The organism is Psychrobacter sp. SC65A.3, assembly GCF_025642195.1.
Classification (GTDB): Bacteria; Pseudomonadota; Gammaproteobacteria; order Pseudomonadales; family Moraxellaceae; genus Psychrobacter; species Psychrobacter cryohalolentis.
Genome location: NZ_CP106752.1, coordinates 1 through 115,343, shown reverse-complemented (window position 1 = coordinate 115,343; position 115,343 = coordinate 1). Strand labels below are relative to the sequence as shown.

The window sequence follows — 115,343 nt, the reverse complement described above, 5'->3', positions numbered from 1 at the left end:
AATCAAGTTATGCTGCTTTAGCGGTTTGTCGATATACAGTACGGTGTTCTTTGGCTCATCAAAGCCCGTTAATAGCTTATCAACGACGATCATAATGTCAGGACCATCGTCCTGACTAAAGGCTTCTATGATGGCTTTGGTATACGCTTTTTCATCACCGCCGAAGTCTGCGGCGACATTATCTTGCCACCATCTTTGTACGATGTCTTTTGATTCGCTATCGACAGTGTCATGCCCTTCACGAGTATCAGGTGGTGACATGGCAACCACTGAGGTCACTTTACCAATCTTATCTAATGCCATTTTATAGCGGATAGCGGAGGCTTTAGAGTCACAAGCCAGTTGACCTTTTAGATGCTGCTGTTTAAAGTTTTGAAAGTGATCAGAGATGTCATGAGCGATCAGCTCGATACGTCCCTCCACCTGATAGATTTGACCTTTTTGGGAGAACTTACGTTTGAGGTCACTCTTTTGATCATCAGTGAGCTTTTGGGTAATACGGTCAAACCAGCTATCTATGGCTTGATCGTTGGTATTCAGCTCAGGGATACGCTCTTCGTAGAGCAATGGGGTGACGGTTTTATCTTTGACCGCTTGCTGCATGGTGTAGGAGTGAATGATGCTACCAAATTTGTTTTCGGTCTTATCGTCCTTTAGCAAGGGCGTACCCGTAAAGGCGATAAAGGCAGCATTTGGCAAGGCTTGCGCCATGCGAATATTATTCTCACCGTTTTGGCTACGGTGACCTTCATCGACCATGACGATGATGTTTGGGCTGTCGTTATAGCACTCATCATATTTAACGGCTGAGCCAAACTTATTAATAATGGAGAAAATAACCCGCTCATTACCCTGCCCAATCTGCTGCGCTAGACGGCGACCAGAAGTTGCCATCGCATCCGTTTTGTCGCGATCACTAAGCACACCACCAGAAGCAAAGGTTTTACTAAGCTGAGTTTCAAGATCAACACGGTCAGTGACGACAATAACACGGCACTTCGCGAGCTCTTCTAACCAAATGAGCGCCTTGGAGAAAAACACCATAGTGAAAGATTTACCACTGCCTGTAGTATGCCAAATCACTCCACCCTCACGACTACCCTTCTCATCAAAAGTACTAATACGTTCAATCAGGGCTTTGATACCAAAGACTTGCTGATATCGGGCAACGATTTTGCCAGCCTTTTTATCAAACAAGGTAAACATGCGCGTCATCTCAAGCAAACGCTCAGGCTGTAATAAGCTAATGATAAGGCGGTCTTGGTCGGTAACGACTAGATCACCGCCATCAATCAATGACTGATATTCATCTTTAATAAAGGCAGGACGATGGGCAAACAGATTCTCAATCTGCTCAGGACTGAGCGCTTGATTTTTTAGACGGGCAAACTCAGGCTCAGAGATCTCTTCTTCGACCCACTTCGCCCAAAATTTCTCAGGCGTACCGCAAGTGGCATATAGACCGTCATTACCATTAACTGCCAGTAATAACTGGCTATAGGCAAACAGGTGCGGGATTTGTTTTTGACCTTGATTACGGATGTGCTGGGAGACGGCTTGCGTGTTGGTTGATTGCCACTCTCTACTCGAGTCAGGACGTTTGGCTTCAATCACTGCCAACGGTAGACCATTTACGAAGCAGACGATATCAGGAATGATATTACCTGTCCCTTCAGCATTCTGTACTACCAGCTCTTCGGTAAAGTGAAAGCTATTATTATCGATATGATTCCAATCTATCAAGCTGATGGTTTGCGAGGTTTTTTTACCGTCGATAAATTCGGTCACGGTCACGCCATATAGCATGGCGTTATAGAGCTTTTCATTGGCGAGTTGCAAGCCTAAATTCATCGCTGGGTTTAGCTCGTGCATGATCTTATCAATGGCGCTATCTGATAAATGATGCGGAGTGCCTTCAAACATAAAGGTTTGCTTGGCTAAGAACGCACGCATAACGGGCAATAACACCACTTGGTTGGTGGCTTTATTTGAGGCAACCTTTGAGCGCATGGCGTGGCATTTACTAGGCGAAATAAACTGATAGCCCAGCGTTGTGAGTAAGGTTAAGGCCGGAATCTTTGAGCTGAATTCTTCGGCGAAGTTGATGCTTTTATTAAAATTAGGGTTGATCATATCTGCCCACTTTAGACATAGCGTTTGTTTGGTTGTTTGTTTGCCTTTATCGATTGTAGCCCAAAACACCATAAAAGATGTCATAAAAAAGGCAACAAAAAAACCGCCAAGGTTGCGCGTTACCTAAAGGGCACTAAGCGTGGCGGTTGTGTTGGGTACAGATTAGTTGATGAGAGTTAACGTATCAATATTTATTAATTTTAACGCCGAGATAATACATATCCTAAGTCATTAACTACTTAGTTTGTTATTTATATTTCTTTAATATTTTTTTATATTCATCTCTTATCAGATAGACAAAAAAAGCTATTAAACCAATACACGTTATAAATAGTATAAGAAGCTTATAGTCCAAAACAGTAACTGATAAAAAACGATCAAGACCATATATAAAAATTAAAGTTGCTATACTTAAGACGGCTTTCACATATACCGAAATAAAATTAAAGCGAGAATCTAATATATACTGCATTTTTGAAAGTAGTTTATCTTTAACGACAACAGAACTTACATCGCCTTTGTTAAAAAACCTCTCTATAGACACTCGAAGGTAAGCTAGCTGTTCATTTTGTTGGAACGTATTAAAGATGACGAAACCGCTAAATACCATTAATGCTAGATACGAAACATTCAAATTAACTTTATTTAACTGTATTAAAGCCGCGGCTACTGGTAGACCCAACGCCTGAGTTTGTAATGTTCCTAAAGAGTCATTTACGGATTTTACGAAATAGTCTAAATCTTTTTTTAATTCTAGCTCAAGCTTCTGATAACTAAAATTACTTAAATACGCTTGAAAACTACTTAAAGTATAAGAAGATATCTTTTCTATATTTTTTACAAGCTCATGAAAACGTTCTTTTTTTTCAAAATTCTCCAGTATATTAGCTGTTTCCATAATAAATATAGACTGCTTCTCTTTCTTATGTTTATCAATTGGCTCATCATTGAGAAATTCTTTTAACTCGTATATTGATTTTCCAAATAATTCAATATCAAGATTATCAAAAATATTTTTGTATGTTTTTTTAAATTCTTCTCCTGAATTAGGAGAGATAACTAATGGTTTATCTGTAAACAATACGATTTGTCTATAACCATCTAAGTATGCGTATTTAGCATACAACACCATAATTTCATTAAGATAAACAAAATATTGGCGATACATACTCACATCAGACGTTAAATTATTTTCGAATGGAATTATAATCTTACTATTCCAATCTATTTTTTCGAAAGATGAAAGAACATAATTCAGCAAGTAGTCTAAAGTTGAAAAAAAGTTACTTCTTACGGAAGTTATATTTACGCTCAAAACGAACGAATAACTGTTACCAATTTTGAAATCTTTATACATAGGTGCATAAAGGTCATCATCGTCAAAATCAATGGATATAGAGTCATTACTATCGGTGTCATTTTCAGTATACTTTATTATAGAGTGTATTTTTTTATCTTCATCCGCTATAAATTCACCTATAAAACCTGTTTCAGTATAGGATATTACAGTAGATATTTTTAAAACTTCTTTAAGGCTATTAAGAGCATTATTCATCCTGTATCACTTTATTCTCGACCTTAATGCCAATATTATTGCGCTTTATATTTTCATACTCTTCTTCAGTCAATTTTATCATTAACTTATAGTGTTTGTCGTTAACCTGTTGACTCTCTACGACAAGTGATGTCGCCTTATCAATATCTCTTTTTGTACCTTTTATACTTATGCTTTCACCTACTTGAATATCTACTTTTAGTTTTTTATCGACTGTAGATTGCTTAGGATTAAAAATAGAATTATAGTCAGTATAGCCCTCGTTTTCACAGTACTCACCAAAGGTTATAACGTCTTGGTCTTGAGGAAACAACTCTGGATTTGAAACTTTTAGTGCTTCGAATATAGGAAGAATGTCTTCTTCAACATTAACAGTATCCTCAGAGCGACATTTTTGACTCATTAGACCATATATCTGTTGTTCAGTGCTATATCTTAGTTTTTTTCTGCCTTCGTACGTCTCGGGAATAATGTGGTCTAAATACTTACCAATGTACTTTATTATTTCTTTTGTAGTTGCACCATCATTCAAAGGGATTGCAGTTGGAACAAAACTTTGAAAATATTGAGCAACAAAACCTTTTTTTCTTGTCCATCTTACATAATTAGATATCAGATTTGTTGTGTCATTATCCTCGTCTAAATTGCCATCTTGTACCACACTATCTTCATTTAAGTGTTGGTTAAAAACAGCAAGCTCTATACTTACAGAAAATCTTAATGAAGCATTATCAATATTTGTATTTGGTATTATTGCTCCGGTAGGGTCCAAAGTAAAACCAGAAGATGGATTAACAAGGCCAATTACTAAATAATCTTTATTATCCCTTTTATACCAAAGTACTGGTATATAACCTCCTGTTGCCATCATCTCATCTTGCATTTGCTTTTTGAGCGCTCTAACCATCTCTTTCGATAGCTCTAGAAAAGCATCAGCTTCGATGTTCTGATTACCATTACTCATATAGTGACTGGCTATTACTTTTGATAAAGTATTTTCTCTAGTGAAGCTACCACAAGTTGATGTTACTCGACTTGCGTTTCTAGAATCGTAATCTACTTTTTCAGCAAATTTATCTAGTAAAGCATTGCTTTCATGTAGACTTTGTCGCTCTACCAAAACTACAGAATCATCACCTTGAGTATGTTGTTTTTTTTGCAAATCATGGATAACTGCTGCATGTATACTGATTGTCGTCATATTATGAAATCTTCTCTTACCAAAATTTATATTGTTTAATCAATTCGTATTACTATACATAGTTTCATTAATATTTACCTCTTATTCTCTTACTGCACAAATTTAAAACAATCTAGCTATCAGTAAATGCGTCTACTTATTTTCCACAGAACTACTTTTATCGGCTGGTTATTGTGATTACACAACTAAATACATCCTACCTCAAAATCAACCACCACCCGCTTCTTACCCGTCAACAATACCTGCATCAACGCCTTTTTCTCTTGCTGTAAATCAGCCAATTGCTGCTCAAGCAATTCGATTTCTTTATGGGCATTGGTTAACACGGTGGCGATTTTTTGTTGTTCTATGCAGCTTGGAATTGAGATCTTCATACTCTCTAAATCTCTAGGATATATGTGAGGTTGAGCACCACCACTTTGTAGAGTATAGATTTTTTGTTGTTGATTACTGAGCCAGTAATATAAATATTTAATATTATTATCTCCTTTAGGTTCTACGACTGAACAATCTGACGCCCAAATTTTATAAGGAAAAAAAGCTATATAACCAGCGTAAGCTCCACTAGCACTAACAGTAATAATATTTTCATGGGTAAAATCACTGTGAGTATAAGGACTTGATTTACCACCTGCGATTACTGGGTAAGAACCTTCTTTAAGGTCTTTACTGCTTAGTGCTTTACCTTTTTTAATTTTAGCGAAGTCAGCAAGTTTTCCTTCTTCCCACTCACCCTCAAACGGTTTCCCCTCATCATTAAGCAAACGCTTTTTGCCTGTCAGCAATTGCTGCATCAAGGCTTTTTTCTGCTGGGTACTATTCTCAATTAAACACTCAGTCGTGCTAATCGCTTTATCCCAAGTCGATAGGATTTTGGCAATTTTTTGTTGTTCCTGTTTTGACGATGCCACCATAATAGGTAGTTCAGAAAGTATAGTGGTATTTAGATTTAGCATTGTCTGCCCAACGGCATTCTGCTCTAGCCACTTTCTTACTGTACTTTTTTGCAGAAAGTAAGATAAAAATAAAGCTGAATTTTCTTTACTAATAGAGGCTTTTAAACATCCTGTTCCACATAGTGCGCCTTCAGATTCTTCTGTTATTAAACCAAATCGAGCAACATCACCCCTTCTACTAAATAAAATATCGCCTTTTTTTAATTTATGCTTAACAAGGTCATCAGCTCTAGTTTCTGGTATTTTTGCTGCACTATTAATATCTGCTCTGCCGTCAATCAAATCTTTCGGCATTAAAACTGGAATGCCTTCATCTGTATATTCGTGAGCATGAAGTTGACTACCGAAAGGTCCAGTTTGAATTTTACTAGAAATATCACCAAGTGAAGTTAGTTTCCAACCATTAGGCACCATAACCCAACTCCTTCAAATATCCTGCCATCTCATCCTCTAACAGGTTTAACTCTGCTTTAAGCGCCAAACGCTCAGCACGAACCGCATCTAGATCAATCTCTGCCTCTTCCTCAAAGGTATCGACATAGCGTGGGATATTTAGGTTAAAGTCATTTTCTTTAATTTCATCAAAGCTCGCTAGATATGCATATTTATCAACGCTTTCCCGCGCTTTATACGTCTCAATAATCCTAGCAATATTGTCTTCAGTCAGCTGGTTTTGGTTTTTACCCGATTTAAACTCATTGCTCGCATCGATAAATAAGACTTTGTCATCAGTTTTATTCTTTTTAAATAATAAAATAGCCGCTGGAATCCCCGTTCCAAAGAACAGCTTTTCAGGCAGACCAATCACTGTATCGAGCAGGTTTTCTTCGATGAGTTGCTGACGGATTTTGCCCTCAGACGACGCACGGAACAGCACGCCATGCGGTACGACCACGCCCATACGACCAGTACTTGCTTTAAGCGTTTCAATCATATGACTGATAAAAGCATAGTCGCCTTTAGTCTTGGGCGGTACACCGCGATGGAAGCGACCATAGGGATCGCTGCTGGCATCTTCATAACCCCATTTATCTAGTGAAAACGGCGGATTGGCAGTGACCACATCGAACTGGAGTAAGTGACCGTCTTTATCGAGTAGCAGCGGATTACGGATGGTATCGCCCCACTCGATACGGTGGTTGTCCTCACCGTGTAGGAACATATTCATCTTGGCCAGTGCCCATGTCGAGCCAATGGCTTCTTGACCGTATAGCGCATACTTCTTAGAATTTGAGTTTTTGCGTACCATCGCCCCGCACTTAATGAGTAGCGAACCCGAACCACAAGCAGGATCACAGATCTCATCGCCTTCCACAGGCTCAAGGATAGTCGCCAGTAAGTTCGATACTTCGGGCGGTGTATAAAACTCACCAGCCGTTGCGCCACTACTGGCGGCAAAGTGCTTGATTAAGAACTCGTACGCATTACCAATCACGTCCAAGCTACCAACACGCTCAACGCTTAGGTTGAGGATCTCTTTGCCAAAGTCTTCTAATAGGTGGCGTAGTAGCTCGTTCTTTTGCTTTTCTTGACCCAATTTATCGGTGTTAAAGCTGATATCTTGGAAAACGTTTTTGAGCTTGGTGCCGTTAGCTTCTTCAATCGCATGAAGGGCCTCGTCAATACGTTGACCGTTGCCCGGCTGATGACGCTGCTCGTATAGATCCCAAAAGCTTGCGCCCTCAGGTAAGACAAAACGCTGCTTGGACATCATGGCATGGATCAGTTCTGGATTGTCACCAAACTGCTCAACCAGCTTGTTGTACTCATCGCGGTAAACGTCTGACAGATACTTGAGAAACAGCATGGTCAAAATAAAGTCTTTATAGGTATCAGCGCTGATGACGCCACGGAAGGTGTCACAGGCGTTCCATACGGCTTTGTTGATATCGTCTTGATTGATTTTATTGATAGTTTTAGTAGTAGTGCTGGTCGGCATTGATGTTTCCTGAATACTTTGAAAGGTATAAGTTTTATAGGGGTCGATTATGGTGTCATGCATTCGCTTTGCTTAGAAGTATAGCGCACATTATGGTTTGTAATAACATTCACTACGCTCCAATTTTTGGCTTATGAGAATTCCACTGAATTAGATATAGATAATTGTTAGAAGTACTAAACTATCGTAGCAATAATGTTATTACTGAATTTTTGTTTTGCAATAAAAAACAGCGTTGTCTATTATTGAGTTTCTTACTGAAATATAACGACAGGTAACAATATGAAAATCAATAAGCTATATGCAAGTATCGCATTAACTAGTGCTTTGGCGCTTACAGGATGTGGCGGCGATGATGACGGTGAATATGTAGCAGGCGGCGGTAACAATGGTGGCCCTATCGTCAACAATGAGCTGAACTACGCAACATTTGACCCTTTCAGCGACGTGGTCAATGGACAATACAAAACAGGATGGGGTAAATTTGATTTCAAGCTCAATAATAATGGCTTAATTCGTAGTGTTTCTACTGTTGTGGGTAGCTCGCCTACTGCCTATCAAGACAGCAGAAGCGATGACCTTAGATTAGAATATTATGTTGGTAATAATTTATTCGCCGCTGTTCCTGAAGAGTTCGATAGTAAGTTCTATAAAATCAACTTCGTAGATAGCGATACGTTCAAGCTAAAAATTCAGTCAGGTAGCAGCATCGTTAATTCGACTTATGACATCATTACTCTTGACCTCACTGGCGTCGGCAAGCAGCCAGGAAATGCTCAGACTGGGATAGAGACAGATTTAGATTATTTCCCTGATAGCTTTAACGCTACTTTCCCTAGTGGCTCTCAATGTTACATATTTTTAGAAACACCTGATCAAGACTACTATACTTTTTCTGATTATGATGAGGAAGGCAGTATGACGATAGATCAGTGGATTGCTAAAGAGAAAAAATACAATACTGTCAGCAATCTTGTCAAAGAAAATGTCGGAAGCAAAAATGAATTGCAAGCGGTAAGATATACTGATGAAGATGGCGATATTAATGCTGCTGTGGTATACAAAGGCTTAATTTATGAAGCTTATTATTACCAAAAAGGTATTCAAGAGAAAGAAGATATCGACCCTAATATCGCAGAGATCTACTGTAATCAATACAATAGCGTTGCCACCAAGTTCTTAGAAACACAAATTAAAGCTGTTTATCAGAATTAATCGAGTATAGCTAAGGTTTAAATTTAAGGTTTGGTAGCTTTTACTAGTGAGTGGTTACTATTTTTCTTACAAGCAGCGAAACAACAAATAGCGCCTAATATGGGCGCTATTTTATTATGCCACTATAGCCATCTTGCAGTGCTCTATTTAGAATGGTGGCAAGTAGCATTAAGCGGTAATGGTAGGAAACGTAATCCTAACTACTAGAAATAGTTTTTTAGTGATAGTATATGTTTGAAATCAAATAATGTCGTAGAAATATTTAGTTACATTTTATTGTGAGATAAATCCCATTATTTGCCTTGCCTCCAATACTGTTGCGCTGTTGGTCTATTTGATGGTCTAACGTGCATATCTATTATTACAATGATAATTAAATCAAATACTTATATATATAGTTAGACTTCCTCCTTCACCGCCAATCTTAGTCATTCCCTGTTTTCCTGTCTTGTCCTACCCCCTCCTAAATATCCCTTAAAAACTGTTAAGATAAATCTTATAGTCTTCTCATGCTTTTTTTTCTGATATCACTTTCTACGATTTTCTTATCACTAAATTTACATTAATGAATGATTTCTTCAACCTTAAACCGCTTTAACTCTCTCTTCCAGCACTCATCGTTAAATTTGCCTTTCCTAGTAACAACAATGAGACGTTATCTCAAAACAGGGTGCGTTATCATGGGATCAAACAGTCTCTTATCATACACGCTCTAGCGTCCAAACTAATATCACCATAGAAGATCCATTGACTATATTGCCTTTAGACAATCGTATACCCCTGCCAAAAAACTTCATGATGCCAGTGCAAGTTATATTAACCATTATCGGTAGCCTTATAATCGTCGACTGTACGATTTTGATGGCAGTAGGTAAGGTAAATTTTGGTTCTGTTGTACCTTTTTTAGTAGGTATGGTGTTTGTTGCTCATGGTATTTTTTGGCGTAACATAATAAGATTTATCTGCCAAAATCGTTGGTTAAGCCGTCTGTGGTATGGGCTATGGATAGTGTTTTTTATCTGGCTGATCAGTTTTGGCATTTTTGTTTATGCATTACAGCAGCAGATTAAACAAAGTGCTAAACCCATACCTAAAGTCGCTGCCATCATTGTGCTAGGGTCAGGTACGGTCGCAGGCAAACCCACACCAACACTTGCCAAACGCTTAGATACTGCTGCGCCCCTTATCGATTCACAAAAAAGCGCGCTAGTTATCACTAGTGGTGGCACAGGTTTTGGTCAGAAACGTAGCGAAGCCTATATTATGGCAACCTACTTGTACGATACATATGACATTCCTCTTAAGCATATTTTGCAAGAAGGTCAGAGCACGAGTACAGCAGAAAACCTTATTTATAGCCAAGAGATATTAGCGGCAAAAGGCATTTCTATTAAAGCGCCCATTGCTATCGTGACCAGTGATTTTCATATTATCCGCGCCGCAAACATCGCTCGGCATCAAGGCTACGTGCAGCCTATTATGCTTGCCAGCCCTACTCCGTTATCCATCCGCTATAACGCGTGGTTTAGAGAGTACTTTGCCTTTGTCAGCGGTTGGCTTTTTGGAGAATACTAGACGATTTTCATAGTACTTCTCTTTTTGATTAGTTAAAGCGATTGATACTTTTTAGATATAAAATAATGATAAGGGACGCTGTTATGATCGTAGATATTTTGTTGACGATACATTTTATCCTACTGATACTGATTTCTTTACGGGTCTTATCTCGTCATGATTTGACCTCGCCCGCTAGATTAGCATGGATTGTCATCCTGTTTATTTTGCCTTATTTTGGCGTGCTGATTTACTGGATGTTTGGTGAAGTGCATTTGGGTCATGACTTTGGGCAAAAACGCGACGATATCATTAAGCGATTAAATACTCATAGTCCAAGCGTTCTTGGTCATGAGACGACGTTAGAGAAGATGATCAAGCCCGCTTATCAAGCTTCCTTTGCTTATGCAGCAAAAGCCACCGGTTTTCATACTATGGAGGGTAATCAGGCAGAGCTCATGGCAGATGCAAGCGAAACACGCAGACGCATGATTGCTGATTTTGATGCTGCAACAGACCATATACATGTGCTGTATTATATTTGGCTTGTCGATGGCATGGGTATTGATACCGCGCAAGCTCTCATCCGAGCAGCAAAGCGCGGCGTTACTTGTCGAGCAATGGTTGATGGCATGGGCTCACGGAAGATGGTGAGCTCAAAGATATGGCAAGAAATGCAAGATGCTGGCGTACAAGTCAGTGTAGCTCTCCCACTGACCAACTTTGTAAAAGTAATGCTGTTTAGCCGTATTGATCTGCGTAATCACCGCAAAATTACCGTTATTGATGGCAAAATTGGTTACTCTGGTAGTCGTAACTGTGCCGATCCTGAATTTATGGTAAAGCCAAAATATGCGCCGTGGGTCGATATTATGCTGCGTATCGAAGGACCTGTGGTCGCGCAGAATCAGATGTTATTTGCCAGTGATTGGTTGATTGAAAATCCAGACACTCCGCTTGATAGCTTTTATTATAATAGCACGCCAAAGCCTAATGGCTTTCCTGCCCAAGTTTTTTCAGATGGCCCTACTCAGCGGCACGGTACCACGCCACAGTTTTTGGGTGCTTTGATTAGCCAAGCGCAAGAGACGCTGATTATCTCTACGCCTTATTTTGTGCCCGATTATTCACTCGTCAGTATTTTATGCGCTACCGCCTATCGCGGGGTTGAAGTGACGATGGTTTTTCCAAAAAATAACGATTCCTTTATCGTTGCCGCGACCAGTCGCAGTTATTATTGGCAATTGCTCGAAGCGGGCGTAAAAATTTATGAATATAAACCAGGCTTGTTACACGCAAAGACCTTGACGATTGATGGTGAAATTAGCTTGATTGGCTCGACCAATTTAGACTTGCGTAGCTTTGATTTGAATTATGAGAATAACGTTGTCTTTAGCGATAAAAAGCTGACGGCGGATATTATCGAGCGCCAATACCTATATATCGCTGATTCAGACGAAGTAACACGTGAAGAGGTCAAAAACTGGCCACTATCTTCTAGGATTTGGAACAACATCATTGCTACCATGGGGCCTGTTTTATAGATCCCATTTTATACGTTACTAAGCTCAGTTAATCAGCCTATGCAGGCGCTTTTTTTGCAAAACATACAGGGTAAATTTTGCTTCGGTTGCAAATGGCGCTGTCGCAACCTGTGCCAATAATGCTTGTCTTTTTTCACCACGTGCACGGTACGCATAAGGCGTCATGGTCAGCAAATCGGCCAAATCATCTGCTGATAATTTTAACTCAGTACTGACATTATAAGTGTTAAGCAGCGTAAAATATGGCGCTAATTCCTGCAAAAACTTGTCAGAATCGTGCTCACGGACATCGTCAAACAAAGCCTCACGCATCGTTGCTAAATGCCTGATATCTGGCTTAGCAATGATTAAATAACCCTCATCGCTTAATACTTCATTGAACGCTTCTGGCAGAATGGGACTAAAAATACTGCTAATCCCATTGATACTTTGCGCACGTAAGGGCAAATGAGCAGCACTGGTTACTAATGGATAAATCACTGCCGTTTCAATACCATCGTTCTTATCTTGCTGATTCCAAAGAGAACTTGCTACCTTGCTCACTTTTGCAAGCTCTACTATGGCAGGTTTACTAATATCGGCCGCAATCAGTGTATCCATGCCTGTCTGAGCCATCGCTTGGGTGTAATAACCTTCGCCGCAGCCGATATCCAGCCAATTGACTGGTTTACCAGTTTGTTCAGATGGCAACTCTTTTTTTGCTAACAGTTCAACTATTTTTTGGCAGATCAGTGTCTGTAGTGGCTGATAATGCCCTGCATTTAAAAACCGTTTCCGTGCCTCGATGGACGCTTGACTATCACCCGGTGCTTTAGATTTTTTTTGTTGGACAGGTAGCAGATTAATGTAACCCTGACGCGCCACATCAAAAGGATGCGCAGTTTGTTTTGGGTGCAAGCTACCATCACAGCGCCATGTATCGATTGCGGGCTGCAGTGGCGACTGACAAAGGGGACAAATAAATAAGGACACAGGTATCTCAAATCATAGCAATATGGCTGTTATTTTACCAAAATTCAGCCATGCTAAGTATTAAAAGGTATGAGAAAAGATAGAATAGAAAACAAAAAAGCCATCTCAAACTTGTTGAGATGGCTTTTTAACGAAGAATATCGAGATTAATCTGAGTTACTGTTCTAACGCAGCTTTAACGTCATCAATCCGAGGATAACCAAGATAATGGCGATAATCCAAAACCTTGCCACCACTTGGGTTTCTTTCCAACCAATCTCTTCAAAATGGTGATGCAGCGGTGCCATACGAAAGACGCGTTTTTTACGTAGCTTATATGAGCCAACCTGTAGCATTACCGATAGTGCTTCGGCAACGAACAGTCCGCCCATAATTGCGAAAGCGATTTCTTGGCGGGTCATCACCGCAATGGTACCGAGCATCGCGCCCAGTGACAGCGCACCCACATCACCCATAAACACTTGCGCTGGGTGGGCGTTAAACCATAAAAAGCCAAGCCCTGCGCCAATCATCGCGCCACAGACAATAATCACCTCAGAGTTATAGGCAATATAAGGTACGTGCAAGTAATCCGCAAAGCGTACGTCACCAGAGACATATGCCATCGCGCCCAAGCCTGCAGCAACCAAGACCACTGGCAAAATCGCCAAGCCATCCAAGCCATCAGTTAAATTGACCGCGTTAGAGGCGCCATTAATCACAAAGTAAGTAAAGATAATAAAGCCAATACCAAACGGCACTGCCGAAAAGGGAATCATCCAATCTTTAAAGATAGGTATTAATAAATCCTGCATCTCGCGAGTCGTCGCAATATCTGGCTGCAGTGTGGCAATATAATATAAAGAAATGCCGACGAATAATGCACCCATGGATAGCCAAAAGTATTTTTTGCGAGCGATTAGACCTTTGGGGTTCTTATATTTAATTTTGAGCCAATCATCCGCCCAGCCTACCGCACCAAAGATAATCATGACGATGAGCAAAATCCAAACGTACGGATTATTCAAACGCGCCCAAAGTAACGTCGATACCCCAATTGCGCTCAAAATCAGCACCCCACCCATAGTCGGGGTACCAGTTTTGACCAAATGCGATTGCGGACCATCATTACGAATCGCCTGACCGTACTTAAGTGCACGCAAACGTCGAATAACGCGATTACCAAAAATCATGCTAAAAGCAAGGGCGGTAACGACCGCCAGTAACGCGCGCAGAGTCAAAGAAGAAACCGCATAAAACGGGGCATAATAATGACCAAGCCAGCTAAACAACCAAACTAACACCGCCTACTCCTCGACTAGCGCATTGATAAGTGTTTCCATTTCCATGGAACGAGAACCTTTAAACAACACCGTACAAGGTTGCGCCTGCTGCGCTTGCAAATAAGGTTTCAAATACGCCAATAAACTGTCTTTATCGGTAAACGCATGGGCATTGATATCAGAAATCTCCTGCGCACCTTCGACTGTATAAGGGGCATATTCACCAACGCAAAGCAGTACATTAATACCTGTGGTCGCAATGGTACGACCCAAGCTTCGATGCTCGCTCACTGCAGCCTCACCTAACTCAGCAATATCGCCTAATACCATCACTTGCGTACCCGTTTGCGCTGCCAATACTTTGGCAGCCGCCCGTACCGAATGTGGATTGGCATTATAAGTATCATCAATCAGTCGATGCATGCCTAACAGCTGACTGTTCAAGCGACCTTTGGCAGGACGCGCATTTTCAAGTCCAACGACGATATCACTAACATCGATATTTAGTGCATGGGCACAAGCAGCAGCGGCTAAAGCATTATTGACATTGTGCTCGCCCGCTAGTGGCAAGTTGATATCATAGACTTGATTGCCGATATGCAGCTTAAATTCACTGCGTTCAGGCTCGACATCTAAATGGCTGGCACTGACATCAGTACTACCAAAGCCAATCACGTGTGATGTATGCTTTTCAGCGATACGGCGTAATTGATTGGTAAAATCATCTTTATCAGGAACGATCGCAAATTGACTGTCATTCAAGGTATGGTAAATCTCAGCCTTGGTTTGGCAAATCCCTTCACGGCTGCCAAACTCACCCAAATGCGCTGTACCAATATTTAAGATACACGCAACATCTGGCTGGACAATCTCCGTAGTATAAGCAATTTCGCCAATATGGTTTGCGCCCAATTCCAAAATGGCATAGCGATGATGATCGGATAATTCGAGCAACATCATTGGTACGCCCAAGTCATTATTTAGGTTGCCACGCGTGATAAGCGTTGGGGCAAGTCTGCCAAAGATACTACCGAGCATCTCTTTACAGGTGGTCTTACCACTAGAGCCAGTAATAGCAATAACGGTTAAATTTTGATGCTGTTGACGACGATACGCAGCCAATTGTCCTAATGCTAAACGGGTATCGCTCACCACTAACTGCGGAATGCTATTTGCATCAGTTGTAGCAATAGGGCCGGCGACGATAGCCGCAACCGCACCTTGCGCGATGGCAGTATCGATATAATCGTGACCATCAAAATTATCACCCGTTAACGCTAAAAATATATCACCAGGCTTTATCGTACGGGTATCGGTGGCAATACGAGTGCTCATTACATCGTTTTCTGAGCCGGATTGTCCCTCACTCAGCTGCCAATGCCCGTTGAGCGCTGCGGTTGCTGCGAGCAGATTGTCTGCTTGCCAAACATACAGCCCTTGCGACTGAATGCTGTTATCGTTGTCGGCTGTCATAATGATTACCTTATATATGATGACTACTTATTTATTTTTTATAGTTAACGACTAATACTTTTTAAATAGTATGAAAAACTAATTATAAGCGCTATTATTTATCTATAAATGCTATACGCGCCCTGCTTGTTTTAAGGCGTTTTGCAAAATAACACTATCGTCAAAATCATAACGAACATGGTTAATTTCTTGATAGGTCTCATGACCCTTGCCAGCGATCACGACGATATCATCAGCCGCTGCTTGATTGACCGCATACTCAATCGCTGCTTGGCGCGCAGGTTCGATATGGGTACGCTGATATTGCTCACTCGTCATGCCTGCCTGCATATCTTGCAATATTGCATTGGGATCTTCGGTGCGTGGATTGTCTGCCGTTAACACAACTTTATCCGCGCCTGCCAATCCTGCTTGCGCCATCAAAGGACGTTTGCCCGCATCACGGTCGCCCCCACAACCAAACACTGCCCACAGCTGACCCTTACAATGGGTCTTTAGGCTGGCAAGCACCTGACTTAAGGCATCAGGCGTATGTGCATAATCAACGATAAAGCAGCCATCATTCGACGGTACACGCTGCATACGCCCAACCGCACCTTGCAATTGCGGGATAACGGTCGCAATGCTTTCAAGGCTAATTCCTAAGCCGACAGCAGCTGCGATAGCAGCAAGTAAATTCGCCACGTTAAAACGTCCCAATAATGGGCTAACGATATCTAAATGATTAATTGTCCCATCGTCGAAATCTGTACGTAGGCTGATCTCTACACCTTGTAAACTTGGCGTGATGTTAGCGGCGACGAAGGTATCTGTTTTTAGTGAATCTAAGCTGTATGTCCAAACGGTCAAGTTGCTAGCGTGTGCGGTGTCGAGCATAATCTGGGCATGCTCGTCATCGATATTGATAATAGCGTGGGTCAAATCCGGAAAATGGGCTTTATCAAATAGCTTGGCTTTAGCCGCCGCGTACTCTGCCATATCAGCATGATAATCTAAATGATCGCGACTCAGGTTGGTATAAATCGCCACCGACACTGGCATACCTTGCAGACGCTGCTGATCTAAACCATGTGAGCTGGCTTCCAATGCTAGTAGTTCAGCACCTTCTTTGCCCATTTGATGTAAAAATTGCTGGACCGCTATGGCATCGCCCGTGGTATGACTGGCTTGTACCAAAGCGCCAAGCCGACCATTACCCGCCGTGCCCATAACTGCGCTACTCATACCTGTCAGCTGCGTCAATTGCGCCACCAATTGACTAATAGTAGTTTTGCCATTGGTGCCCGTCACGGCTATGACAGTTGGTAATGTCACGGGCTGCTGATACTGCAAGCGTGCTTGAATCAAGCTGCCCAGAAAATCACGGATATGAGGTACATATAATACGGGGCAAGGCAAAGTATCTAATTGCTGCTGTGCGATAGATTTTGCATTATCAGTTTTAGTCAATTCGAGATTGGCATGAGGCGGGACATTAGCGGTGGCAAGCAAAGCAATAGGGTCGATTTCCGATAGGATAAAAGCCGCATTATTAGCGGCTTGATAAAGGTGGTCACGGCTTTTTTGGCAATTTGACGTATGGCTTTTTAACAAGATGAACACGTCGTTGCTGGCTAATTGACGGCTGTCTAAACAGAACTGTTGGAATGGCATATTGATCACCGTATCCAGTTGAACAGCGGTCATTTGATGCGATAACTCGCTAACAGCTGCGGTCATATTCGCTGTAAATACCTGCTGTAGACTATGTCTATCGTCGCTGCTACTAGCTGCAAGCAGCTGTTGCAAGGTAACTGTGATACTGCTTGGCGACGAGGTAGACAGGGTCATTGGCAAATCCTAAACGGTTAAAACACATCAAATAGTTAAGAGGTGGATATTAAAAAATTTACTTTTATATCTATTGAGCTTCGGTTTTGAGCGGCTTATCTAAAGGCACATTATATAAACGTAGTGCCTCTTTCATTACATTATGGAAAACAGGAGCCACGGTTAAACCAGCATAAATCTGACCACGCGGGTCTTCGATTAACATGACACCGACCAGTTTTGGATTAGAAGCTGGTGCCATACCCGCAAAGACATTACGATACTGGTCAGTATAGTAGCCACCTTTTGGATTGATACGGCGCGAGGTTCCTGTTTTACCAGCAACGCGGTAACCATCAATAGCCGCACCTTTAGCCGTACCGCCGTCTTCTGTGACACTTTCCATCATCTGTACGATGGCCATCGCTTGTTCATGCGCCATAATACGTTTGCTTGGTAGCGCTTTGTCATTTTTATTCAACGTTAGCGGATGCATGACGCCACCTGCTGCCAGCGCTGAATAAGCTTGCGCTATCTGTGCCAGCGTCACCTGTATACCATAGCCATAACTGACCGTTGCCCGTCTCGAAGTTTCTTTTTCTTCTGGTGTCACCACAAGCCCACTGCCTTCACCTGGAAATTGCAGTGGTGTTTTCGCCCCAAAGCCAAACTGTCTTTGCATATTGGTAATGCCGGCAGCTGGTAGAGACAAAGCAATCTTGGTCGAGGCGACGTTACTAGATTTCTGTAGTAGCGTTGCCATCGTGATCCGCCCTAGATTATTATGGTCACGAATCGTATAACCACGGACACGGATAGAGCCAGGATTGGTATCGATCAAAGTAGTGGCAGTGTATTTCCCTGAATCTAAAGCCGCAGCAACGGTGAATGGCTTCATGACTGAACCGGGTTCAAAGACATCAAGGAGCGCACGGTTACGCTGATTTTCACCCGTCATCTCATTTAGATTATTAGAGTTAAATGACGGCCATGTCGATAGCGCCAGTACTTCACCAGTTTGTACATCGACTACCATACCTGTCGACCAGCGCGCTTTTTGCAAACGCCCCGCCTTTTCTAGCTCTTTATAAAGCAAATATTGCAAACGCGAATCAATGGTCAATGTCACATCTTTGCCCGGCACTTCTGGTTCAACCTGTTTGATTTCTTTAAGACTGTTTTGTTTGGCATCTTTGAGCACCAAAACCTTACCATCATCACCCGCCAGCTCTTTCTCATACTGACGTTCGATACCAGCACGTCCTTCGTAACCACCTTCAGGATCGTTGGCATTTTGTCCCATGAAACCTAGTAGTTGCGAGTTAGGCTGTGGCTGCGGATAATAGCGCTGAAAAAAGTTTTTCTCATTAACACCAGGAAAATCAAGCGAGCTAACGCTTTCTGCAATCTCCGGCGTTACTTTATTTAATAGTGGTAAATAATGCGAGCCTGCACCCGATGGCAGCGCTGCTTTGACTGCCACTTCATCCGTTACATCAATAGTAGGGTCGATAGCTGTCACTCTTCTTAGCTCATCGGCTGAGATATTGGCAGCCGCCGCAAGCGTCGTCAAATCCATATTGTCTAAGCGCTTTTGCATACGTGCGATAAGCTGCGGACTTTCAGGATTGGTGATAATAATACGCTTAAGCTCGTAGTATTCACGGGCATAGTCATGCGGGCTAAAAGAGACTGTCGCAAGTGGTGCACTGACAGCCAATGGCAAATCGTTGCGATCCGTAATCATGCCACGATAGGATTTTTGCGTGCGTACACTGGTGATGAGCTCATTGCCTTTATCTTGATAAAACTGAGTATTGGCAATTTGAATATAGTAAGCACGACCGATAAGTGCCACTAAAATAAGCAGCGCTATACCCCAAATCAAACGGAAACGGTTCTTATCTTGTTCGACACCGCCGCGAGAGGAAGCGCCAGACGCTTTACCCAAAATTGATCTTTTGCTTTTTAGGTTTTTGACACTGGTATAAGCACCCTGTTCTTCATTCTTCTTTAAGCGACCAAATAGCTTGGCTTTACGGCCATCATCTGATTTATGGTCAGGCTTGCTACTCGTTTGCCCAGATTTGGCCGCACTAGCACGGCGTAGTGGCTTAGTAACCTTGCCGCTGGCTGGTTTTTTGCTGGTCGCTTTAGCACTGGGTTTTTTATCGCTCATTGTCCTGCCTCCGCTAGGTCAGAATCGGTAGCAGCAGCCTTAACGGGTACATCGCTCACAGCATCAGCTTCGAAAACATCAGAATCATTCGTCGTTAAAGTATCTGGAGTACTGGCATCAGGGTCCACGAGTGCAACTGCTGTCGCAGCACCTGGCTGGATAATCAGCTTATCTTTGAGTGTCGGTGAAAACATCCCAAGCTCAGCAACGGCACGACTGGCAATCTGCGGCGTCGCACTAAAGGTCTGCTGTTCAATAAGCAGACGCTGATGCTCAACTTGTAATTTTCGCTCTTGTTTTTTCATGTCTTGCAAGGTTTTATAATCCTGATGATATTGCTGAACACCTTCAGCCGTTTTGATGCCACTCCATACAATACCAGCCGCCAACAGTACCAATATAGCCACATAGATATTTGATATTTTAAATTTACGCACAAATAAGGCGCCAACATCGGTATTCGATGGCGTTGCGGCGCGGCGGTTTGCAGGTTTGTCGGATATTGCCATGACAATCTCAAAAAAGTGAACTTCAAAATATAAAAAGCGATAACCATTTACGAGTTATAAAACTCGTATAAGCTATCAGCACCATCAATAAAAACAATACCAAGCAAAAAAGTAACTGCTGAGCCTAGCAGATAATGTTTACAGCTTTTTAACAGCCGCGTAATCATTAAAACATTCAGTCATATTTAAACCACATAATTTAATAATGGCATTCATGGATGAATATCTGCTACATAGTCAGCATCAGTACGTGTTGCCATGCGTAACCATGCACTACGCGAGCGTGGGTTATGACTTATCTCTGCTTTACTTGGACCGACGCGTTTAGGCTTACTAAAGTAACGTGGACGCTTGGGTGGCATCGGTAGATTCTCATCTTCTGGATATTGCCCTTTACTATGACGCTGCAAAAACTGCTTGATACGTCGATCTTCTAACGAGTGAAAGCTAATCACTGCTAGCTGTCCGCCTACCTTTAATATGGGGATACTTTGCTCTAAAAAGTTATCGACATCACCAAGCTCGTTGTTAATAAAAATCCGCATCGCCTGAAAGCTCTGGGTCGCTGGATGCTTGCCGCGTTGCCAGTTTGGGTGCGCAACTTTTATCACTTCAGCCAATGCCAAAGTAGAGTCGTAACTGTCCATCTGCTTAATGGCACGAGCGATACGGCGACTGTGACGCTCTTCGCCAAACTCATAAAGCACATTGGCCAAGGTTTCATCATCGACCGTCTCAAGCCACTCAGCAACCGACTGCCCGCGGCTAGTATCCATACGCATATCGACCGCGCCATCGCGCATAAAACTAAAACCACGACTGCCATCATCAATTTGCGGTGATGAGATACCCAAGTCTGCCATTAAGCCGTCAACTTGAGTGATTCCCATTGCAGCAAGACTGTCTGTTAACGTCGCAAAGCTATCATGCACCACTTTTACGCGACTGTCGCTATTTGCCAATTCATGAGCAACGCTAATGGCCGTTGGGTCTTTATCAAAAACAATCAAGGTTGCGTCATCGGCAAGCTGGCTCAATAGCAAGCGACTATGGCCACCACGACCAAAGGTAGCATCGACGTAGATACCGCTTGCTTGCAAGCTATTTTGACTTTCGTCGTCTGTCTGCTTTGGTAGAGCTTTGACACCCAACACTGCGGCGACTGCTTCTTGCAATAGCACCGCATCATGGACAAAACTCAATTCGTCAGACGTAGCTTGATCTTCACTAGACTCTTGCATAAGTTTTTGAGTAGAAGTGCTTTCTTCAGAAGACAAACTCGCCGCTGACATAGAATGATCAGGGTCAGAAGGATTGTGATTAGCATTTGGCGTATTTTTTGGCTTACTATTCGATATGGACACAAACAACTCAATAGATGATGGTCAAATTGACCAGTAATAGTAAAAAATCAGATGAAAATAAACAAGTTATGACTTACCTAACATTATTATCGCAAGGATACACGGGTAGTCAAGCGCTAGAAGGGCATTTCGTTAAAAATATCCCATCTCTCTGTTATACTAGCGCTATATTTTACGCTATTTTTCAACGTTGACTGCCATTCTTTCGTCCATATTTTCACTTTTCACTACTACTTTTGACTGTCCCATTCATTAACAACAACATTCTGAGATTTTTATGATGCAACCATCTACTTCTACTAACAGCATGCGCCCTGTCCGTACTCGTATTGCCCCTTCGCCTACTGGCTTTCCACACGTTGGCACTGCTTATATCGCACTGTTTAATTTAGCCTTTGCCAAAGCCCATGGCGGCGAATTTATTTTGCGTATTGAAGACACCGACCAAACGCGCTCGACAGAGCAATCTGAAAAAATGATTTTGGACGCCTTACGTTGGGTAGGACTTGATTGGGCAGAAGGCCCAGATATTGGTGGCCCACACGCCCCTTATCGTCAAAGCGAGCGTAGCGACATCTATACCAAACACGCTGAGATGCTAATAGATAAAGATCATGCGTTTCGTTGTTTTTGTACCAGCGAAGAGCTAGATACCATGCGTGCTGCGCAAATGGCCAATGGTGAAACGCCACGTTATGACGGTCGCTGTGCCCATTTAGCACTAGAGAAAACCGCGCAATTGGTTGCTGAGGGCGAACCAAACGTCATTCGTATGCGTGTGCCAACCGAAGGCGTGTGTCAGGTACAAGATATGCTGCGCGGTACGGTCGAGATTCCTTGGACGCAAGTGGACATGCAAGTGCTTCTCAAAACCGACGGCATGCCGACTTATCATTTAGCCAACGTTGTCGATGACCACTTGATGGACATCAGCCATGTGCTGCGTGGTGAAGAGTGGCTCAACTCTGCGCCGAAACATCAGCTGCTTTATGAATATTTTGGTTGGGAGCTGCCAGTACTTTGCCACATGCCACTGCTACGTAACCCTGATAAATCAAAACTGTCTAAGCGTAAAAACCCAACCTCTATCACGTATTACCGTGATGCCGGCGTGCTACCTGAAGCCTTGCTAAATTACCTTGGTCGTATGGGCTACTCTATGCCTGACGAAGCGGAGAAATTTACCTTGGATGAAATGATTGCCAGCTTTGATATTCAGCGTGTGTCACTTGGCGGCCCTATTTTCGATATCGAAAAGCTCAACTGGCTCAACGCAGAATGGCTACGGGCGCTTACTCCTGAAGAACTCAAAAACAAAATCCTCGACTGGGCAAGTAACAGCGATAAATTAACCGCTATCGCAGCAGCGATTCAGCCACGTATTGAATTACTGTCCGATGCGGTCAATTGGGGCGGTTTTTATTTCCAAAACTTGCCTGATATCAACGCTGAGAGCTTTACCCATAAATCGCTCACACCTGAGCAAATCATGGATATGCTACAGCTGTCATTATGGCAGCTAGAAGTCTTACCTACTTGGTCAGAAGAAAACATCTACGCCACGCTAAAAGGCCTTGCCGCACATCTTGATATTAAAATGCGTGACTTTATGGCACCGTTCTTTATCGCTATCGCTGGTAGCACCTCATCAACGCCCGTCATGAACTCTATGGCAATTATCGGTGCTGACATGACCCTGACACGCTTGCGTCATGCGGTTGACGTGCTGGGCGGCTTAGGTAAAAAGAAACTCAAAAAACTAGAGAAACAAGCAGCAGAGTTGCCAGATTTTTTGGCAGCTGAATAGTTGTTTGTTAATAATATTGTTGATTCATAATGCTATTAGTGGATAAAAAAGAGGGGTCAGGCTATTACTGACCCCTCTTTACGTGAATCTCAGCATTTGAATACGAATACTGATTCTTTATTTAATATTTAAATTGGAAATAAAAATGGTAGCCAAGACCGTCACAATAGAAAGTAAAGATTATGTCTTTAACACGCTAAAAGAAGCGCAGAAATACTACGATGCCATCGTAAAAGAGCTATACGATACCAAGTTAATCCTCACTACCGGTCAAGATTTTGATGACTTAAAGTGGATATATAGCTCTTATTGCAGTTATATCAATCATAATGTCGATCGATTGAAAGAATCTGACATCATTGGTTTTAAAGGTATCAGCACAGTACAACTAAAAGGTGGGCAATATATCCCCACAGAATGCGGTGCAGTTATTTTTTCAGATGGTACTGAAGAAGAATTTTTTACCGATAAAGCCATTAAAGAGATAGCCAGTCAGCAAAACCCACGCTAAATTGGGCTTAGTAAGTTAATAAAATAGCTTTGAACACTTTTTTTTGCATATTTATGCATTATTTTTAAAATAGCAGTTGACAAGACTGCTGGTCTTACATAAAATACGCACACTCTTAGCGAGGGGCTATAGCTCAGTTGGTAGAGCACTTGCATGGCATGCAAGGGGTCAACGGTTCGACTCCGTTTAGCTCCACCATACTATTTATTGCAAAGCTCAGTTCACTGAAACTTTAACGTAAATACTCGCTAGTAGGACGATATCAGCACCTAGGCAATGCTTGCTCTGTTATTAATAGATAAGCTATCTGATATTGTGAAGTACCGTTGTAACCACTGGTTATAACACTCTATGCGTCCCCATCGTCTAGAGGCCTAGGACACCGCCCTTTCACGGCGGTAACGGGGGTTCGAATCCCCCTGGGGACGCCACTATACGGCGTCACTTATTAGCACTTTTGCTTAGCATCAGATTAGACTAATAAGCGAACAATAAAAAAGCCCAGTCATCATACGGTGACTGGGCTTTTTTATGTCTGTCATTTCTGAAAAATGCTAGCAAGGCTATATATACCATTAGGAATATTGATAGAATGCAATGTAAAGGCGCTCTATAAAATGTTGAGCTGAATTGCTATCACAAGGAGGTATTGGCTATGTTTGGTATTGAAAATTATCTGGGATTTATCCTTGCTGCCATTTTATTAAATATAACACCCGGAACAGATAGCATGTATATCATTACTCGTAGTATGTCACAGGGACAGACTGCAGGATTCTACTCTGTATTCGGTATTATCTCTGGTATTTTAGTACATACTTTGCTGGCTGCGCTCGGGTTGTCCGTCCTATTAGCCAATTCACCATTTGCATTTACGCTAGTGAAATATATTGGCGCAAGCTACTTATGCTATCTAGGCTTTAAAATGCTGACTAGCAAACCAGCACCTTTACTTGCCAGTAATTTACCCATTGAAGAAAAATTAGCCTCTACTCGACCGTTAGATAGGTGGCAGATATATAAGCAAGGGGTTATAACTAATACCTTTAATCCAAAAGTAGCATTATTTTTCTTGGCATTTTTCCCACAATTTATCGACTCGAGTTACGGTAATAGCATGTTGTCTTTTTTAGGTCTTGGGCTAACTTTTGCTACGACCGGTTTTATGTGGTTCTCGTGCTTGGCATTACTGTCGTCAAAGTTCAGTGAAAATCTGCGTAAGAATCCTACTATTGAAGTAATTTTAAATAGAATAAGCGGTGTGATATTTATCGGCATGGGAGTCAAGCTGCTGACTGAGAAAGGTTGAGCGATAAAATAAATTACCTAAGCACGATAATATTGCATAAAAGAGCCCAATCATATGATTGGGCTCTTTGTCATACTAAGTCTAATCAATTATTACGCAGCGTCTTTGCTCTCAGCTGCCAGTTGACGTAGCACATAGTGCAATACACCGCCATGACGCACATACTCGCGCTCTTTTGGCGTCTGTAACATGACATTGACATCAAAGCTCTCAGTTGAGCCGTCGGCACGCGTAGCCGTGACTTTGGCTGTTTTGCTTTCGCCGTTATCTAGACCTGTGATACTAAGGACTTCAGAACCATCTAGATTATAGGTCGCTGCATTTTCACCGTCTTTAAAAGTCAATGGCAACACACCCATACCGACTAGGTTTGAACGGTGAATACGCTCAAATGAGCTGGTCAGTACCGCTTTTACACCGAGTAGAATCGTTCCCTTCGCTGCCCAGTCACGGCTAGAGCCAGAGCCATATTCTGCACCGCCAAGTACCACGAGCGGACGTTTGTCTTCTTTATACTTCATCGCCGCATCATAGATAGCCATTTCTTGACCATCTTGTAACGTGGCACTATCGCCATTGAAGTAATAGGTATAACCGCCCTCTTTGCCCGCCATCATGGCGTTTTTGATACGAATATTTGCAAAGGTACCACGAGTCATGACCGCATCGTTACCACGGCGTGAGCCATAACTGTTGAAGTCAGCTTCCATCACACCACGCCCTTGCAAGTACTTACCCGCAGGAGAGTCAGCATCGATATTACCAGCAGGTGAGATATGATCGGTGGTGATTGAATCACCGAACAACCCTAAGATACGCGCGCCTTCGATATCAGGGATACCTTCTGGCTCCATGGTCATGCCATCAAAGAACGGTGGGTTCTTAATGTACGTAGACTCTTCGCTCCATGGATACAGCTGGCTATCGGCTGAGCTAATCGCGTTCCATGCTGCACTACCGTCAAACACTTCGCCATAGTTTTTACGGAACATATCCGCGTCGATATTATTGGCAATTAGCTCGTTAATTTCTTCTGACGTTGGCCAGATGTCTTTTAGGAATACATCATTGCCTTCTTGGTCTTGTCCTAGCGGATGCGTGGTCAAGTCAATATCAACCGTACCTGCTAGGGCATAAGCAACAACCAATGGCGGTGACGCCAAGTAGCTGGCTTTTACATGTGAGTGAATGCGACCTTCAAAGTTACGGTTACCTGATAGTACAGCAGCGGCAACCAAATCACCTTCTTCGATAGCCCCTTCAATCGCCCCTAATAACGGACCTGAGTTACCGATACAAGTGGTACAGCCATAACCAACTAGGTAGAAGCCTATTTTCTCTAGCTCATCCATCAATTCGGCTTTTTCAAGGTAATCAGTTACTACTTTTGACCCTGGAGCCAGTGAAGTTTTAACCCATGGTTTAGCCGTTAGACCTTTTGCAGCGGCTTTTTTCGCCACCAAACCTGCGCCAATCATCACTGCTGGGTTTGAGGTATTGGTACAAGAAGTAATCGCCGCGATAACGACAGAACCATCACGCAATCTATACTCTTCGTCTTCGATTTTGACCGTGCAATAAGTACTGCCTTCAGCGCAAAAAGGATTGGGTTTTGCCGCGAGCGTTTTTGCTTGCTCTTGCTTACCGCCTTCTTCATCGAAGCGAACCTTGGCTTCAACTTCTTTCTTACGGTCTTTGGTCATCGCCGTCAAGGTTTCGCCAAATTTTTCATGCATATCAGATAGATTAATACGCTGTTGTGGCAAGTTTGGACCGGCAAGTGCTGGCTGAACGGATGATAAATCCAGCTCCAACTTACTTGAGTAGGTCGCTGCTGGAGTATCTGCATCATGCCATAAGCCTTGTGCCTTGGCATATTTTTCAACCAACTCGATTTGTGCTTCATCACGACCTGATAGACGTAGATAATCAATCGCCATTTGGTCAATCGGGAAAATACCGCAGGTTGCACCATATTCTGGTGACATATTGGCAATGGTGGCACGATCTGCAAGTGGCATACTATGTAAGCCTTCGCCATAAAATTCGACGAACTTACCAACCACGCCATGCGCACGCAGCATTTCAACCACACGTAACACTAAATCTGTTGCAGTAACGCCTTCGGTTAACTTACCTTTTAGCTCAAAACCAACCACTTGTGGGATGAGCATTGATGATGGCTGACCGAGCATTGCCGCTTCCGCTTCAATACCGCCCACGCCCCAACCAAGTACACCAATACCATTAATCATAGTAGTATGACTGTCAGTACCAAATACCGTATCAGGATAAGCGGTCAGCTCACCGTCGACATCAGCAGCCATTACCACACGGGCCAAGTACTCTAAGTTAACCTGATGCACAATACCTGTGGCTGGTGGCACGACAACGAAGTTTTTAAAGGCATTCTTGCCCCAATGCAGAAATTCATAGCGCTCATTATTACGCTTGAACTCAATCTTTTCGTTAAGATCTATGGCATCTTCGCGGCCATAAGCATCAACTTGTACTGAGTGATCGACGACCAATTCACTTGGGATAAACGGGTTAATTTGCTCAGCTTTACCGCCAAGCTCAACGACGGCATCGCGCATCGCTGCCAAATCGACTACCGATGGCACACCAGTAAAATCCTGCAGGACAACACGGGCTGGCATAAAGGCTATTTCTTTTGACGCTTCTGCGCCTGCATCCCAATTGGCGACCGCTTCGATGTGATTTTTGCCAACAGACTGCCCGTCATCTTCATTACGCAATAAGTTTTCTAAAACGACTTTCATGCAAAATGGTAACTTGCTGATGTTTTCGTAAGTCTCGGTTAACTTGGGCAGACTGTAATAGGTATGGTCCTTGCTATCGACCGTAATGGTGTCTTTTACATTAAAAATATCACTCATGGTAGCTTCCTTATCGTTGTTATAGATCCTGAACATAAATGACTCTTGAACTAATATGACTATCAATCAATAAGCATTTATGCTGATAATTGGTGGCTAAATAATAGTGCTTAAATTTTTACTAAATGAATTTAATGGCTAACTTTAGTAGCTGTTATTAACAACTCAAATGAATGACTCATAAGAGTTGCTAAGAAAAATAGACCGCTGTATTTTTATACTAACAAAATCTTAGGTAACAAAAGACATAAGCATATCTTTAGTATTTAACAGTAACGTCCTTTTACCATAACAAATAACCCGAGCTTTGTTAACGTCTAGACGTAGTCAAATCGTGGCACAATCGTAAACGTAACAATGCTTTAGCGGTTAAGCATTAACGGTTAACTCGTAAGGTATTCCCTTATCTTTTTATTTTTGACGGCGACCACTGCGAAACACTTGGCTATCATCATAAAAGTTAGGCTTGGCATTTTCAGCCCAAAAATGCGGCACACCCAAAATAGGCAATGGAGACAGTTTGCGCGGTGTCACATCCGGTTGTGATAATAATGCCTCCATATAATCAGCTACTTTCTGATCCAAATGACTAATACGCTCAGATAGCGATAAGACAAAAAAATCTGGCGTCACATAAATAACAATACTATGGGCGCATAATGCTTTACGTGGTTGTAGCAGTTTTTCTATTAAGGCATGACCAAAAATATAAACTGCAGCTTGAGAGGCGCTATTTAGCGCTTTTGGTTTATCCCACTGCTCACGCGGTTCTACCAAACTTTTTTGCCAGTCAAAATCCACTAGTGCCTCACCAATACTAGGCTCTGCTGTCACTAAAATCGCGCCGTTCTCATCAAATACGGTAATGGTATCGCGGACACGCCCGCGACTGGCACCAATACCTTGTTGTTCGATTTCAAGCATATGATAATAATTCAGCAAGGCTTTAGTTTTGGGAAAAGTGAGCCAAATACTGCCATTAAATAAGTCATGCAAATTATCCCGTGTCGGAATATTACCAGTCGTACCGATAAAACTCTCGTACGCTTCGCCTTCTGGCAGCGCATTTTGTGAGACAAATCGTAAGGTGTGGGATTGATTGTTTAGTGCAGGTTTGGTTTGCGGTAATGACTGAAGTAGGTCATCAGCCTGTTGCTGCAACGCTGTATTTAAAACCTTGGCGATAATATCAGGTGAGTTTTCAATTTTATCTGTCTGAGCAGGGTCGTTCTTTAAGCCACTTAGCTGAGTAATGGCGTGACTTATATAATCTAACTGATTTAAGTGACACAGCCATGGCGCTTGCCAGTCAATAACAACAAAGCTGTCATCAAGCTGACTATCGCATGTAGACGGGTTATTAATAGATGCATTAGAAGCAGCATTTCGATAGGGCTTAGCGGGTAAATCAGTAGCGGTCATATTGACTATCTCTATTAGACGACTGGCGTGGCTATGGTATCATGGAGCGCTTTTTTACGGCTAGACGAGCCGCTCGAAATGACGTTTTCGTGCGCTACTTATTGATGAGTTTTTATGGCAAATTTTAACACCCACTTAAATGTCGCATTCATGGTCAGTGGTACGATGAGTCTAACGGTTTATAAAGCTGGATTGATTGATGATTCAGGTTTTTTGATGTGTGTGGCGCTCGGTACCATCGGTGGGTTGCTCCCTGACTTAGATTCAGATAACTCGACGCCGATTAAACTTGGCTTTAATATTACCTCGTTTATTTTTGCCTTTGGTCTGGTGATGCATTGGCGTAGTGAGCTGAGTTTACTGGCGTTGATAGCGTTATGGTTGGCCGGCTACGGCTTTATGCGTTATGTGGTATTTTCGATTTTTACCAATATGACCGTGCATCGTGGTGTCATTCACTCGGTGCCCTATATGGCGATAATGGGGCTTGGAATGACCTATATTAGCTATGATATTTTAAACTTACCGTTGACGGTTAGCTGGTTTTACGGCTTGTTTTTATTCGGCGGTGCGATAGTGCATTTGGCATTGGATGAGCTATATAGTGTGAATTTATCCAATATGAAAATGAAGCGCTCATCGGGTACGGCGATGAAGTTCTATCAGCATAAAGATAAATGGTGGTATCTGCTACTGTACGTCATCCTTGCGCTCCTGCTATATTTTGCGCCACCGTTTGATGGTTTTTGGCAGCAGCTACTTGACCCCGCACCTTGGGCAAAGCTTAAAATCGGTCTATGGCCAGAATTGATAAAAAACTGGCTAAATTAAAACTTATGAAACTATCAAAACGAATAATAACTTGAGTAAATAATGTCAATTTCTCTACAGACCTGCCCTTGCCAAATTAACCCGTCATCGGATGACATTAGCGCGCCGCTACTTTATCAAGATTGCTGCCAGCCTTACCATAACAGTTTATTGAGCGAAGAAACTGATAAAGCTGACGGCATAAAAGCAGAAACTGCTGAGCGATTAATGCGCACGCGCTATAGTGCGTTTGTGTTGGTCAAGCCAAACTATATCGCCAAGACCACGCTACCAGCGCAGCAAAATTTACTAGATGTTCAGGCGATTGAGAGTTGGGCAAAGGAGACGGATTGGGCAGGATTAGAAATCATTACGCATACGCCAAAGCTAGCTAAACGTCATGCGCAAGTTGAGTTTAAGGCTTACTTTAATGTCTCTGATAATGAAGATGATGGCTTGCAGGCGCATCATGAATTGTCTGCCTTTGTAAAAGTAACAGACAAGGCGAACAACGATGCGCGTTGGTACTTCCTCGACCCAACAGTAGAAATGACTGTCACCCAAAAACAGCCGTGTATTTGTGGGTCAGGAGAAAAGTTTAAGCGGTGTTGTGGAATGTATATTTAATTAACATCCACTATTCACCACTCCTAAACACTCGCCCCAACTGCCCGTGCTACCGCAACGCCTTCCTCAATCGTCAAAAACTTGCGCTGGCTTGGGCTGTCTTTATAAATGACATCCCCATCTTGAAATATTAAGCACTCATTAACTGCCAGCTGCTGCCATTTTTCATTTTCAGTCAATGGCACAGTCACTAAGATAGTCACTTTATCTTTATCAGTGGTTACATCACCAAAGTTAATCGCCAAATCATCATCTGCTAATTTTGCTTCACCAAATGGTGCTTTGCGCGTGAGATAAAACAGTAAACTGCCTGCATAAGCCAATTGCCATTGACCATTCGATATTAAGCAATTAAACAAACCGTTAGCGGATAAATAACGACATTGAGTCGTCAAAAAGTTAAACAGCGTTTTGTCATCCGGACGAGTTTTAAAGCTACTTTTCAGCCGATTGACCAGATAACAGAATGCCATTTCAGAATCAGTTGTGCCGACTGGTTGGCAATGTGAGGCATTACCATTGTCTTGCAGGCGCTGGCAGCGTTTAATAAATTCGCTATTCATCTGTCCATTATGCGCAAATACCCACTGCTCGCCCCAGACTTCACGGACAAAAGGATGGGTATTGGCCAAGCAATTCTGTCCTTGGGTCGCCTTACGGATATGGGCAATGACGTTCATCGCTTTAATCGGATAATTATTAACCAAATCAGCAACGGGCGATAAATGGCTTGGGCGATTGTCATGGAATAAACGTAGACCAGTCGAGGCATTGTCCGACTTTTCACTATTAGAGCTGTCACTATTAGTGCATTCGCTACGCTCAAAAAATGCAATACCAAAACCATCCTCATGACTGTCTGTCATGCCGCCGCGACGACGGAAGCCTGCAAAGCTAAAACCAATATCGGTTGGTGTATTACAGTTCATACCTAAAAGTTGACACATTTATAGAGTACCGCCGTTATCGTCGTCTGTTTCAGGCAAGCTTGCCGCATCCTTATCAATACTATCCAAAATGCGTTTAGCATGCACCAAATCGGTATCTTGTACCCAAAGCACAATCCCAGAATTCATACCAGGCATCGCACTCAGCGGTTGTAGAGAAACAGTAATATCATTATTACGCAGCAAATTGGCATGTAACTCACCTTGGATATTGGTATCGTAGCGTGCCAGTTTGTGCCAGTTATCAACTTGATCGGTCATGAGGTCGCCTTTATATGTTTGATACAGGAATGCTCAAAAAAAATTATACTAATTGATCGAGCGTATATTCTTTAATAATAAAATCGCTGCTATTACCTAAACTATCACATGTTTGCTCAGCTTGCGTAATACTGCTAAACACACCGGCTATCGGCTTTTCGATCTTATTATTAATAGCTAGCAGTACAAATACCGTATTTTGTGCTTTTTCAACATGTGACCAATGATAAGCGGCTAGACGCTTCATCAAGTCAGGGTTTTTGACCATGATGTTATCACCGGTACGTCCTTCGGTACGGTTGTAATGGATAACGTTTAAACGTAGCAGCCAAAAAATCACCGCGGCTTTTGCGAGCATCACTGGTAAGGCACGCTTTTCATCTTCACCGAGCATGCGTTTCGACTCATAGCCTTGCAAAAAAGCCGCCATTTTACTGCGGTCAAAGTTTACCGACTCGCCTTGTTCAGCCATACCCCAAGTAGTACAAAAGTCATTAATAGTAATGGCAATATCCATCACATAATGTTCAACGCTGACTTCGGTGAAATCTAATAACCCAGTCAGACGCGCTTCACCTTTTTGACTGTTATTTAAAGATAAGTTCCATAAAGTATTATCAGCAAACATGTCTAAATGACATAAGCCTTTTGGCAAAGTGGCAAGTGGCAAGTCCGTATAAGATTGCCAAATATCACTCATCAATTTGGCTTCGTCGCTTGGCATAAACTGCTTTTCACGGTCGCGTACCTCGCTCCATGGATACAAAGGTACGCCATATTCTTCCGCAGGCTGTAGCTGTTGTAGCGTTTCATGCAATACTGCCAAAGATGCGCCAATTTCATGACACATTGCTTGCGTGGTCTGCTGTGGATGCGAACCTGCTAGGCATGGCACTAAGGTAATCGCTTTATTGTCATAGCGTATGACATAGCATTTTTCTGCACTATCAACGAGTGATAACGGCGCGGCGACCGGTAATTTACCGTCTAGTTGGTTTAAGATAACCGCCATTTTTTCGATATCTTCTGGTGGACGTTCTTCAAACAAGGTAAACACATAAGAATGTGCACCATCTACATCATCAGTCGTCTGAATAAACCAGTTTGAGTTTTTAATACCTTGGGTAATCGGAATGGCACGCGCGAATGACACGCCAAAACGTTGGCAAAAGGTAGCAAATTGGTCATCGGTTAACTGGGTATAGACGGACATGACATCTCACTTATGGCAATTAAATAAAGGTAAATGGGATAAATATAGACGGTGATGGCGACGATTGCACCGCTTATAAATAAACTTTGGCAAAAAGCACATTAATCTTGCGAAAACCTGCCTGAGATGGCAGTGATTTTGCTAGACTAGCGCTTATAGAATGAATTGATTATAAGGTGAAAGACCCTATGTTAGCAAAGCGTATCATCCCTTGTTTGGACGTTGATAATGGGCGCGTGGTCAAAGGCGTACAATTTGTCGATATTAAAGATGCAGGTGACCCTGTCGAAGTGGCCAAACGCTACAATGAACAAGGCGCCGATGAGATTACTTTTTTGGACATTACCGCAACCAATGACGAGCGTGACACCACTTATCATACGGTAGAACGTATGGCGGAAACGGTATTTGTGCCATTAACTGTCGGCGGCGGTGTGCGTAAAATTGCCGATATTCGTAATTTGCTCAATGCAGGCGCGGATAAAGTAGCGATCAATTCTGCTGCGGTATTTACCCCTGAGTTCGTCGGTGAAGCCTCGCAGAAATTCGGCAATCAATGTATCGTCGTTGCTATCGATGCCAAGCGCGTTGCTGATATCGAGGTTGATGGCATTATCATGCCACGCTGGGAAATTTTTACCCACGGCGGTCGTAAGCCAACGGGCATTGATGCGGTTGCTTGGGCAAGTAAAATGGCGGAGCTTGGTGCTGGCGAATTGCTAGTCACCTCGATGGACGGTGATGGCACCAAAAAAGGTTACGATTTGGCATTGATGAAGCAAATTACCAGTCGTGTAAATGTACCGGTCATTGCTTCAGGCGGCGTCGGTAATTTACAGCATTTAGCTGAAGGTGTATTAGAAGGCGGCGTCGATGCCGTCCTTGCTGCCAGTATTTTTCACTTTGGTGAGTATACCGTTCAAGAAGCCAAAGCATATATGGCAGCGCAAGGGATACAAATGCGTTTGTAAGACGTTGGTAAAATACAAATATAGCAGAAAAAAATGTTATCATAGCGCTAACTGCTTATTATCATTTGGTTTTCGTTCATTTTACTGCCTATTTATCTGCTCACTAGCCAATTAAATAAGCGATTTGAACCTAGCAATATATTTAGATTCCTAATACTTAGATTCTTATACTTCTATTAATAGCCTATTCGGCAAAGGATTTTTTATGTCAAATTTACAACAGCAACGCAATGACGTGACCCATATTGATGGCAATTTACATCAAAACGAGGACGTGCGTATCGGTATCGTCGTCGGTCGTTTTAATGGTTTTGTCGTTGAGTCATTGGTTGATGGTGCAATTGATGCATTGCTTCGTCATGGCGTATTGGGCAGTAACATCACTGTGATTCGTGTGCCGGGTGCTTTCGAGTTGCCATTGGTTGCACAGCGCGCTGCTGAGTCTGATCGCTTTGACGCTATCGTTGCTTTGGGTGCGATTATCCGTGGTAGCACGCCGCATTTTGACTTTGTCGCAAGCGAATCTGCTAAAGGTTTAAGCAGTGTTGCCATTGACTATAATATTCCAGTAGCAAACGGCGTATTGACTACTGACAGCATCGAGCAAGCGATTGAGCGTGCTGGTACTAAAGCGGGTAATAAAGGTTCAGAAGCAGCGATGGTTGTACTAGAAATGCTTGCCGTGTTATCACAGTTAGACATTGATGATGGCAGCGAAGACGCTTAATTGCACTCACTGTTAGCCGCATTTGTGAGTATAAAATTATTATTTATGGTTTGAAACGGGGCTATGGTTATAACGATAGCCCTCAGCACTTTACAATAGCATTAACATTAGCGTTAATATTTTAAATGATTATCGAACATCCATTTCCAAGACTGACTAGCAACATTTGCTAGTCGACCACTATTTAACATTTTATTTTTAAACTTATTATCTCAAAAACTAGGTATAGACCCCTTATGACTGACCAACTCAAGCGCGCTATTAGCGCTGCACAAACCGCACAAGTTAATGACCAACAAGCTGAAGCCACGCGCATCGCGAGCAGCAGTGCGGGCGATCAAACCTTTGATATGAGTGAGTCTTCTTATAAGACCAGTCACACTGCTATTCGTAAGGCACGCCGCTTTGCTATGCAAGGTCTATATGAATGGCTGGTTACTGACCGCCGTTTTGATATCGATGGCAAGCTTGGTTGGAAAGCCAATGCCCCGCACGATATTGCTGCTCGCACACGCGCGACCAATGCCATGCATACTGTACATATTGGCTACTATCATGAAATGATGCGCGATATCCCAGAGCAGATTGATGCCTTAGATGCGCTTATTAGCCAGCATCTAGATCGTGAAATCAATAAACTCGATACGGTTGAACATGCCATTCTTTTGGTTGGCGCTTACGAGCTACAAAATCGTTTAGAAATTCCGTACAAAGTGGTACTTGATGAAGCGATGAAGCTAAACAATCACTTTGGTGCTACGGATGCACATAAACTGATTAATGCCGTCTTAGATAGAATGGCAGTTGAGCTACGTGCTTCCGAAGTAGACGCGGATAGCAAAGCCAATCTTCGCACCTCACAAAAAGCAGCAGCTAAGCCTGTTACTAAAGCGGATAAAAAAACAGATATCAATGCTAATAATAGTGATATCGAAGAAAAGCCAACAGCATCAAATAAACCACGTATCAGTGCTAATAATGCCAGTGTTAAACGCAATAGTGTCAGTAAAGCTTTGGCAAATATTACTGATTACAAAGCCAGTAAGCAGAACGATACTCAAAATACGGTTGAGGAAATTATTATTAAACCGACTAGCATCGAAACAGTCATCGTTGATAAAGCAGACGAGATTGCCGTTACTGCCGAAAACATTGCCAATGATCAGCCAGTAGAAGAAAACATCGCTGCTAGCAATGACAAAGTTACAGCAGAGGTCGAATTACTTGACTCGAATAGCGCTGATTTTGATACAAAAAGTGCTGAATTAAATGATGCTGATGAAAAAAGCAAAGACTAGCCATGAATGAATTTGAGCTGATTGAGCGCATATTTTCACAGATGCAAGCCACGCAGTCATTATCGAATGGTGTCGAAAAAGGCATCGGTGATGATGCGGCAGTGATGGCGTTGCCTATAGGCTCGCGCTTAGTCAGCTGTATTGACACACTCGTTCAAGGTCGTCACTTTAGTGCTGGTTGGGATCAAGTTAATGAGCTGGCATTTGCTATCGGTTATAAAGCGGTAGCCGTTAACGTCTCTGATATCGCGGCTATGGGTGCTACACCGCATAGCATTTTACTGGCATTAGCATTACCTCAGCGCCTTGCTAATAGTCAGTGGCTGACTGAGTTTGCCAAAGGTTTATTTCATGCTTGCCAGTTATTTGGCGTAACCCTTATCGGCGGCGATACGACCCGTAATGATAGCTTAGTGTTAAGTGTCAGTGCCCAAGGGCTGCTTGCCGCAGATACTCCGGCTATTTATCGTTCAGGGGCACAAGTCGGTGATAAAATTTATGTATCAGGTACACTGGGCGATGCCGCTTATGCCTTACAGCACCCTGATAATGCTATCGGTATTGAACTTGCGCATCGACTTCACATGCCAACACCACGTATTAGCTTAGGTGCAGCACTAGCACAAATCGGTGCAACGTCAATGATAGATATCTCTGATGGTCTTTATCAAGATCTAGGTCATATCTGCGAGCAAAGCGGCATCGCTATGAGACTTAATTTGGAAGCTCTTCCTACCAGTAACCCTTTAGCTAGTATCGATGTATCTGAGCGGCTATTGTGTCAATTAACTGGTGGCGATGATTATGAGTTGGCTTTTACCTTACCTCCCCATATCGAGCCATCTTCTTGTACCGACGTTAATACGCCTGTGACTTACATTGGTAATGTGATTGCATTGGCGAGTGATAGAAATACAGATAATGCGGCGCATACACGTCCTGAACTTTATTATCAAGATCAGCCAGTGACACCCACCCATCCCTCACCGTTTATTACTTGGCCCAATCTTACGGGTTACCAACATTTTGCAGGTTAACCCATGACCGATCACGACCTAGTTAAGCCCGATATCCGTAAAGCCAATGATTGCCCTCCTCTGCCAGTCAACGCCACTATGCTTGACCACGCAGTTTATTGGCTCGGTATTGGCTTAGGCAGTGGTTTACCTCGCCGGGCGCCCGGCACTTGGGGTACGGTTGGCGGCTTGATCGTTGCAATACCGCTGCTAAGCTTAGGTTTTATACCATTTTTAATTATTACGCTTTTATCTTGCATCATTGGTATCTGGATATGTGGTCGCACCTCAGATTTGATGGGCGGTCATGATGACCCACATATTGTCTGGGATGAGTGGGCAGGTATATGGATTACCTTATTGCCGTTGTCTTATATAGGTATTGCTGACGGTAATTTTTGGCACAATATCTCGCAACCTTTTTCTGTCGCTGCTCTGATCATGATCTTTATATTTTTTCGCTTTTTTGACATCATTAAGCCACCACCCATTGGATGGGCAGATAAAAAAGTCGCAGGCGGCCTTGGTATTATGCTCGATGACATCATTGCAGGTATTATGGCAGCAGCTGTTTGGATAGTTATTTACATAATTATCACTTAATCACGCCCTTACAAAGTTGTCACGACATAGCGTTTTAGTTACCTAGCAATCTGCGCTATAATTCGATCTTATATTTTGTTACATTTGTAGGGCTCTTATGACATCTTCTCTTTCGGTAATTATCCTCGCTGCTGGTAAAGGCACGCGTATGCAGTCGGCCAAGCCAAAAGTGCTACAGACATTGGCTGGCAAGTCATTGCTAGGTCACGTGTTAGATACTTGCCATCAATTGACGGTTGATGACACCATCATTGTCCATGGTTTTGGTGGCGAGCAAGTACAAGATCACATTGACCAGCAATATGCGCATTTGCCCATTACTTGGGTCGCCCAAACTGAGCAGTTGGGCACGGGACATGCGGTAAAAGTGACCTTGTCTGAGCTACCAAAAGATGGACAAAGCCTCATTCTTTACGGCGACGTGCCATTGGTTAGCTGTCAAACTTTAGCGACACTACAGGATGCCAATACTAACGGCATGTCTATGTTGACGCTAACCGTAGATAATCCATTTGGTCTTGGTCGTATTAAACGTGATAAAGATGGCAATATTGAAGCCATTATTGAGCAAAAAGACGCCAATAGCGATGAGCAACAGATACAAGAAATTAATAGCGGTATTTACTGCGTCGATAATGCTTTATTGCATAAATTTTTGCCCAAGCTATCAAATGACAATGCGCAGCAAGAATACTATTTGACCGATATTGTCAAAATGGCGGTTGCTGATGGCATCACTATTGCAGCGATTGAGCCTGAGCATACCTTTGAGATTGAAGGCGTGAATAACCGCCAACAACTTGCTAGCTTAGAGCGTACATGGCAAGGTAAACTGGTCGCTGACTTACAAGAAGCTGGCGTACAGTTCGCTGACCCTACTCGTGTCGATATTCGTGGCACCTTGAGCGCAGGTCAGGACGTGTTTGTCGATGTGGGTGTGGTATTTGAGGGTGATTGTGTCTTAGGTGATAATGTTTATATTGAAGCGGGCTGTGTCATTAAAAACGCCCAGATAGGCAACGCTTGTCATATAAAACCTTATTGCGTGATTGATAGCGCTGAAGTTGGCGCAGGTGTAGATATTGGTCCTTTTGCGCATTTACGTCCTGAGACAATACTCTCTGACAACAGCAAAGTCGGTAATTTTGTCGAAATTAAAAAATCAACAATTGGTGATGGTAGCAAGGTTAATCATCTAAGTTATATTGGTGATGCCACTATTGGTACTGGTGTCAATGTTGGCGCTGGTGTGATTACTTGCAATTATGATGGTGTGAATAAATCACAAACCATCATTGACGATAATGCCTTTATTGGCTCTAACTCAAGTCTAGTGGCGCCAGTAAAAATTGGTGATACCGCTACTGTGGCAGCTGGTTCAGTGATTACTAAAAACGTTGATGCTCATGCACTAGCCTTTGGTCGTGCTCGTCAAACACAGAAAAATGACTTTAAGCGTCCGACTAAAAAATAATGGCAGCGTTGACAGTTAGCTAAATAAAAACGGCTCTTAGCAATCTCAAGCAGTACGACAATGATTTGTGGTGCTGCTTATTTATATTTATAGATTAACCAGACATCGTCATATATCGAAATACTAATAATTAAATTTAAGGAATAGTTATGTGCGGAATAGTTGGAGCAGTGGCTGAGCGTAATATCGCCAATATCTTACTTGAGGGACTTAAGCGCCTAGAATATAGAGGCTATGATTCTGCTGGTCTGACTGTCATTCGTGATGGCGAGCTCCACCGTGAGCGCCAAGTGGGTAAAGTTCAGGCCTTAGTCGATGCCGTCGCAGTCAACCCAGAGTTTTTCGATGGTCATATTGGTATTGCGCATACACGCTGGGCAACGCATGGCGAGCCGGCTCAGCGTAACGCCCATCCGCATGTTTCAGGCAAGATTGCTGTGGTACATAATGGTATCGTTGAAAACTACGCCGAGCTAAAAGAAGAATTAATTGCCAAAGGGTACGAGTTTACCTCGCAAACCGATACCGAAGTCGTCGCGCATCTTATTAACGATATCTATAAAGCAACGCCTGACTTATTAGAAGCCGTTCGCACTGTCACTCCTTTATTACATGGCGCATTTGCCCTTGGCGTTATCCATATTGATTGCCCAGAAGAGCTTATTACAGTACGTTTAGGCTCTCCTTTAGTGATTGGCGTCGGTATTGGCGAAAACTTTATCGCCTCCGATCAATTGGCACTTTTACCAGTGACCAATCGTTTTATGTATCTAGAGGAAGGCGATATTGCCCGATTAACGCGTAACAGTATTCAGGTTTACGCTGATGGTGTCGAGGTCACACGCCAAATCCATGAAATTGACGCAGCACAACACAATGCGGACAAAGGCGAATTTAAGCATTATATGCTCAAAGAAATCTACGAGCAGCCAGATGCCGTCGCTCGCACTCTCGAGATGGCATTAGATAATGAAGAGCCAACTAAACTGCGTGATGATTTTCTGCAACGTCATGAAACGCAATTAAAAGGCATTAAGCACGTACAAGTGATCGCTTGTGGTACCAGCTATCATTCAGGTCTGGTCGCAAAATACTGGTTTGAGAGTCTTATTCGTGTACCTTGCTCAGTGGAAGTTGCCAGTGAGTTCCGTTATCGCAATCCAGTCGTCATTGATAACTCTTTAGTGATTTGTATTTCTCAGTCGGGCGAGACTGCTGATACTTTATCTGCACTACGTGATATTCAAAAACAGTCTCCTATTGGACTGGTAAGTTTGGCATTGTGCAATGTGCCAACCTCATCATTGGTACGTGAAACGGATATCTTCTTACCAACGCTTGCCGGTCCCGAGATTGGCGTGGCATCTACTAAAGCCTTTACCACTCAGCTTGCAGCACTGATGTTATTGTTATTAAAGGTAGGTGTGACCCAACAGCGCATGACTGATGAAAATTTGAGCACGCTGCTTGGTCAACTGCAACAACTACCGGGTCAGCTTCATGCTAGCTTACACCTCGACGCGCCTATCAAGATCATGAGTGAGCATTTTGAATATAAGAAAAGCTGCTTATTCCTAGGTCGTGGTTTACAGTTCCCAATTGCTCTAGAAGGCGCATTAAAGTTAAAGGAAATCTCTTATATCCACGCTGAAGGCTATGCGGCAGGCGAGCTGAAGCACGGACCATTGGCATTAGTTGATAAAGACATGCCCATCGTGGTGCTAGCACCTAAAGACAGTATGTTTGATAAGCTAAAAGCCAATATGCAAGAAGTACATGCTCGTCATGGTGAGTTGTTTGTCTTTGCGAGCGAATCCAGTCAAATGGTCGCAGCAGATAGATTGCACGTGGTGTATGTGCCAGATGTTTGCGAAACGCTTGCGCCGATTGTTTATAGCGTGCCAGTACAATTGCTGTCATATCATGTCGCAGTAATGCGCGGTACAGACGTCGATCAGCCACGTAACCTAGCAAAATCAGTTACAGTCGAATAATGTTTACTAATTTAACAATATTTATTGTCAGCGAGTAATTACTTATCATACTGAGTAATTACCTATCATACTATTGTGTGATGATTAATCCTTTGCTATCTTGTATTAACGAGATGGCAAAGGATTTTTTTTGAATAACAAAAATACAAAAAGAGCTATAACAACTAAGTCTTCAAAAGATTATCAGCCATTTGTCAAAGTAGCTGATATATCCTCACTTGGAAGATCTCACCGTGTCTTTGGTCATAAGACTAAACGAACACACCACCTACTCTCTGGTCTTGAGCTTGCGGTATTTTTCTTTTCGAGTGGCAAAGTAGTACTGAAGGTATACAAGAGCAGTTCCCTCTAAATATCAATATAACTAAGCAAATTACTGATGATGTAGGAATTAAGCATCCATCTCAAAAAGGTGAGTTCAAAATAATGACTACTGACTTTTACGTTATATCCAAAAATATTAAATCAGTAACGTCTTAATTAGCGCTGCAAGCTAAATATAGCAATCATTTAAATGACACTAGGACTATAGAGAAGTTAGAACGCAGATACTGGGAACAAAAAGATGTGGATTTCAAAATCATTACTGAAAAAGACATCCCTAGAGCTGTAACTGACAATATAAAATGGTTGTCTCCCTCTAAAAATACTTATCTGATTACTATTGAAGAAAACGATTTTACTTTCTATTCAGAGCAGATGATTAAGAGCCCTACTCTAAAAATCATAGATTGATGGTAATTCTAAAAAAACTTATTGCTGAAAGGCTTCGCACGGTTAACTTAGTGGGGTTTGGCACGTTCGAAACTACAAACAAGCGACAAGAGCGGCGTGTATCCTAAATCTTTCAGAGTAAAAGTTCTTGCGCAATCGATGACAACCGTCAAATTACTTTGTCCAAAACTGGTCGTCCCCTACAATGCAATCCATCTCTTGATGCTGTACGATCCGCATAAATTGGTACATGTATATTTTATGCATGTATATTTTATGCATGTATATTTTCCCGTTGTGTAGCCCTAAAAAGATCTTCATAAGAGTCATGCACACCTAAGGATAGGGGTGTCACTGGAAAATTATCTTTGCCATTCCCCCACTATCCACTGTACTGATGAATGGCTGTGCCACAAACTCCGTTTAGACTATGCCTTCTAAACAAAGGGCTGTACTCATTTCTGAACTCTAATACTCACTGTTTTCTGGCGAGTAAGCTAGATGGGAAATAACTGAATGGACTTAGACTAAAAATCTGAGTTCGGGGACAAATTTATCTAGTGTAGATACTTACATATTCCGTTGTCTGTTATAGTATTCAGTAAAAACTTGGTTTATCACTATGATCCTAAAGCCTGATAAAGATGGCGCCTTTACTATTTCCTTTCTGCTTTTACCTGAATACGCAATGGTCGCCCTACTGTCTGCTATTGAGCCGCTGCGAGTAGCGAACCGCTTTGCCGGCCGCGAGATTTTTCGTTGGCAATTGCTTTCCGAGGACGGCCCATCAGTGGTAGCGAGCAATCTATTGGCTTTGCAACAAACAGTTGCCATCTGTGATGCTGCAGCCCCCCTTAATCTTTTTGTCTGCTCTAGCTTTAATCCGAAAAACTATATCCGGGATGAAACTGTTGCTTGGCTTAAAAAACTCAACCGAGGAGGCTCTTTAATAGGTGCCATGGACACCGGCTGCTATCTTCTGGCTGCAGCTGGGCTTCTGAAAAATCGCAAAATAGCCCTGCACTGGGAAGCAGCACCTTCCTTTCAAGAAGATCATCCCGAACTGGAACTCACCAACGAGCTGTTTGAAGTGGAGCACAATCTGATCACCTGTGCCGGCGGAACCTCGGCCATCGATCTGATGCTTTATATCATTCAGGCAGAGCTAGGTCACGGTCTCGCAATCAAGGTTTGTGAACAGTTTATAAAAAGTGGTATCCGTCAGAAATCGGACAAGCAACGCATCGACTTATCCGCACGTCTCAAAATATACCATCCACGCCTTCTGCGCGTGTTGGAGAAGATGGAAGCAAATCTGGAGTCTCCCTTGTCCACCAAAGAGCTGGCAAAGTACGCACACATTTCCGTTCGGCAGCTGGAACGCCTGTTCCGCAGTTTTCTGAACGACTCACCTTCTGGCTATTACAAGAAGTTGCGGCTGGAACGGTCTCGACAGTTGCTGAAAGAGTCCAGCTTAAGCATTTCTGAAATCAGAATCATCTGCGGATTCAATTCAGCTCCCCATTTCACCCGAAGCTACCGCAAACAGTTCGCTCGCAGCCCAAGTGAAGACCGTTGACATACATCAATTTTTTTTGAATATACCACTTCGATTCTATCTCATACTTTGGGTTGTACGACGGTCACTCCTTTTAGTCTAGGGCGATCTGCTTCCATCTCTAGCAGCGGCGAAACCACGTTCATGCTCGCGGCTGAGCGCAAGACCAACGACTGATATTCTTTTGTATTGAGGCTTTTCCAATGCAAGTCCTGTTCGCTAACCTCACGAATCACTTTGGCAGGCGAACCTACCAACAACTGGCGGGGTGCCCCTTTAAAGCCGGCCTTAACAAAACTGCCGGCGGCAACGATGCTGTCCTCACCAATAATGGCTCCGTCCATCACTACCGCATTCATACCCACTAGCGCATTACGCTTTACTATGCAGCCATGAAGAATTGCGCCGTGCCCAATATGGCCGTTAGCCTCAACAACGGTGTCAGTGTCGCAATATCCATGCATCACACAACTGTCCTGAAGATTGGAACCATCCTCTAAGATTAAGCGGCCATAGTCTCCACGCAGAGATGCTAGCGGGGCAATGTAAACATTAGAGCCAACAATCACATCACCGATCAGCACTGCTGTGGGGTGAACATAAGCACTAGGATGCACCACCGGAATCAAACCTTCAAACTCATAACAGGGCATAAAAGTCATCCTTTGATTAACGTTGCGGAGACGCGCCTGTCAAGTGTTCACCACCATCCAGAGCGAGACATGTGCCGGTGATAAAACCAGCAGCGGGTGATGCCAAATAAGCTACTGATTGAGCAACTTCTTCGGGTAAACCCATGCGCTTTATCAATAGCTTATTGATGCCCTCCTGCAGCGCAACTGGGTCATACTGATCCAATGCTTCAGTCTTGATAGTGCCCGGTGCCACGGCATTCACTCGAATACCAAGATTTGACCATTCCCAAGCTAGAGTTCGGGTTAAGTTGACGACACCTTCTCTGGCAGCACCTGCGTGCGCCATACCGGGCAGCCCGTTGGCCTGGCACAAAACAATATTAATGATACATCCGGGGAGCTTGCGGTTTATACAGTGCCGGGCAAAAGCCTGACACATAAGAAAAGTGCCAGTGAGGTTAAGGTCAACAACCGACCGAAAGCCATTAGGAGAGAGCTCTAGGGCAGGCGCAGCAAATTGTCCACCAGCGTTATTAATCAATATATCAATACCAATTCCCTGCAGCTCTAGCTGTTCTATTAGACCTGCCACAGAGTCGCTATCACGGATATTAACTTCCAGTTCGATCGCATCGACACCAGCCTCACGCAGGCTCTTTCCCGCTTCAATCAATCGTTCTTGGTCTCGAGCCGCAATCACCACCCGAGCCCCCAAAGTACCGAAATTACGAGCTATTGCCAGGCCAATGCCGCTCCCGCCACCGGTTATCAAAACCGTTTTACCAGCAAACAAATCAGATCTAAATATATTTTCCATAACCTATCTCCTTTTAACACCCTTTCCAAATTGGGGGGCGGCCTTCCGCAAAAGCATTGCTGCCTTCTTCGGCATCCTGTGATTGCAGCATGCGTCTGTAAGCCGGCAACGATCCGCTACGCTGAAGTTCAAACGCTTGCTGTACGGAAAGTGATTCTCCGGCAGAGACTAGTTCCATGATTCCCTGTTGAGCCAAGGGGGCACTTGCAGCGACTCTTCCGGCCAGCGCCAGTGCCGTCGCTATCAATTCGTCCGGGGCAACAACGGCGTTCACTAATCCCCAACGCAGAGCCTCGTCTGCACTCAGGCGACTACCCGTTAATAGCATCTCCATAGCAACTGCTCGAGGCAACCGCTTGGGTAGACGAAACACGCCACCTGAATCAGGAACAATACCAATCTGAGCTTCGGGTAGGAAGAACTGAGCATGGTCAGCTGCCACGATTAAATCGCAGGCCAAAACCAGTTCAAAACCACCACCAACTGCCATGCCGTTAACCGCTGCAATAACAGGCTTGGTCAGACTGAAAAGTTCGGTCAGCCCGGCAAAACCACCAGGGCCGTGGTGAGCATCTACCGCTTCCCCCGCGGCGGCGCCTTTAAGATCCCAGCCCGCTGAAAAGAAGCGCTGGCCGGCTCCAGTAATAATCGCGACCTGAAGAGAAGGGTTCTGCTCAAATTCAGCCAAGGCCTCGTAAAGCTCAAGACTTGTGGCGCAGTCAATCGCGTTAGCTTTGGGGCGATTCAAGGTGATTAATAACGCTGAGCCCCTGTGTTCGGTATGTACAGACACTGACATATTGTTCAATCCATAGTTTGTTTTTGTATTGGTTGTTCCATTGCCACCACCTTAGCGCAAAGCCCGATATACCCATTGCACAAAATCGTCATAAAAATGCACCAAAACGACAGAACAGATTTTACGCCACAAAACGACACCGCTCATTGTCGTATTTCACGATAAATACGTCGTTTTTGGTCAACCACACCCTTGCACTCCTGCGTAGAGTTAATAGGAGTTTAGGCCCGTAAACAAACGGCACGTAATCAGCAACACTAACATTCCCTGGAGACTTTACAATGGATTTTAATCTTTCCAAAGAGCATCTTGAACTGCAAGCAAAAGCCAAAGAGTTTACCGAAACCGTTCTCTTCCCTCATGAAATGGAGTGTGAAGAAAATGACGGCATCAGCCGTGAAACCCACCAAAAGATTATTGATGCCACATTGGCGTGGGGCTTTAACGCACCAAACCACAGCAAGGAAGATGGCGGCCAAGGCTTTAGTATCTTTGAACAGACCATTCTCAACGAGCAACTAGGCAAAGCCACTGGCGCCATCTGGGACGCGCTTTGGTATCCCTCCTATCCCATGCGCTTCGCTACTCAGGCGCAAAAAGAAGAATATTTAATCCCGACTTGTCAGGGCAAACGTCGCGACGCCTATGCCATTACTGAAGCTGATGCAGGCTCTGACCCGACTCAGTGCATGACCCGTGCAGACAAGGTCGAGGGTGGCTGGAAAATCAACGGTGAAAAATGGTTCGTAACCATCGGAGACATTGCCGATTATATTCTAGTACACGCTCACGTAGATGGTGATTCAACCAAACCCACCGTATTTTTTGTTGAAAAGAACTTGCCTGGTGTAGAGCTCAAACGCACACCGCTTTATACCCACCATTTTGCGTTCAAGCACCCTGAGTACATCTTCAACGACGTGATTGTTGGAGAAGATAAAATTCTAGGCGAAATCGGCCAAGGCTACGATATGACCAAGGATTGGTTTGTTGAAGCACGCCTAGGAATAGCCGCCCGTTGCGTTGGTGGCGCCATTCGAGCCGCTGAAGAAGCAAACAAGTTTGCCGCCGAACGCATCCAATTTGGCCAACCGATTAATAACTTTCAAGCGATCGAATTCATGCTTGCTGATATGGGCGTCGAAATCATGGCCGCCAAGTCCATGCTCTACCGATTGAGCTGGGAAATCGACCAGACCAGCGATCGCAAGCTTAATCACGCCAAAGCGGCAGCATTGAAGCTGTATTGCTCCGAAATGGTGGGCCGAGTTTGCGACAAGGCTGTACAAATTCTGGGTGGTCGCGGTTATATGCGTGAACAAGCGGTTGAGCGTTTGTGGCGTGACACCCGAGTCGACCGTATCTGGGAAGGCACTTCAGAAATCCAACGTGTTATTATCAGCGGCCAAATTAAGAAGCGTGGCCTCGATATTTACACTGGTTGGTAAGTCCCCTAGGGCGCGTACGAGCGCGCCCTAACTCTTTTTTTGGGCTTATAAGGTTTCTAATCATGACAAAACAAGAAAATCTTCAACGACTGCTTTCACCGCGCAGTATTGTATTTATTGGCGGTTCCAACCTGGCACTTCCTATCCAAAACACTCGAGACATCGGCTTTGATGGCGAAATATGGGTGGTTAATCCCAAGTACGACGAAATCGCTGATATACCCTGTTTCGCCAGCATTGATGATTTACCTGGCACTCCTGACGCAGCGTTCGTATCCATCAACGCTAAGCTGACGGTTCAAGCCGTCGCCGACCTGAATAAACGTGGGTGCGGCGGCGTGGTTTGTTACGCCGCTGGCTTTGCTGAGGTAGGCAACAATGGCGATGAACTGCAAGACTCACTGATAGAAGCGGCCGGAGATATGGCATTAGTGGGCCCCAATTGCTATGGCTTGCTAAATTTTACCAACGGCGTCGCGTTATGGCCGGATCGCCTTTGTGGTGAGCGTACCGATAAAGGCGTCGCTATCATCAGCCAAAGTGGTAACGTAGCGCTGAATCTGACCATGCACGGCCGCTCACTTTCAATCACCCATGTAATCAGCGTTGGCAATCAGGCGGTATTAGGCGCAGGCGACTATATCGAGCCACTGCTCGAAGACGATCGTGTAACCGCCATCGGTTTTTATATCGAGGGGCTAAAAGACATTGAAACGTTTAGCCGCGCTGCCCTGAAGGCTTTAGATAAAGGCATTCCTCTGGTAGTTCTCAAGGCAGGCACCTCAGAGATCGGCATCCAGCTGACCATGAGTCATACCAGCTCCTTAGCGGGCTCTGATGACATGTATCAGGCGATGTTCGATAGGCTGGGTATCCTACGTGTGCACTCTTTGTCTGAATTGCTTGAAACCCTAAAGATTGCCTCTCTGTGCGAACTTCCCAAAGGGGATCGTATCGGCGTGCTGACCTGCTCTGGCGGTGATAGTGCCATGCTAGCTGATAGCCTGGATCACTATAATCTTCAGCTGCCAAGCTTATCCAAGGTACAGGAACAAAAACTAGGTGAATGGCTGCCCGATTTTGCCAGCTTTTCCAACCCCCTAGACTACAACACCTCAATTTGGGGCAACCTTGAAGCCTGTACCGAGGTATTTGGCATTATGATGGAGGGCGACTATGACGTTACCGTATTAGCTTTGGACTTCCCCAAACAGGGTATTGGTAACGATTACGAATGGCAAGTGGCGGTTGACTCTTTAATTGCGGCTCACGCCAACCACCCCAAGACCTGCGCCGTGATCTCTAACCTCAGCGAGCTAATGCCGGAGAACGCCCGCCAGCGGTTAGTGAAAGCTGGTATTGCACCATTGCAAAGTCTGAAAGACGGTGTTGCAGCGTTGGCACGGCTTGTGCGTTATGGCGAGCGCCGCCGTCAAGTGGCCGCAATGGATGACTCTGAGCAACTACTTCTGCGTGGGCCTTTATTGGTGGAAGGCGAGAGCAAGATGCTAGATGAGTGGGCCTCTAAACAACTGGTTAGCCACTATGGCCTGCAACTACCTGGCGGTCGCTGTGTAAACAAAGCAGATGTGGTAGAAGCAGCGGACGAAGTTGGCTACCCGGTGGTGATGAAAGGGGTCAGCGACAGGCTGGCTCACAAGACCGAGGCTGGGGCCGTCATGCTCAATCTTAAAGATGGCAGCGCCGTGGCCAGCGCCGTTGAGGTAATGGCGGGGCGCCTAGCCGAACAGGGACTCGCCGATGCCCGCTTTCTGATCGAACCTATGATTTCAGACTTTGTTGGCGAGCTGATCATTGGCCTCAAACGAGATGAACAGTTCGGACTGGCATTGATTATTGGTACGGGCGGGATTCTGGTCAACCTGCTCAACGACAGTGCAATTATGCTGCTGCCAATCACCCGCGAAGCAGCTAGTACGGCTGTTCTATCACTCAAAGGCAGCGCGTTGCTGCGGGGTTTTCGAGGCCGCCCGGAAGGCGACTTGGAAGCCGTAGTAGATGCCATTATGGCCGTAGCTGATTTTGCTATGGATCACTGGGACAGTGTTACCGAACTGGATATCAACCCCTTGATGGTCAGGCCTAAAGGTAAAGGTGCAGTTGCTGCCGATGCCTTGATTCGATTACAACAATAGCTTTTTTCTACCGGTTCACACACATTTTTATTGAAACGATTTTTTAAATATTAGAAAAATATAAGGTATCAATAATTGACAGTGCCGGTAATAATCACCTCAAGCAATAACAAATAAAACTTGAGGTACCCCTCCCTAAAGGACTATGTGTGAGGTAAAGGTAATGAATACCGTTCAAAAAAACAAAAAATTAACGATCGACCCGGGAATTTTCTGGTCTTCGCTAATTGCTATTTTAGCTGCAAGCATTCCTCTTGCTTTATATCCAGAGGCGGGAAAAGCCGCTGTTGATGGACTTTTAAGTTCGTTCACCGGCACCTTCGGTTGGCTCTACTTACTAACCGGAATCGGCAGTTTCTTTTTTATGGTCTGGCTTGCATACGGCCCTCTGGGGCGGATCAAAATGGGCGCACCCGACGAGCAGCCAGAGTTCAGGACCATTCCTTGGATTTCCATGCTGTTCTGTGCAGGAATCGGCATCTCAATCTGTAACTGGGCCTTTGTAGAACCGCTCTACCTCTTGTCAGGTCCGCCTTTGGGTATCGAAGGCGGCACCACTGAGGCAGCCGAATGGGCCGCCATGTATCCGATGTTCCATTGGGGCGTAGTGCCCTGGGCGCTGTATTTGATGCCCGCCCTACCTATGGCGTATGTTCTATACGTACGCAAGGTCAATGTATTGCGCCTCAGCGAAGCCTGCCGCGGTATACTCGGCAACGCAGTCGACGGTCCTATTGGCAAGCTGATCGACGTCGTTGTGATCTTTTCGATCGTCGGTGGTGTGGGAACCTCTCTAGGACTTTCCGTGCCTTTGGTGTCCGCCCTCTTTCAGGAGATGTTCGGACTGGCAGATTCATTTGGATTGCAGATGGGGATCCTGACCGCCTGGACCGCGATGATAGCCTGGAGTGTTTATAACGGTCTGAACAAGGGAATTCAGACGCTATCAAATATCAATGCGGCGCTAGGTTTTCTGCTGCTGTTTTTTGTCTTGATTGTGGGGCCAACGATCTTTCTGTTGAACCTTTGGACTAACAGTGTAGGATTGTTCTTAGATAATTTTTTCCGCATTAACTTCTGGACTGATCCAGTGGCAAAGGGTGGCTTCCCCGAGAGCTGGACCATCTTCTACTGGGCTTGGTGGATCGCTTACGCGCCTATGATGGGGTTGTTTGTAGCACGTATCTCGCGCGGTCGTACCATTAAGAACATAATCGTTAATGGCGTAGTCTGGGGTACCCTCGGCTGCTGGGCCTTCTTTGCAATCTGGGGCGGTTATGCTATTGACCTGCAGCTTAGTGGTGTAGTCGATCTGCAGGCGATTTTGAGCAGCGATGGCATACCGGCAACAGTCGTAGCGATCTTGAAAACCTTGCCAGTAGCATGGTTGGTAATCCCGTTATTCACACTGCTATGCTTTGTGTTTCTGGCCACAACTGTAGATTCTTCCGCCTACATGCTGGCATCTATCTGCACCAAGGAACTTACCGGTTATGAAGAGCCAGCCAGATGGAATCGTATCTTGTGGACCCTTATGCTTGCCTTGGTTGGTGTAGGGCTGCTATCCGTTGGCGGCCTCAAAGCGGTTCAGACCTCCACTATCCTGGTAGCACTACCGATGATACCAGTACTTATTATCATGTCTGCATCTTTGGTTCGCTGGGCTTACCGTGACTTTGGCGCCGAACTCTCTCCATACGCCATCGCCCGCTGCCAGGTTCAGGGAAAGACTGTAGTGGTACAACAGTACGATGATGGCAAGAAAGTGACGCTCGACGACGGCAAAGAATAGGTGTTCAATTCTAATCCGGATTACTTCGTCAACGCCAAGCTAGAACTGAAGCGTTAAACTCAATGCAACAAGACTGACAGTTCAGCCGGCTTTTTAAATCCTTCTCGAGTTCAGAGGCCCCCAACCGGAGCCTCTGATTTTTTTGCGCCCGATTTTTATGAGGGTCTTCTGAGCGTAATAAATAGGAGTACATCATGAGCATTATCAACATCGGTGTGATCGGCGCCGGACAAATAAGTCTTGGCACCGCCCAAGTCTTGGCTACTCATATAATTAAGACATTTTAACGAATAAGTATGAAACAAACCGATATAGAAGAGAATGAAAGTAAGCCAGAAAGAGATCGTCAAGCGGATCATTCTTCACAAGTATGCTCTCGGTAATATTGGAGTTAGAAATAGTCAGATTAATATCAAAAATAGATCCTGTATATTCATATCCAACGTATCAAATATAGCATAGTATTTAAAATAGAAGCCATTAATAATATGGGAACATCAGTATGATAGCTAATTACTAAATATTAGGCTCAATAGGTAAGATTAACTAAACGAGTATGATAGGTAATTATTATTAGCCATTTATAGCTTTTATACTTATCAAGGATTTAGAACACTTCTAGTATGATAGGTAATTACTCAATGACATTTATTGTCAGCGAGTAATAAAGTATCATATTAGACAATTCATTCTATTGACTCAACTATTAGCCCTTGCTGTTGTTTAATACCACAGCAAGGGTTTTTTATGCGCTCAAAAAAAAGCAAAAATGGCTTAAAGAAAGTAGAGGTACAATACAAAAAAAATAGCGATAACTCATCATTTATCATTTGAGGTATCACTACTGTGACTATGCTTCGTTACCTTTAATAACTTTTAGCCAATAACTTTTAGTCTCTTTCTAATACCACTCTATAGCGAGCGTTACCACTCTCTAGGCGCTCAAATGCTTCATTGATATCAGACATTTTATACGTTTCAGTCACTGGCTGAATATTATGTCGAGCGGCAAAGTCTAACATTTTTCGCAGGGTTGACGGTGATCCAACTGGTGAGCCTGACAGACTGTTTTGAGACATAATCATTGGTGCAGCTGATATCTCTAATGGAGCTTCTAACAGTCCAACAAAGTGTAGTTTACCTTTTGGTCTCAAAGTCTTGATCACAACATCCCAGTTCATATCGACGTTCACTGTTGATATGATTAAATCAAAAGAACCAGCGGCTTTTTCAATTTCACTATCCTCTCTTGAGTTTAATGAGTGATGAGCGCCCATCTCTTTTGCTTCTTCCATTTTTGATTCACTGGTAAATGCCGTCACTTCACAGCCCCACGCATTGGCAAACTGAAGCGCTAGATGACCTAAACCACCGATACCGATAACAGCGACTCTTGAGGTTGGCGTGATGTCGTACTGCATAAGCGGATTAAACACCGTAACGCCACCGCATAGCAATGGTCCTACCGCATTAAAATCAAGCCCTTCAGGTATCTTGATGACGCTAGTATCTTTTGCGCGTACTTTATCTGCAAAACCGCCATGGTTACCAATGATAGTACCTTCTTGCTCAGGGCATAGATTGTGGTCCCCACCGATACATAGATCACAAACGTTGCAATATCCTTTATGCCAGCCAAGCCCGACTTTATCGCCAAGCTCTAGGTGCTTGACGTGCTTGCCCTTTGCGAGGACTTTTCCTGCGACTTCATGCCCACCTACAAACGGATATTGGGTCATTCCCCATTCGTTTTGCCACATCGATAGATCGCTATGGCAGATACCGCAGCTATGTACTTCGATTTCTACTTCATGATCCCCTAATGTGCCAGGATCATATTGATAAGGCACAAACTCGCCACCTTTTTCTTTTGCTGCATAGGCATTAATCATAGTTATTCCTTGTTTTCTAATATTTGTAGAAACTGGTTTATAGTTCTAGTAATGATCAAGACACGGATAGCATCCAAATATCGATATAAACCGTTTCTTTGATAAATTTAACTGAATCGACTATAACAAAGACTTGCTCAACTAAACCACTAAACTTACCAGTTTCAGACTAACGTCATACAAAGAACCATAATTAAAGCCCATTACCTTGGTAACTTGTCTCCCAATAACACACATTACGACTCTTTAACCTCATAGTAGCTTGAATTAATCTAGTAGCTAACATCTTACCCATAAAAAGCTCAAACTATACCTGAATATAGTTTGAGCTTTTTATGTCGCTTACTAACAGTAATACTGTTAGAGCTGCTATTTTTCCTCAGTCACTCTATCTGGCTTACCATTTGGAGCAAGCCACTTAGCAAACCATTCTGATAGGTCATCCATCAGCGTATATACAACTGGAATGACGACCAAGCTCAATAAAGTTGAAGTGACCAAACCACCCAATACGGCGGCCGCCATCGGTCGACGGAACGTCGGATCGGCATCGCCCCAACCAAAGACCAATGGCAGCATGCCCGCACCCATCGCGATAGTGGTCATAATAATCGGGCGCGCACGCTTACGACAAGCATCGATAATCGCCTCAAAACGTGCTAAGCCGCGCCGCTGAGCAATCAGTGCATAATCGACCAAAAGAATAGAGTTTTTGGTCGCAATGCCCATCAACATAATAAAACCAATCATCGAGGGCATCGACAGGCTGCTATTGGTAATTACCAAGCCTACAAAGGCACCACCGATAGACAGTGGCAATGCCATGAGAATCGTAAATGGCTGCAAGATGCGTCCAAATAATAATATAAGTACGCCCAAAATACAGACCACGCCGACCGACATTGCAATCACAAAGCCGCTAAATAACTCGGCCATATTTTCCGCTTGTCCTTGATCGATAATAGTAATAGAGGCTGGCAGCTGTTGCATACTAGGTATGCTCTTGACCGCTTGTACCAAATCACCAAGCTCACCATTGGCAGGCTGAACAGTAATACTAATCGCCCGCTCACGATCTAGGCGACTGATTTGCGCAGGTCCAGTACCAAAGTCGAGCGTCGCAACTTCGCCAACACGCACGCCTTGTCCTGCTGGTAGCGCACTTGGTACATATAAACCTTCGAGTTGGCTGACGTTTTGCTTAGCGATATCTGGCAAGCGCACGACAATTGGTATCTGCCGCGTATCTAAATTCAGCTTGGACAAACGTTGCTCATAGTCACCAACGGTCGCTACACGTAAGGTCATGGCGATGTCTTGCGTCGTCACCCCTTTATCCGCCATTGCTAGCCTGTTTGGCGTGACGGTCAACTCTTGGCGGGGCAGGCTGCGATCACTCGTGACAGCACCAGCACTTGGTAGCTCACGGATCTCTGACATCATCTGCTGTACCGTTTGCTCAAGCAGTTGCGGGTCGGTGCTAGTCAAAGAAAAATTATAACCTGTCTCACCACCACTCGATAACCCGACCGTAAAGCGCGCACCGGGTACTTCTGCCAATATAGTACTCATCTTACGCTCAATCTCTTGCTTAGAGCCGCGCTCTGCTCTTGGCGCAAGTACAATATCTAGACCTGCTATATTTTCTGCCTTGCCACCGCTAGAGTTTGAGTCCATTGTCGCCTGCGCCTCACCTACCGACGTAAAAATATTGGTCACTTCAGGCATGGCTAAAATACGCTCACTTGCCAGCGCGGCAACTCGTTCCGTGTCCGCTAACGCCACATCGGGTGTCAGCTCAATGGCCACCCGTGTTTGGTCAATATCATTATCAGGTATAAAAGAGGTGGGTAATAATTTTACCAAAGCCAATGAAGCCACAAATAATACTAAGGTAGCACCCATCGTCATCCAGCGATGATCTAGCGTCCATGAGACCACTTTAAGATACCAGTTCATCAGCGCGCTCTGCTTTTCAACGTGCTTCTTTTCTGGTTTCAATATATATGCTGCCATCATCGGTGTGATAAGGCGCGCAACCATTAACGAGGCAAATATTGATAATGCCGCTGTCCAGCCGAACTGCCGGAAAAACTGCCCGACAATTCCGCCCATAAACGCAGTCGGTAAAAATACGGCAATCAAGGTAAAGGTAGTGGCAACAACCGCCAAGCCAATTTCATCCGCCGCTTCCATTGCCGCCTCATAAGGCGTCTTACCCATACGCAAGTGACGAATAATATTTTCAACTTCTACAATGGCATCGTCGACCAGTACACCAATGACCAGCGACAATGCCAATAAGGAGATAATGTTAAGACTAAAACCAAACAGATACATACCCAAAAAAGTAGGTATAACGGACAAGGGCAATGCCACAGCAGCCACAAAAGTTGCGCGGATATTGCGCAAAAATAAGAACACCACGACTACAGCAAGCAAACCACCTTCTATCAGCATCCGTAATGACGCTTGATAATCTTCAGCAACTGGCGTTGCTCGATCGTAGACCTTTTCAATACTAATATTGCCTACATCTGCTGACAGCTTAGTAAGCTCAGCGTCAACCAGCTCCATGACTTCCACTTCACTGGCACCACGCGAGCGCGTAATATTGAACGCAACCACCGTTTGCCCATCGAGCTTGGCAATAGAGCTTGGATCAGCCGCGCCATCCGTAATTTGTGCCATACGCCCAAGCGCTTGCGTACCGCCCGTAGGGACGGCTATTTGTAAATTATTCAGCTCGCTTGAGCGCTCAACCGCCCCAAGTACACGAATGGTCTGCGTGGCTTTGCCGACTTCGGCTTCACCGCCTGAGCTGTCTTGCTGAATACCGGTGATTTGATTGGATAATTGCGTGATAGAAAGCTTTAGACCACTCAAGGTAACAGGGTCAGCGGCAACCGTAATTTCACGCTGCAAACCGCCGATACGGCTGACAGTACTGACACCAGGTATATCAGATAAACGCTTGGTGACGGTATCATCGACAAACCAAGACAAGTCTTCTACATTCATGTTTTCAGCAGCGACAGAGTACGTGACGACTGGGAATCCTGATGTTGAGACTTTGGTGACGATAGGGTCATTGGCAGCGGCAGGCAAATCGCCACGTACCTCACCGACTGCCGAGCGCACATCATCAACCGCTTCTTGGATGTCTTTTTCTAAGACGAACTCAGCAACCATAGTAGCGGCGCCCGTCTGGAGCGTCGTACGAATGTGCTTGACGCCCTCAATACTGGTGAGCTTATTTTCTACCTTTTTTGCAATATCGTTTTCGAGCTGCGATGGCGCAGCGCCCGGCAAGGTCACCGTGACCACCACCGCTGGTAGGTCTATATCGGGAAACTGCTGCACCTTCATTTGCATAAAGCCATAGATACCGCCTAAGGTCAGCAGTACAAACAGCAAGATAGCCACTAATGGATTTTTAATCGAGTAGGCGGAAACATTTAAACTCATGAGCGCGCCTGCGTGTCTGTGCTAGTAGCCTGCTTACCAGTTTGACTCAGACCATCAACGACACGTACCAAGTCACCATCATTTAAAAAGCTTCCCCCTTGCTTTACAAGTCGGCTCTCTGCAGGGAGTGGCTCTGTGAGCATAATACTATCGCCAAAGCGCTCACCAAGGGTCACACGTTGTTGTTTGATACGGCCAATGTTGTGACCGTTTTTACCGTCTTTAGTACTGATATTGGTCACTAGCATCACATAGTCATAGCCGTCATTGCTGACAATGGCGCTATTAGGAACCGTTTGAGCGCTGCTACTACCCAATAAAAACTCGCCCGTTTGATACATGCCTGCTCGTACTTTTGCGTTAGCAGCGAGGCTAGCATAAATGGTAATTTGCCTATTATTATCAGCAGTTGGTGCAATGCGACTGACCTGCCCCATGACAGAATCGCCGCCCGGTAGGTTAACTTGCACTGGTGTGCCAACATTAACCTCACCAATCAGCTTAGGATCGATATCCGCACGCCATTCCAAAATACCACCTTTGATAATAGTAAATAGTGGGTCTCCACCAGCAACCATACCAACTTCAGCCATTTTTTCACTAATAATACCGCTAACCGGTGCAACCACATTGGCATTATTGACACTCAAGCGCTGCGTACTCAGTCGAGCTTTAGAGGCTTGCAGTGACGCCTGCGCTTGTAGTTTAGCCGTACGATAGCGATCTGCTTCTTGTTTGCTAATGGCATCAATGTCAATAAGTGGCAGGACACGGGCGGCATCGGCAGTGGCATTGGCAAGCGTCGCTTCTGCTTCGGCAACATCTGCTTCTGCTTGCAAGACTTGCTGCTCCATCGCGTCGGTATCAAATACAGCCAGTATTTGACCAGCTTTAACACGCTGACCTTCTTCGACCAAGATCCGTTCAATCGCTACGCCGTTTACTTTGGCACTGACATTAGCGACATCTTTAGCATTGATGGTTCCGTCAGCACTGAGCGTATTACCAATATTATCTTGGCTTGGTAGCACTGTTTCGACCGATAATACAGCTTGCTCAATGCTAGCATCTTTTAGGTTAGCGCTATCGTTTTGCACATTGTTAGCAACGGGCGACTCATTGCTCGCTTCCTCATCATTGCCCCAGTACTTACCAACCAATACCCCAATAACGAGCACAATGGCCAATACTGGTAATAACCATAAAGGAAATTTTGATAATGGCTTATCTGATAAAGGCTTAGACGCTCGCGCATCAGATTGGCGGTATGGGGGTAGCTCAGATTCAACTGGCAGCTTGTTGTCTTCAACATCGCTCATGATAACTCTCTGTCAATACAGGCAATAATAAGGATATATAATATGAGGAAAATAATAGGTGAAAATAGGCTGGCACTACGTTAAACGAGCATCTTTATATGGTCAAAATGCTGTTTATGACTACAATAGTCTGTAAATTTATTGAGGATAGCATATATTAAGTTGTCATCTGATTTATATATATAGTGTCTGAGCTTCGTAAGTTCCATACTGACTCAATATCGGCAGATGTAAAAACGCTCCAAGCGAACATATTAAAAGTGATAAGCAATACATACTGCTTATTAATGAATTTGACAGGATAGAGATTCTTTTTGTAGATCGTAAGACAAAACGCACATTCCTAAGAATGTGCGCTATGTTTATCCTACTATTCTGTAGTTACTACAAACCTTCTATTAAAAACGATAGCCAACGCCAAGGAAAGTAATATAAGGATCGATATCAAGGTGAGCTTTCGATCGAATCAACTCTTCATTCTTATCATTTTTAACGGTGATGGTCGTATCGCTGTCCAGTTTTGCATAAGACAATGACCCGACTCCAAACCATCTATCATTGAAATCATAAGTAGCGCCAACAGTGACGATAGGTGCAAAAGCGCTTTCTGCCTCCACATCCACGTTCATCTCTCGATTGGATGGCACATTTTCTAGCGCAGCACCCGATTTGCCATCTTTGATATTCTGAATTTGATGTCCAGCTGCCTCTAAATCTTTACGAATACCCTCATTTAGCTCAATACCGTTAAAATAGGCATACATAACCCCAGCACCGACATAAGGGCGAAACTTATTGACCCCAGATTTGCCAAACTGATATTGCACCCCCGCTGCCGGTAGCCATGCGCGAGCCCTAGATGCCACGCCATCACCTTGTTCTAAATCGGTTATAAGCTGTTCTTTTTTAATTTTAAATTTTGGTAGTGCATATTCTCCTATTCCACCAGCTGTAACCTCACCAGATATAGGTGCATACACTTTCCCTTTACCCATAATATCTACTTTAGGAGGAAATCCGGCTTTGACTTCAATCGACCAGTTATCATTTAGATAATAGTTAAATAGCGAACCAAAAGTATCAACATCAGCAGACTCAAGACCCGTACCTGGACTGCTGAAATTCTCTAAACCGCCAAGCTTAACTTGACCTGATACATCACCTAGGGTAGTTCTAGACAAATCAGTTTCTTCACCTCTAAAGCTTACTACCCCTATAGCAGTTAGGCCTGTATTTACTTTAACTTTAGTAAGCTCACTTTGATCAGGATCAATAACCTCTCTGACAGTTTTTATTTTAACACTGCCGTTTTTAGCGACAGTACCATCTTTAATGGCTGTCGTATTTTCTAGAGGATTGGCTGTGCCTTGCGGAGAGGCATGCAACCAGCCAGCAGAGACCGAAAAGCGTTTGAAGCTACCATCGGTTTTAAAATAATCGAATGCAGCAAAAGCAGACTGGCTAAATAATAATGGTGTGGCGATAGCACAAACGAAGGTTAACGTCTTTTTCATGAAACATCCTTGTTAATAAATTCAGGTCGTTAATAAAAAGCATGAATGGCACAGTAGTCATCAGACAAAGCAGATAGATTGCCACTATGAAGTTAATCAAGTTCTCATCCTAACGTCCTGTTAGAATCGATAAAACGACTAGAAATACGCATATTTTAAACATATATCATTATGCAAAATGCGATATCCTAGCAAACGCATGGAAGACACTGTGCCAATCCATTATCGTAAACTGCCACACAAATAATCATAGTTCAATAATAACTCATGAACACATAAGTCAATATTAGTTCATTAAAATAAGAATACAGTGTTAATTATTGGTTGATAAATGATTTATAAAAACCATAAAAAAGCCATTATTTTAAGAAAATAATGGCTTTTTTATGGTAACCAGTAATAGAAAACAGGTTGAGTTAACTATCATTAAGCATTGGTATAACGACTTGCCTCTGGCATCCAACGATGAATCAGTTGGCTGACATCAGCTTTGCGTGCAGGATCTGCAATCAGATGCTTTGCCAAACGCTGGGCAATAGCAAATAACTGCTCATCCCGAATAAGGTCCGCCAAATAATACCCGATATTACCTGTTTGACGCTTTCCTAATAACTCGCCCGGACCACGCAGCTCTAAATCTTTTTGCGCAATGACAAAACCATCGGTACTATCTCGCAGTACATTTAAGCGCTCTGTCCCTGTCTCCGACAAGGGCTTCTGATACAACAGCACACAATAGCTTTTTGTTGAACCGCGCCCGACTCGTCCGCGTAATTGGTGCAATTGCGATAGACCCAATCGCTCTGCATTTTCAATGACCATCAGTGAAGCATTGGGCACATCAACACCCACTTCGATAACTGTGGTAGCTATTAACAAATCAAGTTGTCCTGCCTTAAACGCTTGCATAATGGCTTGTTTATCAGCGCCTTTCATTTTGCCATGCACCAAGCCAATGCGAATATCTAAACGCTCGATCAAATCTTCATAAGTCGCCTCAGCAGCTTGCGCATCGAGTACACTCGACTCTTCAACCAGTGAGCACACCCAATATGCCTGCCTGCCAGCTTCACAATTAACTGCAATACGTTCAATCACATCATCACGGCGGTTGCGGTCAATTGTTACGGTAGTAATTGGTGTACGCCCTGGTGGTAGCTCATCGATAATAGAAGTGTCCATATCGCCATAAACACTCATCGCTAGCGTCCGCGGAATGGGCGTTGCAGTCATAATCAGCTGATGCGGTGTGCTACCAGCCACGCCTTTATTGGTCAACGCCATACGCTGCTCAACACCAAAGCGATGCTGTTCATCAATAATAACCAAACCCAATTTGGCAAATTGTACCTGATCCTGAAAAAGCGCATGAGTACCAACGATTACTTGTACGGTATTCTCGCTCACCGCTTCTAACGCTTCGCGGCGCTGCTTAGCGGTTTGTTTACCAGCCAACCAACCAACCCCAATACCTAACGGCTCAAACCAGTTTTTGAAATTAACCAAATGCTGTTCCGCTAAAATCTCCGTCGGTGCCATCACCGCCACCTGCCAACCACTATCTAATGCATAACCCGCCGCGCCTGCCGCGACTAAGGTTTTACCAGCGCCAACATCGCCTTGTACCAATCTGAGCATTGGTATTGAAGTGGCCATATCAGCGGTAATATCCCTCATAACTCTTTTCTGCGCGCCCGTTAAATCAAATGGTAACGCACCAAATAATTTATCTGCCAATGGACTTTGGATAGCACATTTTGGCGCTTTATACTGATGCAATTGCTGACGGCGATATAATAAGCTGAGCTGATGTGCAGTCAACTCTTCAATAATGAGGCGTTGACAAGCAGCATGAGTACGAGCGCTTAATTGGGTTAATAATTTGTATTGTTGACCAGCATCAGTATAAGTAGGCGGCGTATGCAGTAATACCAACGCCTCAAATATGGTTAAATTATAGACGTTATTATTAGCCATACTTATAGCATCGGAACTGGTATTATTTTGACTATGATAAAAAGAGGGCTTCGTTCTATTGACGCTACTGTTACTATCACTACTACTAAAACCGTTGTCAGGCACACTACGCGCGAGGGTAGAAAAGATATCTTCTGGATAATCTGGCTCGGTTATCGGTATTTTAGCTGGTTCAAAAGGCACTAATGGCAAATCCGCAACGACTGAAAAATCCTCAGGCGCAAATAAAGTCATTGGCAAGCCCTGACTACGAACCGTTTGCAGTGCAAGCTTAATTAATGTACGCAGCTTATTTTGATGTAAACCTTTAACGCTTGGATAAATAGGCTGTAAACCCGTATTTACTACCGTCTCGTTACTGCTGATAATTTGATATTCAGGATGATGTATCTGCTTACCGTAGCGACTCACTTTGACTTCACCGAATAATTGCAGATGGGTACCTAGACACATGGTTTGAGCAAGTCCACGATATACCTTAAAAAAGCGTAGAGATATCGTACCCGTGTCATCATCTACAATCACCGTCATGCCGCTACGATTGGTATCGACATGCACGACGCGACCAGTAATCATGGCGGCTTGTCCATGAGCCACATCGCCTATTGATACCAAGCGACTACGATCTTCATAGTCGCGTGGCAGATGTAGTAGCAAATCAAAGATACGGGCAATGCCCAATTGCGTCAATTGCTCGGCCACTTTTGGTCCAACACCTGCCAGCGCCGTCACCGGCATATCAAGTGCCAAAACGTCTAGTAAATGAGGTGTAGCAGGGTTAACCGATGTGGGCATCAAAAATCCTAACGATGTTAATATAAATTTTATAGGGTCAAGAGTCTTGTTCAAGAATTCATGCTAGCTTATAAGCTGTCTTATCATGTGATAATGATCAATATTCTGTAACGTGCCTAGCTATACCGCTAAATTATTATGTTAACTAATACCTTATGCTAAGCTATTTCGCCATACAACGTCTAGCTGATTTCTGCGTAACCTATTGATGAATACCCTACTACACCGCTATTTATTCCTCTATGATAATTTTTGATAAGGTTTTTTATGTCCTCTCATTCTATCTGCCACCCTTATTATCATTTTTTATTGACGCTTCGTCTGAGCCTCTTCGCTATATTTGCTCTATTAATGAGTGCTTGCAATAGTTTGACGCCAGTCGCGCCAGCAGATACGTCAGTACCGAACAAACCTACGGTAGCTTTAGTATTAGGTGGTGGCGGTGCAAAAGGTTTCGCTCATGTAGGCGTGATTAAAGCATTAGAAGAGAACGGTATCAAACCGACACTGGTAGTCGGCACCAGTGTCGGGAGCTTAGTTGGTAGCTTGTATGCCAGTGGTCACAATGCAAAGCAGCTTGAACACTTGGCATTGAACACCACTGATAGTGAATTGACAGACTTTATCTTATCTAACCAAGGTTTTATCGAAGGTATTAAGCTCAAAAACTTTATTAACGCGAATGTTAGTGGACGAACGATAGAAAACTTCCCCATCTCCTTTGCGGCGGTTGCTGCTGATAAAAACACGTTGAAAAAAGCGGTCTTTACCACGGGTGATGTTGGGCTTGCGGTACAAGCATCCTGTAGTGTGCCTAATATCTTTATTGCACCGCGCATCCCTGAAAAAGTCGGCAAAAAATATATTGATGGTGGCGTGGTCAGCTTGGTGCCTGTGGATAGCGCCCGTGATTTGGGTGCCGATATTATCATCGCCGTTGATGTGACTGCTGCTAACGCTAATACATCGACTGTCAATCAAAAACCGCACCTCAATTCATTAACCAGCTTTTGGGGCTTTCTTGAAAACAGTTTAATCGCCAATGCAGCCTATAACGCGAAAGCATCTCCGATTAATCATAGCGCTGCATCAATGCGTCATGAGCGTGATCGTGCTGATATTGTGATTATGCCAAATGTCGGTCATATCAGCACGCTAGATACCAGCCAGCGTAGCGCTTTGATTGCTGCTGGCTCGCAAGCTACTACCACCCAAATTTATGCCATTAAGCAACTTATTAACGAAAAATCCAAGAGTAAATATGCCACTCTTTAATTTATAGTGGAAAAGGATATATAAAAAATCCTGCTAACTACAGATATCAAAGATTGATGATAAAAAAAGCACCACAGTGATTGCTGCGGTGCTTTTTTGTTGAAGCAGATATCAAAGCATAAACTTATTTGACACGTGCCCGGTATTTCACTGCGACTGTATCATTAAGACCTACGCCTTCTAGATCCCAGCGTACGGCTTTATAGAATTTTAACGGAATTTCTTGCAACTGATTATCAACTTTTCCACGTAGCGGCATACGGGCAAAGGTATTGCCATCTGCACTACCATAAGGGAAATCAGGAGAAACAGCACGCAGCAATTCTACTTGTTCAGGAATGCTCATCGTCACGGTCATTTTACGAACCCGATCCGCATTGGTATTGGTAAAATAGCCTTGATACTCTAAAACATTACCTGACTGCAAACGCGTATTTGCATCCACAGGAACCAGTATTTCTTTACCGTTGGCATCAACACTAATCAATGACGCTGTAATTCTACTGTTAACTGCTTGCGCATTTGACTGACTGTTTTGATTAAAGTTTGACTGAACTGCTACTGAATTATTAACGGCTTGTTCTGGTGTGGGCAACATCGCTGATGCTTGCGTGACAGCCATTACGCCAACGAGCGTACCAGCGACAACATGAAACAAGCGGTGTCCAGTCCATGCACTGAATGGGTTCGCAAAATGGTTACTTTTCTTCATGACATTCATTATCCCTAGTTGATTTATCGGTAAAACAAAGCTGGTACAAAAGGAGCTGGTAAAAATTAGTAGTTTTAAAAATATAGGAGAATAAGCAATTTACCATCATATATGGTCATACTCAGTCATGTTAACTTTTAAACATTATTATTTTTATCAATTATCTGCGTAAGCCATCGGTAAAGCAATAGCGCTTAGCATAACAAAAAGCCTTTATACGTACATTAACCCTGTGTTGATGTTGTGTATATCGTTAATCTGCTGTGAGGACTCTTTAACGCTACTGAAATAAAAGATAGCTCATAACGACGTTTTTTGCTATGGTAAATCTTTAGCGATCCTTTAGCGACAGGCATTCTCTGTCACGCCCTTTTTCTTATTCTAACGACTATTGCTCCCATTATGACTACTAGCGCCATGCCCCAGATTAACCCTGAATACGTCCATTGGTTCCGTAATTCTGCCCCCTATATCAATACCCATCGCGGCAAAACGTTCGTGATTATGTTTGGTGGTGAGGCGGTCAATCATCCAAATTTCAGCACACTGATCCATGATTTTGCTTTATTGCATAGCTTGGGTATCAAGCTGGTATTGGTGCATGGGGCGCGACCGCAAATCGAGAAAAACCTCAAAGATGCTGATATTGAATCACCACTGCATCAAGATATTCGTGTGACACCTCGCGTCGCGATGCCTTCTATATTACAAGCGGTTGGTGCTATTCGCTTGCAGATTGAAGCGCAGCTATCGATGGGGCTTGCCAACTCACCTATGTACGGCTCACGTATTGATGCAGTGTCGGGCAATTTTGTCACTGCGCGTCCTTATGGTATCCGCGATGGCGTTGATTACCAGATGACAGGCGAAGTACGCTCTATTGATGTTGAAGCCATCAAAAATAATCTACTACACGATCATATTGTAATTTTAGGCTCTATGGGCTATTCAGCAACCGGCGAAGTCTTTAACTTATTGGCTGAAGATGTTGCTCTTAGTGCCGCCGTGGCGCTTGGTGCCGACAAGCTTATATTCTTAGGCGAAGAAGCCGGTATCAATCACAATGATCGTTTGCTACGTGAGATGATTCCAAATGAAGTCGACCGCTTCTTACGTGACCGTGATCTAAACTGTGAGATTAATTACTTCTTAAGCTGTGCCAGCAATGCCTGTCGCCAAGGGGTTCATCGCACCCATATTATCTCTTATGCCAAAAACGGCGCACTACTTGAAGAGCTATTTACCCGTGATGGTTCTGGCACCTTGATTAGTCACGACCCTTACGAAGAGATTCGCCGCGCTGATGTCGATGACGTGGTAGGGCTGATAGAGCTATTATCGCCGTTAGAAGAGCAAGGTATCTTGGTCAGTCGCTCACGCGAACGCTTGGAGCAAGAGATTGATAATTATAGCGTCATCGAACGTGACGGCATGATTTTAGGTTGTGCAGCGCTTTATCCACTCGATACAGATTCAGCAGAAGTTGCCTGCGTCGCGGTACATCCAGAATATCGCAGCGGTAGCCGCGGCGCTGATTTGCTGGCATTTTTGGAGCAACAAGCACGCAGCCATGGTCTACACAAGTTATTTGTATTGACCACTCGTACAGCACATTGGTTCGTTGAACAGGGGTTTGCTGAAGTTGAGGCAAGCGCCTTACCTGAAGTACGCCGCGAGAAGTATAATAACGGTCGCAATTCTAAAGTTTTCCAAAAGAACCTTTGAATAATGGCTCATTAACGTCGAAAGCTTAAGTGCTATTTCTTACGCAAAAAGAAGCCCTCTTAATGTAAGAGGGCTTCTTTTTGCGTCTATTGTATCAATACTAAATTAGCATTAATTACTGCTAATTACTTTACCTTTAATAGCTCAACGGTAAAGATTAGCGTGCTATTAGGCTCGATACCTGCGTTACCCGCTTCACCATAAGCGATATCAGATGGGATATAAAACTCGTATTTACCGCCCTCTTTCATCAACTGTAGACCTTCAGTCCAACCAGCAATCACTTGGTTTAGTGGGAATTCAATTGGCTCACCACGCTCATATGAGCTATCGAATACAGTGCCGTCAATCAATTTACCTTCGTAGTTTACTTCAACCACGTCCGTAGCTTTTGGCGACTTGCCAGTACCTGCGGTCACTACTTTATATTGTAGACCTGAAGCAGTGGTTTTTACGCCAGCTTTTTTGCCATTCTCTACTAAGAATGCGGCGCCCTTAGTTTTGTTTGCACCCGCTTTAGATTCCATATCTTTCACAAACTTCGCTTCCTGTTCTTTTTGATAGGTCATTAACACTTCTTGCATTTGCTCTTCTGTCAATGCCGCTTTTTTGCCTTCATAGCCATCACGGAAACCTTTTTCAAACGTATCTAGGTGCAGATCCCCAACCGCTTCTTTATTCCCTTCTGCCATCATATAGCCCAAGCTATAGCCTACTTTTTCCTTGGCAGGGCTTTGTTCAGTCACTGAAACACTTTTGGTAGCGGTTTCTTTACTGCCATTGTTTGCGCTACAGCCTGTGATTAATAACATAGCACTAGCAAGGGCACTGATGCTTAGGGTAGTGATTTTTTTCATAAAATGCTCTCAAATTGTAATAATAGTGGCGAGATGTCACATTTATCTATAATAGCAAATCTTAGTTTTGCCTGCTATGACTCACTTGAAATTATCGGTCAAATGTACAGTCTATGTTAATATTTACCGTAAAAATAACAACTTATCACACAAATATAGTAAGACGTTAAGCTTTCTATCTTTAAATTCATAATTACATAAGTTAAGCTAAATTGGTTAAGGAAAGAAATAACAAAAGGTATGTCTTGTTAATAGTGACTACTGATTGTTAAGTATGAATTTCTTATAAAGTACTAAAATCAAGTTTACAAATAATTTTAATTAAAAATACTAATAAATAGGTGTGTGTTTGCCTCGGATGAAACGCTTGAATTAAAGTGATTTTCTTATCTTATAGCAGACACATGATCATTAGAGGAGGACAGGATGAATCCAATGTTTACATCGTTCAACGGTTATCTGGGTGGCCCTATCGGCTCCATCATCGGCGCTATTCTTATTTTTATCATTGGTTGGCTTGTCGCCTTGGGCATTGCTGCTCTAGTACGCGGCGTGCTGTCTAAAATCAATCTCAATCAACGTATGAACTCTTCAACAGGTAAAAGCTATGACTTAGAGGGCATCATCTCTAAGATTGTTTTTTGGTTTATTTTCGTTATCGCTATTTCTGGCGCATTAAGTCAGTTAAACCTAAACTCTATATCAGCACCGTTTGCCAACATGGTAAACCAAGTACTCACCTTTATCCCTAATCTTATCGCTGCTATTGCAGTTGGTGTGATCGGTTGGGTAATTGCAACGGTTGCACGTACTGCCATCAATGCTGCACTTTCAAAAACCTCAATGGATGAGCGTTTAAGTGCAAAAGCTGGTGTAAAACCAATGAGCAGCACGATTGCTGACATGGTTTATTGGTTCATTCTATTAGTAGTATTGACCATGGTATTAGGCCAACTAGAGCTTGACGGTTTATTTGCTCCATTAACCAATATGGTTGATAAAATCTTCAGCTTTATCCCTAATATTCTGATTGCTGCTGTAGTATTCGTAGTAGGTTACATCATCGCCAAAGTGGTACGTGGCATTGTAACCAACCTTGTTTCTACTTTTGATGTCCAGAAGCTTGCAACTAAAGCTGGTTTAAGCGAACAGAATAGCTTACCCAACATTGCAGGTTCTTTAGCGTTTCTAGTAGTGATTATTCCAACAATCATTGCTGCTTTAAATGCCCTAAAAATTGATGTAATTGCTCGCCCTGCAACCAACATGTTAAACAAAATCATGGAAGCCTTGCCAAATATCTTTATGGCAATTGCTATCTTGGTTGTGACTTTTTATGTTGTACGTATGGTTGCAAACATCATCAAAGGCTTGCTTGAAAATACGCAAATCAATCAGTTACCTGCCAAAGTTGGTCTTCAACAGACCATGGGTGATAAAAAGGTTTCTGACTTAGTTGGCTATGCCATCGTATTTTTTGCCATGTTATTTGCCTCTATCGCTGCTGCTGACTTATTAGGTTTTGAGCCTATCTCAGCCATTATTGCGATGTTTATTGCTTTCGGTGCCAATATCATCTTGGGCGCGATTATCCTGTTTATTGGTTTTTGGCTTGCCAACATCATCGCTGGTGTTGTTGAGCGCTCTGAGCAAGGTTCACAGTTCCTAGCAAATATCGTGCGCGTTTTGATCATGGGCTTAGTTCTTGCCATGGGTCTAAAAGCGATGGGTATTGCGGATTCTATCGTTAACCTAGCATTTGGTCTAACTTTAGGTGCAGTTGCCGTAGCATTTGCCCTATCGTTTGGTCTAGGTGGTCAAGAAGCAGCAGCACGTTTCTTACGCAAAATGCAGGATAAAATGGACAGAGAACGTGACGAAGCAAAAGCAAAATCTGCTTTGACGCCAAGCTCATCGATTCAAGATAAGGTTGCTGCTTCAGTACGTGACAATACGCCAAGTACAGCTACTGATACTTTTGGTAGCAGCACAACCCAAGTAGATGATAATACCATCACACCTAATAACTTAAGCTCTACCAGTGATGTAAATTCTTCTACGGTTGATATCAATCATATTGCAACTGATGATAGTGATATCGATGGTCCTAATAATCTAAGATAATTTATCATCATTAATTTAAAAAAAGACAGCTTAGGCTGTCTTTTTTGTGTTTGATTATAAGTCATTTTAGTTAGTATTATTAGGGCGAGATGCACTTGGAATATTTAAGCGCACTTATGACAGATGATTAGAATCAGCTTTTTTCTTATTATCTTCGGTATTTTCACTAGCATTACTCTGATTATTTTGCTGTAACTGCTGAACCTTTTTAGTCAGTTGGCGCTCGCGCTGGGTCATGGGATTAACTGGCTGAATCCATAAATCAATATCCATAAAAGTATCTTCAGCCTCTATTATAAAATCTATACCCAATACAATCACATGATGTAGTTCTGCCATTGGTAATCGTATCGCCACATCTAAAGCGATTTTCGCTAAATTTGGGCGTATAGCCGACTTACCATGCTTTCCTTCTGCATCTTGTCCATAAAATATTAGTACATAATGCCGCCCTAAACACTCGTAAGAATGTTGGTGGACGACATAGCCTTGTTGCTGCAACTGCTGCGCTTGCTTGGGATGCTTATATAAAGTGCGAATTAACTCATGACGCGAAAACAATGACTCATCCAATATCTGCTGTTGCCAATGAGAAAAATCTGCCTCACTAGACTTCTCCGATGATTTTTTTTGCTTAAACGCAGCAGGATTTTTATAAACTGTTTCTAACATCTGCATGCTAAGTTGTGACCATAAAGCAGCCGCTTGCGCCATATGCTGTTGATACATCTGCTGAGTTGGGCTATTGGTTTTCTGTGCCAGCGACATCGCTATCAATGCCGAGTTAGGCTCATTTTGCAAACCATATTTTATCAACGCATTATCTATCGTGATTGCAGGTGTAAAGAAGTCGGCAACATTTAGAAATCCAGTAATAATATCGTTTTTGGAATTTGTTATATGATCCTTATTATCCTGCTGTGAATGCCCTAAACTATAGTGTAAAAATCGCCATAGCTCGCAAGGTGTCTGTAATTTATTTAAATGAATATGCCAGTCATGCCAGCCAAATTCTTGTAGTGGCTGAATAGATGCACTTGTATCAACGATCGAACCCTGTACTAAATCACTGTCCGTAAAACTATGGGCTAGACGTTGAACAGGATTTTTTTTGCAGGATTTATTATCAACATCATGTTCAATATCAATATCAATATCAATATCAATATCAATATCAATTTGACGCTGGATATCCAAAACCAAGACGTCAATACTACGTAACTGGCTGTCTATAGATCTTGATATATGAGTCTTGCGCCATATATTTACAGCATTAAAAGCTGTCCTACCTAGTGTCTCAATATCAGCTGGCAGCATGTCAGTAGGCAAATATATCACCAACTCTACTAAGTTAAGTTCGCCCAGTGGTAGCTGGTACTGAGAATACTGCGCTTGGTAGTTGCTCTCTACCACTGGCACATCCGGTAAGATAATCTTTAAGATATCTGCTCGTAAATAACAAGCCATTTCATTCATAAGATAGCTTCCATCAGACATTACCATCGTCGAATCACTGGGCACAGTCACCACCTTTTTGTCTGAAAAAAATACGCTATTATCAGCGGCGCAATTGGTGTGCAGCGGATAAATGCAACTGCTACTCCAAGACTATTGGATAAAAAATAAACTACATAATAGCAATTATACATGGTCGCTTTCAGCACAGTGTCTTGTTATGATGATATAAAAGCGGTATTACTCGCGTATTGAGGAATCAATTAATACGCATGCTACTTTACAATATAATTAGCCCATTTATGTATCAAATAACTCTCTGATGATAACAAGGACTTGCCCATCATGAAACGCTTTAAAGAGAAAACAGTCGTCGTAACAGGTGCCGACTCACATATCGGTCGTGCAACCGCCATTCGATTTGCGAATGAAGGTGCTAATGTCATACTCGTCGGACGCTCGACCGATACATTAAATCAAATCACTGAAGGGTTTCCACAAGACCGTACATGGATTCATACCGACAACTTTTTAACCATTGCTTGTGACATTGGTGTTGAGAGCCAAGTACAAGAGATGATAAAAAGAGTCATCGATAAGTTTGAAACAATCGATATATTGGTGAATAACGCAGCACAAACGACGCAAGGCAGAAATAGTGGGCTATCTACTGAACAGAAGAGTCCGGCTGTTGATGACTATTTAAGTGAAACCTTGTATGTCTGTCAGACGGCTATGCCTTACTTAATACAGAGTAAAGGTAGTATCATTAACGTTCCTTCATTTGCAGCTTGTAGTAGCGATCAGAGTGCAGCGACTTATGATGCTGCCACCTCAGGTATTACTGATTTGACCCGTACGTTGGCTTCGGCACACAGCGCAGACGGCGTGCGCGTTAATGCAGTAAATCCAAGCGTCACTCAGTCTGATATATCAGATGCGATTCAAAACACCGATATTCAAAATACTGATATAACAGATCTTCAAGCAAATATAGATGAATCATCAGATAATAGTCCATTAGGACGCTGTGCCACACCAAACGATATTGCCGCGGTGATTACTTTCTTAGCAAGCGATGATGCTGCCATGATTACTGGTACCAATTTGCCCGTCGATGGCGGTGTAAGCACTTCTAACCGTCAGCTACCTTTATAACTTTATAAAGCCTTAATGTGTAAGGGCTCAAGATTAATAAGCGCAAACAAAAAAACCCAGCTAGATTGAACCGACCCCCATAAGTTGGACACAACTTATGGGGGTATTTTTATGCGTTACGATCTAGACTTTAAGATGCAAGTCATCGCATACTATCGGCAAGGACATACCGGACTTGCCACAAGTGAGAAGTTTAAAGTAGATTCGAAACTTGTACAAAAATGGGTTAAGCAATACCAAAGCGGTGGTATAGACGCGATCAAGCCAAAGACAAGTAAGGCCAAATACAGCAGTGGGTTTAAATACAAAGTGATTACGACCATGCTGACGCAAGGATTAAGTCAATCCGAGGTCGCTTTAACATTTAACATCAGCTCACCGGCGCTAATCAGTCATTGGCACAAAGCATATCGACAACAAGGCATGTCTGGCCTAATATCCAAACCCAAAGGTAGAACCGCCATGAGTAAACCCTTTATCACAGACAAACCAGATGATGAGAAAACCTTAGCAGAGCTTAAGCGTGAGAATGAGTACCTACGTGCAGAGAACGCCTACCTAAAAAAGCTCGATGCCTTGCTCAAAGCGGAGGAACAAGCAGGCAAAAAGCAAGGCTCATCGAAGCACTAAGACAAGCGCACCCTTTATCTGCTTTGCTAAACATCGCTAAGATGGCTAAGAGTGTCTTTTACTACCATAGGTGCCAGTTTGACGTTAAAGACAAATATGCAGACTTAAAACAGCGTATTGCTAAGCTGTATCATAAGCACAAAGGCAGGTATGGCTATCGCAGAATAACGGCCGCGCTAAAGCAGTTAGATTGTCATCATAACCATAAGCTCATCGCTAAGCTTATACATGACATGACCCTTAGCGCAAAGATAAGACGTCAGAAGTATCGCTCCTATAAAGGACAACAAGGTAAGATTGCGAAGAACTATTTAAAACGCCAGTTTCATGCAGATAAACCAAATAAGCGCTGGCTGACCGATATTACTGAGTTTAAGGTCGGTGATGATAAGCTGTATTTGTCACCCATACTTGATTGTTATAACAATGAGATTGTCAGTTATACACTCTCAAAGAGACCCACTTATGACTTAGTTGGCAAGATGCTAGAGGATGCTTTGGCAAAGACGAAAGCGTGCCGTGATAACAAGTTAATGCTGCACTCTGATCAAGGATGGCATTATCAAATGAGACTGTTTGGACAGGTGCTGAAACAGCATGGTATTAAGCAAAGTATGAGCAGAAAAGGCAACTGTTTGGATAATGCGCTCATGGAGGGGTTCTTTGGTACCCTAAAGTGTGAGACGATTTATATTGAAAAGCCTAATTCGATTGAAGGTTTAGAGAAACAGATTCATGAGTATATTCACTACTATAATCATGAAAGAATTCAACTCAAACTAAAAGGACTGAGTCCTGTTAAGTACAGAACTCAGTCCTTGATATAAACTAAACCGTCCAACATTTGGGGGTCAGTTCATATCAGGGGTTTTTTATAAATATAATCCGCTACTACTTAAAAAACTACTCCGCTGATTTATTAACGTCCTGTAGCGGCTGCGATAAACGCTCAGGATGTCTTGGAATTACACCTTGATATTGAGCATATATTTTTGGCAAGTCGGCTTCGATATCTCCGGTAGGATAGACCAAAGGCATAAAGCGTATCTCTTTGGTATTGTAATCCAGCGCCACTGGCAAGATTGGCACACCGGCACCCACTGCTAAATAATAAAAGCCTGACTTCCAATTTTTGGTGTACTGACGCGTACCTTCTGGCGACAACCCCAAAAATAATGGCTCACCTGTTTTAAATTTATCAATACTCGCTTGTAATACGGAGCCTTTATTACGGCGATCAATCGGCACAATACCTATCCAATGCAGCAACTGTGCAAGGACCGGCACCTTAAATAAGGTGTGTTTGCCCATAATACTGATTTTCAAATCGAGCGCAAACAAACTGGGTATCGCATATACACCGTCGATATTTGATGTATGCGGAAGCGCTAGCACCACCGCCTGTGGAATATTTGCTATCTCACCAACGGTACGCCAGCCTGCCGCTTTTAACAATGCAGACGCAATCACTGGTGCAATCTTGTTGCCGCGTCTAGGAACCAAATTCCCAAGCTGTTTTTTATTGAGACTTGGTAATATTTTAGAGCGTGGCGGCTTAGCACTGTTAGCATTAGAGCGATTAAATAATTTTGATGTCATAACGGCACCATGTAGTAGAAGATATCCATATAATACCATTAAGCTGGTATCACTAATCTGGATTTTACATGCTTTTGTTATGTTATAGCTTACTCAATCATGATTATAAATAACGCTAAGCGTCCTAAAAATAGCTATGAGATATCGGCTAGATTACCTTTATCTTCTAGCCATATCTTACGATCAGCAGCACGCTTTTTGGCTAGCAGCATATCCATCACACTGTTGGTTAGTACCATGTCATCCATATCCAATTGGACTAGACGGCGTGTATCACGGTTCATGGTCGTTTCACGCAGCTGCTCGGCACTCATCTCACCCAAGCCTTTAAAACGTGTGATTTGGGCTTTTTTATTGCCCGGTACATTGGCTAAAATATGCTGAAGCTCGGTTTCATCTAACGCATAATGCACTTCTTTAGCCACATCGACGCGATAGAGTGGCGGCATTGCGACAAATAAATGACCAGCATCGACTAAGGCAGGAAAGTGCTTCACGAATAGCGCACAGATCAAGGTAGCAATATGCAGTCCATCAGAATCGGCATCCGCTAGGATGCATACCTTGTCATAACGTAGCTCAGATAAATCGTCAGATGCCGGATCAACGCCAATGGCAATCGCAATATCATGAATTTCTTGACTCGAGAGCACTGTATCTGATGAGACCTCCCACGTATTTAAAATCTTACCACGCAAGGGTAGAATCGCTTGGTAATGACGATCACGTGCTTGCTTCGCACTACCACCCGCAGAATCCCCTTCTACCAAAAACAGCTCAGCCCCATCACGCAAATCACCGCGGCAATCTGCCAATTTACCGGGCAATGCTGGCCCCTGAGTGATTTTCTTACGAGCGACTTTTTTTGCCGATTTTAAACGACGTCCTGCTTTGTTAATTGCCAATTCGGCAATTTGCGTACCCATATCGGCATGTTGGTTTAGCCAAAGACTAAAGGCATCTTTTGCCAATGTCTGCACGGCTCCTGCAGCCTCACGGCTAGATAAGCGCTCTTTGGTCTGTCCAGAAAACTGCGGCTCAGAGAACTTAAGAGACAGGATATAGTTCACCCCATCCCAGACATCTTCTGCGGTTAGCTTTACACTACGCGGTAGTAAATTATGGATATCGCAGAACTCACGCAAGGCTTCTAAAATACCCGTGCGCAGTCCATTGACGTGCGTACCGCCCTGAGCTGTAGGAATCAGGTTTACATAGCTTTCTTGAATTGGCGTCCCACCATCAGGCAACCAAGACAAGGCAAAGGTAATAGCAGCACGTTCGCCCGCTTTCGCATCGTAATTATAATAAAACGGTGCTTCAGGCAATGTCTCAAGACCATCTAATTGTTCATTTAAATACTCGACCACCCCATCGGTAAACTGCCAAACCACCTTTTCATCATTGATATCATCGGTGAATTCAATCGTCAGTCCAGCTGCTAGCACCGCTTTGGCTTTCAAATTATGCTTGAGCTGCTTTACATTAAATTTTGGCGTATCAAAGAAACTACCATCTGCCCAAAAATGTACTCTAGTACCACGTTTGCGCTTATTTGAGCTGACCGCTTCGGTCAACGGCGTAACGGGCGCACCATTTTCAAACGCCATATCAAACTGTGTGCTATCACGCCATACCGTAACCTCAACACGCGTTGATAGCGCATTGACGACAGAGATACCCACGCCATGCAAGCCACCTGACACCTCATAATTGGAGGTCGAAAACTTCCCACCTGCATGTAAGCGGGTCAAAATCAGCTCAATCCCTGATTGGTTAAATTCAGGATGAATATCCGTTGGCATACCGCGTCCATCATCTTCGACAGACAACGACCCATCACTATGCAGTTGCACTTTGATGGTTTTAGCATAACCCGCTAACGCCTCATCAACCGAGTTATCAATGACCTCTTGCGCCAAATGGTTCGGGCGCGTGGTATCGGTGTACATACCTGGACGACGACGGACTGGCTCAAGACCTTCTAAAACTTCTAACGATTGCGCATTATATTGACTCACAAATGCATCCTTAACGATTCATGTCTGATTAATTCTATTGAACCATTATAACCAAAAATAGCGACGGTAACGCTAATTGTCGGTCGCTCACGTCAGATAATGTCGCCTGTTTAAACCCGTATTAAATCTTGTAGCATATATATCACCATTGGCAACTGTTTATCAAAGTCACTAAACCTATGATCACCACCGGCTTGCATCGTTACTGTTACTCCCTGTTCTTTATAAAATTGTTTAGACAGTTTGGGATTTAACAGCTCATCGCCATCTTTGATTAATACAGAAATTTTATCAGGATAATTTACTGCTAAAAGTTGATGGTCTGCAAACCATTGTAAATCTGAGGGAGTAATATTCCAGCCGCCCGCCGTCGTATGCAGGACTTTATTATTAGGTAACCCATCACTGCTATCTCGATTTGATATCGATGTATTATAAAAACGCTGTAAGGTGATATGAGGCTGAGTACTGGGATTTAGCAGTAACGCTGGGCAGCCTATATGGTTGCTTATTAATGTGGAAAAATAACCACCTAATGAGCTACCGATCAGCACCGTATTGGAAGAGTCAGCCTCTGCATCTTTACCATTATTTAAACCTTCTATCAATAACAACAGCTGCTCACACACTTGCGCAGGCGATTTATTCAAATCGGGGCGTAATATATTGATATCAGGATGATGACGCTGGCAGTATTTTTCTAACAGCACCCCTTTGGTAGAGTTGGCATCACTGTCCAGTCCATGGATATAAATCAGGTTCACGTATCATCTCACTTATTAATTTTGTTATGATTATCTTATATAGGCTATCAAAGCCAAGCATAGCACCCGCTAGACAAAAGTAATAACAATAAAACAGCACACTATAAGTCAGTATTTGCGACATAAGAATATTGTCATAGTGATTGTATGCAGGTCAAAGGAATGACGGTAAATAGCAATGGAGTCGCCATGAACCAACAGTTTGAGCTGTTCGACATTGACAACCCTTGTATCGGTGTCTGTCAAAGCAACAAAAAAGGCTATTGCTTTGGTTGCCTGCGTAGTCGAACGGAACGCCAACGATGGCATAATATGACCACAGAGCAGCAACGCGAAGTGCTGAGGCTTATCGCAGGACGTAAACAACGTATAAAACAAATGAGACAGCGTAAGGATGAACAGTTAGGATTTGATTTTGAAGACACAGCAGAAGCAGGTAAGCTTTTCTAAAAAGCTCATGATAACGCCTCACTAGGATACGTACTCTAAACTGAATAAATCAGCGCGATTATCCGATAAACACCACCCAGCCCAAACTCCAGCCAAAAGAAAACCCCCAACGAATTAACGTTGGGGGTTTATCTAGGAATAGAGAGCTGACGATGACCTACTCTCACATGGGCGAACCACACTACCATTGGCGCGACGATGTTTCACTTCTGAGTTCGGGAAGGGATCAGGTGGTTCCATCGTGCTATTGTCGTCAGCAAAGGGGGTTAGATATGAGTCTGTTATTATTGTTTTGACGTCAAGATATTATCTATTGGTCGACCAACTTGTAACCTAACTGAATCAAGGTTAAAGGTGATATCGAAATTATATATATTCTATAGCCTAGGCTATACAAGATAGATTAATTAGAGCTTTCATACAAACCACTTGGGTGTTGTATGGTCAAGCCAAACGAGCAATTAGTACAGGTTAGCTACACACATCGCTGTGCTTCCACACCCTGCCTATCAACGTCGTAGTCTTCAACGGCTCTTTAGGGAAATCTAATCTTGAGGTGGGCTTCTCGCTTAGATGCTTTCAGCGATTATCCCATCCGAACGTAGCTACCGGGCAATGCCACTGGCGTGACAACCCGAACACCAGAGGTTCGTCCACTCTGGTCCTCTCGTACTAGGAGCAGATCCTCTCAAATTTCCAACGCCCACGGTAGATAGGGACCGAACTGTCTCACGACGTTCTAAACCCAGCTCGCGTACCTCTTTAAATGGCGAACAGCCATACCCTTAGGACCTGCTTCAGCCCTAGGATGAGATGAGCCGACATCGAGGTGCCAAACACCGCCGTCGATATGAACTCTTGGGCGGTATCAGCCTGTTATCCCCAGAGTACCTTTTATCCGTTGAGCGATGGCCCTTCCATACAGAACCACCGGATCACTAAGACCTACTTTCGTACCTGCTCGACTTGTGGGTCTCGCAGTTAAGCGCGCTTTTGCCTTTATACTCTACGACCGATTTCCGACCGGTCTGAGCGCACCTTCGTACTCCTCCGTTACTCTTTAGGAGGAGACCGCCCCAGTCAAACTACCCACCATACATTGTCCTCGGTATTGTTATACCTGAGTTAGAACCCCAACATGACCAGGGTGGTATTTCAAGATTGGCTCCACAAACACTAGCGTGTCTGCTTCAAAGCCTCCCACCTATCCTGCACAAGTCAGGTCAAAGTTCAATGTAAAGCTGTAGTAAAGGTTCACGGGGTCTTTCCGTCTAGCCGCGGGTACACAGCATCTTCACTGCGATTTCGATTTCACTGAGTCTCTGCTGGAGACAGCGCTGCCATCATTATGTCATTCGTGCAGGTCGGAACTTACCCGACAAGGAATTTCGCTACCTTAGGACCGTTATAGTTACGGCCGCCGTTTACTGGGGCTTCGATCAAGAGCTTCGCTTACGCTAACCCCATCAATTAACCTTCCAGCACCGGGCAGACATCACACCCTATACGTCCACTTTCGTGTTTGCAGAGTGCTGTGTTTTTAATAAACAGTTGCAGCAGCCTGGTATCTGCGACTGCCAACAGCTCAAGGAGCAAGTCCTATCACCATCGGCAGCGTACCTTCTCCCGAAGTTACGGTACCATTTTGCCTAGTTCCTTCAGCAGAGTTCTCTCAAGCGCCTTGGTATTCTCTACCTGATCACCTGTGTCGGTTTAGGGTACGATTCGTTTATAACTATTGCTTAGAAGCTTTTCCTGGAAGCATGGTATTTGCCACTTCGCTGTACAAGTACAGCTTGCTATCAGATCTCAGCATAATGACAGTCCGGATTTGCCTAAACTGTCTGCCTACATCCTTTCACCTGGACAACCAACGCCAGGCTGACATAACCTACTCCGTCCCTCCATCGCATTATAAACAAGTATCGGAATATTAACCGATTTCCCATCGACTACGCCTTTCGGCCTCGCCTTAGGGGTCGACTCACCCAGCCCCGATTAACGTTGGACTGGAACCCTTGATCTTCCGGCGTGCGAGCTTTTCACTCGCATTATCGTTACTCACGTCAGCATTCGCTCTTGTGATACCTCCAGCATGCCTTACGACACACCTTCACAGGCTTACACAACGCTCCCCTACCACTTGAAAACAAATTCAAATCCGCAGCTTCGGCTCCTAGTTTGAGCCCCGTTACATCTTCCGCGCGGGCCGACTCGACTAGTGAGCTATTACGCTTTCTTTAAAGGATGGCTGCTTCTAAGCCAACCTCCTAGCTGTCTATGCCTTCCCACCTCGTTTCCCACTTAACTAGGAATTTGGGGCCTTAGCTGGCGGTCTGGGTTGTTTCCCTCTCCACAATGGACGTTAGCACCCACTGTGTGTCTCCCGGATATCACTCATCGGTATTCGGAGTTTGCATCGGTTTGGTAAGTCGGTATGACCCCCTAGCCGAAACAGTGCTCTACCCCCAATGGTGTTCGTCCGAGGCGCTACCTAAATAGCTTTCGGGGAGAACCAGCTATCACCGAGTTTGATTAGCCTTTCACCCCTATCCACAAGTCATCCCCTAGCTTTTCAACGATAGTGGGTTCGGTCCTCCGGTGCCTGTTACGGCACTTTCAACCTGCTCATGGATAGATCACTCGGTTTCGGGTCTATGCCCTGCAACTAAACGCCCTATTAAGACTCGGTTTCCCTACGGCTCCCCTAAACGGTTAACCTTGCTACAGAACATAAGTCGCTGACCCATTATACAAAAGGTACGCGGTCACCCTAATAAATTAAGGCTCCCACTGCTTGTACGCACACGGTTTCAGGTTCTATTTCACTCCCCTCACAGGGGTTCTTTTCGCCTTTCCCTCACGGTACTGGTTCACTATCGGTCAGTCAGGAGTATTTAGCCTTGGAGGATGGTCCCCCCATCTTCAAACAGGATTTCTCGTGTCCCGCCCTACTTAATATGTTAACGCTAATGTTTCGAATACAGGACTATCACCTACTACGGTCAGCTTTCCCACGCTGTTCTTCTACATTAGCATTAATCGGCTTCTCCCCGTTCGCTCGCCGCTACTTGGGGAATCTCATTTGATGTCTTTTCCTAAGGGTACTGAGATGTTTCACTTCCCCTCGTTTGCCTCTTGTACAAGTACAAGATACCTACCTTATGGTAGGTGGGTTTCCCCATTCAGAAATCTCCGGATCACAGGATATTGCCGCCTCCCCGAAGCTTATCGCAGGCTGTCACGTCTTTCATCGCCTCTGACTGCCAAGGCATCCACCATGTGCGCTTCATTACTTGACCATACAACCCCAAGTAGTCTCTCGACCGCTAAGTGTTGTAAAGCCTAATTATGATAACGATATCACCTAATTTTATACGCTTGATTCAGTTCTCTTTACTTTTTTAATAACTCACCACTGGGATAACAACTGATGTCGTTAAGTAGTGAGTTATTAAGGTTAGAAACAACGCGTGAACACGTGTTCCTAACCCAGACTCATATCTATGTTTTTAAATAGTCTCTGTGCTCTCGTCGAGTCACAGATTCTGTATAAAACAGAAAGAAGTAATCTTGTCTTTGTTAAGACGAATCACTTGTTTCTATTTGATACCTATTTATTTATTAGCATCTAAAGAATAGTTTATTATGTGGTGGAGCCAAACGGAGTCGAACCGTTGACCTCCTGCGTGCAAGGCAGGCGCTCTACCAACTGAGCTATGGCCCCTAATAATGGTAGGCCTGGGCAGACTTGAACTGCCGACCCCCGCGTTATCAACACGGTGCTCTAACCAGCTGAGCTACAGGCCTGTGCGAGGCATATACCTCTAGCTAATAAACTAGCTTAAACTAAAGAACAACTTGTTGTGAATTCTTGCTGACCGAATGCCATCTATAAGGAGGTGATCCAGCCGCAGGTTCCCCTACGGCTACCTTGTTACGACTTCACCCCAGTCATCAACCACACCGTGGTGAACGCTCCCCCGAAGGTTAAGCTATCCACTTCTGGTGCAATCAACTCCCATGGTGTGACGGGCGGTGTGTACAAGGCCCGGGAACGTATTCACCGCGGCATTCTGATCCGCGATTACTAGCGATTCCTACTTCATGGAGTCGAGTTGCAGACTCCAATCTGGACTACGATAGGCTTTTTGAGATTCGCATCACATCGCTGTGTAGCTGCCCTCTGTACCTACCATTGTAGCACGTGTGTAGCCCTGGTCGTAAGGGCCATGATGACTTGACGTCGTCCCCGCCTTCCTCCAGTTTGTCACTGGCAGTATCCTTAGAGTTCCCGGCTTAACCCGCTGGTAACTAAGGACAAGGGTTGCGCTCGTTGCGGGACTTAACCCAACATCTCACGACACGAGCTGACGACAGCCATGCAGCACCTGTATTCTAATTCCCGAAGGCACTCCCGCATCTCTGCAGGATTCTAGATATGTCAAGACCAGGTAAGGTTCTTCGCGTTGCATCGAATTAAACCACATGCTCCACCGCTTGTGCGGGCCCCCGTCAATTCATTTGAGTTTTAACCTTGCGGCCGTACTCCCCAGGCGGTCTACTTATTGCGTTAGCTGCGTCACTAAGTCCTCAAGGGACCCAACGACTAGTAGACATCGTTTACGGCGTGGACTACCAGGGTATCTAATCCTGTTTGCTACCCACGCTTTCGAGCCTCAGTGTCAGTATTATGCCAGAAGGCTGCCTTCGCCATCGGTATTCCTCCAGATCTCTACGCATTTCACCGCTACACCTGGAATTCTACCTTCCTCTCACATACTCTAGCTCAACAGTATCAGATGCAGTTCCCAGGTTGAGCCCGGGGATTTCACATCTGACTTATCGAGCCACCTACGCTCCCTTTACGCCCAGTAATTCCGATTAACGCTTGCACCCTCTGTATTACCGCGGCTGCTGGCACAGAGTTAGCCGGTGCTTATTCTGCAGCTAATGTCATCGTCCGTGGGTATTAACCACGGAGTCTTCTTCACTGCTTAAAGTGCTTTACAACCAAAAGGCCTTCTTCACACACGCGGCATGGCTGGATCAGGGTTTCCCCCATTGTCCAATATTCCCCACTGCTGCCTCCCGTAGGAGTCCGGGCCGTGTCTCAGTCCCGGTGTGGCTGATCATCCTCTCAGACCAGCTACAGATCGTCGCCATGGTAGGCCTTTACCCCACCATCTAGCTAATCCGACTTAGGCTCATCTAATAGCGAGAGCAGTAAACTGCCCCCTTTCTCCCGTAGGTCGTATGCGGTATTAATACGAGTTTCCCCGTGCTATCCCCCACTACTAGGTAGATTCCTAAGTATTACTCACCCGTCCGCCGCTCGACGCCTGATAGCAAGCTATCATCGTTTCCGCTCGACTTGCATGTGTTAAGCCTGCCGCCAGCGTTCAATCTGAGCCATGATCAAACTCTTCAGTTTAATCTTGCTATGAAGTCCTTTAAAGAGACTTCTAAACTTGGCTCATCTAATCTGGCAAAATCGCTAAAAATTATGTTCGTAATGAATTAACTTTGAGTTTTTTTACTGTCTTAAATGATAATTTTTATAGTTAGAATCCTATCGAAAAGATAGTCAACCAACTTTATTTTTTAGCATTCTGAATCAGCAAAAATCCACACAAGTTGTTCTTTAGTTATGCTTTTAAATAATGTCTCTAACTGTCGTCCAGTAAGAGTATTCTTACTAAATATGCTAAACCAATCTGGCTTATCCTATTTAGCGAGCTGACCATCATATCATGTTTTAATAGTCTGTCAACTTCTTTTCTTAATTTGTTTCAACTCGGTAATCTAAGTGATAAGTTGGTTAACTTATTGCCTAGCTTCCTTTGCTGTGGGGCGTATTATATAGATTCTGACTGGGGTGTCAACTGCTTTATTAAAGGTTTTTAAACTAATTTGAGCAGAGTTTAAATAGTCGATAGTTTTCAATGGGTTAGAGAAAATATTTATTTGGATGACTTTAGCTCTAACTGGTAAAGAATTATATAGATCGTCTATTTAGCTGAAATTTGACCGCTTTAAGATTGTTATGAACTTGGATAGGGCTTTGAAAGTGCTGTTACGAAGCTTATTTAATCAGTTAAATAAGTAATGAGATTTAAAAAAACAGCCTTAAACCCGTCTGTAATCCATAGCTTCTAGTTTTTAACATTTCAAACAAATTGTGAAACCCACGTATTTTCACCTCTGCCGTTCCAAACTCCAGCCAAAAGAAAACCCCCAACGAATTAACGTTGGGGGTTTATCTAGGAATAGAGAGCTGACGATGACCTACTCTCACATGGGCGAACCACACTACCATTGGCGCGACGATGTTTCACTTCTGAGTTCGGGAAGGGATCAGGTGGTTCCATCGTGCTATTGTCGTCAGCAAAGGGGGTTAGATATGAGTCTGTTATTATTGTTTTGACGTCAAGATATTATCTATTGGTCGACCAACTTGTAACCTAACTGAATCAAGGTTAAAGGTGATATCGAAATTATATATATTCTATAGCCTAGGCTATACAAGATAGATTAATTAGAGCTTTCATACAAACCACTTGGGTGTTGTATGGTCAAGCCAAACGAGCAATTAGTACAGGTTAGCTACACACATCGCTGTGCTTCCACACCCTGCCTATCAACGTCGTAGTCTTCAACGGCTCTTTAGGGAAATCTAATCTTGAGGTGGGCTTCTCGCTTAGATGCTTTCAGCGATTATCCCATCCGAACGTAGCTACCGGGCAATGCCACTGGCGTGACAACCCGAACACCAGAGGTTCGTCCACTCTGGTCCTCTCGTACTAGGAGCAGATCCTCTCAAATTTCCAACGCCCACGGTAGATAGGGACCGAACTGTCTCACGACGTTCTAAACCCAGCTCGCGTACCTCTTTAAATGGCGAACAGCCATACCCTTAGGACCTGCTTCAGCCCTAGGATGAGATGAGCCGACATCGAGGTGCCAAACACCGCCGTCGATATGAACTCTTGGGCGGTATCAGCCTGTTATCCCCAGAGTACCTTTTATCCGTTGAGCGATGGCCCTTCCATACAGAACCACCGGATCACTAAGACCTACTTTCGTACCTGCTCGACTTGTGGGTCTCGCAGTTAAGCGCGCTTTTGCCTTTATACTCTACGACCGATTTCCGACCGGTCTGAGCGCACCTTCGTACTCCTCCGTTACTCTTTAGGAGGAGACCGCCCCAGTCAAACTACCCACCATACATTGTCCTCGGTATTGTTATACCTGAGTTAGAACCCCAACATGACCAGGGTGGTATTTCAAGATTGGCTCCACAAACACTAGCGTGTCTGCTTCAAAGCCTCCCACCTATCCTGCACAAGTCAGGTCAAAGTTCAATGTAAAGCTGTAGTAAAGGTTCACGGGGTCTTTCCGTCTAGCCGCGGGTACACAGCATCTTCACTGCGATTTCGATTTCACTGAGTCTCTGCTGGAGACAGCGCTGCCATCATTATGTCATTCGTGCAGGTCGGAACTTACCCGACAAGGAATTTCGCTACCTTAGGACCGTTATAGTTACGGCCGCCGTTTACTGGGGCTTCGATCAAGAGCTTCGCTTACGCTAACCCCATCAATTAACCTTCCAGCACCGGGCAGACATCACACCCTATACGTCCACTTTCGTGTTTGCAGAGTGCTGTGTTTTTAATAAACAGTTGCAGCAGCCTGGTATCTGCGACTGCCAACAGCTCAAGGAGCAAGTCCTATCACCATCGGCAGCGTACCTTCTCCCGAAGTTACGGTACCATTTTGCCTAGTTCCTTCAGCAGAGTTCTCTCAAGCGCCTTGGTATTCTCTACCTGATCACCTGTGTCGGTTTAGGGTACGATTCGTTTATAACTATTGCTTAGAAGCTTTTCCTGGAAGCATGGTATTTGCCACTTCGCTGTACAAGTACAGCTTGCTATCAGATCTCAGCATAATGACAGTCCGGATTTGCCTAAACTGTCTGCCTACATCCTTTCACCTGGACAACCAACGCCAGGCTGACATAACCTACTCCGTCCCTCCATCGCATTATAAACAAGTATCGGAATATTAACCGATTTCCCATCGACTACGCCTTTCGGCCTCGCCTTAGGGGTCGACTCACCCAGCCCCGATTAACGTTGGACTGGAACCCTTGATCTTCCGGCGTGCGAGCTTTTCACTCGCATTATCGTTACTCACGTCAGCATTCGCTCTTGTGATACCTCCAGCATGCCTTACGACACACCTTCACAGGCTTACACAACGCTCCCCTACCACTTGAAAACAAATTCAAATCCGCAGCTTCGGCTCCTAGTTTGAGCCCCGTTACATCTTCCGCGCGGGCCGACTCGACTAGTGAGCTATTACGCTTTCTTTAAAGGATGGCTGCTTCTAAGCCAACCTCCTAGCTGTCTATGCCTTCCCACCTCGTTTCCCACTTAACTAGGAATTTGGGGCCTTAGCTGGCGGTCTGGGTTGTTTCCCTCTCCACAATGGACGTTAGCACCCACTGTGTGTCTCCCGGATATCACTCATCGGTATTCGGAGTTTGCATCGGTTTGGTAAGTCGGTATGACCCCCTAGCCGAAACAGTGCTCTACCCCCAATGGTGTTCGTCCGAGGCGCTACCTAAATAGCTTTCGGGGAGAACCAGCTATCACCGAGTTTGATTAGCCTTTCACCCCTATCCACAAGTCATCCCCTAGCTTTTCAACGATAGTGGGTTCGGTCCTCCGGTGCCTGTTACGGCACTTTCAACCTGCTCATGGATAGATCACTCGGTTTCGGGTCTATGCCCTGCAACTAAACGCCCTATTAAGACTCGGTTTCCCTACGGCTCCCCTAAACGGTTAACCTTGCTACAGAACATAAGTCGCTGACCCATTATACAAAAGGTACGCGGTCACCCTAATAAATTAAGGCTCCCACTGCTTGTACGCACACGGTTTCAGGTTCTATTTCACTCCCCTCACAGGGGTTCTTTTCGCCTTTCCCTCACGGTACTGGTTCACTATCGGTCAGTCAGGAGTATTTAGCCTTGGAGGATGGTCCCCCCATCTTCAAACAGGATTTCTCGTGTCCCGCCCTACTTAATATGTTAACGCTAATGTTTCGAATACAGGACTATCACCTACTACGGTCAGCTTTCCCACGCTGTTCTTCTACATTAGCATTAATCGGCTTCTCCCCGTTCGCTCGCCGCTACTTGGGGAATCTCATTTGATGTCTTTTCCTAAGGGTACTGAGATGTTTCACTTCCCCTCGTTTGCCTCTTGTACAAGTACAAGATACCTACCTTATGGTAGGTGGGTTTCCCCATTCAGAAATCTCCGGATCACAGGATATTGCCGCCTCCCCGAAGCTTATCGCAGGCTGTCACGTCTTTCATCGCCTCTGACTGCCAAGGCATCCACCATGTGCGCTTCATTACTTGACCATACAACCCCAAGTAGTCTCTCGACCGCTAAGTGTTGTAAAGCCTAATTATGATAACGATATCACCTAATTTTATACGCTTGATTCAGTTCTCTTTACTTTTTTAATAACTCACCACTGGGATAACAACTGATGTCGTTAAGTAGTGAGTTATTAAGGTTAGAAACAACGCGTGAACACGTGTTCCTAACCCAGACTCATATCTATGTTTTTAAATAGTCTCTGTGCTCTCGTCGAGTCACAGATTCTGTATAAAACAGAAAGAAGTAATCTTGTCTTTGTTAAGACGAATCACTTGTTTCTATTTGATACCTATTTATTTATTAGCATCTAAAGAATAGTTTATTATGTGGTGGAGCCAAACGGAGTCGAACCGTTGACCTCCTGCGTGCAAGGCAGGCGCTCTACCAACTGAGCTATGGCCCCTAATAATGGTAGGCCTGGGCAGACTTGAACTGCCGACCCCCGCGTTATCAACACGGTGCTCTAACCAGCTGAGCTACAGGCCTGTGCGAGGCATATACCTCTAGCTAATAAACTAGCTTAAACTAAAGAACAACTTGTTGTGAATTCTTGCTGACCGAATGCCATCTATAAGGAGGTGATCCAGCCGCAGGTTCCCCTACGGCTACCTTGTTACGACTTCACCCCAGTCATCAACCACACCGTGGTGAACGCTCCCCCGAAGGTTAAGCTATCCACTTCTGGTGCAATCAACTCCCATGGTGTGACGGGCGGTGTGTACAAGGCCCGGGAACGTATTCACCGCGGCATTCTGATCCGCGATTACTAGCGATTCCTACTTCATGGAGTCGAGTTGCAGACTCCAATCTGGACTACGATAGGCTTTTTGAGATTCGCATCACATCGCTGTGTAGCTGCCCTCTGTACCTACCATTGTAGCACGTGTGTAGCCCTGGTCGTAAGGGCCATGATGACTTGACGTCGTCCCCGCCTTCCTCCAGTTTGTCACTGGCAGTATCCTTAGAGTTCCCGGCTTAACCCGCTGGTAACTAAGGACAAGGGTTGCGCTCGTTGCGGGACTTAACCCAACATCTCACGACACGAGCTGACGACAGCCATGCAGCACCTGTATTCTAATTCCCGAAGGCACTCCCGCATCTCTGCAGGATTCTAGATATGTCAAGACCAGGTAAGGTTCTTCGCGTTGCATCGAATTAAACCACATGCTCCACCGCTTGTGCGGGCCCCCGTCAATTCATTTGAGTTTTAACCTTGCGGCCGTACTCCCCAGGCGGTCTACTTATTGCGTTAGCTGCGTCACTAAGTCCTCAAGGGACCCAACGACTAGTAGACATCGTTTACGGCGTGGACTACCAGGGTATCTAATCCTGTTTGCTACCCACGCTTTCGAGCCTCAGTGTCAGTATTATGCCAGAAGGCTGCCTTCGCCATCGGTATTCCTCCAGATCTCTACGCATTTCACCGCTACACCTGGAATTCTACCTTCCTCTCACATACTCTAGCTCAACAGTATCAGATGCAGTTCCCAGGTTGAGCCCGGGGATTTCACATCTGACTTATCGAGCCACCTACGCTCCCTTTACGCCCAGTAATTCCGATTAACGCTTGCACCCTCTGTATTACCGCGGCTGCTGGCACAGAGTTAGCCGGTGCTTATTCTGCAGCTAATGTCATCGTCCGTGGGTATTAACCACGGAGTCTTCTTCACTGCTTAAAGTGCTTTACAACCAAAAGGCCTTCTTCACACACGCGGCATGGCTGGATCAGGGTTTCCCCCATTGTCCAATATTCCCCACTGCTGCCTCCCGTAGGAGTCCGGGCCGTGTCTCAGTCCCGGTGTGGCTGATCATCCTCTCAGACCAGCTACAGATCGTCGCCATGGTAGGCCTTTACCCCACCATCTAGCTAATCCGACTTAGGCTCATCTAATAGCGAGAGCAGTAAACTGCCCCCTTTCTCCCGTAGGTCGTATGCGGTATTAATACGAGTTTCCCCGTGCTATCCCCCACTACTAGGTAGATTCCTAAGTATTACTCACCCGTCCGCCGCTCGACGCCTGATAGCAAGCTATCATCGTTTCCGCTCGACTTGCATGTGTTAAGCCTGCCGCCAGCGTTCAATCTGAGCCATGATCAAACTCTTCAGTTTAATCTTGCTATGAAGTCCTTTAAAGAGACTTCTAAACTTGGCTCATCTAATCTGGCAAAATCGCTAAAAATTATGTTCGTAATGAATTAACTTTGAGTTTTTTTACTGTCTTAAATGATAATTTTTATAGTTAGAATCCTATCGAAAAGATAGTCAACCAACTTTATTTTTTAGCATTCTGAATCAGCAAAAATCCACACAAGTTGTTCTTTAGTTATGCTTTTAAATAATGTCTCTAACTGTCGTCCAGTAAGAGTATTCTTACTAAATATGCTAAACCAATCTGGCTTATCCTATTTAGCGAGCTGACCATCATATCATGTTTTAATAGTCTGTCAACTTCTTTTCTTAATTTGTTTCAACTCGGTAATCTAAGTGATAAGTTGGTTAACTTATTGCCTAGCTTCCTTTGCTGTGGGGCGTATTATATAGATTCTGACTGGGGTGTCAACTGCTTTATTAAAGGTTTTTAAACTAATTTGAGCAGAGTTTAAATAGTCGATAGTTTTCAATGGGTTAGAGAAAATATTTATTTGGATGACTTTAGCTCTAACTGGTAAAGAATTATATAGATCGTCTATTTAGCTGAAATTTGACCGCTTTAAGATTGTTATGAACTTGGATAGGGCTTTGAAAGTGCTGTTACGAAGCTTATTTAATCAGTTAAATAAGTAATGAGATTTAAAAAAAACAGCCTTAAACCCGTCTGTAATCCATAGCTTCTAGTTTTTAACATTTCAAACAAATTGTGAAACCCACGTATTTTCACCTCTGCCGTTCCAAACTCCAGCCAAAAGAAAACCCCCAACGAATTAACGTTGGGGGTTTATCTAGGAATAGAGAGCTGACGATGACCTACTCTCACATGGGCGAACCACACTACCATTGGCGCGACGATGTTTCACTTCTGAGTTCGGGAAGGGATCAGGTGGTTCCATCGTGCTATTGTCGTCAGCAAAGGGGGTTAGATATGAGTCTGTTATTATTGTTTTGACGTCAAGATATTATCTATTGGTCGACCAACTTGTAACCTAACTGAATCAAGGTTAAAGGTGATATCGAAATTATATATTCTATAGCCTAGGCTATACAAGATAGATTAATTAGAGCTTTCATACAAACCACTTGGGTGTTGTATGGTCAAGCCAAACGAGCAATTAGTACAGGTTAGCTACACACATCGCTGTGCTTCCACACCCTGCCTATCAACGTCGTAGTCTTCAACGGCTCTTTAGGGAAATCTAATCTTGAGGTGGGCTTCTCGCTTAGATGCTTTCAGCGATTATCCCATCCGAACGTAGCTACCGGGCAATGCCACTGGCGTGACAACCCGAACACCAGAGGTTCGTCCACTCTGGTCCTCTCGTACTAGGAGCAGATCCTCTCAAATTTCCAACGCCCACGGTAGATAGGGACCGAACTGTCTCACGACGTTCTAAACCCAGCTCGCGTACCTCTTTAAATGGCGAACAGCCATACCCTTAGGACCTGCTTCAGCCCTAGGATGAGATGAGCCGACATCGAGGTGCCAAACACCGCCGTCGATATGAACTCTTGGGCGGTATCAGCCTGTTATCCCCAGAGTACCTTTTATCCGTTGAGCGATGGCCCTTCCATACAGAACCACCGGATCACTAAGACCTACTTTCGTACCTGCTCGACTTGTGGGTCTCGCAGTTAAGCGCGCTTTTGCCTTTATACTCTACGACCGATTTCCGACCGGTCTGAGCGCACCTTCGTACTCCTCCGTTACTCTTTAGGAGGAGACCGCCCCAGTCAAACTACCCACCATACATTGTCCTCGGTATTGTTATACCTGAGTTAGAACCCCAACATGACCAGGGTGGTATTTCAAGATTGGCTCCACAAACACTAGCGTGTCTGCTTCAAAGCCTCCCACCTATCCTGCACAAGTCAGGTCAAAGTTCAATGTAAAGCTGTAGTAAAGGTTCACGGGGTCTTTCCGTCTAGCCGCGGGTACACAGCATCTTCACTGCGATTTCGATTTCACTGAGTCTCTGCTGGAGACAGCGCTGCCATCATTATGTCATTCGTGCAGGTCGGAACTTACCCGACAAGGAATTTCGCTACCTTAGGACCGTTATAGTTACGGCCGCCGTTTACTGGGGCTTCGATCAAGAGCTTCGCTTACGCTAACCCCATCAATTAACCTTCCAGCACCGGGCAGACATCACACCCTATACGTCCACTTTCGTGTTTGCAGAGTGCTGTGTTTTTAATAAACAGTTGCAGCAGCCTGGTATCTGCGACTGCCAACAGCTCAAGGAGCAAGTCCTATCACCATCGGCAGCGTACCTTCTCCCGAAGTTACGGTACCATTTTGCCTAGTTCCTTCAGCAGAGTTCTCTCAAGCGCCTTGGTATTCTCTACCTGATCACCTGTGTCGGTTTAGGGTACGATTCGTTTATAACTATTGCTTAGAAGCTTTTCCTGGAAGCATGGTATTTGCCACTTCGCTGTACAAGTACAGCTTGCTATCAGATCTCAGCATAATGACAGTCCGGATTTGCCTAAACTGTCTGCCTACATCCTTTCACCTGGACAACCAACGCCAGGCTGACATAACCTACTCCGTCCCTCCATCGCATTATAAACAAGTATCGGAATATTAACCGATTTCCCATCGACTACGCCTTTCGGCCTCGCCTTAGGGGTCGACTCACCCAGCCCCGATTAACGTTGGACTGGAACCCTTGATCTTCCGGCGTGCGAGCTTTTCACTCGCATTATCGTTACTCACGTCAGCATTCGCTCTTGTGATACCTCCAGCATGCCTTACGACACACCTTCACAGGCTTACACAACGCTCCCCTACCACTTGAAAACAAATTCAAATCCGCAGCTTCGGCTCCTAGTTTGAGCCCCGTTACATCTTCCGCGCGGGCCGACTCGACTAGTGAGCTATTACGCTTTCTTTAAAGGATGGCTGCTTCTAAGCCAACCTCCTAGCTGTCTATGCCTTCCCACCTCGTTTCCCACTTAACTAGGAATTTGGGGCCTTAGCTGGCGGTCTGGGTTGTTTCCCTCTCCACAATGGACGTTAGCACCCACTGTGTGTCTCCCGGATATCACTCATCGGTATTCGGAGTTTGCATCGGTTTGGTAAGTCGGTATGACCCCCTAGCCGAAACAGTGCTCTACCCCCAATGGTGTTCGTCCGAGGCGCTACCTAAATAGCTTTCGGGGAGAACCAGCTATCACCGAGTTTGATTAGCCTTTCACCCCTATCCACAAGTCATCCCCTAGCTTTTCAACGATAGTGGGTTCGGTCCTCCGGTGCCTGTTACGGCACTTTCAACCTGCTCATGGATAGATCACTCGGTTTCGGGTCTATGCCCTGCAACTAAACGCCCTATTAAGACTCGGTTTCCCTACGGCTCCCCTAAACGGTTAACCTTGCTACAGAACATAAGTCGCTGACCCATTATACAAAAGGTACGCGGTCACCCTAATAAATTAAGGCTCCCACTGCTTGTACGCACACGGTTTCAGGTTCTATTTCACTCCCCTCACAGGGGTTCTTTTCGCCTTTCCCTCACGGTACTGGTTCACTATCGGTCAGTCAGGAGTATTTAGCCTTGGAGGATGGTCCCCCCATCTTCAAACAGGATTTCTCGTGTCCCGCCCTACTTAATATGTTAACGCTAATGTTTCGAATACAGGACTATCACCTACTACGGTCAGCTTTCCCACGCTGTTCTTCTACATTAGCATTAATCGGCTTCTCCCCGTTCGCTCGCCGCTACTTGGGGAATCTCATTTGATGTCTTTTCCTAAGGGTACTGAGATGTTTCACTTCCCCTCGTTTGCCTCTTGTACAAGTACAAGATACCTACCTTATGGTAGGTGGGTTTCCCCATTCAGAAATCTCCGGATCACAGGATATTGCCGCCTCCCCGAAGCTTATCGCAGGCTGTCACGTCTTTCATCGCCTCTGACTGCCAAGGCATCCACCATGTGCGCTTCATTACTTGACCATACAACCCCAAGTAGTCTCTCGACCGCTAAGTGTTGTAAAGCCTAATTATGATAACGATATCACCTAATTTTATACGCTTGATTCAGTTCTCTTTACTTTTTTAATAACTCACCACTGGGATAACAACTGATGTCGTTAAGTAGTGAGTTATTAAGGTTAGAAACAACGCGTGAACACGTGTTCCTAACCCAGACTCATATCTATGTTTTTAAATAGTCTCTGTGCTCTCGTCGAGTCACAGATTCTGTATAAAACAGAAAGAAGTAATCTTGTCTTTGTTAAGACGAATCACTTGTTTCTATTTGATACCTATTTATTTATTAGCATCTAAAGAATAGTTTATTATGTGGTGGAGCCAAACGGAGTCGAACCGTTGACCTCCTGCGTGCAAGGCAGGCGCTCTACCAACTGAGCTATGGCCCCTAATAATGGTAGGCCTGGGCAGACTTGAACTGCCGACCCCCGCGTTATCAACACGGTGCTCTAACCAGCTGAGCTACAGGCCTGTGCGAGGCATATACCTCTAGCTAATAAACTAGCTTAAACTAAAGAACAACTTGTTGTGAATTCTTGCTGACCGAATGCCATCTATAAGGAGGTGATCCAGCCGCAGGTTCCCCTACGGCTACCTTGTTACGACTTCACCCCAGTCATCAACCACACCGTGGTGAACGCTCCCCCGAAGGTTAAGCTATCCACTTCTGGTGCAATCAACTCCCATGGTGTGACGGGCGGTGTGTACAAGGCCCGGGAACGTATTCACCGCGGCATTCTGATCCGCGATTACTAGCGATTCCTACTTCATGGAGTCGAGTTGCAGACTCCAATCTGGACTACGATAGGCTTTTTGAGATTCGCATCACATCGCTGTGTAGCTGCCCTCTGTACCTACCATTGTAGCACGTGTGTAGCCCTGGTCGTAAGGGCCATGATGACTTGACGTCGTCCCCGCCTTCCTCCAGTTTGTCACTGGCAGTATCCTTAGAGTTCCCGGCTTAACCCGCTGGTAACTAAGGACAAGGGTTGCGCTCGTTGCGGGACTTAACCCAACATCTCACGACACGAGCTGACGACAGCCATGCAGCACCTGTATTCTAATTCCCGAAGGCACTCCCGCATCTCTGCAGGATTCTAGATATGTCAAGACCAGGTAAGGTTCTTCGCGTTGCATCGAATTAAACCACATGCTCCACCGCTTGTGCGGGCCCCCGTCAATTCATTTGAGTTTTAACCTTGCGGCCGTACTCCCCAGGCGGTCTACTTATTGCGTTAGCTGCGTCACTAAGTCCTCAAGGGACCCAACGACTAGTAGACATCGTTTACGGCGTGGACTACCAGGGTATCTAATCCTGTTTGCTACCCACGCTTTCGAGCCTCAGTGTCAGTATTATGCCAGAAGGCTGCCTTCGCCATCGGTATTCCTCCAGATCTCTACGCATTTCACCGCTACACCTGGAATTCTACCTTCCTCTCACATACTCTAGCTCAACAGTATCAGATGCAGTTCCCAGGTTGAGCCCGGGGATTTCACATCTGACTTATCGAGCCACCTACGCTCCCTTTACGCCCAGTAATTCCGATTAACGCTTGCACCCTCTGTATTACCGCGGCTGCTGGCACAGAGTTAGCCGGTGCTTATTCTGCAGCTAATGTCATCGTCCGTGGGTATTAACCACGGAGTCTTCTTCACTGCTTAAAGTGCTTTACAACCAAAAGGCCTTCTTCACACACGCGGCATGGCTGGATCAGGGTTTCCCCCATTGTCCAATATTCCCCACTGCTGCCTCCCGTAGGAGTCCGGGCCGTGTCTCAGTCCCGGTGTGGCTGATCATCCTCTCAGACCAGCTACAGATCGTCGCCATGGTAGGCCTTTACCCCACCATCTAGCTAATCCGACTTAGGCTCATCTAATAGCGAGAGCAGTAAACTGCCCCCTTTCTCCCGTAGGTCGTATGCGGTATTAATACGAGTTTCCCCGTGCTATCCCCCACTACTAGGTAGATTCCTAAGTATTACTCACCCGTCCGCCGCTCGACGCCTGATAGCAAGCTATCATCGTTTCCGCTCGACTTGCATGTGTTAAGCCTGCCGCCAGCGTTCAATCTGAGCCATGATCAAACTCTTCAGTTTAATCTTGCTATGAAGTCCTTTAAAGAGACTTCTAAACTTGGCTCATCTAATCTGGCAAAATCGCTAAAAATTATGTTCGTAATGAATTAACTTTGAGTTTTTTTACTGTCTTAAATGATAATTTTTATAGTTAGAATCCTATCGAAAAGATAGTCAACCAACTTTATTTTTTAGCATTCTGAATCAGCAAAAATCCACACAAGTTGTTCTTTAGTTATGCTTTTAAATAATGTCTCTAACTGTCGTCCAGTAAGAGTATTCTTACTAAATATGCTAAACCAATCTGGCTTATCCTATTTAGCGAGCTGACCATCATATCATGTTTTAATAGTCTGTCAACTTCTTTTCTTAATTTGTTTCAACTCGGTAATCTAAGTGATAAGTTGGTTAACTTATTGCCTAGCTTCCTTTGCTGTGGGGCGTATTATATAGATTCTGACTGGGGTGTCAACTGCTTTATTAAAGGTTTTTAAACTAATTTGAGCAGAGTTTAAATAGTCGATAGTTTTCAACTACTTAACATATTAATTATCTTTACTGTCATTAAATAATGTTGTAAATGCACCTTTAGTCGTAAGTGACCCTATTTAATTATATTACCACTGCCTACTATCAATCTATTTTGAGTAGCTGCTTTATCGCTAAAAAGCCTTTTATTTGAGTGCATTGATATTAGTACAGAAAGCACCTATATATGGAAACTTATTAACGACCATATAGATGGCTATTCATAACAGTCCCTACTCCCCATTTATCTAGTGTTAATAGACATTTTTTGCTATAATAGCTGACTTTATAATATTACTTAATGGCACTTCGTTTATTAAGACTTAGCTAAGAAGCTGCTGCTTTGAGCCTTGCCTTTAAGTAATACCATCTCTTACAACATATCATAGTGATTAGATATAATTGACGCAGTCTTACGGTTATATGATTGATGGTTGCAATCATCACTGCCAACGGACGCAAAAAGGTGAATAGATTATGGTAGCGATTACTTTACCCGATGGTAGCGTAAAAAACTTCGAAGGTAATACAACGGTCATGGAAGTGGCGCAAAGTATTGGGACAGGGCTTGCTAAAGCGACTGTCGCTGGACGTGTGGATGGTCAGTTGGTAGATGCGCATGACCCTATCGCCCATGATGCGAAAGTTGAAATCGTTACACCAAAAGATGATGACGGTGTCGATATCATTCGCCATTCTTGTGCTCACCTATTAGGCCATGCCGTTAAGCAGTTATATCCTGATGTGAAAATGGTGATTGGTCCCGTTATCGATGATGGTTTTTATTATGACATCTATAGCGAAACGCCGTTTACGCCTGAACATATGGCAGCCATTGAAAAACGTATGATGGAGCTTATTAAGCAAGATTATGACGTTATCAAAAAAATAACGCCACGTGCTGAAGTCATTAAAATCTTTGAAGAACGTGGTGAAGACTATAAGCTTAAGCTTATTAATGATATGCCAGGCGAAGAAGCCTTTGGTCTATATCATCATCAAGAATATGTCGATATGTGCCGTGGTCCACACGTGCCAAATACCCGCTTCTTAAAAGTCTTTAAACTGACCAAAATGTCAGGTGCTTATTGGCGCGGTGATGCCAAAAATGAACAGCTTCAGCGTATTTATGGTACGGCTTGGGCGGATAAAAAAGATTTAAAAGCTTATATCCAACGTATTGAAGAAGCCGAAAAACGTGACCATCGTAAAATTGGTAAAGCGTTAAATTTATTCCATATGCAAGAGCAAGCGCCGGGTATGGTGTTTTGGCATGCCAATGGTTGGACGATTTATCAAGTACTTGAGCAATATATGCGTAGAGTGCAGCACGATAATGGTTATGAAGAGATTAAAACGCCACAAATTGTCGATCGTAGCTTGTGGGAGCGTTCTGGACATTGGGGCAACTATGCCACCAATATGTTTACCACTTCGAGCGAAAATCGCGATTATGCGGTAAAACCGATGAATTGTCCTTGTCACGTGCAAGTCTTTAATCAAGGCTTAAAATCTTACCGTGACTTGCCATTACGTATGGCAGAGTTTGGTTCATGCCACCGTAACGAACCATCAGGTTCGCTCCATGGTTTGATGCGGGTTCGCGGTTTTACTCAAGATGATGCTCATATCTTTTGTACACAGTCGCAGATTCAACAAGAGGTCGCTGATTTTATTAAGCTGACCCTTGCTGTTTACGAAGATTTTGGTTTTGATAATATCATTATGAAACTATCGACTCGTCCTGAAAAACGTGTCGGTAGCGATGAATCTTGGGATTTTGCAGAAAAAGCATTAGCCGATGCATTGGATAGTTCCGGTCTTGACTGGGCTTATCTACCAGGTGAAGGCGCGTTTTATGGTCCGAAGATTGAATTTAGTCTGAAAGACTCATTAGGTCGCGTATGGCAGTGCGGTACTATTCAGGTTGACCCGAATATGCCTGAGCGTCTTGATGCCGAATTCGTCAATGAGCAAAACGAGCGCGAAGTACCGATTATGTTGCACCGTGCCATCTTAGGTTCATTTGAGCGCTTTATCGGTATCTTGATTGAGAACTATGCCGGTTGGATGCCAGTATGGCTAGCGCCGCAACAAGTAGTAGTCATGAATATCACAGATAAACAGGCAGATGCGTGTGAAAATGTGGTCAATGAGTTGAAAAAAGCAGGCTTACGCGCCATTAGTGACTTGCGTAACGAAAAGATTGGATTTAAGATACGAGAGAAAACATTAGAACGTATTCCCTATATGCTAGTATTAGGGGATAAAGAAGTCGAATCAGGCAGCGTCAACGTTAGGACTCGCGAAGGCGAAAATCTGGGCGTGATGAGTGTCGCTGAATTTATCACATTAGTAGAAGCAGCTGTTGCCGAAAAGGGCCGACAGATCCCAAAAATAGATCAGGAGTAATACCTATTAAACAGTCAAACCGTTTGAACATTAATGAAGATATCAGTGCCAAAGAAGTCCGTCTGGTCAAAGAAGACGGTGAACAAATGGGCGTGGTCGATATCGACACCGCGATGAAAGCGGCACGTGAAGACAGTCTAGATTTAGTAGAGCTGGTTCCCGAAGCCAAACCGCCAGTATGTAAAATCATGGATTATAAACATTTCCTCTATGATCAGAAGCAAAAGGCGAAAGAAGCTAAAAAGAACCAAAAGCAGACTCAGCTAAAAGAGATGAAGCTACGTCCTAGCACTGAAGAAGCCGATTATCAGGTTAAACTGAGAAAAATCGTTAGCTTCTTAGAAGATCAGGATAAAGTTAAAATTAGCATCCGTTTCCGCGGACGTGAAATGGCGCACCAAGAAATTGGTCGCAAGCAACTTGATCGTATCATTGAAGATACGGCTGATATCTCAAACGTCGAACAGTATCCTAAGATGGAAGGTCGTCAAATGGGTATGCTGTTAGGACCTACTAAGAAGAAATAGACTTTTCAATCGTCTATTCTTAGTAGTGGCTGTGTTTATATAGATATTCATGATTTCCCACCACCAATATGCTACGGCATATTGGTGGTTTTTAGTATGTAGGGCTTAATAAGCATATTTATAGTTAATTATGACACTTGTACCTCTTTGACTATCGTTCACCTTAAATATATGAAGCCGACAGTGCTTTACAAAACCCATCTTCTCAACCTTTTCATTACACGGTAATCTAAAGACCTACTCTATCTTTATGAATCATAATTTCAATAAAAACAATTAAACTGATAAAAATAATCCATACCTCGACTACAAATGTCACTGATAAAAAATATAACCTCTTTTAGATATCATAGGAAGCCTTATGCAAGAATTAACCCCACCTGCTAACACCTCTACACCAACGATCACTCTAACCGCGCCAGAACCTGTTAAAGAGATACAAAAAAGTGAAGCAGATCAGATGGTCAAGTTAGATGACAGTGATATTCCAGAGCTTGATGCCAAAGTAGATGCTTTTGTCGATCATGTTATCAATAACTCTGTACACAGCTCTGAATTTCAACAAAACGTCCAATCTATTCATAATTTGGGTAATAAAGAAATCCGTGAATCGGCGCAAGTGTCTAACCGTATGTTAGAGCTACCCGCTAAAAGCCTGAATGACAGCTTATTTGATAACTCCCCTATTGCAAAATCATTGACGGAGCTGCGCGGTATCGTCGAAGATTTGGACCCCAGCAAAAAAGAGCTGACCAGCTCACGTAAGCTATTTGGCTTGATTCCATTTGGTAATAAAGTACAAGACTATTTCCGTCAGTATGAGTCAGCGCAATCTCATATTAATGCGGTAGTAACGAGTCTATATAATGGTAAAGATGAGCTGCTCAAAGACAATGCTATGATTGAGCAAGAAAAAATTAATATGTGGGAGCTGATGCAATCGATTCGCCAATATATCTATGTGGGTAAAAAAATCGATGAGCAGCTCGAGCAAAAAGTCTATGCGATAGAAGCGACTGACCCTGAGAAAGCACGTATTATTAAAGAAGAGATGCTGTTTTATGTTCGCCAAAAAAATACCGACTTTTTGACACAATTGGCGGTAAACGTTCAAGGTTATTTAGCATTGGATACTATCCGTAAAAACAATTTAGAGCTGATTAAAGGGGTAGATCGCGCCACTACTACCACTATCTCAGCCCTACGTACGGCAGTGGTTGTCGCACAAGCCATGACTAACCAAAAACTGGTGCTTGACCAAATTACTGCTTTGAATAAAACGACCAGTAGCTTGATTGAATCAACTTCGGCAATGCTCAAGCGTCAATCACTTGAGATTCATGAGCAAGCGACCAGCAGCACTATTGAGCTTGATAAATTGCAAAATGCCTTCAATAATGTCTATGACACCATGGATATGATTAGCAATTATAAAATTGAAGCGCTTGAGAATATGAAGCAAACGGTCAATACCTTGACCACTGAGGTTGATAAAGCCCAAAAATACCTTGATAAATCTAATCAGACCACGGTATTAGAAGTATCAAAAGAATTGAACATGGAAAAAATAACCAATAAATCAAATACGGTCGATATTGATATTTGATTTAGATAAGCATTCACTTTTAATAAAATTTGACCACTAACGACTACTCGCTATCAAATACAGATAAGACAATTGACCTAAGATATTGGGACGTTGTTCGTGTTAAGATAGTCATTATTAATAATTTAAAAATAGATACGGTAATTTATGAGTTGGAATGATCCAAACGCCTCAAGTGAGGCACAAAAATATGATAACCCGATTCCTAGTCGCGAGCTTATATTAAGCACGATTAATGAACACGGTGAAATCACCCATCAGCAATTGGCAAAAGCCTTTAATATTGCTGATCCTGACCAGTTTGACGCTTTGGGCAACCGCCTAAAAGCGATGACACGCGATGGACAAGTCAATCGTGACGGTCGCCCTTATCGCTATCGTACAGTCACTCAGCACGACATCGTCACCGGTACAGTAACAGCCCATCCAAAGGGCTTTGGCTTTGTATTATTAAGTGATATGCCTGACCTATTCTTGCATGAAAAACAAATGCGTTGGGTCTTTAATGGCGATACAGTAGAAGCCGTTGGCACGTCAACAGACAACCGCGGTCGTACTGAAGGTCGTATCGTTGATGTCGTTGAGCGTCGTCAAAATCATTTTATCGGTACGCTGGCTCATGATGAAGACGGTTACTGCGTTGAGCTTGGTAGCCCAAATAACCATCAGCCGATTACCGTTACAGAAGACAATGTACAGGCTTTCAATGCTAAGCAAGGCTCGCCGGTAAAAGTTGATATTATTGATTGGCCAAATCAGCATGAATTTGCCACGGGCAAAATTACTGAAGTCTTATCTGATGACAATGATCGCGAACTGATCATTGAGACTACGTTACTTAATTATGATATTCCATCAGAGTTCAGTGAAGCGGCGCTCAATCAAGCAAATGATTATAAAGAGCCGACTGAAAAAGATCTAAAAGGTCGTGTCGACTTACGTGAGTTGCCATTAGTGACGATCGATGGTGAAGATGCTCGTGATTTTGATGATGCTGTGTTTGCAGAAAAGCGTTCTGGTGGTAATTATCGCGTCTTGGTAGCGATTGCGGATGTCAGTTATTATGTGACACCGAACTCGCCACTTGATCAAAATGCCTACGAGCGTGGTACGTCAGTATATTTCCCGCATCAAGTGATTCCTATGTTGCCTGAAGTACTGTCTAATGGTCTCTGTTCGCTGAACCCTAATCTTGATCGCCTCTGTATGGTTGCTGATATTAAGATATCACGTGCTGGTAAAATCACCAGTTATGAGTTTTATCCTGGCGTCATGCACTCGCAAGCGCGCTTGACTTACAATCAAGTGAACGCTTATCTTGAGAATCCAAAAGACAGTAGTGTTCCAAAATCGTTGACAGAAAATAAAGAGGTCAAAAAATCTGTCGATACCTTACATCAACTGTATGAGCTACTCCTCAAAAAGCGTGAAGAGCGTCATGCGATGGAGTTTGAGACCGTTGAAACTTATATTAAGTTCAATGAAAAAGGTGGTATCGAAGCCATCTTGCCTCGTACGCGCGGTGATGCGCAAAAGCTTATCGAAGAGTGCATGTTGCTTGCCAATACCTGTGCAGCAAACTTTGCACTAAAAAACGAGCTGCCTGTGTTATATCGTAATCATGATAAGCCTGATGGCGAAAAGTCGATGCGTATCCATGAATATGCCAAAAACTTTGGTCTAAGCTTCCCAGAAGAAAATCCTACTCAAGCGGATTATCAGCGTATCATTGAAGCAACTAAAGAGCGTCCTGACGCTATCAGTATTCATAGCATGCTGTTACGTTCGATGATGCAAGCAAACTATTCTCCTGATAATATCGGTCACTTTGGTTTGGCTTACGACGAGTACAGCCATTTTACCTCGCCGATTCGTCGTTATCCTGATTTAATGTTGCATCGTGCGATCAAGGCGAAAGTGACAAATGCCAAACAGCCTGTGATGGATTTTTCATTAGAAGGTGCTGGCATGCAAACCTCAGATACTGAGCGCCGTGCTGAAAAGGCTTCACGCTATGTAGAATCGTGGCTCAAATGTCATTATATGAAAGATCATGTCGGCGAAGAGTTCGATGGTGTTGTAACTACCGTCACAAACTTTGGTTTATTTATTACTCTGACGGATTTGTATATCGATGGTTTGGTTCATATCTCAAACGTTGGTGACGATTTCTTTGTTTATGATGAGCAGCAGCAACAGCTTATCGGTAAAGATAGAGGCACAGTGTTTGGGCTGGGCGATTTGGTTAAAGTGAAAGTAGCTGGCGTTAATATGGATCTGCTACAAATTGACTTTGGTTTACAAGCAAAGCTGCAATCTAGTAAAATGAATCAAACTAAGAAAGATCATTCAAACTCTAGTCAGCCAAACCGCAGCTCCACAAGCAAAGATCAGCCAAAGAAATCACCTGCGAAGAGAAGCGGCAGTCGTGGTGGTAGAGGCAGTAGTAAAAAGAGCTAAACCAGCTTGAATCTATAAGTATTAAAAAAGGCTAACGTTATCGTTAGCCTTTTTTGTGTCTTCAGTTTTCTAATAATAGATCTATCACTGCTCCGCAGGACTCATTTGCTCTAAGCGCGCAGCATCTGCTTGCTGTGCCTGATCGATCTTGGTAGTAGCATCATCTAGAATGGCTTTCGGCTGCTGACCTAAGGGCTTGCTTGCGATATCTGATGTATCGCTGGCATTAGCATTTCTCGTATCAGAACCATTATTTTCAGATACAGCTGCCTCACTACTCGCTGCTATAACTTCTCGGTTTTGTTCACGTTGACTGCCATTCATGACATTAAAACCCAATAACACAACCATACCAACGACCGCGAATATAATCAGATGTTTCATTTGCATAAAAATGTCTCGTCTAGTTCGATAAAATGTAGATAAACATTTCGCTGCATTTTCTATGCCGATTTTTATAGTTGGTATTCAACGCTACTCTTGCGGGCTACTATTACTTAATAAATCAGTTTCATCTGAATTTTCGGCAATTTCCTGTTCAACCTTTTCCATTAGCTTTTCGTCAGGGCGCGCATCAAGCACTTGATCGGCATTCCGACCTTGCAAGATATGCTTCGCCCGCGCCTTTGCTTGTTGCTTATCTTTATCTTCAATCGTAGTTTCAGCCGCTTGAGCGTCATTAGCTATTTTAGAATCATTAGAAGGCTTAACGATGATAGGCGTTACTGTTATGTCCTCTTGAGACTTATCACCATTTCGACTGCTTTGGAAATACTCAAACGCTTGTTCTAGTTTATGGTTAAAGCGTAACTGATAAATTGGCTCAGGTAAGCTAAAACCTTCATCTTCTAAAGCATGCTTGGTCTCGCGAATAGCTATACTGCGGGCTTTGGAAAAATCAGCTTCTGATTGATTGACCCATACTTGGAACTGCAAAATAATGTTTGAGTCGCCTACCTCCTTGATAATCGCAGTGACTTTTGGCTTATCTAAGGCAAAACCCAATTGAGCAATCGCATCGATACCCACTTTGATGGCAGCAAGCGGATCGTCATTGGCATCAACGCCTAATTCAAAGGTAAAGCGGCGCTCAGGATTTTTGGTATAATTTAAAATCGTGGCTTTAAATACTTCGGCATTAGGAATACGTAATTGATTGCCATCTAACGTCATTAAAATAGTCGCGCGCGACGTCAGGCGCACCACTATTCCCTCTTGAGCATTAATCAAAATATGATCGCGGGCGCGAAATGGCTGGCGAATACTGAGCATTAAAGAGGCAATATAATTTTCAATAGTATCCTTAACCGCGAAACCAACGGCAATACCGATGACCCCAGCGCCGCCAAGTAGCGTTCCCAAAATCGTCTCCGCGCCGATCAGGCTTAGTGCTAATATAAGCCCCAAAATAATAAAGATAACTTTGACAGTCTGCGACAATAATTCTGCAACAAAAGGATTGGGCGTTAGGCGCTGCCACATTTTTTGCCGATTAGACAACCAACTACCAAACCAAGTTACTAAAGCAAATAAAATAATCCCGACCAATAATAACGGCACAGCTTTGATAAGGTTTTTGGCTTGAGCTTTGATGCTTTGATAAACCGTCGTGACATTATCCTGAACATCAAGCGTTCGGTTAATCTTATCTTCAACTGTGACAACATCTGTCAAACGATTGGTAAGATTAATGGCTTGTTGGGCTTTTTTCTCGTTGGGTGTTTCACCGGTTAGAGTAACAACGCCTTGAGTGACACCAACATTAATTGCTTGCAAGCCTTCAATTTCTGAGAATATCCCACTGATACGTTGGCGGATGTCATTATCATGTTGCACAGTTTGAGCGGTTTCGATTTGAGTGTTATTACTGCTCTCGCCATCGATAGGAGGTGTAGGTTCAATTGAAATAGGTATCAACGGAGGTGGTACAGCTGGCGCTTGAGCCGGCAAAGTGCCACTTTCAGGAGTATTACTAGGAAGAGGGGTGCTATTAATGTCATTAGCCGCATTAGGTAATGCGTTGCTATCAAGCGCAGGCTTGGCAGCATTACTGTCTAATACAGTAGGATTAACAGTTTCGCTTTCTTGAGCGGCATAAGCTGGTAAACTTAATAGGATGCTTAATGGCAACAGCCATTGACTCCACATTTTTTGGCACTTGCGTGATGTAATGCAGTCAAAATAAGTGGCCATAAGCATCCTTGATTACGCCTTATCTATTCAAAATCTGATAAGCGTATTTTTCAAATATTATTTACCGTCCAAATAAAGTTGTGCCTCGCCCAAATCTAACGTGCCCTCATAGATAGCACGACCAGTGATGATACCTTCAATGCAATCACCATAAGGTTTTAACAACTCAATATCTTTCATATCGGTGACGCCGCCTGATGCAATCACTGGTAAGCCACCTTCACGTGCCAAATTGACGGTTTGCTCGACATTAACGCCTTGCATCATGCCATCACGGGCGATATCGGTATAGACGATAGAAGACACGCCAACATCAGCAAAACGTTTGGCAAGTTCAGTGGCTTTGGTGTCAGTCACGTTTGCCCAACCATGGGTTGCGACCATACCATCTTTAGCATCGATACCAACGATAATGTGTCCAGCAAACTCACGGCACGCCTCAGCAACAAAATCCGGATCTTCAACCGCTTTGGTACCGATAATAATATAGGTCAGACCAGCAGTAATATACTGCTCAATAGTTTGCATATTGCGCACACCACCGCCCAATTGAATTGGCAGTTTAGGAAAAGCTTTTGCAATGTCATGCACCACTTGCTTATGCACTGGAATCCCATCAAATGCGCCATTTAGATCGACCAAATGCAGACGGCGCGCGCCTTCTTTTACCCAACGTGCCGCCATCGCCACAGGGTCATCAGAAAATACCGTATCATCTTCCATACGACCTTGTTTTAAGCGCACACACTTACCATCTTTGAGATCGATAGCAGGGATAATCACAGGGACAGCGCACATATAGGATTCCTTATAAAACGATATTAATAATCAAAACTTGGAGGTAGGTTAGCTTACAAGAGCCATTTAAACACAAACTTAATATAAAATGTCTAGAACTGCCAATTTAAACAGGTCACGATAAAGTCAATTCACTACCAAAGATGTATAAGCATGATAGTGATTTAAAAATGATGTAAGTACTCTAGTCATAAAATCAACTAAAGTTTTCTCTCTATTGCAGCAGAAAACAGACAGTCATAACCATAAGTTTTACCACAAAGGATTACTAGCAACATTGGGTAAATTCGATTACCAACTGGCAATTTTAGGTCAGTTTAGCGTATAATCCTAGGTAAATTTGTATTTGTGCGATAAAGCCGGATCGTCTGCTACCTATAGATGGTTTCGATCATTGCAAGATAGATGATAATGCGGTATTGATACGCTATTAAACGTTTTGCTTAGCAACGGCTGTTACTCAGTCCTAATATTTATCCTATAATCATAGGTTATTCAATAGCGCTTAGATAGCTTCTACTCAGTATCATAAGTCATTTATCTCTCATTTGTATTTAAGCAAATGGGTGGTGCTGCTTAAATCTCACAAATAGTATGGATTTTAAGATTTTAATAAATCGTATGGTAAAACCGTATTTTGTCTAACACCATTTCTTTAAGAGATGAGAATTAGATTGCAGTGTTTTAGTATACACCTTGGTAGCCAGTCGCCACTTTGGTCATTCGAATAAGACATTAACGTGTTGTTAAGGAGTCTAAGGTCAGCGTTAATACTCTTACTAGTAGTCATGAAGTGTCATTATTAAAAACCTTATCGCTGTCTTTTTATAAGATATGATTTGGTTGTTTTAGTGATGGCGTTACCATTCATGCTGCCGATATACCACACAGGACGTCTGGTATCGTTTTAGACTATGGACTAAGTTTTCGCTTATGATTACCATCAAGAAAGGTTTGGATTTACCCATCACTGGTGAACCCTCCCGCGAGATATCTGAGCACAGACCCGCCCATGTGGCACTTATTGGCTATGATTACGTTGGTATGAAGCCGACGATGAATGTCAAAGAAGGCGATATCGTAGCAAAAGGTCAACCCGTTTTTGAAGACAAAAAACGGGCTGGCGTTATCTACACTGCGCCTGCTGCTGGTAAAGTCATCGCGATCAAACGCGGTGAACGTCGTGTGTTTGAAAGTCTTGTGATTGCGGTCGACCCAAATGGTGCGGAAGTAGAATTTCAGCGCTACGACTCCCAGCAACTTGCTGACCTAGATTCTGAAGTTGTTGAAACCCAACTGCTTGCCTCTGGTGAATGGACGGCGTTTCGTACGCGTCCCTATAGCCGTGCTCCTGAAATCGGTGCTCGTCCTCATGCTATCTTCGTCACCGCCATGGATACCAATCCGTTGGCGTTTGACCCGATGCTGCTGATTAACGAGCAACTGCAGGCGTTCAATGATGGTCTTGCTGTCTTGTCAACACTCAGCCCCAAGACCTTTGTCTGCCATCATGGCAATAGTTCGTTGACGCCAGTTGCCAAAACCGCAGCTAATAATGTCACTGAATATCATAGCTTTGCTGGCAAACACCCTGCTGGTCTTGCAGGCACGCACATTCATTTCTTGCACCCTATCATGCGCGGCACTAGCGTCTGGACGATTGGTTATCAAGATGTGATTGCGATTGGTAAGCTATTTACCAGCGGTCGTTTATATACGCGTCGCCTACTGAGCTTAGCTGGTCCTGCTGTCAGTAATCCTCATATCATCGCCACTGAACGCGGTGCGGATATTGCTGCCTTGACCAAAGGTAATTTGACAGCTGGCGAGAACCGTGTGATTTCAGGTTCAGTGCTGTCTGGGCGTCAAGTATTTGGCAATATTGCCTATCTTGGTCGCTTTGATAATCAAGTCAGTGTGCTAGCAGAAGGTCGTGAGCGTCCAGCGTTCCACTTCTTTACGCCAGGGGTCAACCGCTTCTCTAAACTGCCTATCTATATTTCGCAGTTTTTTGGTGGCAAAAAATATAACTTCACCACCACGAGCAATGGCTCACCTAGAGCGATGGTGCCAATCGGTGTCTATGAAGAAGTCATGCCACAAGACTATCTGCCAACCCAGCTATTGCGTGCTTTGATTGTCGAAGACATTATCACGGCTGTAGATTTGGGTGTACTTGAATTGGACGAAGAAGATTTAGCATTATGCACCTTCGTATCTCCTGGCAAATATGAATTCGGCGATATTTTGCGTGATAACTTAACGCGCATTGAGCTGGAGGGCTAACCACGATGAAATTTTTACACAATATGTTCGATCGTATGGAGCCGTCTTTCACCAAGGGTGGCAAACACACAAAATACTACGCTATCTTTGAGATGTTTGATACTTTTTTGCGTCAACCAAGCTCAACGACATACGCATCATCACATGTGCGCGACGGTATTGACCTTAAGCGTATTATGATTACCGTCTGGTTATGTACCTTCCCAGCAATGTTTTGGGGTATGTACAATATCGGTCATCAAGCATTGACTGCGATTGCAACCCTTGGCTTACAGCCTGAAGGCTGGCGCACCATTATTACCAGTATGGCAGGCTACAACCCAGACAGTATCTGGGCAAGTTTCGTCTACGGTGCTATGCAGTTCTTACCGATTTACCTTGTGACCTTTGGGGTTGGTATTCTCTGTGAGATTATCTTTGCCGTCGTCCGTGGTCATGAAGTCAACGAAGGCTTCTTTGTTACCTCTGTACTGTTTGCACTATGTCTGCCACCCGATATCCCATTATGGCAAGTTGCCTTAGGTATTATCTTTGGTGTGGTCGTGGCAAAAGAGGTATTCGGTGGTACGGGTAAAAACTTTCTTAATCCCGCTCTATCGGGTCGTGCGTTCTTATACTTTGCTTATCCGGCTTATATGTCAGGCGACTCAGTATGGACCGCGGTTGATGGTTTCTCAGGTGCAACGCCACTTGGTCTTGCTGCGCTCGGCGTCGTTCCACAAGATTTTGTAGATGTTTATGGCAATGCCATCACGTGGAGTGATGCATTCTTAGGCAACATGCAAGGCAGTATCGGTGAAGTATCGACGCTAGCTATCTTAATGGGTGCTGCTGTCCTACTTTGGACGCGCATTGCCTCATGGCGCATCATGGCAGGTTGTGTGGTGGGTCTGATTGCCACATCTCTTGTGTTTAATATGATTGGCTCTGAAGACAATATGATGATGAGCTTGCCGTTTTACTGGCACTTAGTGATCGGTGGTTTTGCTTTTGGTGCCGTATTTATGGCAACTGATCCAGTATCTGCTGCGCATACCAATAAAGGGCGCTGGGCTTACGGTATCTTGATTGGTTTTATGACCGTATTGATTCGTGTCATTAATCCAGCTTTCCCAGAAGGCATCATGCTAGCCATTTTATTTGCTAACTTATTTGCGCCACTGTTTGACTATTTTGTCACTCAAGCAAATATCAAACGCCAAACTGCTCGGAGGGTTCGCTATGTCCAAGCCCAAAAGTAATAACGCAAAAACCATCAGTGTGGCGTTGACGCTATGCTTGGTGTGTTCGGTATTGGTCTCAGCTGCGGCTGTGGGTCTAAAGCCTGCGCAAGTAGAAAACGCGCGCTTAGACCGTAATAAAAACATCTTGGTTGCCGCTGGTATGTTTGACCCGGCGTCCGATACCAATGAAGATGTGGCGGAGCGCTTTAAAGATTTTGAGGTAAAAATCGTTGACCTAAATAAAGGCAACTACCTTGATGATGACGCGCTGACCGCTGCTGGCATCCCTGACCGTAATGCTTATGACGCCAGCCAAGCAACTAAAAATAAAGCACTGAGTGAAGATTTGGGTGGTAATGATCCTGCCGGTATCGGTCGTAAGCCTAAATATGCCAAAGTTTATGTCAAAAATGATGACGCTGGACAACCTGAAATAGTGGTACTACCGATCCAAGGCTACGGTCTTTGGGGTACTATCTATGGTTTCTTAACCCTTGAAAGCGACATGAATACCATCAAAGGTATCAGTTTCTATGACCATAAAGAAACTCCAGGTCTAGGCGCTCGTATCGAAGAGCCAGAATGGCGTGCGATGTGGAGTGGTATTCACTCTTATGATGACAAAGGTGCCGTTGCTACTGGCGTGACCAAAGCTGGTAATCCAAAAGAGAACTGGGTTGACGGTATTAGTGGTGCAACTTTGACCAGTCGCGGCGTCAGCAACATGATTCAGTTTTGGTTGGGTGAGCAAGGCTATAAGCCATACTTAGACCAGCTGCGTGAAGAAAGTGGTAAAACACTGGTAGACGCTGAAGTAAAAGCAAGTCAAAGCCCGTATAAAAAACTGGGTCAAAACTTACATCAACAGCAGGCGCATTCTGTAACCGAACTGGTAGCAGTGATACCAGCAGCACACGGCAAGGAGGCATAACATGGCTGATACAAAAAGTATTTAACCTCGCCCATTTTTGACAATAACCCTATTGCTCTACAGATATTAGGTATCTGTTCGGCATTGGCGGTAACGACCAGTGTAGCAAATGCACTGGTGATGAGCGTGGCATTGACCTTGGTCACCGCATTTTCAAGCTTTTTTATCTCTATCATCCGTAAGCAAATCCCATCGAGTATTCGTATTATCGTGCAGATGACGATTATTGCTTCATTGTTATCTTGGTCGATCAGATACTAAAAGCGGTCGCTTATGATGTGAGTAAAGGCTTGTCGGTATTTGTTGGTTTGATTATCACCAACTGTATCGTCATGGACGTGCTGAAGCATTTGCCATGAGCAATCCGCCTATTCCAAGTTTCTTGGATGGTATCGGTAACGGTTTGGGTTATTCAGCCGTACTACTATTTGTCGCAAGTATTCGTGAAATCTTGGGTGCAGGCAGCTGGTTTGGTATCACTATCCTACAAACTGCGACCGATGGTGGCTGGTATGTACCAAATGGTTTATTGTTACTACCACCGTCAGCATTCTTTATTATCGCCTGTTTATCGTGATTATCCGTACATGGAAACCTGATCAGGTCGAAGACGCTGAATTTGTAATGAAGCCGCAATCTAAAGGCATGGCTCAAGGGGGCGGTCACTAATGGGACATTATGTCAGTTTATTTATAACCTCGGTCTTTATCGAGAATATGGCGCTGGCCTACTTCTTAGGCATGTGTACCTTTTTAGCCGTATCAAAAAGGTTTCAACCGCTATCGGTCTTGGGGTAGCAGTCGTTGTCGTGATGGCCATTACCGTACGCTAAATAACCTACTGTTCCAGTTCATCCTAAAAGATGGTGCGCTGGCATGGGCAGGTTTTCCTGATATTGACTTAAGCTTCTTAGGCTTACTCAGTTATATCGGTTTTGATTGCTGCCACCGTACAGATTCTAGAGATGTTCTTGGATAAGTTCGTCCCAAGTCTGTATAACGCACTCGGTGTGTTTTTGCCACTTATTACCGTTAACTGTGCCATCTTAGGTGGCGTACTGTTCATGGTAGAACGTGACTATAACTTTTGGTGAATCAGTGGTGTACGGTGTCGGCGCAGGCTTTGGTTGGGCACTGGCGATTACCGCATTGGCAGGTATTCGTGAAAAATTGAAATACTCAGACATTCCAGCGCCGCTGCGCGTCTTGGTATTACCTTTATCACGGTTGGTCTGATGTCACTTGGCTTTATGTCGTTTGGCGGTATGTCAATTTAAACCGCTGAGCTTAAAAGCTTATTTAGCGATTTGACCTATTTAATTCATTTATTCGGTAGGGGTTCAGAGAAAACGCAATGACGTCTTTTCGCTCCCCTACTCCATAGATTAAGGATACCTACCATGGATTACGCTACGGCGATTGGTGGCGTTGCTATGTTTACCTTGATCATCATGGGTCTCGTTGCCATTATTTTGGCAGCGCGCTCACGACTGGTCAGTTCAGGCGATGTTACTATCCATATTAATGATAATCCCGAGAATGACGTTGTAACACCTGCAGGCGGCAAACTGCTACAGACATTGGCAAGCGAAGGCATTTTTCTTATCTTCAGCTTGTGGTGGCGGTGGTACTTGTGCCCAGTGTCGTTGCCGCGTGATTGAAGGAGGCGGATCTATTCTGCCTACCGAAGAAGGTTACTTTACCCAAGGTGAGATTCGCAATCATATGCGTCTTGCTTGTCAGTAGCCGTTAAGCAAGATATGAAAATTGAGATCGATCCTGAATTCTTTGATGTACAAAAATGGAATGTGAGGTTATCTCTAATGATAACGTTGCGACCTTTATTAAAGAATTGGTACTGAAGATTCCAGATGGCGAAGAAGTGAACTTCCGTGCTGGTGGTTATGTACAGCTAGAAGCGCCACGCATGAAGTGCATTATAAAGACTTTGATATTGCTGAAGAGTATCAAGACGATTGAATAACTTTGGCATCTTTAAATACGTCTCAAAAGTTGATGAGCCTGTTATCCGTGCCTATTCAATGGCTAACTATCCGGATGAAAAAGGTTTAATCAAATTTAATATTCGTATTGCCAGTCCGCCGCCGCGCGGTCCTGATGGTATTCCACCGGGAAAAATGTCTTCTTGGACCTTTAGCCTAAAACCTGGTGATAAAGTCACAGTATCCGGTCCTTATGGTGAGTTCTTCGCCAAAAAGACCGAAGCTGAGATGATATTTGTCGGTGGTGGTGCTGGTATGGCACCGATGCGCTCGCACATTTTCGATCAGCTCAAACGCCTCAACTCTGATCGTAAGATTAGTTTCTGGTATGGCGCGCGTTCTATTCGTGAGATGTTCTACGTTGAAGATTATGATCAGCTAGAAGAAGAGTTTGCTAACTTTGAGTGGCATGTGGCATTGTCTGATCCATTACCAGAAGATAATGGGATGGCTATACAGGCTTTATCCATAATGTCTTGTTAGAGGAATATCTCAAAGACCATCCAAATCCAGAAGATTGTGAATACTACATGTGTGGGCCACCGATGATGAATGCGGCGGTCATCGATATGCTGCACAGCATGGGTGTTGAAGATGAAAATATCATGCTTGATGACTTTGGTGGTTAATTAGGGTGGTTAAGCTTAATCGTTAAGCAACCACAATTAACAGAATAATATATGCTAAATTAAGAGTCTCAATGAGGCTCTTTTTTTATGGGCGAAACGGAAAGGATTCCTATGAAAACCAACTATAAAGATTTGACCATTTGGATAACAGGCGCGTCAAGCGGTATCGGTGAAGCATTAACCATCGCCTTTGCCAAACGCGGCGCTCGTATTATTCTAAGTGGACGTGATAAAGAGAAACTAGCACTGGTAAAAAGCCGCTGTAAAAATAGCAAAAACCATATCGTTATCCTTTTGATATAACCGATGCTGAGCAAGTAAAACAAGCATACGCTACCGCTAAAACTCAAGCAGGAAAAATCGATTGGCTGATTAATAATGCGGGTATCAGTCAACGCGCGCTTATCATGGATACACTGAAGACGTCGAGCGACAAATTATGGAGATAGATTATTTTGCACAGACGCGTCTGAGCAGATTGGTATTGCCAAGATATGCTCGCACAAGGTGGCGGCAAAATAGTGATGATATCAAGTGTTGCAGGGTTACTAGGTACACAATATCGCGGTGCTTATGGTGCTGCTAAAGCGGCTATTCATATGTGGGCGAAACAGTCTGCGTGCTGAACTGCCACGAACAAGGAATAGAAGTAGCAACGATATTCCCAGGATTTATTCAAACCAATATCTCTATTAATGCCTTGACTGGTGATGGTAGTGCACAAGGGACGATGGATGCGGCAACCAATAAAGGTCTGACGGCGACTAGCTTTGCTAAACAAGTCGTCAAAGCCCTTACTAAAGGGGAAGAGTATATTATCGTTGCTGGTCGCAAAGAAAAGCTCGCCACCAAGGTTAATCGCCTATCACCGCCCAAACTTTATAAGCTCATTCGTGAGTCGCAAGTCAAATAAATCTAGCATGTAATTAACTATAGTTAGTGACATGTTATATCGCTACATCACGTACGGCTGGTACTAATTTTTCTTGCTTGCTATGCCTACATAGACCGCAAAAAATTCATACCAGCCCTACCGTAGCTTTTTTAGGTATTTTAGCTATATATATTACATAGCAATCAATATCTGAAAATGTTTTAAGCCGACAATTGGCGTTATGGTGACAAGGGTGTAAAATAGGCACGCTTAGCTTATTTAATAGCTAACGCCTCATTTATCCCTTCGCTATATCAAGTTGTGATGACTCATATGAAAAAACCCAAGCATACAAAAATCAATACCACTCTCATTTTCTGTCAAATCGATGAATACCGCCCTACTACCTATTATCGCTATAAGCACTGCACTAGGGATGAGCGCTTGCCAGCAAAAGACCGATTATAATAATCTGAGCGGTGAGACTATGGCACCAGCTATCATATTAGCTATCAGTTGCCTAAAGGCGCTGATGAAGCGGCTATACAAGCAGCCATCGATAAGCGCCTGCAAGATATCAATGACAGTATGTCCACTTATCAAGCGGACTCTACCATCTCTAAATTTAATCAATTAGACAAAGATGAGCCTATACCATTGATGAAGATTTAATCATGTGTTGGTAGCTTCAAGACAAGTTTATGATCTATCGGGTGGTGCCTTTGATCCTACAGTGATGCCATTGATAGACACTTGGGGCTTTGGTAGCACGATGACCGTTGAGCGTTTGCAAAGTCCACCGACGGCGCTTGAGATTGCGCAAGCCAAAGCCTTGGTCGACTTTGAAAGTATCATTCAAAAAGATAAGACTATCTATAAAGCCAAAGATGGCATTGGGCTTGATTTTTCAGCAGTGGCTAAAGGCTATGGTGTCGATGTCATCGCTGATGTGCTAAAAAACAATTATCAAATTCGCAATTATATGGTTGAGATTGTGGTGAGGTGGCAACTCTGGTGTCAGTGCGCAACAACAACCTTGGCAAATTGCGATTGATGCACCGATTGAAGGTAGTACCGTCAGCGAGCGTCAAACTATGGCAGTGATTCGCCAACCGATAAATAATGGCAACACGATGCATCTAGCGACCTCTGGCAACTATCGCAACTCAGTCGTCTTTGATGGTAAGCACTACAGTCATACCATTGACCCGACTACAGGTGAGCCAATTGTAGGTGGTGCACCATCGGTAACCGTCGCGGCAGACACCGTCGCGCTGGCTGATGCTTGGGCAACCGCCTTAACTGCTATGCCTTACAAAAAAGCTTTGAGCGTCGCCAAGGAGCAAAACATAGCGGCATTGTTTGTCGTGTTGGCAGATGGTGTGAGCATAGAAGAAGCAGCTGCGGACAGCATTGATGATTGGCAAGTGGTGCAAACACCTGCTATGCAAGCATTACGTGCTGATAAAAAGTCCAGCTAAATCTAAAAACACTAATAGAAGCTAATTCGGTATCTTTCTGAAATTGTCTTACTAAGCTGAGAAGCTCAAACGGACAAGATGAATTTTTGCTATACTATTAAGAGGTTATCACACAGATAACCGTCCTACTTTTAACGCGAGGTCTCCTCTATGCTTAGCCAACTGCTTCCCATGCTTGCTATCACCTTTACCGTATTCATGCTGTTTTTTATCTTTATGGGTATCGGTTATATGGTCAATAAAAAGCCGCTTAGAGGGTCTTGTGGCGGTGTTGCCAAATTGATGGGCAATGAGAAATGCTCGTACTGCGGTGATGACCCTAATAAATGCGATTCTCTCATCGCCGAACAACAAGAGAACGCTTTAAAAGCGGCTCAATTGGCAAATCGGTATAAATAGTCGGTTTGTTACCATACGCTGGTAGTATTTAGCCGTCATTTGTTCTTATAATAGCGCCAGACCTTATAAAAAAAGGGCTGGCGCTATTTTTTATGGCGCAGCGTTATTATT

General features: G+C 43.9%; 71 protein-coding genes, 8 tRNA genes, 9 rRNA genes and 5 pseudogenes (1 of these 93 running past the window's edge). 44 read left to right on the top strand and 49 right to left on the bottom strand.

Annotation, left to right across the window (positions count from 1 at the left end):
• From OEG80_RS00460 to OEG80_RS00440, 5 genes are all read right to left on the bottom strand, one after another.
• Positions 1 to 2,205, bottom strand: the 5' portion of a protein-coding gene (locus OEG80_RS00460; protein WP_442792439.1) for a type I restriction endonuclease subunit R. The gene continues 1,215 nt to the left of window position 1, outside the view; only the first 2,205 of its 3,420 coding nucleotides appear in the window; it begins with the start codon at positions 2,203 to 2,205; its stop codon lies off the left edge, out of view.
• Between the two features lie 175 nt (positions 2,206 to 2,380).
• A complete protein-coding gene (locus OEG80_RS00455) occupies positions 2,381 to 3,688 on the bottom strand; it encodes a hypothetical protein (RefSeq protein WP_263241244.1) in 1,308 nt (435 codons plus the stop codon).
• Complete coding sequence (locus OEG80_RS00450; RefSeq protein WP_263241242.1) at positions 3,681 to 4,889, bottom strand: nucleoid-associated protein; 1,209 nt, start codon at positions 4,887 to 4,889, stop codon at positions 3,681 to 3,683. Before OEG80_RS00450 ends, OEG80_RS00455 begins: the two co-directional genes overlap by 8 nt.
• A 185-nt stretch (positions 4,890 to 5,074) precedes the next feature.
• Positions 5,075 to 6,259 carry a restriction endonuclease subunit S gene (locus OEG80_RS00445; RefSeq protein ID WP_263241241.1) on the bottom strand — a complete coding sequence of 395 codons (1,185 nt, stop codon included), beginning with the start codon at positions 6,257 to 6,259 and terminating at the stop codon, positions 5,075 to 5,077.
• Positions 6,249 to 7,784, bottom strand: a complete 1,536-nt coding sequence (locus tag OEG80_RS00440; RefSeq protein ID WP_263241240.1) for a type I restriction-modification system subunit M — start codon at positions 7,782 to 7,784, stop codon at positions 6,249 to 6,251. The genes OEG80_RS00445 and OEG80_RS00440 overlap by 11 nt, the downstream gene beginning before the upstream one ends.
• 282 nt (positions 7,785 to 8,066) lie before the next feature.
• On the opposite strand from OEG80_RS00440, the gene OEG80_RS00435 reads away from it, so the two are divergent.
• The 4 genes from OEG80_RS00435 to cls all read left to right on the top strand — a co-directional run bounded on the left by OEG80_RS00435 (position 8,067) and on the right by cls (position 12,097).
• On the top strand, positions 8,067 to 8,999 hold the full coding sequence (locus OEG80_RS00435) for a hypothetical protein (RefSeq protein WP_263241239.1): 933 nt from the start codon (positions 8,067 to 8,069) through the stop codon (positions 8,997 to 8,999).
• A gap of 30 nt (positions 9,000 to 9,029) precedes the next feature.
• Positions 9,030 to 9,206: a hypothetical protein gene (locus tag OEG80_RS00430; protein WP_263241238.1), complete on the top strand. Its 177-nt coding sequence runs from the start codon at positions 9,030 to 9,032 to the stop codon at positions 9,204 to 9,206.
• Positions 9,207 to 9,794: 588 nt separating this feature from the next.
• The gene (locus tag OEG80_RS00425; protein WP_263242439.1) at positions 9,795 to 10,574 is read left to right on the top strand and encodes a YdcF family protein; all 780 of its coding nucleotides are present in this window, start codon (positions 9,795 to 9,797) and stop codon (positions 10,572 to 10,574) included.
• A gap of 83 nt (positions 10,575 to 10,657) precedes the next feature.
• Positions 10,658 to 12,097 carry a cardiolipin synthase gene (gene cls / locus OEG80_RS00420; RefSeq protein WP_263241235.1) on the top strand — a complete coding sequence of 480 codons (1,440 nt, stop codon included), beginning with the start codon at positions 10,658 to 10,660 and terminating at the stop codon, positions 12,095 to 12,097.
• 24 nt (positions 12,098 to 12,121) lie between these two features.
• On the opposite strand, the gene OEG80_RS00415 is transcribed toward cls, so the two are convergent.
• The 7 genes from OEG80_RS00415 to rsmH all read right to left on the bottom strand — a co-directional run bounded on the left by OEG80_RS00415 (position 12,122) and on the right by rsmH (position 21,542).
• On the bottom strand, positions 12,122 to 13,069 hold the full coding sequence (locus OEG80_RS00415) for a putative RNA methyltransferase (RefSeq protein ID WP_327107542.1): 948 nt from the start codon (positions 13,067 to 13,069) through the stop codon (positions 12,122 to 12,124).
• A gap of 164 nt (positions 13,070 to 13,233) precedes the next feature.
• The gene (gene mraY, locus OEG80_RS00410; protein WP_149493107.1) at positions 13,234 to 14,352 is read right to left on the bottom strand and encodes a phospho-N-acetylmuramoyl-pentapeptide-transferase; all 1,119 of its coding nucleotides are present in this window, start codon (positions 14,350 to 14,352) and stop codon (positions 13,234 to 13,236) included.
• Between the two features lie 3 nt (positions 14,353 to 14,355).
• The gene (locus OEG80_RS00405; protein WP_263241234.1) at positions 14,356 to 15,804 is read right to left on the bottom strand and encodes a UDP-N-acetylmuramoyl-tripeptide--D-alanyl-D-alanine ligase; all 1,449 of its coding nucleotides are present in this window, start codon (positions 15,802 to 15,804) and stop codon (positions 14,356 to 14,358) included.
• Positions 15,805 to 15,915: 111 nt separating this feature from the next.
• Positions 15,916 to 17,634 carry a UDP-N-acetylmuramoyl-L-alanyl-D-glutamate--2,6-diaminopimelate ligase gene (locus OEG80_RS00400; protein ID WP_263241232.1) on the bottom strand — a complete coding sequence of 573 codons (1,719 nt, stop codon included), beginning with the start codon at positions 17,632 to 17,634 and terminating at the stop codon, positions 15,916 to 15,918.
• 70 nt (positions 17,635 to 17,704) lie between these two features.
• Positions 17,705 to 19,792: a peptidoglycan D,D-transpeptidase FtsI family protein gene (locus tag OEG80_RS00395; RefSeq protein ID WP_263241231.1), complete on the bottom strand. Its 2,088-nt coding sequence runs from the start codon at positions 19,790 to 19,792 to the stop codon at positions 17,705 to 17,707.
• On the bottom strand, positions 19,789 to 20,301 hold the full coding sequence (gene ftsL, locus OEG80_RS00390) for a cell division protein FtsL (RefSeq protein ID WP_263241230.1): 513 nt from the start codon (positions 20,299 to 20,301) through the stop codon (positions 19,789 to 19,791). The genes OEG80_RS00395 and ftsL overlap by 4 nt, the downstream gene beginning before the upstream one ends.
• A 212-nt stretch (positions 20,302 to 20,513) precedes the next feature.
• On the bottom strand, positions 20,514 to 21,542 hold the full coding sequence (gene rsmH, locus OEG80_RS00385; protein ID WP_263242437.1) for a 16S rRNA (cytosine(1402)-N(4))-methyltransferase RsmH: 1,029 nt from the start codon (positions 21,540 to 21,542) through the stop codon (positions 20,514 to 20,516).
• A gap of 400 nt (positions 21,543 to 21,942) precedes the next feature.
• On the opposite strand from rsmH, the gene gltX reads away from it, so the two are divergent.
• The 5 genes from gltX (at position 21,943) to OEG80_RS00360 (ending at position 25,292) form a co-directional block, all read left to right on the top strand.
• Positions 21,943 to 23,472 carry a glutamate--tRNA ligase gene (gltX, locus tag OEG80_RS00380; protein WP_263241229.1) on the top strand — a complete coding sequence of 510 codons (1,530 nt, stop codon included), beginning with the start codon at positions 21,943 to 21,945 and terminating at the stop codon, positions 23,470 to 23,472.
• Between the two features lie 145 nt (positions 23,473 to 23,617).
• A complete protein-coding gene (locus tag OEG80_RS00375; RefSeq protein ID WP_263241228.1) occupies positions 23,618 to 23,983 on the top strand; it encodes a hypothetical protein in 366 nt (121 codons plus the stop codon).
• Positions 23,984 to 24,105: 122 nt separating this feature from the next.
• A tRNA-Ala gene (locus OEG80_RS00370) sits at positions 24,106 to 24,181 on the top strand.
• A gap of 157 nt (positions 24,182 to 24,338) precedes the next feature.
• A tRNA-Glu gene (locus tag OEG80_RS00365) sits at positions 24,339 to 24,414 on the top strand.
• Between the two features lie 224 nt (positions 24,415 to 24,638).
• A complete protein-coding gene (locus tag OEG80_RS00360) occupies positions 24,639 to 25,292 on the top strand; it encodes a LysE family translocator (protein WP_011514688.1) in 654 nt (217 codons plus the stop codon).
• A 92-nt stretch (positions 25,293 to 25,384) separates the two neighbouring features.
• On the opposite strand, the gene acnA is transcribed toward OEG80_RS00360, so the two are convergent.
• Both acnA and OEG80_RS00350 read right to left on the bottom strand, forming a co-directional pair.
• Positions 25,385 to 28,192: an aconitate hydratase AcnA gene (gene acnA / locus OEG80_RS00355; RefSeq protein WP_263241227.1), complete on the bottom strand. Its 2,808-nt coding sequence runs from the start codon at positions 28,190 to 28,192 to the stop codon at positions 25,385 to 25,387.
• A 411-nt stretch (positions 28,193 to 28,603) separates the two neighbouring features.
• Positions 28,604 to 29,614 (bottom strand): DUF3025 domain-containing protein, encoded by a 1,011-nt coding sequence (locus OEG80_RS00350; protein WP_181210622.1) that lies wholly within the window; start codon positions 29,612 to 29,614, stop codon positions 28,604 to 28,606.
• A gap of 114 nt (positions 29,615 to 29,728) precedes the next feature.
• Here OEG80_RS00350 and OEG80_RS00345 point away from each other — a divergent pair, with 114 nt between their 5' ends.
• Positions 29,729 to 30,445: a metal-dependent hydrolase gene (locus OEG80_RS00345; protein WP_181210621.1), complete on the top strand. Its 717-nt coding sequence runs from the start codon at positions 29,729 to 29,731 to the stop codon at positions 30,443 to 30,445.
• 42 nt (positions 30,446 to 30,487) lie between these two features.
• The gene (locus OEG80_RS00340) at positions 30,488 to 31,051 is read left to right on the top strand and encodes a YchJ family protein (protein ID WP_181210620.1); all 564 of its coding nucleotides are present in this window, start codon (positions 30,488 to 30,490) and stop codon (positions 31,049 to 31,051) included.
• A 23-nt stretch (positions 31,052 to 31,074) separates the two neighbouring features.
• Here OEG80_RS00340 and OEG80_RS00335 read toward each other — a convergent pair whose 3' ends face one another.
• From OEG80_RS00335 to OEG80_RS00325, 3 genes are read right to left on the bottom strand one after another with little or no spacing between them, the layout of a single operon-like run.
• Positions 31,075 to 31,998 (bottom strand): class II glutamine amidotransferase, encoded by a 924-nt coding sequence (locus OEG80_RS00335; protein ID WP_011514693.1) that lies wholly within the window; start codon positions 31,996 to 31,998, stop codon positions 31,075 to 31,077.
• Entirely contained in the window at positions 31,999 to 32,259 is a 261-nt protein-coding gene (locus OEG80_RS00330; protein ID WP_011514694.1) for a hypothetical protein, read from the bottom strand.
• A gap of 43 nt (positions 32,260 to 32,302) precedes the next feature.
• Positions 32,303 to 33,472 carry a homoserine kinase gene (locus OEG80_RS00325; protein ID WP_181210619.1) on the bottom strand — a complete coding sequence of 390 codons (1,170 nt, stop codon included), beginning with the start codon at positions 33,470 to 33,472 and terminating at the stop codon, positions 32,303 to 32,305.
• A 188-nt stretch (positions 33,473 to 33,660) separates the two neighbouring features.
• On the opposite strand from OEG80_RS00325, the gene hisF reads away from it, so the two are divergent.
• From hisF to OEG80_RS00285, 9 genes are all read left to right on the top strand, one after another.
• Complete coding sequence (gene hisF / locus OEG80_RS00320; RefSeq protein ID WP_011514696.1) at positions 33,661 to 34,443, top strand: imidazole glycerol phosphate synthase subunit HisF; 783 nt, start codon at positions 33,661 to 33,663, stop codon at positions 34,441 to 34,443.
• A 205-nt stretch (positions 34,444 to 34,648) separates the two neighbouring features.
• A complete protein-coding gene (gene ribH / locus OEG80_RS00315; RefSeq protein ID WP_011514697.1) occupies positions 34,649 to 35,170 on the top strand; it encodes a 6,7-dimethyl-8-ribityllumazine synthase in 522 nt (173 codons plus the stop codon).
• Positions 35,171 to 35,406: 236 nt separating this feature from the next.
• Positions 35,407 to 36,468: a transcription antitermination factor NusB gene (gene nusB, locus OEG80_RS00310; RefSeq protein WP_263241224.1), complete on the top strand. Its 1,062-nt coding sequence runs from the start codon at positions 35,407 to 35,409 to the stop codon at positions 36,466 to 36,468.
• A 2-nt stretch (positions 36,469 to 36,470) separates the two neighbouring features.
• Positions 36,471 to 37,505: a thiamine-phosphate kinase gene (gene thiL, locus OEG80_RS00305; protein WP_263241222.1), complete on the top strand. Its 1,035-nt coding sequence runs from the start codon at positions 36,471 to 36,473 to the stop codon at positions 37,503 to 37,505.
• Between the two features lie 3 nt (positions 37,506 to 37,508).
• On the top strand, positions 37,509 to 38,087 hold the full coding sequence (locus tag OEG80_RS00300; RefSeq protein ID WP_263241220.1) for a phosphatidylglycerophosphatase A family protein: 579 nt from the start codon (positions 37,509 to 37,511) through the stop codon (positions 38,085 to 38,087).
• Positions 38,088 to 38,184: 97 nt separating this feature from the next.
• Positions 38,185 to 39,561 carry a bifunctional UDP-N-acetylglucosamine diphosphorylase/glucosamine-1-phosphate N-acetyltransferase GlmU gene (glmU, locus tag OEG80_RS00295; protein WP_263241218.1) on the top strand — a complete coding sequence of 459 codons (1,377 nt, stop codon included), beginning with the start codon at positions 38,185 to 38,187 and terminating at the stop codon, positions 39,559 to 39,561.
• A gap of 149 nt (positions 39,562 to 39,710) precedes the next feature.
• The gene (glmS, locus tag OEG80_RS00290; protein ID WP_263241217.1) at positions 39,711 to 41,555 is read left to right on the top strand and encodes a glutamine--fructose-6-phosphate transaminase (isomerizing); all 1,845 of its coding nucleotides are present in this window, start codon (positions 39,711 to 39,713) and stop codon (positions 41,553 to 41,555) included.
• A gap of 486 nt (positions 41,556 to 42,041) precedes the next feature.
• Entirely contained in the window at positions 42,042 to 42,290 is a 249-nt protein-coding gene (locus OEG80_RS12935) for a TnsA endonuclease N-terminal domain-containing protein (protein WP_442792458.1), read from the top strand.
• Between the two features lie 601 nt (positions 42,291 to 42,891).
• Complete coding sequence (locus OEG80_RS00285; protein ID WP_263241215.1) at positions 42,892 to 43,848, top strand: GlxA family transcriptional regulator; 957 nt, start codon at positions 42,892 to 42,894, stop codon at positions 43,846 to 43,848.
• A 41-nt stretch (positions 43,849 to 43,889) separates the two neighbouring features.
• Here the strand turns inward: OEG80_RS00285 and caiE are convergent, their stop codons facing one another.
• Genes caiE through OEG80_RS00270 form a run of 3 tightly spaced genes read right to left on the bottom strand, consistent with a single transcriptional unit; the run spans position 43,890 to position 46,078 of the window.
• On the bottom strand, positions 43,890 to 44,480 hold the full coding sequence (gene caiE, locus OEG80_RS00280) for a carnitine operon protein CaiE (RefSeq protein ID WP_020444486.1): 591 nt from the start codon (positions 44,478 to 44,480) through the stop codon (positions 43,890 to 43,892).
• A 16-nt stretch (positions 44,481 to 44,496) separates the two neighbouring features.
• Positions 44,497 to 45,279 (bottom strand): SDR family oxidoreductase, encoded by a 783-nt coding sequence (locus tag OEG80_RS00275; RefSeq protein ID WP_020444487.1) that lies wholly within the window; start codon positions 45,277 to 45,279, stop codon positions 44,497 to 44,499.
• A 13-nt stretch (positions 45,280 to 45,292) separates the two neighbouring features.
• Complete coding sequence (locus OEG80_RS00270; RefSeq protein ID WP_020444488.1) at positions 45,293 to 46,078, bottom strand: enoyl-CoA hydratase-related protein; 786 nt, start codon at positions 46,076 to 46,078, stop codon at positions 45,293 to 45,295.
• 281 nt (positions 46,079 to 46,359) lie between these two features.
• Here OEG80_RS00270 and OEG80_RS00265 point away from each other — a divergent pair, with 281 nt between their 5' ends.
• The 3 genes from OEG80_RS00265 to OEG80_RS00255 all read left to right on the top strand — a co-directional run bounded on the left by OEG80_RS00265 (position 46,360) and on the right by OEG80_RS00255 (position 51,474).
• Positions 46,360 to 47,526 (top strand): acyl-CoA dehydrogenase family protein, encoded by a 1,167-nt coding sequence (locus OEG80_RS00265; protein ID WP_020444489.1) that lies wholly within the window; start codon positions 46,360 to 46,362, stop codon positions 47,524 to 47,526.
• 62 nt (positions 47,527 to 47,588) lie between these two features.
• The gene (locus OEG80_RS00260) at positions 47,589 to 49,682 is read left to right on the top strand and encodes an acetate--CoA ligase family protein (RefSeq protein ID WP_263241212.1); all 2,094 of its coding nucleotides are present in this window, start codon (positions 47,589 to 47,591) and stop codon (positions 49,680 to 49,682) included.
• A gap of 163 nt (positions 49,683 to 49,845) precedes the next feature.
• Positions 49,846 to 51,474 carry a BCCT family transporter gene (locus OEG80_RS00255; protein ID WP_263241210.1) on the top strand — a complete coding sequence of 543 codons (1,629 nt, stop codon included), beginning with the start codon at positions 49,846 to 49,848 and terminating at the stop codon, positions 51,472 to 51,474.
• An 890-nt stretch (positions 51,475 to 52,364) separates the two neighbouring features.
• Here the strand turns inward: OEG80_RS00255 and ahr are convergent.
• From ahr to recG, 5 genes are all read right to left on the bottom strand, one after another.
• A complete protein-coding gene (gene ahr, locus OEG80_RS00250) occupies positions 52,365 to 53,366 on the bottom strand; it encodes an NADPH-dependent aldehyde reductase Ahr (protein WP_020444493.1) in 1,002 nt (333 codons plus the stop codon).
• 369 nt (positions 53,367 to 53,735) lie between these two features.
• On the bottom strand, positions 53,736 to 56,834 hold the full coding sequence (locus OEG80_RS00245; RefSeq protein ID WP_263241209.1) for an efflux RND transporter permease subunit: 3,099 nt from the start codon (positions 56,832 to 56,834) through the stop codon (positions 53,736 to 53,738).
• A complete protein-coding gene (locus OEG80_RS00240; RefSeq protein WP_263241207.1) occupies positions 56,831 to 58,153 on the bottom strand; it encodes an efflux RND transporter periplasmic adaptor subunit in 1,323 nt (440 codons plus the stop codon). The genes OEG80_RS00245 and OEG80_RS00240 overlap by 4 nt, the downstream gene beginning before the upstream one ends.
• 398 nt (positions 58,154 to 58,551) lie before the next feature.
• Positions 58,552 to 59,667, bottom strand: a complete 1,116-nt coding sequence (locus tag OEG80_RS00235; RefSeq protein ID WP_201531847.1) for an OmpW/AlkL family protein — start codon at positions 59,665 to 59,667, stop codon at positions 58,552 to 58,554.
• A 426-nt stretch (positions 59,668 to 60,093) separates the two neighbouring features.
• The gene (gene recG, locus OEG80_RS00230) at positions 60,094 to 62,439 is read right to left on the bottom strand and encodes an ATP-dependent DNA helicase RecG (protein ID WP_263241204.1); all 2,346 of its coding nucleotides are present in this window, start codon (positions 62,437 to 62,439) and stop codon (positions 60,094 to 60,096) included.
• Positions 62,440 to 62,706: 267 nt separating this feature from the next.
• Between recG and OEG80_RS00225 the strand changes: the two genes are divergently transcribed.
• On the top strand, positions 62,707 to 63,714 hold the full coding sequence (locus OEG80_RS00225; protein WP_263241202.1) for a patatin-like phospholipase family protein: 1,008 nt from the start codon (positions 62,707 to 62,709) through the stop codon (positions 63,712 to 63,714).
• 124 nt (positions 63,715 to 63,838) lie between these two features.
• Here the strand turns inward: OEG80_RS00225 and OEG80_RS00220 are convergent, their stop codons facing one another.
• Positions 63,839 to 64,426: a hypothetical protein gene (locus OEG80_RS00220; RefSeq protein ID WP_011514709.1), complete on the bottom strand. Its 588-nt coding sequence runs from the start codon at positions 64,424 to 64,426 to the stop codon at positions 63,839 to 63,841.
• 402 nt (positions 64,427 to 64,828) lie between these two features.
• Here OEG80_RS00220 and argA point away from each other — a divergent pair, with 402 nt between their 5' ends.
• Positions 64,829 to 66,151 carry an amino-acid N-acetyltransferase gene (argA, locus tag OEG80_RS00215; RefSeq protein ID WP_020444499.1) on the top strand — a complete coding sequence of 441 codons (1,323 nt, stop codon included), beginning with the start codon at positions 64,829 to 64,831 and terminating at the stop codon, positions 66,149 to 66,151.
• Between the two features lie 125 nt (positions 66,152 to 66,276).
• Here argA and OEG80_RS00210 read toward each other — a convergent pair whose 3' ends face one another.
• The gene (locus tag OEG80_RS00210) at positions 66,277 to 67,008 is read right to left on the bottom strand and encodes an FKBP-type peptidyl-prolyl cis-trans isomerase (RefSeq protein ID WP_149409678.1); all 732 of its coding nucleotides are present in this window, start codon (positions 67,006 to 67,008) and stop codon (positions 66,277 to 66,279) included.
• A gap of 426 nt (positions 67,009 to 67,434) precedes the next feature.
• Here OEG80_RS00210 and OEG80_RS00205 point away from each other — a divergent pair, with 426 nt between their 5' ends.
• Complete coding sequence (locus OEG80_RS00205) at positions 67,435 to 69,132, top strand: mechanosensitive ion channel (protein ID WP_263241200.1); 1,698 nt, start codon at positions 67,435 to 67,437, stop codon at positions 69,130 to 69,132.
• 114 nt (positions 69,133 to 69,246) lie between these two features.
• Here the strand turns inward: OEG80_RS00205 and OEG80_RS00200 are convergent, their stop codons facing one another.
• Complete coding sequence (locus tag OEG80_RS00200; RefSeq protein ID WP_263241199.1) at positions 69,247 to 70,653, bottom strand: hypothetical protein; 1,407 nt, start codon at positions 70,651 to 70,653, stop codon at positions 69,247 to 69,249.
• 279 nt (positions 70,654 to 70,932) lie between these two features.
• Between OEG80_RS00200 and OEG80_RS00195 the strand changes: the two genes are divergently transcribed.
• From OEG80_RS00195 to OEG80_RS00185, 3 genes are all read left to right on the top strand, one after another.
• Positions 70,933 to 71,745 carry an SDR family NAD(P)-dependent oxidoreductase gene (locus OEG80_RS00195; RefSeq protein ID WP_020444503.1) on the top strand — a complete coding sequence of 271 codons (813 nt, stop codon included), beginning with the start codon at positions 70,933 to 70,935 and terminating at the stop codon, positions 71,743 to 71,745.
• A 111-nt stretch (positions 71,746 to 71,856) separates the two neighbouring features.
• Positions 71,857 to 72,375, top strand: coding sequence for a helix-turn-helix domain-containing protein (locus OEG80_RS00190; protein WP_263241012.1), 519 nt, complete (start codon positions 71,857 to 71,859; stop codon positions 72,373 to 72,375).
• The gene (locus tag OEG80_RS00185) at positions 72,363 to 73,202 is read left to right on the top strand and encodes an IS3 family transposase (protein ID WP_263242436.1); all 840 of its coding nucleotides are present in this window, start codon (positions 72,363 to 72,365) and stop codon (positions 73,200 to 73,202) included. Before OEG80_RS00190 ends, OEG80_RS00185 begins: the two co-directional genes overlap by 13 nt.
• A gap of 76 nt (positions 73,203 to 73,278) precedes the next feature.
• On the opposite strand, the gene OEG80_RS00180 is transcribed toward OEG80_RS00185, so the two are convergent.
• The 3 genes from OEG80_RS00180 to OEG80_RS00170 form a co-directional block, all read right to left on the bottom strand.
• Positions 73,279 to 73,974: a lysophospholipid acyltransferase family protein gene (locus tag OEG80_RS00180; RefSeq protein WP_263241197.1), complete on the bottom strand. Its 696-nt coding sequence runs from the start codon at positions 73,972 to 73,974 to the stop codon at positions 73,279 to 73,281.
• 134 nt (positions 73,975 to 74,108) lie between these two features.
• Entirely contained in the window at positions 74,109 to 75,995 is a 1,887-nt protein-coding gene (parE, locus tag OEG80_RS00175; protein WP_263241196.1) for a DNA topoisomerase IV subunit B, read from the bottom strand.
• Between the two features lie 110 nt (positions 75,996 to 76,105).
• Entirely contained in the window at positions 76,106 to 76,759 is a 654-nt protein-coding gene (locus tag OEG80_RS00170; RefSeq protein ID WP_263241195.1) for a YqiA/YcfP family alpha/beta fold hydrolase, read from the bottom strand.
• A gap of 189 nt (positions 76,760 to 76,948) precedes the next feature.
• Here OEG80_RS00170 and OEG80_RS00165 point away from each other — a divergent pair, with 189 nt between their 5' ends.
• Entirely contained in the window at positions 76,949 to 77,209 is a 261-nt protein-coding gene (locus OEG80_RS00165; RefSeq protein ID WP_263241194.1) for a DUF1289 domain-containing protein, read from the top strand.
• 144 nt (positions 77,210 to 77,353) lie between these two features.
• Here the strand turns inward: OEG80_RS00165 and rrf (OEG80_RS00160) are convergent.
• From rrf (OEG80_RS00160) to OEG80_RS00090, 15 genes are all read right to left on the bottom strand, one after another.
• A 5S ribosomal RNA gene (gene rrf, locus OEG80_RS00160) occupies positions 77,354 to 77,467 on the bottom strand.
• A gap of 182 nt (positions 77,468 to 77,649) precedes the next feature.
• Positions 77,650 to 80,511, bottom strand: a 23S ribosomal RNA gene (locus OEG80_RS00155).
• A gap of 349 nt (positions 80,512 to 80,860) precedes the next feature.
• Positions 80,861 to 80,936 (bottom strand) — tRNA-Ala (locus OEG80_RS00150).
• A gap of 6 nt (positions 80,937 to 80,942) precedes the next feature.
• A tRNA-Ile gene (locus OEG80_RS00145) sits at positions 80,943 to 81,019 on the bottom strand.
• Positions 81,020 to 81,104: 85 nt separating this feature from the next.
• Positions 81,105 to 82,643: ribosomal RNA gene (locus tag OEG80_RS00140) — 16S ribosomal RNA — on the bottom strand.
• A gap of 841 nt (positions 82,644 to 83,484) precedes the next feature.
• A 5S ribosomal RNA gene (gene rrf / locus OEG80_RS00135) occupies positions 83,485 to 83,598 on the bottom strand.
• Between the two features lie 182 nt (positions 83,599 to 83,780).
• Positions 83,781 to 86,642: ribosomal RNA gene (locus OEG80_RS00130) — 23S ribosomal RNA — on the bottom strand.
• 349 nt (positions 86,643 to 86,991) lie between these two features.
• Positions 86,992 to 87,067 (bottom strand) — tRNA-Ala (locus tag OEG80_RS00125).
• A 6-nt stretch (positions 87,068 to 87,073) separates the two neighbouring features.
• Positions 87,074 to 87,150: transfer RNA gene (locus OEG80_RS00120), tRNA-Ile, on the bottom strand.
• A gap of 85 nt (positions 87,151 to 87,235) precedes the next feature.
• Positions 87,236 to 88,774 (bottom strand): 16S ribosomal RNA (locus OEG80_RS00115).
• Between the two features lie 842 nt (positions 88,775 to 89,616).
• A 5S ribosomal RNA gene (gene rrf / locus OEG80_RS00110) occupies positions 89,617 to 89,730 on the bottom strand.
• Positions 89,731 to 89,910: 180 nt separating this feature from the next.
• A 23S ribosomal RNA gene (locus OEG80_RS00105) occupies positions 89,911 to 92,772 on the bottom strand.
• A gap of 349 nt (positions 92,773 to 93,121) precedes the next feature.
• Positions 93,122 to 93,197 (bottom strand) — tRNA-Ala (locus OEG80_RS00100).
• A gap of 6 nt (positions 93,198 to 93,203) precedes the next feature.
• Positions 93,204 to 93,280 (bottom strand) — tRNA-Ile (locus OEG80_RS00095).
• A gap of 85 nt (positions 93,281 to 93,365) precedes the next feature.
• Positions 93,366 to 94,904, bottom strand: a 16S ribosomal RNA gene (locus tag OEG80_RS00090).
• Together the 16S, 23S and 5S rRNA genes with 6 tRNA genes alongside form the textbook arrangement of a ribosomal RNA operon.
• Before the next feature lie 984 nt (positions 94,905 to 95,888).
• Here OEG80_RS00090 and thrS point away from each other — a divergent pair.
• The 4 genes from thrS (at position 95,889) to rnr (ending at position 102,416) form a co-directional block, all read left to right on the top strand.
• Positions 95,889 to 97,823 carry a threonine--tRNA ligase gene (gene thrS / locus OEG80_RS00085; protein ID WP_263241193.1) on the top strand — a complete coding sequence of 645 codons (1,935 nt, stop codon included), beginning with the start codon at positions 95,889 to 95,891 and terminating at the stop codon, positions 97,821 to 97,823.
• 23 nt (positions 97,824 to 97,846) lie between these two features.
• Positions 97,847 to 98,350 carry a translation initiation factor IF-3 gene (infC, locus tag OEG80_RS00080; RefSeq protein ID WP_011281352.1) on the top strand — a complete coding sequence of 168 codons (504 nt, stop codon included), beginning with the start codon at positions 97,847 to 97,849 and terminating at the stop codon, positions 98,348 to 98,350.
• A 361-nt stretch (positions 98,351 to 98,711) separates the two neighbouring features.
• Positions 98,712 to 99,956 carry a toxic anion resistance protein gene (locus OEG80_RS00075; protein ID WP_020444511.1) on the top strand — a complete coding sequence of 415 codons (1,245 nt, stop codon included), beginning with the start codon at positions 98,712 to 98,714 and terminating at the stop codon, positions 99,954 to 99,956.
• Positions 99,957 to 100,103: 147 nt separating this feature from the next.
• Positions 100,104 to 102,416 carry a ribonuclease R gene (gene rnr, locus OEG80_RS00070; protein ID WP_011514721.1) on the top strand — a complete coding sequence of 771 codons (2,313 nt, stop codon included), beginning with the start codon at positions 100,104 to 100,106 and terminating at the stop codon, positions 102,414 to 102,416.
• An 84-nt stretch (positions 102,417 to 102,500) separates the two neighbouring features.
• Here rnr and OEG80_RS00065 read toward each other — a convergent pair whose 3' ends face one another.
• The 3 genes from OEG80_RS00065 to hisA all read right to left on the bottom strand — a co-directional run bounded on the left by OEG80_RS00065 (position 102,501) and on the right by hisA (position 105,407).
• Positions 102,501 to 102,806, bottom strand: a complete 306-nt coding sequence (locus OEG80_RS00065; protein ID WP_133104063.1) for a hypothetical protein — start codon at positions 102,804 to 102,806, stop codon at positions 102,501 to 102,503.
• An 84-nt stretch (positions 102,807 to 102,890) separates the two neighbouring features.
• Positions 102,891 to 104,609, bottom strand: coding sequence for a mechanosensitive ion channel family protein (locus tag OEG80_RS00060; RefSeq protein WP_263241190.1), 1,719 nt, complete (start codon positions 104,607 to 104,609; stop codon positions 102,891 to 102,893).
• A gap of 57 nt (positions 104,610 to 104,666) precedes the next feature.
• A complete protein-coding gene (gene hisA, locus OEG80_RS00055) occupies positions 104,667 to 105,407 on the bottom strand; it encodes a 1-(5-phosphoribosyl)-5-[(5-phosphoribosylamino)methylideneamino]imidazole-4-carboxamide isomerase (RefSeq protein ID WP_011514724.1) in 741 nt (246 codons plus the stop codon).
• 933 nt (positions 105,408 to 106,340) lie between these two features.
• Here hisA and OEG80_RS00050 point away from each other — a divergent pair.
• The 10 genes and pseudogenes from OEG80_RS00050 to nqrM all read left to right on the top strand — a co-directional run bounded on the left by OEG80_RS00050 (position 106,341) and on the right by nqrM (position 115,232).
• On the top strand, positions 106,341 to 107,693 hold the full coding sequence (locus OEG80_RS00050) for a Na(+)-translocating NADH-quinone reductase subunit A (protein WP_263241188.1): 1,353 nt from the start codon (positions 106,341 to 106,343) through the stop codon (positions 107,691 to 107,693).
• Positions 107,694 to 107,698: 5 nt separating this feature from the next.
• Positions 107,699 to 108,934 (top strand): NADH:ubiquinone reductase (Na(+)-transporting) subunit B, encoded by a 1,236-nt coding sequence (locus tag OEG80_RS00045; RefSeq protein WP_011514726.1) that lies wholly within the window; start codon positions 107,699 to 107,701, stop codon positions 108,932 to 108,934.
• Positions 108,915 to 109,847 carry a Na(+)-translocating NADH-quinone reductase subunit C gene (locus tag OEG80_RS00040; protein WP_149492261.1) on the top strand — a complete coding sequence of 311 codons (933 nt, stop codon included), beginning with the start codon at positions 108,915 to 108,917 and terminating at the stop codon, positions 109,845 to 109,847. The genes OEG80_RS00045 and OEG80_RS00040 overlap by 20 nt, the downstream gene beginning before the upstream one ends.
• 33 nt (positions 109,848 to 109,880) lie before the next feature.
• A pseudogene (locus tag OEG80_RS00035) lies at positions 109,881 to 110,424 on the top strand (NADH:ubiquinone reductase (Na(+)-transporting) subunit D).
• A gap of 91 nt (positions 110,425 to 110,515) precedes the next feature.
• Positions 110,516 to 111,123, top strand: a pseudogene (gene nqrE, locus OEG80_RS00030) (NADH:ubiquinone reductase (Na(+)-transporting) subunit E).
• 123 nt (positions 111,124 to 111,246) lie between these two features.
• Positions 111,247 to 112,478 (top strand): annotated as a pseudogene (nqrF, locus tag OEG80_RS00025) (NADH:ubiquinone reductase (Na(+)-transporting) subunit F).
• Between the two features lie 87 nt (positions 112,479 to 112,565).
• Positions 112,566 to 113,104 (top strand): annotated as a pseudogene (locus OEG80_RS00020) (SDR family NAD(P)-dependent oxidoreductase).
• Positions 113,080 to 113,391, top strand: a complete 312-nt coding sequence (locus OEG80_RS00015; RefSeq protein ID WP_263241186.1) for a hypothetical protein — start codon at positions 113,080 to 113,082, stop codon at positions 113,389 to 113,391. Before OEG80_RS00020 ends, OEG80_RS00015 begins: the two are co-directional and overlap by 25 nt.
• 349 nt (positions 113,392 to 113,740) lie before the next feature.
• Positions 113,741 to 114,833: pseudogene (locus OEG80_RS00010) on the top strand (FAD:protein FMN transferase).
• Between the two features lie 150 nt (positions 114,834 to 114,983).
• The gene (gene nqrM / locus OEG80_RS00005; protein ID WP_263241184.1) at positions 114,984 to 115,232 is read left to right on the top strand and encodes a (Na+)-NQR maturation NqrM; all 249 of its coding nucleotides are present in this window, start codon (positions 114,984 to 114,986) and stop codon (positions 115,230 to 115,232) included.
• The last annotated feature ends 111 nt before the right edge of the window (positions 115,233 to 115,343 follow it).

Coding starts and splice junctions, on each gene's coding strand:
- OEG80_RS00455 (WP_263241244.1), bottom strand. CDS start 3,688: ATGAATAATGCTCTTAATAGCCTTAAAGAAGTTTTAAAAATATCTACT.
- OEG80_RS00450 (WP_263241242.1), bottom strand. CDS start 4,889: ATGACGACAATCAGTATACATGCAGCAGTTATCCATGATTTGCAAAAA.
- OEG80_RS00445 (WP_263241241.1), bottom strand. CDS start 6,259: ATGGTGCCTAATGGTTGGAAACTAACTTCACTTGGTGATATTTCTAGT.
- OEG80_RS00440 (WP_263241240.1), bottom strand. CDS start 7,784: ATGCCGACCAGCACTACTACTAAAACTATCAATAAAATCAATCAAGAC.
- OEG80_RS00435 (WP_263241239.1), top strand. CDS start 8,067: ATGAAAATCAATAAGCTATATGCAAGTATCGCATTAACTAGTGCTTTG.
- OEG80_RS00425 (WP_263242439.1), top strand. CDS start 9,795: ATGATGCCAGTGCAAGTTATATTAACCATTATCGGTAGCCTTATAATC.
- cls (WP_263241235.1), top strand. CDS start 10,658: ATGATCGTAGATATTTTGTTGACGATACATTTTATCCTACTGATACTG.
- OEG80_RS00405 (WP_263241234.1), bottom strand. CDS start 15,804: ATGACAGCCGACAACGATAACAGCATTCAGTCGCAAGGGCTGTATGTT.
- OEG80_RS00400 (WP_263241232.1), bottom strand. CDS start 17,634: ATGACCCTGTCTACCTCGTCGCCAAGCAGTATCACAGTTACCTTGCAA.
- OEG80_RS00395 (WP_263241231.1), bottom strand. CDS start 19,792: ATGAGCGATAAAAAACCCAGTGCTAAAGCGACCAGCAAAAAACCAGCC.
- ftsL (WP_263241230.1), bottom strand. CDS start 20,301: ATGGCAATATCCGACAAACCTGCAAACCGCCGCGCCGCAACGCCATCG.
- rsmH (WP_263242437.1), bottom strand. CDS start 21,542: ATGCAAGAGTCTAGTGAAGATCAAGCTACGTCTGACGAATTGAGTTTT.
- gltX (WP_263241229.1), top strand. CDS start 21,943: ATGATGCAACCATCTACTTCTACTAACAGCATGCGCCCTGTCCGTACT.
- OEG80_RS00375 (WP_263241228.1), top strand. CDS start 23,618: ATGGTAGCCAAGACCGTCACAATAGAAAGTAAAGATTATGTCTTTAAC.
- OEG80_RS00360 (WP_011514688.1), top strand. CDS start 24,639: ATGTTTGGTATTGAAAATTATCTGGGATTTATCCTTGCTGCCATTTTA.
- acnA (WP_263241227.1), bottom strand. CDS start 28,192: ATGAGTGATATTTTTAATGTAAAAGACACCATTACGGTCGATAGCAAG.
- OEG80_RS00350 (WP_181210622.1), bottom strand. CDS start 29,614: ATGACCGCTACTGATTTACCCGCTAAGCCCTATCGAAATGCTGCTTCT.
- OEG80_RS00345 (WP_181210621.1), top strand. CDS start 29,729: ATGGCAAATTTTAACACCCACTTAAATGTCGCATTCATGGTCAGTGGT.
- OEG80_RS00340 (WP_181210620.1), top strand. CDS start 30,488: ATGTCAATTTCTCTACAGACCTGCCCTTGCCAAATTAACCCGTCATCG.
- OEG80_RS00335 (WP_011514693.1), bottom strand. CDS start 31,998: ATGTGTCAACTTTTAGGTATGAACTGTAATACACCAACCGATATTGGT.
- OEG80_RS00330 (WP_011514694.1), bottom strand. CDS start 32,259: ATGACCGATCAAGTTGATAACTGGCACAAACTGGCACGCTACGATACC.
- OEG80_RS00325 (WP_181210619.1), bottom strand. CDS start 33,472: ATGTCCGTCTATACCCAGTTAACCGATGACCAATTTGCTACCTTTTGC.
- hisF (WP_011514696.1), top strand. CDS start 33,661: ATGTTAGCAAAGCGTATCATCCCTTGTTTGGACGTTGATAATGGGCGC.
- ribH (WP_011514697.1), top strand. CDS start 34,649: ATGTCAAATTTACAACAGCAACGCAATGACGTGACCCATATTGATGGC.
- nusB (WP_263241224.1), top strand. CDS start 35,407: ATGACTGACCAACTCAAGCGCGCTATTAGCGCTGCACAAACCGCACAA.
- thiL (WP_263241222.1), top strand. CDS start 36,471: ATGAATGAATTTGAGCTGATTGAGCGCATATTTTCACAGATGCAAGCC.
- OEG80_RS00300 (WP_263241220.1), top strand. CDS start 37,509: ATGACCGATCACGACCTAGTTAAGCCCGATATCCGTAAAGCCAATGAT.
- glmU (WP_263241218.1), top strand. CDS start 38,185: ATGACATCTTCTCTTTCGGTAATTATCCTCGCTGCTGGTAAAGGCACG.
- glmS (WP_263241217.1), top strand. CDS start 39,711: ATGTGCGGAATAGTTGGAGCAGTGGCTGAGCGTAATATCGCCAATATC.
- OEG80_RS00285 (WP_263241215.1), top strand. CDS start 42,892: ATGATCCTAAAGCCTGATAAAGATGGCGCCTTTACTATTTCCTTTCTG.
- caiE (WP_020444486.1), bottom strand. CDS start 44,480: ATGCCCTGTTATGAGTTTGAAGGTTTGATTCCGGTGGTGCATCCTAGT.
- OEG80_RS00275 (WP_020444487.1), bottom strand. CDS start 45,279: ATGGAAAATATATTTAGATCTGATTTGTTTGCTGGTAAAACGGTTTTG.
- OEG80_RS00270 (WP_020444488.1), bottom strand. CDS start 46,078: ATGTCAGTGTCTGTACATACCGAACACAGGGGCTCAGCGTTATTAATC.
- OEG80_RS00265 (WP_020444489.1), top strand. CDS start 46,360: ATGGATTTTAATCTTTCCAAAGAGCATCTTGAACTGCAAGCAAAAGCC.
- OEG80_RS00260 (WP_263241212.1), top strand. CDS start 47,589: ATGACAAAACAAGAAAATCTTCAACGACTGCTTTCACCGCGCAGTATT.
- OEG80_RS00255 (WP_263241210.1), top strand. CDS start 49,846: ATGAATACCGTTCAAAAAAACAAAAAATTAACGATCGACCCGGGAATT.
- ahr (WP_020444493.1), bottom strand. CDS start 53,366: ATGATTAATGCCTATGCAGCAAAAGAAAAAGGTGGCGAGTTTGTGCCT.
- OEG80_RS00245 (WP_263241209.1), bottom strand. CDS start 56,834: ATGAGTTTAAATGTTTCCGCCTACTCGATTAAAAATCCATTAGTGGCT.
- OEG80_RS00240 (WP_263241207.1), bottom strand. CDS start 58,153: ATGAGCGATGTTGAAGACAACAAGCTGCCAGTTGAATCTGAGCTACCC.
- OEG80_RS00235 (WP_201531847.1), bottom strand. CDS start 59,667: ATGAAAAAGACGTTAACCTTCGTTTGTGCTATCGCCACACCATTATTA.
- recG (WP_263241204.1), bottom strand. CDS start 62,439: ATGCCCACATCGGTTAACCCTGCTACACCTCATTTACTAGACGTTTTG.
- OEG80_RS00225 (WP_263241202.1), top strand. CDS start 62,707: ATGTCCTCTCATTCTATCTGCCACCCTTATTATCATTTTTTATTGACG.
- OEG80_RS00220 (WP_011514709.1), bottom strand. CDS start 64,426: ATGAAGAAAAGTAACCATTTTGCGAACCCATTCAGTGCATGGACTGGA.
- argA (WP_020444499.1), top strand. CDS start 64,829: ATGACTACTAGCGCCATGCCCCAGATTAACCCTGAATACGTCCATTGG.
- OEG80_RS00210 (WP_149409678.1), bottom strand. CDS start 67,008: ATGAAAAAAATCACTACCCTAAGCATCAGTGCCCTTGCTAGTGCTATG.
- OEG80_RS00205 (WP_263241200.1), top strand. CDS start 67,435: ATGAATCCAATGTTTACATCGTTCAACGGTTATCTGGGTGGCCCTATC.
- OEG80_RS00195 (WP_020444503.1), top strand. CDS start 70,933: ATGAAACGCTTTAAAGAGAAAACAGTCGTCGTAACAGGTGCCGACTCA.
- OEG80_RS00190 (WP_263241012.1), top strand. CDS start 71,857: ATGCGTTACGATCTAGACTTTAAGATGCAAGTCATCGCATACTATCGG.
- OEG80_RS00180 (WP_263241197.1), bottom strand. CDS start 73,974: ATGACATCAAAATTATTTAATCGCTCTAATGCTAACAGTGCTAAGCCG.
- OEG80_RS00165 (WP_263241194.1), top strand. CDS start 76,949: ATGAACCAACAGTTTGAGCTGTTCGACATTGACAACCCTTGTATCGGT.
- thrS (WP_263241193.1), top strand. CDS start 95,889: ATGGTAGCGATTACTTTACCCGATGGTAGCGTAAAAAACTTCGAAGGT.
- OEG80_RS00075 (WP_020444511.1), top strand. CDS start 98,712: ATGCAAGAATTAACCCCACCTGCTAACACCTCTACACCAACGATCACT.
- rnr (WP_011514721.1), top strand. CDS start 100,104: ATGAGTTGGAATGATCCAAACGCCTCAAGTGAGGCACAAAAATATGAT.
- OEG80_RS00065 (WP_133104063.1), bottom strand. CDS start 102,806: ATGCAAATGAAACATCTGATTATATTCGCGGTCGTTGGTATGGTTGTG.
- OEG80_RS00060 (WP_263241190.1), bottom strand. CDS start 104,609: ATGGCCACTTATTTTGACTGCATTACATCACGCAAGTGCCAAAAAATG.
- hisA (WP_011514724.1), bottom strand. CDS start 105,407: ATGTGCGCTGTCCCTGTGATTATCCCTGCTATCGATCTCAAAGATGGT.
- OEG80_RS00050 (WP_263241188.1), top strand. CDS start 106,341: ATGATTACCATCAAGAAAGGTTTGGATTTACCCATCACTGGTGAACCC.
- OEG80_RS00045 (WP_011514726.1), top strand. CDS start 107,699: ATGAAATTTTTACACAATATGTTCGATCGTATGGAGCCGTCTTTCACC.
- OEG80_RS00040 (WP_149492261.1), top strand. CDS start 108,915: ATGTCCAAGCCCAAAAGTAATAACGCAAAAACCATCAGTGTGGCGTTG.
- nqrM (WP_263241184.1), top strand. CDS start 114,984: ATGCTTAGCCAACTGCTTCCCATGCTTGCTATCACCTTTACCGTATTC.